This window comes from Prosthecobacter sp. (assembly GCF_044232965.1).
GTDB lineage: Bacteria > Verrucomicrobiota > Verrucomicrobiia > Verrucomicrobiales > Verrucomicrobiaceae > Prosthecobacter.
On record NZ_JBIIKX010000014.1, the window covers coordinates 1 to 104,845 of the forward strand.

General features: G+C 60.6%; 76 protein-coding genes. 44 read left to right on the forward strand and 32 right to left on the reverse strand.

The genetic code is table 11. From position 1 onward, the window contains the following. Positions 1 to 193: hypothetical protein (locus tag ACILSI_RS08195; protein WP_395721376.1), on the reverse strand; the 193-nt coding region annotated here is incomplete at its 3' end. Between the two features lie 50 nt (positions 194 to 243). After that, positions 244 to 843: a hypothetical protein gene (locus tag ACILSI_RS08200; RefSeq protein WP_395721377.1), complete on the reverse strand. Its 600-nt coding sequence runs from the start codon at positions 841 to 843 to the stop codon at positions 244 to 246. A 95-nt stretch (positions 844 to 938) separates the two neighbouring features. Here ACILSI_RS08200 and ACILSI_RS08205 point away from each other — a divergent pair, with 95 nt between their 5' ends. Beyond that, positions 939 to 2,006: a helix-turn-helix transcriptional regulator gene (locus ACILSI_RS08205; RefSeq protein WP_395721378.1), complete on the forward strand. Its 1,068-nt coding sequence runs from the start codon at positions 939 to 941 to the stop codon at positions 2,004 to 2,006. A gap of 38 nt (positions 2,007 to 2,044) precedes the next feature. Here the strand turns inward: ACILSI_RS08205 and ACILSI_RS08210 are convergent, their stop codons facing one another. From ACILSI_RS08210 to ACILSI_RS08245, 8 genes are all read right to left on the reverse strand, one after another. After that, a complete protein-coding gene (locus tag ACILSI_RS08210; protein ID WP_395721379.1) occupies positions 2,045 to 4,027 on the reverse strand; it encodes a YfjI family protein in 1,983 nt (660 codons plus the stop codon). Positions 4,028 to 4,434: 407 nt separating this feature from the next. Beyond that, positions 4,435 to 4,782 (reverse strand): hypothetical protein, encoded by a 348-nt coding sequence (locus tag ACILSI_RS08215; RefSeq protein WP_395721380.1) that lies wholly within the window; start codon positions 4,780 to 4,782, stop codon positions 4,435 to 4,437. 19 nt (positions 4,783 to 4,801) lie between these two features. Next, complete coding sequence (locus ACILSI_RS08220; protein ID WP_395721381.1) at positions 4,802 to 5,086, reverse strand: helix-turn-helix domain-containing protein; 285 nt, start codon at positions 5,084 to 5,086, stop codon at positions 4,802 to 4,804. Positions 5,087 to 5,156: 70 nt separating this feature from the next. Then, the gene (locus ACILSI_RS08225) at positions 5,157 to 6,164 is read right to left on the reverse strand and encodes a hypothetical protein (protein WP_395721382.1); all 1,008 of its coding nucleotides are present in this window, start codon (positions 6,162 to 6,164) and stop codon (positions 5,157 to 5,159) included. 3 nt (positions 6,165 to 6,167) lie between these two features. Continuing rightward, positions 6,168 to 7,310 carry a tyrosine-type recombinase/integrase gene (locus ACILSI_RS08230; RefSeq protein ID WP_395721383.1) on the reverse strand — a complete coding sequence of 381 codons (1,143 nt, stop codon included), beginning with the start codon at positions 7,308 to 7,310 and terminating at the stop codon, positions 6,168 to 6,170. A 182-nt stretch (positions 7,311 to 7,492) separates the two neighbouring features. Continuing rightward, positions 7,493 to 8,065 carry a DUF4112 domain-containing protein gene (locus tag ACILSI_RS08235; protein WP_395721384.1) on the reverse strand — a complete coding sequence of 191 codons (573 nt, stop codon included), beginning with the start codon at positions 8,063 to 8,065 and terminating at the stop codon, positions 7,493 to 7,495. Between the two features lie 30 nt (positions 8,066 to 8,095). Further along, the gene (gene rho, locus ACILSI_RS08240) at positions 8,096 to 9,823 is read right to left on the reverse strand and encodes a transcription termination factor Rho (RefSeq protein ID WP_395721385.1); all 1,728 of its coding nucleotides are present in this window, start codon (positions 9,821 to 9,823) and stop codon (positions 8,096 to 8,098) included. A gap of 17 nt (positions 9,824 to 9,840) precedes the next feature. Continuing rightward, positions 9,841 to 10,590, reverse strand: coding sequence for a YebC/PmpR family DNA-binding transcriptional regulator (locus ACILSI_RS08245; RefSeq protein ID WP_395721386.1), 750 nt, complete (start codon positions 10,588 to 10,590; stop codon positions 9,841 to 9,843). A 336-nt stretch (positions 10,591 to 10,926) separates the two neighbouring features. Here ACILSI_RS08245 and ACILSI_RS08250 point away from each other — a divergent pair, with 336 nt between their 5' ends. Further along, on the forward strand, positions 10,927 to 12,999 hold the full coding sequence (locus ACILSI_RS08250) for a DUF1549 and DUF1553 domain-containing protein (protein ID WP_395721387.1): 2,073 nt from the start codon (positions 10,927 to 10,929) through the stop codon (positions 12,997 to 12,999). A gap of 5 nt (positions 13,000 to 13,004) precedes the next feature. Further along, positions 13,005 to 14,384, forward strand: a complete 1,380-nt coding sequence (locus ACILSI_RS08255; protein ID WP_395721388.1) for a DUF1501 domain-containing protein — start codon at positions 13,005 to 13,007, stop codon at positions 14,382 to 14,384. Here the strand turns inward: ACILSI_RS08255 and ACILSI_RS08260 are convergent. Both ACILSI_RS08260 and ACILSI_RS08265 read right to left on the reverse strand, forming a co-directional pair. Beyond that, complete coding sequence (locus tag ACILSI_RS08260) at positions 14,381 to 16,996, reverse strand: tetratricopeptide repeat protein (RefSeq protein ID WP_395721389.1); 2,616 nt, start codon at positions 16,994 to 16,996, stop codon at positions 14,381 to 14,383. The two genes, ACILSI_RS08255 and ACILSI_RS08260, sit on opposite strands and share 4 nt — an antisense overlap. Positions 16,997 to 17,050: 54 nt before the next feature. Next, a complete protein-coding gene (locus tag ACILSI_RS08265; RefSeq protein WP_395721390.1) occupies positions 17,051 to 17,677 on the reverse strand; it encodes a DUF5362 family protein in 627 nt (208 codons plus the stop codon). A gap of 26 nt (positions 17,678 to 17,703) precedes the next feature. Between ACILSI_RS08265 and ACILSI_RS08270 the strand changes: the two genes are divergently transcribed. The 6 genes from ACILSI_RS08270 to ACILSI_RS08295 all read left to right on the forward strand — a co-directional run bounded on the left by ACILSI_RS08270 (position 17,704) and on the right by ACILSI_RS08295 (position 24,764). Further along, on the forward strand, positions 17,704 to 18,447 hold the full coding sequence (locus ACILSI_RS08270) for an RDD family protein (RefSeq protein ID WP_395721391.1): 744 nt from the start codon (positions 17,704 to 17,706) through the stop codon (positions 18,445 to 18,447). Continuing rightward, the gene (locus ACILSI_RS08275; protein ID WP_395721392.1) at positions 18,444 to 19,415 is read left to right on the forward strand and encodes a stage II sporulation protein M; all 972 of its coding nucleotides are present in this window, start codon (positions 18,444 to 18,446) and stop codon (positions 19,413 to 19,415) included. The genes ACILSI_RS08270 and ACILSI_RS08275 overlap by 4 nt, the downstream gene beginning before the upstream one ends. A 4-nt stretch (positions 19,416 to 19,419) precedes the next feature. Further along, on the forward strand, positions 19,420 to 20,841 hold the full coding sequence (locus ACILSI_RS08280; RefSeq protein ID WP_395721393.1) for a hypothetical protein: 1,422 nt from the start codon (positions 19,420 to 19,422) through the stop codon (positions 20,839 to 20,841). Continuing rightward, positions 20,838 to 22,127, forward strand: a complete 1,290-nt coding sequence (locus tag ACILSI_RS08285; RefSeq protein ID WP_395721394.1) for a DUF4350 domain-containing protein — start codon at positions 20,838 to 20,840, stop codon at positions 22,125 to 22,127. Before ACILSI_RS08280 ends, ACILSI_RS08285 begins: the two co-directional genes overlap by 4 nt. A 325-nt stretch (positions 22,128 to 22,452) precedes the next feature. Then, positions 22,453 to 23,454 (forward strand): AAA family ATPase, encoded by a 1,002-nt coding sequence (locus ACILSI_RS08290; protein ID WP_395721395.1) that lies wholly within the window; start codon positions 22,453 to 22,455, stop codon positions 23,452 to 23,454. 5 nt (positions 23,455 to 23,459) lie between these two features. Beyond that, positions 23,460 to 24,764 (forward strand): DUF58 domain-containing protein, encoded by a 1,305-nt coding sequence (locus tag ACILSI_RS08295; RefSeq protein WP_395721396.1) that lies wholly within the window; start codon positions 23,460 to 23,462, stop codon positions 24,762 to 24,764. Between the two features lie 96 nt (positions 24,765 to 24,860). Here the strand turns inward: ACILSI_RS08295 and rlmF are convergent, their stop codons facing one another. Together rlmF and ACILSI_RS08305 are read right to left on the reverse strand one after the other, a co-directional pair. Next, positions 24,861 to 25,742 (reverse strand): 23S rRNA (adenine(1618)-N(6))-methyltransferase RlmF, encoded by an 882-nt coding sequence (rlmF, locus tag ACILSI_RS08300; RefSeq protein ID WP_395721397.1) that lies wholly within the window; start codon positions 25,740 to 25,742, stop codon positions 24,861 to 24,863. Continuing rightward, positions 25,739 to 26,011, reverse strand: coding sequence for a Precorrin-3B methylase (locus ACILSI_RS08305; protein WP_395721398.1), 273 nt, complete (start codon positions 26,009 to 26,011; stop codon positions 25,739 to 25,741). Before ACILSI_RS08305 ends, rlmF begins: the two co-directional genes overlap by 4 nt. 129 nt (positions 26,012 to 26,140) lie before the next feature. Between ACILSI_RS08305 and ACILSI_RS08310 the strand changes: the two genes are divergently transcribed. The 4 genes from ACILSI_RS08310 to ACILSI_RS08325 all read left to right on the forward strand — a co-directional run bounded on the left by ACILSI_RS08310 (position 26,141) and on the right by ACILSI_RS08325 (position 33,555). Continuing rightward, a complete protein-coding gene (locus ACILSI_RS08310; protein ID WP_395721399.1) occupies positions 26,141 to 27,697 on the forward strand; it encodes a hypothetical protein in 1,557 nt (518 codons plus the stop codon). Further along, the gene (locus ACILSI_RS08315; protein ID WP_395721400.1) at positions 27,698 to 29,218 is read left to right on the forward strand and encodes a hypothetical protein; all 1,521 of its coding nucleotides are present in this window, start codon (positions 27,698 to 27,700) and stop codon (positions 29,216 to 29,218) included. Between the two features lie 485 nt (positions 29,219 to 29,703). Beyond that, positions 29,704 to 32,646, forward strand: a complete 2,943-nt coding sequence (locus ACILSI_RS08320) for a c-type cytochrome (RefSeq protein WP_395721401.1) — start codon at positions 29,704 to 29,706, stop codon at positions 32,644 to 32,646. A gap of 180 nt (positions 32,647 to 32,826) precedes the next feature. Next, a complete protein-coding gene (locus ACILSI_RS08325; protein WP_395721402.1) occupies positions 32,827 to 33,555 on the forward strand; it encodes a segregation and condensation protein A in 729 nt (242 codons plus the stop codon). Positions 33,556 to 33,605: 50 nt separating this feature from the next. On the opposite strand, the gene ACILSI_RS08330 is transcribed toward ACILSI_RS08325, so the two are convergent. Then, complete coding sequence (locus ACILSI_RS08330; RefSeq protein WP_395721403.1) at positions 33,606 to 33,773, reverse strand: hypothetical protein; 168 nt, start codon at positions 33,771 to 33,773, stop codon at positions 33,606 to 33,608. Positions 33,774 to 33,825: 52 nt separating this feature from the next. On the opposite strand from ACILSI_RS08330, the gene dusB reads away from it, so the two are divergent. The 3 genes from dusB (at position 33,826) to ACILSI_RS08345 (ending at position 39,065) form a co-directional block, all read left to right on the forward strand. Then, the gene (gene dusB / locus ACILSI_RS08335) at positions 33,826 to 34,848 is read left to right on the forward strand and encodes a tRNA dihydrouridine synthase DusB (protein WP_395721404.1); all 1,023 of its coding nucleotides are present in this window, start codon (positions 33,826 to 33,828) and stop codon (positions 34,846 to 34,848) included. After that, positions 34,845 to 36,077, forward strand: coding sequence for a M48 family metallopeptidase (locus ACILSI_RS08340; RefSeq protein WP_395721405.1), 1,233 nt, complete (start codon positions 34,845 to 34,847; stop codon positions 36,075 to 36,077). The genes dusB and ACILSI_RS08340 overlap by 4 nt, the downstream gene beginning before the upstream one ends. 87 nt (positions 36,078 to 36,164) lie before the next feature. Continuing rightward, on the forward strand, positions 36,165 to 39,065 hold the full coding sequence (locus ACILSI_RS08345) for a PSD1 and planctomycete cytochrome C domain-containing protein (RefSeq protein WP_395721406.1): 2,901 nt from the start codon (positions 36,165 to 36,167) through the stop codon (positions 39,063 to 39,065). Between the two features lie 99 nt (positions 39,066 to 39,164). Here ACILSI_RS08345 and ACILSI_RS08350 read toward each other — a convergent pair whose 3' ends face one another. Further along, positions 39,165 to 39,785 carry a hypothetical protein gene (locus tag ACILSI_RS08350; protein ID WP_395721407.1) on the reverse strand — a complete coding sequence of 207 codons (621 nt, stop codon included), beginning with the start codon at positions 39,783 to 39,785 and terminating at the stop codon, positions 39,165 to 39,167. A gap of 76 nt (positions 39,786 to 39,861) precedes the next feature. Next, the gene (locus ACILSI_RS08355) at positions 39,862 to 41,181 is read right to left on the reverse strand and encodes an ABC transporter permease (protein ID WP_395721408.1); all 1,320 of its coding nucleotides are present in this window, start codon (positions 41,179 to 41,181) and stop codon (positions 39,862 to 39,864) included. 560 nt (positions 41,182 to 41,741) lie between these two features. On the opposite strand from ACILSI_RS08355, the gene ACILSI_RS08360 reads away from it, so the two are divergent. Together ACILSI_RS08360 and ACILSI_RS08365 are read left to right on the forward strand one after the other, a co-directional pair. Then, a complete protein-coding gene (locus ACILSI_RS08360; RefSeq protein WP_395721409.1) occupies positions 41,742 to 46,784 on the forward strand; it encodes a Calx-beta domain-containing protein in 5,043 nt (1,680 codons plus the stop codon). Positions 46,785 to 46,884: 100 nt separating this feature from the next. Beyond that, positions 46,885 to 50,271, forward strand: a complete 3,387-nt coding sequence (locus ACILSI_RS08365; protein WP_395721451.1) for a beta strand repeat-containing protein — start codon at positions 46,885 to 46,887, stop codon at positions 50,269 to 50,271. 122 nt (positions 50,272 to 50,393) lie between these two features. Here the strand turns inward: ACILSI_RS08365 and ACILSI_RS08370 are convergent, their stop codons facing one another. Then, positions 50,394 to 53,666, reverse strand: coding sequence for a fused MFS/spermidine synthase (locus ACILSI_RS08370; RefSeq protein ID WP_395721410.1), 3,273 nt, complete (start codon positions 53,664 to 53,666; stop codon positions 50,394 to 50,396). A gap of 293 nt (positions 53,667 to 53,959) precedes the next feature. Here ACILSI_RS08370 and ACILSI_RS08375 point away from each other — a divergent pair, with 293 nt between their 5' ends. Continuing rightward, a complete protein-coding gene (locus ACILSI_RS08375; RefSeq protein ID WP_395721411.1) occupies positions 53,960 to 54,421 on the forward strand; it encodes a hypothetical protein in 462 nt (153 codons plus the stop codon). 2 nt (positions 54,422 to 54,423) lie between these two features. Here ACILSI_RS08375 and purQ read toward each other — a convergent pair whose 3' ends face one another. Next, complete coding sequence (gene purQ / locus ACILSI_RS08380; protein ID WP_395721412.1) at positions 54,424 to 55,134, reverse strand: phosphoribosylformylglycinamidine synthase I; 711 nt, start codon at positions 55,132 to 55,134, stop codon at positions 54,424 to 54,426. Positions 55,135 to 55,231: 97 nt separating this feature from the next. Between purQ and ACILSI_RS08385 the strand changes: the two genes are divergently transcribed. Next, a complete protein-coding gene (locus ACILSI_RS08385; RefSeq protein WP_395721413.1) occupies positions 55,232 to 55,744 on the forward strand; it encodes a hypothetical protein in 513 nt (170 codons plus the stop codon). Positions 55,745 to 55,757: 13 nt separating this feature from the next. Next, entirely contained in the window at positions 55,758 to 56,858 is a 1,101-nt protein-coding gene (dprA, locus tag ACILSI_RS08390) for a DNA-processing protein DprA (RefSeq protein ID WP_395721414.1), read from the forward strand. Between the two features lie 3 nt (positions 56,859 to 56,861). On the opposite strand, the gene ACILSI_RS08395 is transcribed toward dprA, so the two are convergent. Continuing rightward, positions 56,862 to 59,150: a M48 family metallopeptidase gene (locus ACILSI_RS08395; protein ID WP_395721415.1), complete on the reverse strand. Its 2,289-nt coding sequence runs from the start codon at positions 59,148 to 59,150 to the stop codon at positions 56,862 to 56,864. Between the two features lie 141 nt (positions 59,151 to 59,291). Between ACILSI_RS08395 and ACILSI_RS08400 the strand changes: the two genes are divergently transcribed. Next, positions 59,292 to 60,701 carry a sulfatase gene (locus tag ACILSI_RS08400; RefSeq protein ID WP_395721416.1) on the forward strand — a complete coding sequence of 470 codons (1,410 nt, stop codon included), beginning with the start codon at positions 59,292 to 59,294 and terminating at the stop codon, positions 60,699 to 60,701. A 7-nt stretch (positions 60,702 to 60,708) separates the two neighbouring features. Here ACILSI_RS08400 and ACILSI_RS08405 read toward each other — a convergent pair whose 3' ends face one another. Together ACILSI_RS08405 and ACILSI_RS08410 are read right to left on the reverse strand one after the other, a co-directional pair. Then, positions 60,709 to 61,818 carry an ATP-binding protein gene (locus ACILSI_RS08405; protein WP_395721417.1) on the reverse strand — a complete coding sequence of 370 codons (1,110 nt, stop codon included), beginning with the start codon at positions 61,816 to 61,818 and terminating at the stop codon, positions 60,709 to 60,711. Between the two features lie 18 nt (positions 61,819 to 61,836). Then, entirely contained in the window at positions 61,837 to 62,439 is a 603-nt protein-coding gene (locus tag ACILSI_RS08410) for a polysaccharide biosynthesis/export family protein (RefSeq protein ID WP_395721418.1), read from the reverse strand. A gap of 104 nt (positions 62,440 to 62,543) precedes the next feature. Between ACILSI_RS08410 and ACILSI_RS08415 the strand changes: the two genes are divergently transcribed. From ACILSI_RS08415 to ACILSI_RS08455, 9 genes are read left to right on the forward strand one after another with little or no spacing between them, the layout of a single operon-like run. After that, positions 62,544 to 63,980 (forward strand): hypothetical protein, encoded by a 1,437-nt coding sequence (locus tag ACILSI_RS08415; protein WP_395721419.1) that lies wholly within the window; start codon positions 62,544 to 62,546, stop codon positions 63,978 to 63,980. Between the two features lie 25 nt (positions 63,981 to 64,005). Next, complete coding sequence (locus ACILSI_RS08420) at positions 64,006 to 64,755, forward strand: sugar transferase (RefSeq protein WP_395721420.1); 750 nt, start codon at positions 64,006 to 64,008, stop codon at positions 64,753 to 64,755. Continuing rightward, a complete protein-coding gene (locus tag ACILSI_RS08425) occupies positions 64,689 to 65,525 on the forward strand; it encodes a hypothetical protein (RefSeq protein WP_395721421.1) in 837 nt (278 codons plus the stop codon). The genes ACILSI_RS08420 and ACILSI_RS08425 overlap by 67 nt, the downstream gene beginning before the upstream one ends. 5 nt (positions 65,526 to 65,530) lie before the next feature. Then, positions 65,531 to 66,706, forward strand: coding sequence for a sensor histidine kinase (locus tag ACILSI_RS08430; protein ID WP_395721422.1), 1,176 nt, complete (start codon positions 65,531 to 65,533; stop codon positions 66,704 to 66,706). 14 nt (positions 66,707 to 66,720) lie between these two features. Then, complete coding sequence (locus ACILSI_RS08435) at positions 66,721 to 67,125, forward strand: response regulator (protein ID WP_395721423.1); 405 nt, start codon at positions 66,721 to 66,723, stop codon at positions 67,123 to 67,125. A gap of 18 nt (positions 67,126 to 67,143) precedes the next feature. Further along, positions 67,144 to 68,253 (forward strand): glycosyltransferase family 4 protein, encoded by a 1,110-nt coding sequence (locus ACILSI_RS08440; RefSeq protein WP_395721424.1) that lies wholly within the window; start codon positions 67,144 to 67,146, stop codon positions 68,251 to 68,253. A gap of 36 nt (positions 68,254 to 68,289) precedes the next feature. Continuing rightward, a complete protein-coding gene (locus ACILSI_RS08445; protein WP_395721425.1) occupies positions 68,290 to 69,408 on the forward strand; it encodes a glycosyltransferase in 1,119 nt (372 codons plus the stop codon). Further along, positions 69,405 to 70,283 (forward strand): glycosyltransferase family 2 protein, encoded by an 879-nt coding sequence (locus ACILSI_RS08450; RefSeq protein ID WP_395721426.1) that lies wholly within the window; start codon positions 69,405 to 69,407, stop codon positions 70,281 to 70,283. Before ACILSI_RS08445 ends, ACILSI_RS08450 begins: the two co-directional genes overlap by 4 nt. After that, on the forward strand, positions 70,280 to 71,422 hold the full coding sequence (locus ACILSI_RS08455; RefSeq protein ID WP_395721427.1) for a polysaccharide pyruvyl transferase family protein: 1,143 nt from the start codon (positions 70,280 to 70,282) through the stop codon (positions 71,420 to 71,422). The genes ACILSI_RS08450 and ACILSI_RS08455 overlap by 4 nt, the downstream gene beginning before the upstream one ends. Here the strand turns inward: ACILSI_RS08455 and ACILSI_RS08460 are convergent. The 3 genes from ACILSI_RS08460 to ACILSI_RS08470 are packed head-to-tail and all read right to left on the reverse strand — an operon-like array spanning position 71,373 to position 76,083. After that, complete coding sequence (locus tag ACILSI_RS08460; protein WP_395721428.1) at positions 71,373 to 72,689, reverse strand: O-antigen polymerase; 1,317 nt, start codon at positions 72,687 to 72,689, stop codon at positions 71,373 to 71,375. The two genes, ACILSI_RS08455 and ACILSI_RS08460, sit on opposite strands and share 50 nt — an antisense overlap. Continuing rightward, a complete protein-coding gene (locus tag ACILSI_RS08465; RefSeq protein ID WP_395721429.1) occupies positions 72,686 to 73,963 on the reverse strand; it encodes a flippase in 1,278 nt (425 codons plus the stop codon). The genes ACILSI_RS08460 and ACILSI_RS08465 overlap by 4 nt, the downstream gene beginning before the upstream one ends. A gap of 8 nt (positions 73,964 to 73,971) precedes the next feature. Then, positions 73,972 to 76,083, reverse strand: a complete 2,112-nt coding sequence (locus ACILSI_RS08470; protein WP_395721430.1) for a GumC family protein — start codon at positions 76,081 to 76,083, stop codon at positions 73,972 to 73,974. A gap of 241 nt (positions 76,084 to 76,324) precedes the next feature. Between ACILSI_RS08470 and ACILSI_RS08475 the strand changes: the two genes are divergently transcribed. The 3 genes from ACILSI_RS08475 (at position 76,325) to ACILSI_RS08485 (ending at position 80,611) form a co-directional block, all read left to right on the forward strand. Beyond that, on the forward strand, positions 76,325 to 78,418 hold the full coding sequence (locus ACILSI_RS08475) for a DUF1549 domain-containing protein (protein ID WP_395721431.1): 2,094 nt from the start codon (positions 76,325 to 76,327) through the stop codon (positions 78,416 to 78,418). 27 nt (positions 78,419 to 78,445) lie between these two features. Continuing rightward, on the forward strand, positions 78,446 to 79,738 hold the full coding sequence (locus ACILSI_RS08480; RefSeq protein WP_395721432.1) for a DUF1501 domain-containing protein: 1,293 nt from the start codon (positions 78,446 to 78,448) through the stop codon (positions 79,736 to 79,738). A gap of 99 nt (positions 79,739 to 79,837) precedes the next feature. Then, a complete protein-coding gene (locus tag ACILSI_RS08485) occupies positions 79,838 to 80,611 on the forward strand; it encodes a TrmH family RNA methyltransferase (RefSeq protein WP_395721433.1) in 774 nt (257 codons plus the stop codon). Positions 80,612 to 80,653: 42 nt separating this feature from the next. On the opposite strand, the gene ACILSI_RS08490 is transcribed toward ACILSI_RS08485, so the two are convergent. Further along, positions 80,654 to 81,955: a Gfo/Idh/MocA family protein gene (locus ACILSI_RS08490; protein WP_395721434.1), complete on the reverse strand. Its 1,302-nt coding sequence runs from the start codon at positions 81,953 to 81,955 to the stop codon at positions 80,654 to 80,656. An 83-nt stretch (positions 81,956 to 82,038) separates the two neighbouring features. Here ACILSI_RS08490 and ACILSI_RS08495 point away from each other — a divergent pair, with 83 nt between their 5' ends. After that, complete coding sequence (locus tag ACILSI_RS08495) at positions 82,039 to 83,451, forward strand: dihydrolipoyl dehydrogenase family protein (protein ID WP_395721435.1); 1,413 nt, start codon at positions 82,039 to 82,041, stop codon at positions 83,449 to 83,451. Here the strand turns inward: ACILSI_RS08495 and ACILSI_RS08500 are convergent, their stop codons facing one another. Next, positions 83,452 to 84,297 (reverse strand): helix-turn-helix domain-containing protein, encoded by an 846-nt coding sequence (locus ACILSI_RS08500; RefSeq protein ID WP_395721436.1) that lies wholly within the window; start codon positions 84,295 to 84,297, stop codon positions 83,452 to 83,454. Positions 84,298 to 84,429: 132 nt separating this feature from the next. On the opposite strand from ACILSI_RS08500, the gene ACILSI_RS08505 reads away from it, so the two are divergent. The 6 genes from ACILSI_RS08505 (at position 84,430) to hisH (ending at position 93,777) form a co-directional block, all read left to right on the forward strand. Next, positions 84,430 to 86,592 carry a PSD1 and planctomycete cytochrome C domain-containing protein gene (locus ACILSI_RS08505; RefSeq protein WP_395721437.1) on the forward strand — a complete coding sequence of 721 codons (2,163 nt, stop codon included), beginning with the start codon at positions 84,430 to 84,432 and terminating at the stop codon, positions 86,590 to 86,592. Position 86,593: 1 nt separating this feature from the next. Then, positions 86,594 to 88,009 carry a DUF1501 domain-containing protein gene (locus tag ACILSI_RS08510; protein ID WP_395721438.1) on the forward strand — a complete coding sequence of 472 codons (1,416 nt, stop codon included), beginning with the start codon at positions 86,594 to 86,596 and terminating at the stop codon, positions 88,007 to 88,009. 14 nt (positions 88,010 to 88,023) lie between these two features. Next, entirely contained in the window at positions 88,024 to 91,038 is a 3,015-nt protein-coding gene (locus ACILSI_RS08515; protein ID WP_395721439.1) for a DUF1553 domain-containing protein, read from the forward strand. A gap of 13 nt (positions 91,039 to 91,051) precedes the next feature. Continuing rightward, a complete protein-coding gene (locus ACILSI_RS08520; RefSeq protein WP_395721440.1) occupies positions 91,052 to 92,467 on the forward strand; it encodes a DUF1501 domain-containing protein in 1,416 nt (471 codons plus the stop codon). 87 nt (positions 92,468 to 92,554) lie between these two features. Beyond that, positions 92,555 to 93,157 carry an imidazoleglycerol-phosphate dehydratase HisB gene (hisB, locus tag ACILSI_RS08525; protein ID WP_395721441.1) on the forward strand — a complete coding sequence of 201 codons (603 nt, stop codon included), beginning with the start codon at positions 92,555 to 92,557 and terminating at the stop codon, positions 93,155 to 93,157. Next, positions 93,157 to 93,777, forward strand: a complete 621-nt coding sequence (gene hisH, locus ACILSI_RS08530) for an imidazole glycerol phosphate synthase subunit HisH (RefSeq protein ID WP_395721442.1) — start codon at positions 93,157 to 93,159, stop codon at positions 93,775 to 93,777. Before hisB ends, hisH begins: the two co-directional genes overlap by 1 nt. A 46-nt stretch (positions 93,778 to 93,823) precedes the next feature. Here hisH and ACILSI_RS08535 read toward each other — a convergent pair whose 3' ends face one another. From ACILSI_RS08535 to ACILSI_RS08545, 3 genes are read right to left on the reverse strand one after another with little or no spacing between them, the layout of a single operon-like run. Further along, positions 93,824 to 95,407 (reverse strand): aldehyde dehydrogenase (NADP(+)), encoded by a 1,584-nt coding sequence (locus tag ACILSI_RS08535; RefSeq protein ID WP_395721443.1) that lies wholly within the window; start codon positions 95,405 to 95,407, stop codon positions 93,824 to 93,826. Between the two features lie 44 nt (positions 95,408 to 95,451). Beyond that, a complete protein-coding gene (locus ACILSI_RS08540; protein WP_395721444.1) occupies positions 95,452 to 96,279 on the reverse strand; it encodes a fumarylacetoacetate hydrolase family protein in 828 nt (275 codons plus the stop codon). 41 nt (positions 96,280 to 96,320) lie between these two features. Further along, positions 96,321 to 97,229: a MerR family transcriptional regulator gene (locus ACILSI_RS08545; RefSeq protein ID WP_395721445.1), complete on the reverse strand. Its 909-nt coding sequence runs from the start codon at positions 97,227 to 97,229 to the stop codon at positions 96,321 to 96,323. Positions 97,230 to 97,330: 101 nt separating this feature from the next. Between ACILSI_RS08545 and ACILSI_RS08550 the strand changes: the two genes are divergently transcribed. From ACILSI_RS08550 to typA, 3 genes are all read left to right on the forward strand, one after another. Beyond that, positions 97,331 to 98,737: a nucleoside recognition domain-containing protein gene (locus ACILSI_RS08550; RefSeq protein WP_395721446.1), complete on the forward strand. Its 1,407-nt coding sequence runs from the start codon at positions 97,331 to 97,333 to the stop codon at positions 98,735 to 98,737. Continuing rightward, positions 98,734 to 99,993: a glutamate racemase gene (locus tag ACILSI_RS08555; protein ID WP_395721447.1), complete on the forward strand. Its 1,260-nt coding sequence runs from the start codon at positions 98,734 to 98,736 to the stop codon at positions 99,991 to 99,993. The genes ACILSI_RS08550 and ACILSI_RS08555 overlap by 4 nt, the downstream gene beginning before the upstream one ends. A gap of 93 nt (positions 99,994 to 100,086) precedes the next feature. After that, positions 100,087 to 101,931, forward strand: coding sequence for a translational GTPase TypA (typA, locus tag ACILSI_RS08560; RefSeq protein WP_395721448.1), 1,845 nt, complete (start codon positions 100,087 to 100,089; stop codon positions 101,929 to 101,931). 43 nt (positions 101,932 to 101,974) lie between these two features. Here typA and ACILSI_RS08565 read toward each other — a convergent pair whose 3' ends face one another. Together ACILSI_RS08565 and ACILSI_RS08570 are read right to left on the reverse strand one after the other, a co-directional pair. Next, complete coding sequence (locus tag ACILSI_RS08565) at positions 101,975 to 103,126, reverse strand: Gfo/Idh/MocA family protein (RefSeq protein WP_395721449.1); 1,152 nt, start codon at positions 103,124 to 103,126, stop codon at positions 101,975 to 101,977. Between the two features lie 30 nt (positions 103,127 to 103,156). Continuing rightward, positions 103,157 to 104,713, reverse strand: coding sequence for a hypothetical protein (locus ACILSI_RS08570; RefSeq protein WP_395721450.1), 1,557 nt, complete (start codon positions 104,711 to 104,713; stop codon positions 103,157 to 103,159). Positions 104,714 to 104,845 lie beyond the last annotated feature (132 nt).

Consider the following 104,845-nt stretch of genomic DNA (forward strand, 5'->3'; position numbering starts at 1 on the left):
CGGGAGAAGTCGCGCAGTCCGCCCCCAATGGCAGCAGCCACATCAGGCGCATGTAGCGGCGCAGGTCGTCCGTGCCATGAATCATGCGCACGTCTGGAATATGCAGACCGCTGCCGTTGCCCGCTTTGTGAAGCAGGTCATCGAGGGGGCGGCTGTCTATGCAGAAGTGAATACCGGAGGGAAGAAGGGCCATGGGATGTGGAGGGGTCGGAAACAAGGGCGTGGAGTGGTGAATGGTGAGGCTCATGCAAGCCAGTCGCGCTGGGTGAGGACGGGCACGCTGAGTTGCTGGCAGAGACGGATGGTGTGGCCGGTGCCGCCGCCAGTGGGGTTGGATTCATCGACGAAGAAGATTGCCAACGAGGCCGGGGCGAGACCGAGCCCGGTACTGCCAATCACCTTGAAGCCATCCCGCACGAGGTAGAGAGACTTGCTGTAGGCCGGTGTGCCAGAGACACCGCGAAGGTAGAGGTCAAAGAGCCGGCGATTCTCTGGGGAGGCGGCGATGCAGGCCTGTGTGAGCGGTTCCTTTTCGCAGCGCGGCAGCTCATTCAGCGCGTGGCAAACGGCACCGGCTGGGCGACGACCCCGCCCCATGCCAGGCGTGGGAAGCAAGAGCTGCAAGCGGTGTGCGTCCACCTCGGCCACGCCTTGTGCGAAGGCGTCATCACTGCCCTCGGCATTGCCGCTGCGGAAGATGGCGTGTGGCAGGGCCTCGGCGAGCAGGCGGGCGAACCGGGAGAGAAGGTGACGCTGCGCATCCGGGACGCGGCGCGTGCCCTCCAGCAGGATGACGGGCGACGGGATCTGAGGCAGGGCGGCGGTGAGAGCGGGAGGAAGCATGGGGGGGACAACACGATGGATAATGTCCTTTATAGCACCCGGGGTGGGACAAACATGGGGTGACAGGTCAGTTAATTTGCTTCATTTTTCCGGATATGAGCCGCCCCAAGCCCTCGCCTTCCCGTCGTCTCAGCCAGGAGGCTCCTGCCACCGCCGTTCGCTCTGGGGTGAGTCGCCCGGCGATGTGGCGGGTGATGGAGATCCACAAGATCATCCGCGCGGGCCGATTCCCGAACTGCTCGACGCTGGCTGCGGAGATCGAGGTGACGCCGAAGACGGTCCAGCGGGACATCAGCTTCATGCGGGACCAATTGGGCATGCCGCTGAAATACCATGCCCTCAAGCACGGCTATTTTTACACGCAGGAGGTGCATGAGTTTCCCATGCTACAACTCTCGAGGAACGATCTAGTGGCACTTTTCCTGGCACGGCATGCGCTGGAGCCCCTGCGCGGGACGAGGCTGGAGCGGATGCTGACGGAGAGCTTCAGCAAAATCGCCGAGGCCTGTCCTGGGGAAGTGTCTATCGCCTGGCATGAGCTGGACGAGGCTTTCTCAGTCAAGGCATCGGGGGTGCTACCGGCAGATGTGACGCTGTTTGGCGATCTGCTGGATGCGGTGCGTGCCTGCCGGGAGGTGAACTTTGATTATCACAAGCTCACCGGCAGCAAACCGGAGCAGCGCACGGTGCATCCTTATCACGTCGGCCAGATCGAGCACGGCTGGTATTTGTTTGCCTATGACCCGGCGCGAAGGGCGGTGCGCACCTTTGCTCTGCAGCGCATTACCAACCTGAGCATGCTGAAGACGAAGTTCGTGCGGGAGACGGGGTTCAATGCCCGCGACCACCTGGGCGGCGGCTTTGGCGTGTGGAGCTATGATGGCGACGAACGGAGGAAGCACGAGGTGCATGTCCGCTTTGAGGGCTATGCTGCCCGCGTCGTGGCGGAGCGGCAGTGGCACCCCACGCAGGCCATCCGCAAGCTGAAGGCGGACGGCAGCGTGATCGAATTCCAGGCGGACCTGTCCGGCCTGGAGGAGATCACCCGCTGGGTGCTGAGCTGGGGCAGCAAGGCGAAGGTGCTGGGACCGCCGGAGCTGATGCGGCGCGTGGCCGAGGAGGTGGATGGGATGAAGGTGGAAAACCATCCTGCGAGGCACTGACAAAACTGACAAAACCGGGTTCTGTCAGTTTTGTCAGTTCATGCGGCGTGTGTTTTTGTCTTCGAGCGTGGGTTCAGACGGTAGAAAAAGGTGGGACGCCCTCCTTTTTCGGTCGGCTGGTGAGGGGTGGCGATGAGGTAGTTATGGCCGGTGAGAAGCTCACAGGCTGCCTCCGCGGTATGTGAGGTTGCCAGACCACTCCAGCCTTTGCGATAAACATCCCGGGCGGTGAATGGCTCCGGCAAAATTGAATCGTCATTCAGCAGCTTTTTGTGCAGCGCCATCGCCCCTTGGCAATCCGCTTCGGTGCCAGCTCCATAAAGGCGGGCTGCATGGGTCTCGAGATAGGCAGCCCACGACAGAGAACGGTCAAGGGCCGATAAGGAGACCGGACCTGTCTGCCAGTCGGCGACATGGATGAGCACCGCCAGCGCAGGCACCAGTTTGCGATACTTTGCCAGATGCGCCTCAAAGGCCGGTAGCAGAGTTTCAGTGCGCAGGCGGTTCTCAAGCTGGCAGCGCCAAGCACGGAAGCGTTCCTGGGCATCCGGGGCGAAGCGTAAAACCGGAATGCCATCGCGGTTTGGCATGACACCAGCCTTGATCAGGTGCGCATGAGTTAGGCCTTCCATGGACTGGAAGACCTCCGTGGCATCCTCCTCGGCTTTTTTGTCGAGCGGGCGGTCCACGTCGCGCCAGTGCGGGGGAATATCAGGCCAGACTGCTAGGGAGAAGCGCTGAAGGAAACCATCCGCACCCGCGCTGTCAGAGTTGGCTGCCCGGACATGGGAGGCAATCACACCCGGCTGGATGCTGCCCAGCACACTAACCGCGCAGGCCTCGATCACGCGGCTTCCGCGACCAATGCGGTCGAAGGTGAACGACTCTTTGCCACTCCAGGCCTGAAGCAGGAAACTGCGGAGGCTTTGGTTTCCATCGCGCTCCAGCATGGCAAAGAGCCCTGCCAACTCGTCCTGGTAGAGGAGCGTTCCCATCGGATTGTCGCGGAGCACTTCACCAAGCGCCTCCAGGCTGGCGTCGTTCACGATCAGGCGGCGCTCCGGCGCATTCTCGGTATCGCCTTCATCCAGGAGCTGGGTGAAGTCGAAATCGAGACTACCCCGGACAGCCTTTTTGGCTTCCTGCTCCAGCGCCTGGCGCTTGAGTTTCCCGGCGATCTGCTGGGCTTTACGATCCCGGTCCGACTGCTCGTAGGCTTCATTCGCCAGACTCTGAAGCTTTCTGAGCGGACGCAGGGCGGCATGCATGGATGGAGACTTCATCAGCGAGGGACGGCCAATCAGCATGGCCCAGAGGTGGGGAAACTCGAAGTGACCTTCGTCCTGCTCCTTGGGTTGGATGGCGAAGCGACGGCCTGCCACACTGGATAAGGCCGCCATGGCTGCCACGGCTGGAAAGTCCGCGGGGCACTGCATGCGGTCGGCAATGTCGGCAATCCAGGGTGCCAGCGACTTGGGAAGCCATTCCGGGTCGAAGGCTTGCACCGGGGACTGTTTTGCTATGAGCGGCAGCGGTTCCGGCAAGGACTCGCCCGTGCTGATGGCGATGTCTTCAATCACCTGGGCTTTACCCCGGAGCAGTGCCGCCAGTTCCTGCGGTGAGGTGTTGGCCCCCTCAATGACACGCAACGAATCTGCCGCCGCACGGCGGGCGTGGGCCACAGCAACCTGTTTGGCATGCCACTCGGCATGTTCCCGGTTGATCAACGAATGAGACCCTTGGAGGAGGATGAGGATGTCATTCGGGTCACTCACCGCACCGTCGGCCAGCATGGACGTTTTAATCGTGAGCAGGCACACAGGCTGCCCTGCGGCGCGGATACGCAGGGCAAAGCCCCATATCAGGCTGCATTCGCGATCCAGAAAGGCTGATGCATCGGGAAGGATGCGTGCCATGGCGGACAGGTGATCGGTGGCACCCTCGAGGATCGCGGCGATGATCTGGCGTTCGCTGTCAGTGGCAGACAGCCCCTTGCCGGAGAAATCGTCGATGGGCTTCACGGCTTGCCTCCCTTCTCGATTTCCAGCAACACCTGCTGGAGGACGCTGGAAAGCGTGCGCACGCCACGGAGCGGTGATTCATCATGGTGGCTGTGACGAGGCCAGAAGGCCGGGGGGGCTGACTTGCGGGTAAAGCGGTGGCTGCGAGAGGACCTGCTGGCCCCCTCCGAATGAGTTGCGGAGTTCATGGTGGTTTTCTATTTGAACCCGGCCAGCCTCAGGAGTATGAACGATGACTTCCTACATCAGAGCGCTCGTTGTCCTTTGTGGCGGCGGGCGTTTTGTATTTTTGTTTCGGTGGGTTTGTTTGGCCTGCTTGGTGGTCTTTTATCGCCGGGCGCGTGCGCACGCGTGTGTGCGTGAGAGCGAGCGCGGGGGAATGGGTGCAAAAAGATTTTGAGACCATCTTAGCGGGAGAAGTGAGGGCGCGGGCGTGGCAGGTGACGCTTGCCCTTCGGAAGAGGTGGGCGAAGGCCGCGAAAGGGGTGATTCAGCCAGCGAAAGTAGCGGGCCTTGTCCTGTCCCTCGCGTTCGGCTTTCTGGACGGACTTGCGGAACTTGGCGTCTTGACGGAGCCAGCGCTGAATCGTCTTGGGCGAGACCCGCACGAACTGGGCGGCACGACGGCGGGACTCACCAGCGCTGAGCTGCTTCAGAAACAACACCACGACCTGCGGCAGGCGCTTGCTGGGACGTCCAGGGCGGCCCGTGCGGGGCGCGTAGGTGGCCAGGGTGCCGAAATAGGAAGGTTTCATCGCGAAATCCTTCCAGGGGTTAAGATTCGATGCCGCCCGTCGCCTTGGACTCAAGAAAGGCCTTCAGGGAGTGGAAGGACACCAAGCGAGTGCCTTTGATCTGTCCGCGCTCCTTGAGCGAAACCGACTTCACCAACCCACGGTTCAGCAAGTTGTACAAAGTAGGTTTGCTGACGCGAGAATACTGACAGGCTTCTGAGACGCGGAGCCAGTCGTTGGGGATTGTGCGTGTTTGGTCCAGACTGAGGTGAGTTTCAGAGGTGTGAACCGAATTCTTGCTTGGGGGGTGAGCCATGTTGGACATGGCGCGTGAAGATAGCCAAAGTGAGAGGAAGTCACCGAAGGAAAGTGCGGTACTTCGATGTACCGCAAAATTAACTGCTCTGTTTTTTGAAGGACTTCTTGATCTGATCGAAGAAGTTCTTGAACTCCTTTTGATCGAGTGCCAAACCCTGAAACGTCAGTTCATCGGGCATGCCAGGTGACTTCGATGTCACTCTAGTCACGTCGAGTTCAGTCCGAAATTCGGAGATGGTGGGATTCCTCCCGTGTCTCTGCCAGAATTCGTAAAACGTGTGCTCCAAAATTTGTCGCGTGGGCGAGCTCTTGTTTCTCGTCCTGCGTGCACCCTCCAGATTCTCTGCGATAGCGCCCGGATCTTTTTCTCGTTCCAAGTATGCGTGGAACTTTCCAGCCTCGAATACCCACCCCATGAGCATGCACAGATGGCCTAAATGGTTGCAGTCACCTGCGCTCTCAAGATGTTCGACTTGCTCCAGGATATTCTTGCAGGCTTCAGCAAGGCTTTCAGCAAATGCATGCCGTTGTGGATACCGTGGAGGGGGAGTTTTGAGGAGTGCCTCCTTCCACTTATTGTACTCTTCAATCGTCGAGATTGCCTCCATTTTCTTTCCGTCAATTTTTTCAGGCAGGTGCCTATGTTCCAAATAACACCAAGCGAATTGGAGGGAGTGCTCCAGCTTCTCTTTGAATTCTTTGATTAACTGGTCGCTCGAAATACTGCCGACCATAGGGAACCCTGGAAATGGCAGCCCTAGTTGCCGGTGAGCTAGATGACGCAACAAATGATCGGGCGTCCAGTGACTGCCTTCATACAACATGACAATTGGTATCAGGGAATTTGTCTGTGCCGGCGGAATCCTTCTTTTTCTGGCCGTTTGAAGTGTGTCATTAGCCGCCCAAGCAATACCTACCTCAATCAACCCTCCCCGAGTTGTTCGCTTATCGAAGGCGATTTTCCGTTCTTGCACGGCAAGTCTCCAATCATTCGGAGACAAAATCGAAGGAAAAATAACTTCCGCGATGTCGAGGTCGGGGCGCGAACTCTCGAGTAGTTTTATTTGTTTTTCAGTTAATGCCATATTCTATGTTTTGATATTCGGCAAGGCTTCCAAAGCGGAGCGTTTTGTCTTGGTTTCAATATGGGTGTAGTGCGTATTCATCTCGGCGGAGTCATGGCCGATGATGTCCTGCACGACGGCGGGGGATACGCCCGCATTCTTCAGGAGGCTGGTCGCTGTGTGACGCAGAGAATGGAAAGAGAGGTCGCTGGTTGCACGGGCGGAGGCGCGTCCTTTCCCTGAGCTTTTGCCGTGGCCGCGTTTGTCAGTCACTCCTGCGGCCGCCAGCAAGTCGCCGAACTGGCGAGACACCATGGGCGAGTTCCCCTTTAAAAATGCTTTGGCGGCCTTGGGATGGAGGTGCGCTGATGGCTCATCTCCAGCAGGAACGCTTTCAATGTGCTCCATCAGGGGGCCGCAAATCGGTATGCGGACCATGCGCCCTGTCTTGGCGGTGCGGAGATGAATCTCTCCCGCCTGGAGGTCAACGTTGGCCCATGAAAGCACGGCTACATCACCCAACCTCTGGCCCGTGTAGAATCCGAAGAGGATCAGCGACCTCCATTCGTCGTTCGCGACCTTGAGTACCTCTTTTAGTTCCTCGATAGCAAAGGGGCGTCGTCCTTCTGCCGAGGCCACTTTCAGTCGCGGACAATCCTTAGCGGGGTTCTCGGCGATGAATTTATCGCGCCGGGCATCTTCAAAGACAACGCGGAGTTGCTTGATGAACTTGTTGCAGGTGGCTGCGGAAACCCGGCTGGCCTGTTCGTCACGGAACGCGATGAACTGGCGAGTATCAAGGTCAGCAAGCGGGCGTTTCGCCTTTTCGCCTAGCCAGCGCAAAAAGAGGCCGCAGGTGGCGCTGTAGGACACCAAGCTGCCGGGAGCGATCTCCCCCTTTCGACGTTCTAGCCAGCGCTCGACAAAATCAGCCACCGAGGCATCCGGCAGCTCCTCTTGATGGGCGGCGCGATAAATGTCCGCGATTACTCGATGTGCCTGCCGGGCCTTGGTTCTTTCCTTCGACAATCTCTCCCATTCGTCGGCTTTGGACTGGGCCGCCTTCCTCAGCTTCTCTTTGGTCGAACGCTGAACCCGACGACCATCCGGCATGGTGATGCATGCGAACCAGAATGGAGATCGTTCTTTCCTGCGAAGTGAAGCCATGACCTTGGTTTAGTGGCAACAATAATGGCAACATCATTGGTGTAAATCAAGGTCAAAGAGGTCATTGAAGTATCTGTTTCCCTGGGAAGAGGCGTTCCAGAGAAGCCCGGATTAGTTCCGAGGGTTCGAATCCCTCCCTGTCCGCCACTACGCAAACGACCGATTCTAGGAAAATCGGGGTATCACGCCAAACCGAGGGTTTGGCCGATGAACTGGATGAAATGGTAAAACAGCCAGGTGTAGAACGCCCAGGCGACGATCAACAGGCCGATGATCATGCCGATGAGCATGAAGATGCCGAGGTAAAAACGCAGTGTACTGCGCTTCACGCCGTCCTTGTTGCCAGCTTGCCAAGCGGTGAGCAGGCGCAGGTTGCGTGTGTTGGATTTGAAAAACATGGACGCGACCGCGCCGAATCCGGGAACGAGGCCCATGAGGAAATTGAAGCCCATGTTCAACGCCATGCGCAGAAACACCGGGATCGAGATGCCGCTGCGCAGGGCATCCAAAAGAATGATCACGCCCGCTCCTGAGGCCACGGTATCCCCCACGCCGGGAATCAGCGCCAGAATTGGATCGAGGCCGATTTTGAAATTCGTGCCGGGAACGCGCAGCAGCTCGTCGAGGTATTTCGCGAGGATGCGGGCGGTGGCGCGCTCCGTGGGGTCTTTGCTCGCCGCCAGCCTGGCGGCGATGGGATTGATCTGCGGCGGCATAACCTCATCCACTTTAAGTTCTGGAGTGGGAAGAGGCATGACGTTTGGAATGATGAAGGAATCCGGCCGCTAGCTCTTGCTCGGCAGATCGACGAGCATCTGCGCGTTGCTGGGGTAACGCTCCAGCAGCGAGATGACGCGCTGGATGGCCTCAACGGGCTTGTGACCGGCGAGACCGCGACGCAGCATATGAATTTTGTCGAGCTGGAAGGCCTGCAGCAGCAGTTCCTCGCGGCGCGTGCCGGATTTGAAGATGTTCACGGCGGGAAACACGAACTGCTCGGCAATGCGGCGGTCGAGCACGAGCTCCATGTTGCCGGTGCCTTTGAACTCCTGGAAGATGAGGTCGTCCATGCGGCTGCCGGTCTCGATAAGCGCGGTGCCGAGGATGGTGAGGGAGCCTGCGGTGCGCGTGTTGCGCGCGGCGGCAAACAAGCGGCGCGGAATCTCCAGGGCGCCGACACCGACACCACCGCTCATGGTGGCACCGCTTTTGGCGGTGTTGTTAAAGGCACGGGCCATGCGGGTGATGGAGTCCATGAGCATGAAGACATGCTCTCCGCACTCCACGAGGCGCTTGGCGCGCTCGATGGCGAAGGTGGCGATGCGCGTGTGGCTCTTCACGTCCTGGTCGTTGTTGCTGGCGAAGATTTCGGCCTGCGGCAGGATGCGCTTGAACTCGGTGACTTCTTCCGGGCGCTCATCGACGAGCAAGATCATGAGATGCACGCCGGGGTGGTTTTCAACGACGGCCTCGGCGATGTGCTGGAGCATCGTGGTCTTGCCCGCACGCGGCGGTGCAACGATCAGACCACGCTGACCGCGTCCGACGGGAGCCATCATGTCGATGACGCGAGTGGTGAGGCGGTCTTTGACGGTCTCAAGCTGGTAGCGCTTGTTCGGGTTCACCGCCTTGAGCTCCTCGAACAACGGCAGGTCGCGCATGACGAACGGATTGCGCCCGTTGACCTCGGTGACCTCGGTGATCTGCGGACCACGCTGGCCTTTGCACTGCACACCGACGATCTGCATGCCCTCGCGCAAACCATATTTGCGGATGAACTCGGGCGCGATGAAGGCGTCCAGCGGATGCTGGGCATAATTGCGGTCCCGCTGGCGCAGGAAGCCGTAGCCTTTGGGGGACATTTCGAGAATGCCATTGGCAGGCTCCGGCGGTCCGAGCTGCTTTTCCGGCTCCGGTTCGCGCTCCTGGGTGAACTGGGGACGCGGCTCCTGGTTGCGCGGGCCTTCGCCACCACGTTCAGGACGCTCACCGCCACGCTCACCACGGCGTTGCGAATCGCGCTCGGCCCGGCGCTGCTTCCAGCGCTCAAACTTCATTTTGCGGCGCTCTTTGGCGGTCATCGGACGCAACTGGCCGTTGGCGTCCATGATCATGTTGCGCGGCGTGTTGGGATCGCCCTCGGCGGAGGCTTCTGAAGCCTCGTCTCCTCCAGCGTCCCCTTCCCCGTTTGTATCGGCAGGCGCAGCAGCCTCGGCGGCCACAGGGGGCGCGGCAGGCTCGACAACGACAGGCGCGACTTCAACGAGTTCAGGTGTCGCGACGACGGGAGCCACTTCGGCTTCAACCGGAGCGGCAGTTTCCTGCAAAGGCAGTTCTGCCTCAGACTCGGCCGCTTTCTTTTTCGCGGTTTTGCGTGCGATTTTGACCGGGGCTTTCTTGGCGGCCACTTTGGTCACAGCGACTTTCTTGGCGGCCACTTTTTTGGCCGGGGCTTTGCGCTTGGGCTTCGTTTCAACGGCTTCAGCAGCCTCGGCGGTGAGTTCTTCGGGCATAGGGAAATAAAAAGGGGTTAGCCGAGCTGGTCGGCGATGGCGTCGTCGATCTCGAAGTTGGCGTGGACGTTTTGGGCGTCGTCGTAGTCGTCGAGGACGTCGTAGAGGCGGATGAGTGACTTCGCACTGTCCACGTCGCTGATGGTGACGGTGGTCTGCGGCTGGTAGATGAGCTTTTGGCTGCGGGAGACGAGCTTTTTGTCGCGCAGCGCGTTGGCGACCTGAAAGAGCTTGTCAGTGGCCGTGTAAACGACCCAGTCGTCACCGTCGTCCTGGATATCGTCTGCTCCAGCTTCTAGCGCCAACTCCATGAGCTGATCCTCGCTGGCGACGCTTTTGTCGAGCCGGATTTCTCCGCGCCGCTGGAACATATAGGCCACGCTGCCGGAGTCGGCGAAAGTGCCGTTGTTCTTGGAAAGCAGAACACGGATGTCGTTGGCGCTTCGGTTGCGGTTGTCGGTGACGATTTCGATCATCATCGCGACGCCGCCGGGACCATAGGCCTCGTAAAGAATTTCTTCCAAAGCCGCGCCCGCGATCTCGCCGGTGCCTTTTTTAATGGCACGGTCGATGTTGTCATTCGGGACATTCGCGGCACGGGCGGCAAGGATGGCGCTGCGCAGACGGGCGTTCATGTCGGGGCTGCCCCCGCCTGACTTGGCCGCGAGCGTGATTTCCTTCGCCAACTTGCTGAAGGCATTGCCGCGCTTGGCATCCGTGATGGCTTTGCCACGCTTGATCTTGGACCATTTATTGTGGCCTGCCATGTTTGGGAACGATGTCGGTTAAGAATAACGCATGCGGAGAGGCCGTGACGGCGGCCATCCGTGCGTGGGTTGTTGGGAAATGTCAGGGGGAATGGAAAAAAGCGGCATCGCCGCGGTGTGCTCCGGGAGGAATGACGGCCGCGCAACGAGTGCGGGGTCGCGTTTCATCAGCACGAGGGCTGGGGAAACATCGGCAGGCCTGCCGGGAACATCACCAAGTGTTCACCAAGTTGAGAGAACCTGGAACGCCGACAAGTGTGCGGGCGGCCCGGCGATCTGGCAAGAGGTTTTTCTCGGAGGGATTCAAGATTGATCAAGGGGGCGCGTATTCGGGTGGTGATTCCTCGTCTCATCTCATGGATCTGCCTGATCGCGGTGACGCGGGCAGAATCCCCGCCGCCTGCGGAGCCGCTGTGGTCGCTCCATCCTTTTGGGTTGCAGACACAACCGTCAGTGAAGAACAAGGCATGGCCGCGCTCCCGCGTGGACTACTTCATCCTCTCGCGACTGGAAAAGGAAAACCTCACGCCGAATGGTGACGCTGAGTCGCTGACGCTGCTACGACGGGCGTATTTTGATCTCATCGGCCTGCCGCCGCCGCTGGAGGTGCAGGAACACTTCACGCAGGACCAATTTCCCGCCGTCGTGGATGCGCTGCTGGCATCGCCTGAGTTTGGGGCGCGTTGGGGGCGGCATTGGCTCGATGTGGCGCGCTACGCCGAGACGAGCGGCAACACACGCAACATGGCTTATGTGCTGGCGTGGCGTTACCGGAACTACGTCGTGCGCGCCTTCAATCGCGACACACCGTTTGATGAATTCATCCGCGAGCAGGTCGCCGGTGATCTGTTGCCACCGGCGAATGATCCAGCGCGGCGTGATGACCAACTGCTGGCCACCGGCTTTCTCAATGTGGGCACCAAGTCCCTCGGAGAGCAGGACAAGGACCTCTACGACATGAACGTGGCCGATGATCAGATCGATGCGACCTGCCATGCCTTTCTAGCTCTCAGCGCGAACTGCGCTCGCTGCCACGATCACAAGTTCGACCCCATTCCGACGCAGGACTATCATGCGCTCGCGGGCATCTTCCGCAGCACGCAGAACCTCTCCGGCGTGCAGACCAACAATGTCACGAAGGAAGCCGACGCCATGCCGCTGGGCCCTGATGGCATGCAGCGGATCGCCGAGGTGAAACAGCACGAGAAAGACCTCGCTGACATGCAGAAAGACTATGTCGAGGTGGCAAAGAAGCGGAACACGATGCGTGAGGAACTCGTCAAAGCGGGTTTTGACCCTGCCCGCAAGCCCGTGACGATGCCCAAAGAGATGATGGAGAAGATGAGCACGCTGGGAACCCTCGAACAGGACGTGAGCGCCTGGCAGAAGAAGCTTGCCGAGAAGCAGAAAACCGCGCCTGTGCCGCCTCCGCTCGGCATGTCGGTGAAGGAAGCCGAAACGCCCATCGACTGCCCTGTGTATGACAAGGGCGAGATCAAAAAGCCGCTCGCACCGGTGAAGCGCGGTGCTTTGTCGGCCATCCCGGTGAAACTCGCCGCCATCGGCCCGAAGGAGAGCGGACGCCGCCAGCTCGCCGACTGGATCGCGAGCCCGCAGAATCCGCTCACCGCGCGAGTGATCGTGAATCGCGTGTGGCAGCATGTGTTCGGCCGTGGATTGGTCGAAACGCCCGATGATTTCGGCCGCATGGGCAGCAAGCCGAGTCACCCGGAACTTCACGATGACCTCGCCGCTCGTTTTGTGCGCGATGGATGGTCGATCAAGGCCTTGATTCGCGAACTGATGCTCTCACGCACCTATCAGCTCAGTTCTGCCTCACGCGCCGACGATCCGACGAATGTGCTGCTGGCGCGCGCGAACAAAAAGCGCCTCGAAGCCGAGCCGCTGCGTGATGCCATGCTTTTTATCGGCGGATCGCTGAACCTCGCGCCACGCGAGGGCTCGCCCGTCGCTGACAAAGCGAAGGACATCACGCCACAGGGACGGGAAGTCGGCCGGAAGCACTTTCTCAACGATCTGACAGACGACACGACGCACCGCAGCATCTACCTGCCCATCGTGCGCGGAGCGCAAATGCCGATGATGCAGTGCTTCAACGCCGCCGATCCCGGCCAGGTCATCGGCAGTCGCAGCGCGAGCATCACTCCCGCGCAATCGCTGCTCCTGATGAACAGCGATCTGGTGATGCTGCAGGCCGAAAGCTTTGCCAAACGGCTCCCTGGAGCCACCGAGGACGAAAAACTCATCAACGCCTGGAAAATGGCCTTCTGCCGCGAGCCACGAGCAGGCGAACTCACCTCCATGCGAGATTTTTTGCGCCTTAAAGGCGATTGGGCGCAGCTTTGCCATGCGTTGATGCAAAGCGGGGAGTTTCAAGCCGTAGATTGATGCTGATGCACCCGTCGTTCACCCGCCGTCATCTGCTCAGCGCCTCCAGCGCGGGATTTGGCATGCTGGCTTTGCAGGGTTTGTTTGGCGCGCAGAGTCCGCTGGTAACGAGGCGGACGCATTTTCCGTCGAAAGCGAAGCGGGTGATTTTTTTGTTTATGCAAGGCGGGCCGTCGCAGGTGGACACGTTTGATTTCAAACCGGCGCTGACCAAGCAGCATGGCAAGCCGGTGGCGAAGGACAGTCCGACGGTGTTTTACCAGTCGCCGTGGGCCTTCAAGCCGCGCGGGCAGAGCGGGATGCTGGTTTCAGATCTGCTGCCAAACATCGCGCGGCATGCGGACGACCTGTGCGTGATCAATTCGATGCACACAGACCATAATGCGCATCCACAGGCCATTTTACAGATGAACACGGGCAGCTTCGCCTTCACGCGGCCGAGCGTGGGCGCGTGGTGCGTGTATGGCCTGGGCACGGAAAATCAGAATCTGCCGGGCTTCATCACGATCAATCCCGAGTTCAGCGGCGGCGGGCCTTTGAAGCATGGAAACGCTTTTTTGCCCGCCGCATGCGGCGGCACGCCGATCGGGCATGGCGGAGGAGGGAGCGCCACAGCGCCTGAAAAACCGCTCAAAGGCATCGAACTGCCGTTCATGAAGAATGCGCGTCTGAAGACGGAGGAGCAGAGAAGGCAGCTCGATCTCGTGCAGACACTGAATCGCCAAAAACTGGCCGCCGATGGCTCCAACGAGGCATTGGAAGGTTTGATCACCTCCGCCGAGCTCGCCTTCAACATGCAGCGTGAAATGCCAGACGTGATGGACGTGACCAAGGAGAACGCGGCGACGCAGGAGATGTATGGCATCGGCGATGGAAAGCCGACGGATCAAATTGGTCGCGCCTGTTTGATGGCGCGGCGCTTCTGCGAGGCCGGCGTGCGATTCGTGCAAGTGAATCACTCGTTCTGGGATGACCACTCGGACATTTTTAAAGGTCATCCGCAGCACGCGCTGGAGACAGATCAACCGGTGGGGGCCTTGCTGACGGATTTGAAGCAGCGCGGCCTGCTGGAGGACACGCTTGTGCTCTGGGGCGGCGAGTTTGGGCGTCCGCCGCTGCTGAACAAGAACAACGGCCGCGACCACAACAATGTGGGCTTCACCATGTGGATGGCGGGCGGTGGTGTGAAGCCCGGCATCCGCTACGGCAGCACCGACGAGACGGGAGCAAGGGCGGAGCAGGACAAAGTTCACCTGCACGACTTGCATGCGACGATGCTGCATCTGCTGGGATTGAATCACGAACAACTCACCTACCGCTATGCGGGTCGCGACTTTCGCCTCACGGATGTGTATGGCGAGGTGAAGCACGGATTGATCGCTTAACGCGTCATCTTTTTGCCTTTTTTGGGAGACGGATTCTCAGACTCGTCGGGCTTTTCTTCGATCTTCTCGTTAAACTTCAGCACTTTGGGCGGTGTCGGCGTGGGACCATCCCACAGGAAATGCTCCAGCCGAATCTTGGTGGCCCGCTCACGCGCCTCCTGCTCGCGGTCCCCGCGACGCTGCGCCACTTGCTCGGCAAGGCGCGCGGCGGGTTCCCATTGACGCGCGGCCTCTAGCAAGTCGATGCCGAAGAACCCAGCTTTGGCAAACCACACATAGTCCGCAGGGCTTGCAGGCGGAGTGATGTCGGCCGTGCGCAGCACATTGTAGCAGACCTCCAGCGCCTCGGTGTCCCGTTTGGCATCGTGGTGTGCTGTGGCGAGGGTGAACCCGGCACGAGCCTTCCAGAAGAATGACAGGGAGTTGTCAGCCAAAAAGGCGTCCAGCAGCGAGATGGCGGCATCCAGACGCGCTGGCTCGGTTTTACCGAGCAGCAGCAGCACCTCGGCCTTCTCGCAGGAGGTCATGCGACGCTGCTCCGCATCGAGATTCTTCAAGGCCAGCAGCTTGTCCAGCGCGGCGAGCGCCTCGGTCAGTCGGCCCTGGGCGCGCTCAGAAAGCGCCTGCTGGCGGCGGGCGGCAACGGCAAGCGGACCACCTTTTTGCGCTAGTTCCTCCCAGGTGGCGAGCGCCCGGACGCGGCCCTCGGCGCTCATGACCGAGGAGGCGGACATGGCCGCAAAATAGAGTGCGGTGTCGGCGTGTGGAGTGTCAGGATAATCGCGGGCGATGATTTCAAACTCCGTGCGCGCGCTGGCAAAATCCTCCAGCCGGTAATGCGCCCCGGCGATCTTCATTCGAACCTCTGGGACAAACGGTCCTTTCGGCCATGCCTTGAGAAAAACCGCCCCTGCGGTGATCACCGCCTTCAAATCCCCCGCCACGTCATGCAGCCACAACCGCGTGAGATCAATGCGCTGGGTCTGTGACTGGCTCAGCGCGGGCGCGGCGGTGGCGGCATCAAGTGTGGTTCGTGCGTCCTGCACACGCGGCGGCACAGCCATGAGCAGCCACTCTGCCAGCGCGATGCAGGCGTCCGCAAAGCGGGGGTGCTCGGGATGAGCGCGGATGAAGGCACGCAGTCCAGTCTCCGCCTCCGGCTGATGTTTGGCGGCGGCAAACAGGGCTTTTTCCAGTTCCAACGTGGCGACAGAGTCATCCGTCCCCTGCCCTGCCGTCGCGGAACTGGCCACGACCGCGAGCTGGCCAAGCAGACTTTGATACAGCGTGAAATCCCCCGCGAGAACGGCCGTGACAGCCGCATTGAACAAAGCGCGCCGGCGATCTGTGAGCGTAGTCGCGATGTTGGCGGCGTTTTGAAACAACTGCAGCGCCTGACGATGGTCTCCCCGCCGAAACAACAAACCGCCTGCGGAGAAATCAATCGCGGCAGACGCTCCGCCGGACAACTGGCGCCAGGCATCCGCCAGCGCGAGAGCGCGCTCGTCTGCGCCATGCTCCGCGTGCAGTTCCATCGCCAGACGCATGGCATCAGCGCGGCGTGGGTGCCCCTCCTGAATTTGCAGCATGGCCTCCAACAAGCTGACGGCCTCCATGTCGCGCTTCTCGGCGGCAAGCCATTTCGCGACGATGAAGAGAGCGTGGCCGCGCAGTTCTGACGTGGCTTTGACGAGCGCCAGTGAAGGCTCCGGCTGCTGCTGCGCGGTGTTGCCGGTAGAAATCCAGCGCAGCACGGCCTCCGGCAGTTCTCTGGGCTCTTGCAGGCGCTGATGTGCCTGGTCAAGCAAGTCGAATGCCTCGGTCCACAGGCCTGTCTCCAGCGTCGTGTCGAGAAACTTCATCAAGTGCTCATGGGCCTCGGCAAACTGCCTCTGTTGCAGCAAAATTTCCGCTTGTAGCAGGATGGCGGCATGTCGCACACGCTCCCCGCCGGCCGCAGAGGCCGGCATGGTGTCCAGCAACTGCTTCGCCGCAGCGCTCTGCCCCTGCTGCAAAAGGGCGCGGGCTCGAAGATAGCTGCTGGCGGCGTTCTGCGGCTCACCGGCCAGCGCGGCACCAGGTTTGCCATCGCTCAGATCCATTTCAGTTTGCAGCCGTGCAGCCTGTTCTCGCAGCGGCTCATCCACGGAGGCCAGCAGCGGTCCGATCTCTTCACGAGCGGCGGTGTTATCTCCCAGAGCGGCGAGAATCTGCGCCAGCAGCAGTCGCGCGCGTGGCTGGCGTGGTGATGGATTTTCCTGCGTGATCACCTTGCGGGCCGCCGCCAAATCCCCCTTGATCGCAAGCGCCTGGGCACGCCAAAATGCCTCGTCATCAAGATCGTGTGCCTCCGCCAGTTGCAGCACACGGCCCGCGTCTTCCGCACGCGCCCAAGCCTCGGCAGCAAAAGTGGCGAGCTGGCGCAATTCGACACGCGTCCAGTTTTTCTGTTTGAGCAACCTCTCTGCCTTCACACCGGCAACTCCCGGCAACCCGTCCGACAAGGCCTGCCGCGCGGCGACAAACTCAGACGTGTCATCCAACCCCGCTGAAAATCCAACAGTGGGAAAGAGGGCGAGGACGGCAAAAAAAAGGCTGCGAGGCTTGGGCATGCGCCCACAGCCTATCGCAGCCTTCACGGAGAATCCAGAAGCAGATGCGCCGGATCAAAGCCCCATGCCACCGGCCTTCATGGCGGTGAATCCCAGAGCCACTGCCGCGATCACTCCCACCAGAGCCAGACACATGCCCACGATGATGAGAATGCCGGAAAACTTCCAGTAGCGACGCTGCTCGGCAAGGGCGGCGTCCAGATCGGCCACAGAATGCGATGCGGCAAGGCGGCCGATGCTGTTGGCATACTTCCACATCTTTAAAGCGGGGTAGATGATGACAAAGGACATGACCCCGTAATAGATGGCCATGCCAAACATGACACCCGCATTGTAGGAGGCGTTTCCTCCCATTTTCGACGCCCCGGTAGCGCCTGCAATAAGCACAAACACCGCGACAATAATCATCATGATCGCTCCAATCCACATCAGCACGGACATGAAGCGCACCCACGGCTTGGTGCCGGTGAGTTGGGCGATCGTGCTGGGCGAGACAGCATCCCCGCCTGCACCGCTGGCGGCGCCGTAGAGGTTGGCGGATGGGGAGGAGTAAGGATTGGCTTCCATAGGATGTGATGATGAGTGTTCGCTGCCCAGACCGGCATTATCTCCGGCATTTTTGGAGGCTACGTTAAAAAATCGGTGGTTGTCAAAATCAAACGGCACCGCTTCATTCAACATCAATGGCGGAGGCACGCGCGGACACCTTGCAATCAGTCGAACTCGCAGACGGCGTGGAAATCCAGCTCCGTGTCGCGGGTCCGGCGGCTCGCAGCATGGCTTTCACCATCGACCTGCTGCTGCGGGTGGCCATTTACGCCGCAGTGGGACTTTCTGCGCTCTTCCTGTTGGTGGGGGCCATCGGCCCGGAACTGACGGGCGGGCTGTTTTTATTGTTCATGTTTTTGATGGAGTGGTTTTACAACGTGTTCTTTGAAGCGGGTTCGCACGGTGCCACACCGGGACAACGAACGATGAAACTGCGCGTGATGAGCGCCACCGGCGGCCCAGTGACCCTGGCACAGGCGGTTCTGCGTAATTTTTTGCGCGTGGTGGATTTCATGCCAGGCCTCTACCTCACCGGCATCTTGTGCATGCTGTTCACGAAGCGGTTTCAACGCCTGGGTGATCTCGTGGCGAACACCGTCGTCACTTATGTCGATCCACCGCCCGTCCGCACGGCTCATACTGAACTCCGCGCCGAACGCCGTGCCCCGCCGCAAGTACTCACCCGCGAGGAACAGGCCGCGCTGCTTCAATTCATGGAACGCGCGCCGCAATGGGCGGACGAACGCCGTCTGGAACTCTCCAGCCTGGCGGAGCCGCTCACAGGCGCGCCGGGCATGGAAGGTCTGCGCCGTCTGTGCGGCATGGGCCTGTGGTTACAGGAACCCGAGGAGAAAAACGGCAAACCGCCGCCGCTGAAAGGAGCACCGCCGCTGCCCGCATGACTCCGGCCCAGTTTGAAAAAAACATCGAGCCGCGCTGGCAGAAGCTGGAGCAACTGCTCACCGACGTGGAGCATGCGAAGCCTCGCGAGGACGTCATCGAGCTGCCCGCCACCTTCCGCCAGGTCTGCCATGATCTGAGCGTGGCGCAGCATCGCATGAGCCCACAGCGCGTGACGCAGCGGCTCAACGCGCTGGCCATCCGCGCCTACCGAGTGCTGGAGCGCCGCAGTGCCGGGGGCTGGGAGAGCCTGGTGCGGTTGCTGGCGGTGGAGTTTCCTCAAGCCGTGCGCACGGAGTGGCGGCTGTTCTGGTTCTGCACCGCGCTGTTCTACGGCCCGGCGGTGCTGATGGCGGCCATCACGCCCTTTTATCCCGAGTGGGCCATGTCTCTGCTCGGTCCTGACGGCATGATGACGATCGAGAGCATGTATGGGGAGAAAAGCACGCCCTCCGACTATGTGCGTGACAATTTCGGCTCCGGCTTCGCCGCTTTCTGCTTCTACATCTGGAACAACGTCAGCATCGACTTCAAAACCTTCGCCGGTGGCATCGTGGGCGGCATCGGCTCGTTGTTCGTGCTGCTGTTCAACGCCATCTACCTCGGCGCGGTGTTCGGTTATGTGCATTACTCCGGCAATCCGCTCACGCTATACACCTGGGTCATCGCCCACGGCGCTCCCGAACTCACCGGCATCGTGATCTCCGCGATGGCAGGCCTGCGCCTTGGCCTCTCCGTGCTCAAACCGGGACGACTGGAGCGCCGCGCGGCTTTGGTGCTGGCAGGGCGGCAGGCTTTGCCGCTGCTCATCGGCGCGGCGGCGCTGACCAGCATCGCGGCGGTGCTGGAAGGCTTCTGGTCGCCGCTCGATCTGCCACCTGCCATGAAGTTCACGGCAGGCGGCGTGTGCTGGCTGCTGGTGGCGGCTTTCTTCATCTTCAGCGGCAGGAGGCAGGCAAATGCGTCTTGAGGACATGACCGTGACCCTGCGCCCGCGGCAGCCGTGGGAAGCCGTCGATCTCGGCTGCGCGATGGTGCGGCGTGATTTCGGCCGATTGATGGCTTTGTGGGCCTGCACCGTGTTTCCACTCTGGGTCATCATTTGTCTGCTGATGCGTGATATGCCCGTTTGGATTCCGCTCGTCGTGTGGTGGCTGAAGCCGCTCTACGACCGCGTGCCGTTGTTTTTCCTGAGCCGCGCCGCCTTCGGTGTGCGGCCCGGCTTTGTCGAAACCTGGAAGGCCTGGCCGCGTCTGTGGCTAACGAATTTTCTGCCCGCGCTGCTGTGGCGGCGGTTTTCCTTCATCCGCAGTTTCGCGCTACCCGCGCAAATGCTGGAAGGCTTGCGTGGAGCGGCGGTGAAGCGCCGCATCAAGACACTCGCCATGGATGGCGGCGGTTCAGGTTTCTCCATGTCCTATGCGTTCTCCAAGATCGAGTTGCTTTGCTGGATCGGCCTGATGTGGGGAACCTACGGTTTGTTGCCAGAATCCGCCACGCCCGACTGGCAGGGCATGATTCAGTCGTTCGACTATGAAAACACCATTCCCGATGCCTTCCTGTGGTGGGGCGCGGTCTGCCACATGATCATCGTCACGTTGATCGAGCCGTTTTACGTTGGCGCGGGCTTTGCGCTTTATTTGAACTGCCGCACGCGCATCGAAGGCTGGGATGTGGAACTGGCCTTCCGCCGCATGGCATCACGCCTGACCACCGCCGCAGCTCTGTTGTTGATCAGTTTCACGTTTGTGAGCATGCCCGTGCAGGCCGCACCAGGCGATAAAGCCGCTCAAACCATCGAAAAGGTGCTCAAACATCCCGACTTCGAGATTCACAAGGTCAAGACCAAGGAGTGGGTGCCTGAGTTTGAAGACGAGAAGGAAGACGAAAAGAAGAAACCGCACCTCGAAATCATCGGTGTGATCGGTGAAATCCTGTTCTGGGGCATTCTCATCGGCTTGGTGGCGTGGCTGGTCGTGTACCTCGTGAAAAACCGCCATGTCTTCATCTCACGCGGCGTCGGCAAGAAAGCCGTGGAAGCACCGAAGGTCATCATGGGCATGAACATCACCCGCGAGAGCCTGCCGGACGACATCGTGGCCGCCGCTCGCTCCGCCTGGGCCGCCGGAGATGCCAAGGAGGCGCTCAGCCTGCTCTATCGCGGTTCCCTCTCTTGGCTCGTCACCCGCCGCCGTGTGCCGATCTCTGACAGCGACACCGAGGAGGACTGCCTCACCCACGTCATCGCCGCCGGTGAAAAAACCGAGGCCGCTTACTTCAAACACCTCACCGGCGCATGGGTGCAGGTGGCCTACGCCGTTCTGCCCGTTTCAAACACGGAGATGAACACGCTGTGTGATCAATGGCCGTTTGTGGAGAAAGGAGACGCGGCATGAAAACGCTCATGCTTCGCAGCCTCTTCGCGCTTGGCACGGTGCTTCTGCTCTGCGGCTGCAAAGGCCGCTGGGAGGACATCGAAAAAACCACTGGCTATCGTGGCAAAGCACGCGTGAACCCCTTCCTCGCCGCCGAACGTCTGCTGACCGATCTCGGGCACCAGGCACGCGGCGCGAAGTCGCTCACGAAGATGCCCTCGCATGACAGCGTCATCCTCATCTCGGGTGAAAACGGCCTGCCGGAAGGCCGCGCCAAACAACTGCTGCGCTGGACCTACAGCGGCGGCCATCTCATCTACTGCCTCGGTGGCACCCGCGCTTACAACGACTTCCAAACGCAGTTCGGCTCCTTTATCTCCGCCATGCTCAAGGAGGAGGAAAAAGACCCGATCCTGACCCAACTCGGTGTCAGCGCTGAGAAACGTGTGCCGTTGGAGGAACTCGAAGGCATGGTCAAAGATGTCCTCAACGAGGTCGCCAAAGACGGATCGAAAAAAGCCGAACCGCCCGCGAAGAAGGACGAGAAAAGGAACAAGAAATCCAAAGAGGATGAGGAAGACGAGTCCTGGCTCGAATCAGCGCAGGAAGTGAAGTGGAACGGTCAAAGCTACCGTCTCAGCCTCGGCGGTCATCAGCAGTTGATGCTGGATCGTTCCCTGAAGTCGGGCGAGTTCGCCGCCGGGCCCAAAGACGCGGCCCTGGCGCTGCATTTGCAGCATGGCATGGGCCGCGTGACGTTGCTGGCGCATGCACGCCCCTTCCGCAATCATTGGATCGGCGAGCGTGATCACGCACGCTGGCTCTCCGCGCTCGTCGGCGAGCATGGAACCAAGGAAGTGCTCTTTGTGGCCAGCTCTTCCGGCAGTTTCCTCGCCTTGCTCTGGCAGCACGGCTGGATGGCGCTCGTGGCACTAACCGTGTGCCTCATTTTCTGGCTGTGGTGGCAGATGCCGCGCTTCGGCCCGCTGGCCGAGGTCGAACTCGACTCCACGCGCCACTTTGCCAGCCACATCGGCGCGCTGGGAGAATTCTTCTGGCGTATGCGCCGTGGGCCGCTGCTCGTGACCGCCGCCCGCGATGCCGTGTGGGAGCGCGTGCGTGAGCGCCACCCATCCCTGCACAACAGCAGCCGCCAGATGAGCGATGTCCTCGTCGCAGAAATCGCCCGCCGCACTCATCTGCCCGCCGAACGCGTCACCGCCGCCTTCGACGTGGCTCCGCCCGACAGCGCCCACAACCTCGTCGCCCTCATGCGCGATCTCCAGGCCATCCGTCGCGCGCTTTAACATGAACACCATGCCGCACCATCATTCTGCCGGGCCGGAGGCCCGCAAGACATTAGCCAGGGGTGCAACCCCTGGAACAGAATGCGTACGGCCGAACGACCGCAAGGCCGCGCCCTGGAAGGGCGCGAGAAGGCTACGCCTGCAAGAAGGCGCATGGCATCTCTCAGGCTTCTCGCACCCATTCAGGGCGCGACTCCAGAAGTCATCTGCTGTCACACGATCCCAGGGATTACATCCCTGGCTCATTTCCTTCGAGCCTCCGGCTCGCCATGGAGTGCCACTTCTCACGCTCACCCTTTAAACTGCTCATCCAATCAACACACCCATGAATCCGATCCCCACAGAAACGCCCAGCGCCTATGCGCCGCCATCGCTGCCGCAAAGCACGACGATTTTTCAAAGCATCCACGCCGCCGTCGGCCAGGTCTTCGTGGGCCAGGAAGAAGTGCTGCATCAGGTGCTCGCCGCGTTGCTCGCCGGCGGCCATGTGCTGCTGGAGGGCAAGCCCGGCCTCGGCAAGACGCATCTCGTGCTCGCCCTTTCACGCACCTTTGGCGGCAGCTTCCGGCGCATCCAGTTCACGCCTGATTTGATGCCCTCGGACGTCTGTGGCCACACTTTGTTCGACATGAGCAGCAGCACCTTCCGCGTACGCCGCGGCCCGGTCTTCGCCAATCTGCTGCTGGCGGATGAAATCAACCGCGCCCCCGCCAAAACACAGTCCTCGCTGCTCGAAGTGATGCAGGAGGCGCAGGTCACGATTGATGGCGAGAGCCACACACTCGCGCCGCCCTTCATGACCTTCGCCACGCAGAATCCCATCGAGCACGAGGGCACCTACCCGCTGCCCGAGGCCCAGCTCGACCGCTTCCTGCTCAAGGTGCTCATCGACTATCCTGATGTGGCGAATGAAACCTGGGTGGTGAAGGCCGTTTCATCCCGCGCCTCCGGTGGCGGACTCTCCGCCAGCACGGTTCAGCAAGTTTGCACACCGCAGGACATCATCGCGGCTCAGGAAGAAGCCGCCGCCGTCCATGCGGTCGATCAGGTCGTCGATTACGCCGTGAACATCGTCCGCGCCACACGCCAGCACAGCGCCATCTCCCTCGGTGCCGGCACACGCGGTGCGATCAGCCTCGTCCGCATCGCCAAATCCTACGCGCTGCTCGAAGGCCGCAACTACATCACGCCTGCCGATGTGAAACGCGCCGTGCTCCCCGTGCTGCGCCATCGCGTGCAGCTCGCGCCCGAAATCGCCATCAGCGGCCAGACCGTGGACGACATGCTCATGTCCCTGCTCAAGACCATCGAAGCCCCCCGCGTCTGATTTTCATGCGCCCGACTGCCCTGCTGCTCAAACTGCTCACCGCCTGGCTCGTCCTCGCGGTGATGGCCTGTGTTTGGGCGCAGTTTGTCATCCTGTGGCAAATTGGCGGCGGCTTGTTGCTGCTGGTGATGATCGTGGACACGCTCACACTGCCGCGTCGAGGCCGGATCACCGGCCAGCGCTCCGTTCCAGGTCGTTTTGCGCTAGGTGTGGCCTCGCCGTTGACTTTGACCGTCACGCATGCCGCCAGACGTGCGCTCCAGCTTGAGGTGTTCGACGGCATCCCGACCGCAGCGGAAGCCGAAGGCCTGCCGCATCGCGTGAACGTGCCTGCGGGCGAGTTTGCCGCCATCAGCTATCAAGCGCGTTTTGTACGGCGTGGGCAGCACGCCTTCTCACCCGCTCATGTGCTCGCCGATTCCATGCTCGGCCTGTGGCGCAATCGCCATTTCATCGCGGGCGAGAGCCAGACGAAGGCTTATCCAAACTACGAACCCGTCGTGCGCTTCGCCATGCTGGCGATGGCGAACCGAGTTGAGACCATGGGCATCATCAAACGCCGCCGCATGGGCGCGTCGCTCGATTTCCATCAACTGCGCGACTACCAGGACGGCGATGTGCTCTCCCGCATCGACTGGAAGGCCACCTCGCGACGCTCCACGCTCGTGAGTCGTGATTATGAGGAGACGCGCAATCAAACTATCCTCCTCGTGCCCGATTGCGGCCGCCGCATGCGCGCGCTGGATGGCGGCCTCAGCCAGTTCGATCACTGCTTGAACGCGATGCTGCTCATCGCCTTCATCGCGCTTCGTCAAGGCGATGAAGTCGGCGTCGCAGGCTTCGGCGGTGTGCAGCGCTGGCTGCCGCCCGTCAAAGGCGCGCACAGCATGCCGAAGCTGCTCAACCATCTTTACAACTACGAGGCCAGCGCCGAGCCGAGCGACTTCATCGAGGCCGCCGAGCGCGTGATGACGCTGCAACGCCGCCGTGCGCTCGTGATCCTGCTCACCAACCTGCGCAGCGAAGATGGCGCGACACTGGCCTCCGCCGTCAGTGCCATGCAGCGCCGCCATCTCGTGCTCACCGCCACCCTGCGCGAGCAAGAGCTCGAACAACGCGCCGACGCGCCCATCGACCACCTGCACGACGCGCTGCAATACGGCGCCCTCACCCACTACTTCGGCGAGCGCCGCCGCCTGCTCGAATCCCTCCGCGCCCAACGCGTCCTCACCGTGGACGAGTCCGCGCAAATGCTGCCCGTGGCCTTGGCGAACAAGTATCTCGACGTGAAGGCCGGCGGATTGCTTTAGCGGCCTATTGAAAAACACCAAGGAAGGGCAAGACATCGGATGGCTGCGCCTTCCAGCAGGCCTTGTCAGATCCTGCGGCGGGCTGAGGACAGCCACCTACCTCCGAAAGGTCCACGCGAGGATGCGGCTCTTCTTCTGGCCCTGCGCCATGTCGATGATCTTCATCTCAGTGGCATTGACCTGTCGCAGGGCCTTTTCGAGGCGTGGCAGATGCTCGCTTTTGGAAACGAGCGTCGTGAACCATCCGCAGTTCGACGCAAACGCCACGCTCTCCTCGATCATGCGCCGGATGAAGGCCAGTTCACCACCCTCGCACCACAGTTCACCTGCCCTGCCGCCAAAATTGAGCACCTCCTTCTTCCCGCCGAGGTTGCGCAGCTTCCGTTGCGTTCCTGCCGTCGCTTCCGCTGCCGAGGCATGAAACGGCGGATTGCACATCGTCAGGTCAAAGTGCTCGCCAGGCTGGATGATGCCCTGAAAGCACTTCATCGCTGACTTTTGAAGGCGGCACTCGATCAATCCCGACACGCTCGGATTCGAAGCGACGAGTTTCTTCGCCCAGCGAAGCGCCACGGGGTCCATTTCGGCTCCGATGAAGTTCCAGCCATACTCACTGGCTCCGATCAGCGGATAGATGCAGTTCGCGCCCGTGCCGATGTCGAGCACCCTCACCTCAGGCCCACGTCGCAGTGAAATCAGATCCGCCAGATGATGGATGTAATCGCTGCGTCCAGGAATCGGCGGGCAGAGATAACCGGGCGGGATGTCCCAGTGCTGCAAACCATACGCGTGCTTCAGCAGTGCCTGATTCAGCGCCTTCACCGCCTGCGGATCGGCGTAGTCGATGCTGTCATCGCCATGCGCGTTCGGTTTCAAAAAAGCGGCCAGTGCTGGACTGCACGCGATGAGTTGTGGAAAGTCATAGCGCGTGCGGAAACGATTTCGCGGGTGCAGCCCGCTCTTCGTGTCCACGCTCATCGCTTCCCACCTCCCGGTGGCGTGCGGTCATCGCCGAAGTATTTCTCGCTGCGATAGCGCAGCCACACCCGCAGCTCCTGCGGCACCTTCTCGCGTTCCGCCTCGCTCAGCGACTCATAGAGCGCCATCGCCTTCTCGCGTTCACCCCGGCAGGCGCGGTTGTTGTGCGCCTCCCAGTAGCTCCGCGCCACGCGGATGCGACTGCACACCTCTTTGATCAGAGCGGCACCGGTGAGCGGCTTGGCATTGGCTTTCTTCTTCGCGGGCATGGGGAGTCGCTGATGTTGGCCGAAAAAAACGAAAAAGCCCGAAAAGACTCATTCCTCTCGACTCGGAGTCATGTGAGGCTGCTAGACGCCGAGACCAGCCCTGTGTATCTAACAGCCTTCGTTTTCCTTATGTCAGACTCTCGCAACTCCCGTGGTGGTGCCATCGCAACCCGTGGTCTGCTCGTGCAGGCGCTCGCGGCCTTGCTGGACATCACCCATGGCGAGAACGCCTTCACCGAGGTCACACTCGAACCCCTGCAAGGAAACGACAAGTTCGACTTCCTTTGGAAAAACGAGCGCGGTTCCCACGCCAAACAGGTGAAGTCCACCGAGAACACCTTCACCAAACCCGACGTAGAACGCTGGGCTAAAGAGCTCAAAGAACAGCGCACAGACGAGCACTGCTCTCTCGTCCTCATCGGCAACATCCCACCGGCCCTTGCTGGCCTCGATCCCATCGAAGGAGTTGTCATCGAAACGAAGAACCTCGACCTTCATGCCTTCATCGAGCAGGCCGCGCATCGGTTGGCTAAGTTCTTGGAAAGTGAGAAACAGCCCGAGGGCACAGCGAATCAGCGTGAGGCCCTGGTTCATGCTCTGGAGTCCAAACTCCAGCACTATGCCACCGAGGCACGGACGCTCACTCGGGACGCGTTCATCAGCCTCCTTCGCACATGGATCGGCTCCGTTCCGAAGGCGGGCATTGCCGCCGACATTTCCAGCATCGTCAAACACGCCCCCGCCGACCTCATTGGCCGCGAAGACGAGATGAAACTCCTCCATGATGCTTGGGCAAAAGTTCAGAGCCAAGAGATCAAGCGTCCGCACGTCCTCACCTTTGTTGCCCTCGGTGGTGAGGGCAAGACCTCGCTCGTGGCGAAGTGGGCAGCTGAACTCGCGCAACAGGACTGGCCCGGCTGCGATACAGTGTTTGCGTGGTCCTTCTACAGCCAGGGGATGAGGGAGTCGGTATCGTCCGACTTATTTCTCAAGGAAGCTCTCACCTTTTTCGGCGACGCTGAAACGGCGAACAGCAGCAAGGGAGCCTACGACAAAGGTCGGCGACTGGCACAGCTCGTTGGCGAAAGTCGGGCGCTTCTAATTCTCGACGGTGTGGAACCGCTGCAATACTCGCCCACGTCGCCCACGCCAGGTGAACTCAAGGACCAAGGTATTGCCGCACTCCTCAAAGCGTTGTCCTCCAACAATCACGGACTCTGCGTCGTCACAACGCGGTATGACATCAGGGATCTGCGGAATTTCTGGCTGACAACGGCCCCGCAACAAAAGTTACCCCGCCTTTCCCCAGACGCCGGCGTGGCCCTCCTCAGATTGCTCGGGGTTAATGGCGCACAGCCAGAATTCGAGGCGCTTGTTGAGGATGTGAAGGGGCATGCACTCACCTTGAACCTGCTCGGAAGTTATATCCGTGACGCTCTTGCTGGTGACATTCGGAAACGTGATTTAGTGAAGTTGGAGGAGGCGGATACCGAGGAACAAGGCGGACACGCCTTCCGCGTCATTGAAGCCTATGTGCGATGGTTCCAACGCGAGGGCGAGAATGGATACCGTGCCGTCGCAGTGCTTCGATGTCTGGGATTGTTTGATCGGCCAGTGACTGCGGACTGCTTCGCGGTGTTGCAGAAACCTCCCGCCATCTCTGGCATGACCAAAGCTCTTGTTTGAATGAGTGAAGCGCAAAAGAACATGACACTCACTCGATTGGAAGGCGCGAAATTGGTTACGGTCAATAGAGATCCGAGTGGTGCACTTACTTCACTGGATACCCACCCACTACTGCGCGAATATTTCGCTCAGGAACGGCGCACTCGACACATCGAGGCTTGGAGTACTGCACACCGAAGATTATTTGAACACCTTTGTGCGACTACACCTGATGAACCTAAACCCACACTCGAAAATCTCCAACCCCTCTATCAAGCCTTATCTCATGGCTGTCAGGCAGGATTGCATCAAGAGGCTTGTGACCAAGTTTACAAACGTCGTATTCAGCGCGGAAAGCAGGCATACTCCACAAATAAACTCGGCGCGCTTGGCTCCGACTTGGCAGCAGTCGCCTGCTTCTTTGACACCCGGTGGAGTGGTGTCTCGGCCAAGCTCACGGAGGTTACCCGAGCATGGATATTGAATGAAGCCGCGACGCGCTTACGTGCTTTAGGTCGGCTCACCGAGGCACTTGAGCCAATGAGAGCCGGATTGAGATGCTATGTCAGAGAGGAACAGTGGACGCATGCCGCAGTCATGGCCAGCAACCTGAGCGAGCTAGAGTTAATTCTTGGAGGGGTTATCGCAGCGGTCAGGGAGGCAAAACTGTCCGTCACCTATTCCGAATATCAGGGTCCGGCGCATTGGAGAATGGGCACGCGAACAGTCCACGCCGATGCACTTCACCAGGCAGGCCTTCTGACCGAAGCGGAGACGATCTTCTGCGAAGCCGAGAAAATACAAGAGGAAGATCAGCCTAGCCGTCCTCTCATGTACTCAGTGTCGGGCTTCCGCTATTGCGAGAAGCTTTTGAGGGAAAGTGAGCGTAGCGCGTGGCGGGCGATCCTCGGTATGCGGAATTGTCCTCATTCACCTGCCGACCAACTAAGCTCAGAACGCGCTGAGGAGAATACCACGGCATATCGTTTCATGTGCCGCGCCGTCTTCGCACGTGCGACTCGAACACTCGAATGGATGTATGCAACCTCTGGTGCTCCGCTCCTCACCATTGCGCTGAACCGCCTCACCATAGGACGTTCCATACTATATGAGACGGTTCTAGACTGCGGTGTGCAGGGTCCATTGTGCTTTCCTATTGATAAAAAAAACACAGAGAACTGTGCCATCCATCTGTCCGCCGCGGTTAACGGCCTCCGCAACTCAGGAGACACTACATTCATTCCCCGTGGCCTCCTCACTCGCGCATGGCTGCAGAGTATTATGGGCTACGGCACCGGCCTCGATAGCGCAGAGAGCGATCTGGACGAAGCATGGGAAATCGCCGAGCGCGGGCCGATGCCGTTGCACATGGCGGACATTCATCTGCATCGCGCCCGGTTGTTCTTCCGTGAAGCCAAGTATCCTTGGGGGTCTCCTCAGCATGATCTGGCAGAAGCACGGCTTCTAATCCTCAAGCACGGCTACCTGCGCCGGAAAGAGGAGTTGGAGGATGCCGAAGCGGTGGTGTTGCACAGGACCTGAACCGGATTCCCACCGCAGACGGCTGACCCCTAAAATCTCAACAACCAGGCCTCCAGTCGCAACAAGGGGCGGATTCAACCTCCTTTTCTCAAAGATGAGCTCATTTTTGCCGAATCTGACCTCATATCGATGGCACTATGACCTCATATCATGGGCTACATGACCCCATATCGCGGTCAATATGATCCCATATCGTGGACAACATGACCTCATATCGAGGGCAACATGATCCCATATCGTGAGCAACATGATCCCATGTCGATGGCAACATGATCCCATATCGAGGGCAACATGACCCCATATCACGGTCAACATGATCTCATATCGAGGGCAACATGACCCCATCTCGTGGGCAACATGATCCCATTTCGAGGGCAACATGAGCTCATATCGCGGACAACATGACCCCATAGCATGGCCAGAATGTTCAACAGAGACGATGGAATCCACGGGAAGGCCGCCGCGACTCGGTGCGTAGTTCCTGCATGCCGCTCCGCTCCTTGCTGCTCGTTGTCCTGCTCACCCAAACCGTCCTCGCCCAAACTGGCACGGTTCCGGCCGATCGTCCCCGATCACGTCCCCCGTCGGCGCTGACGGGCTGGGCGGACTGGGAGAAAGGCGAGGAGTTGCTCAAGCGCATCCAGGTGCCGCCTGCACCGGTGCTTTCGGCAGAAGAAGAGGCGAAGACCTTCAAGATGGCACCGGGGTATCGGGCGGAGCTGGTGGCGTGTGAGCCGATGGTACAGTGCCCGATCTTCTTTGAGTTTGATCCCGAGGGGCGCATCTGGGTGGTGGAGTATCAGGGTTACATGCGGGATGTGCAGGGCAGCGGCGAGGGCGATCCGATCTGCCGCGTGGTGGTGCTGGAGGATACGGATGGCGATGGCAAGGCGGACAAGAGCACGGTGTTTCTCGACAAGCTGGTCATGCCACGCAGCTTCGCCTTCGTGAAGGGCGGCATCCTGCTCCAGGAGCCGCCGAAGCTGTGGTTCTGCGAGGACAAGGATGGTGATCTGCGCTGTGACAACCGAACGGAGGTCGGCACGATGGGCGTGGGCGGGAATCCACAGCACACGGCGAATGGCTTGCGCCGAGGCATCGACAACTGGCTGCACTGCGCGGACTGGCCGCATCGCTATCAGTGGAAGGACGGCAAGCTCATCGACGAACCGACGCTGCATCGCGGTCAGTTTGGCGTGAGCTTTGATGAAACGGGCCGCTTCATCTCCTGCTACGAAAACAGCGCCATGCACCTGGACCTGATCCCGGCGGAGGCGATCCTGCGGCATCCGAACCTCGCCAAACTCGCGCAACGCGGCGGACGCGGCAGCTTCGGTGTGAATGTGAACGTGGCGAAGGACGCGGCGGAGTGCTTTCCCATCCGCGTGACACCGGCGGTGACGCTCGGTGCCCTGGAACTGCGCGATGATGGCCGCCTACGCACCTACACCATCGTGTCCGGCACCTGCTTCTACGATGGGGATCAATTCCCGCCGGAGATGCATGGCAATGTGTTCGTGCCGGACTCAGCGGGGCACTTGGTCGGCACGTTGAAACTCACGAAAGGCATCGCTCCGCAAGCGACACGTTTTTTTCCAGCGGAGCAGGAGTTGATCGCCAGCACCGACGAGCGCTTCCGCCCCGTGAATGCCCGCGTGGGGCCGGATGGCGCACTCTATCTCGCGGACATGTATCACGGCATCATCGAGCACGTCATCTTCATCGTGCCGTGGCTGACGAAGCAGATCGAGCAGCGCAAGCTCTACGAAGGCAACGATCACGGTCGCATCTGGCGGATCGTGCATGAGCGGAGGGCGGAGGGCACAGAGCGGAGGGTCGGGATGGAGAAATGGAGTGATGGAGAGCTGGTGGAGGCGCTGGGGCATGCGAATGGCTGGCAGCGAAACACGGCACAGCGGCTGCTGGTGGAGCGTGAGGAAGACATCGGCGATCCGAACCGCTTTGCGGAGCCGCTGCATCGTCTGCATGCGCTGTGGACACTGAAAGGCATGGGCAAGCTGACGAAGCCACTTTTGCAACAAGCGGCGCGGGATGCCGATCCACGCGTGCGGGCAGCAGCAGCGAGGCTCGGTGCGGAGATTTCGCTCACGGATGAGCCAGACGCGGGGGTGCGATTGCAGGCCTTGCTCACTCCGCAACCCACCGGTACGCTGGTGGGGCATCTGACACGCCATGAGGATGACCTGAGCCGCATCGCCGCGATGACAGGTCTGCATGGTCGTGAGATGGAGGCGCTGGATCTGCTGCTGAAGCATGCGGATTGGCAGAAGGAGTCGGCGCATCGTCGCGAGACGCTGCGACTGCTCACCCAGCTCATCGGCATGGATGATATGCACAGCGAGGTCGTGTCACGAATCGAGCGAACAACGAACTGGAAGCGCGAGGCGCTGATTGATGGCTTTTTAACAACGCAGCCGAATGATCCGAGGCAGATCAAACCGGTGACATTGAGCGAGAGACCGAAGTTTCTCGATGAACTGGCCGCGAATCGTGAGATTGCCGCCCGTGAGCGATTGCAGCGCTTGCGGATGTGCCTGACGTGGCCGGGCGCGGAGAACGCGGTGACTTCCACACGCAAGCAGTCGCTCAGTGATGCGGCGCAGAAGCAGATCGAGCGTGGAGCGGCGGTGTATCAGACGGTGTGCGGTCTTTGCCATCAGCCAACGGGCTACGGCATCCCCAACGTGGCACCACCGCTGGCGGAGAGTGAGTGGGCCACGGGCGAACCGGAGCGACTCATCCGCATCGCGCTGCATGGCTTGTATGGCGAGATCGAGGTGAACGGTCAGAAGTGGAACCTTGCCATGCCCGGCCAGGGGGCGAATCCAGCACTGGATGATGCAAAGCTGGCCGATGTGCTCAGCTATGTGCGCAATGCCTGGGGCAATGAAGCGAGCGTGATTGAAGCCGCTCAAGTGGCGCTGGTGCGTGAGCAGACCAAGACGCGCAAGATGCCCTGGACGGCGGACACGCTGATGCAGGTGGATGTGAAAGGCGGCAGCGCGATCCAGGCCGATGCGGATGGTGTTCTGCTGCTTCCCGCGAGTGCCGCGAAGACCTACGGGCAGAAACTGGCCTATCGAGCTTCGCTAAACGTGCTCGCGCCCTGGCGCATCGACACGGACGTGGCGGAGTGGTTGATCCAGGTGCCGACGGACGGCGAGTATGAGGTGCTGGCGACTTTGGCAGCGGATGAAGCGTCCGCAGGCGATGCGTATGTGGTCGAAGCCGAGAACACCAGCGTGAAAGGCGTGGTGAAGGCCACGGGTGGGTATGAGAGCTTCCAAGAGCAGTCCGCAGGCACGATCAAGCTCAAGGCAGGCGTGCAATCGCTGCTGATGCGGCCGGAAGGCGCGCTAAAGCAGGAACTGGCGGATGTGCGGGCGCTGCGGCTGCGACGGAAATGATGGAGCGCGTGTATGGCTTGAGCCTACTCGCCATTTTCCCCGACGTGCGGTGCGGTAGGAAAGCCAGGCGAGTAGGTTTCACCATACTCGCGCTCCGGGCGAAGGAGGTGGCAGAGTCAAACGGGGAGAATACTCGCGCTCATGGGTTGCCATGGCTGATTCTCCGGTCTATCTCGGCGCGTGGAAGACACCGACTATAAAGTTAAACTGGAGATTTTCGAAGGCCCGCTGGACCTGTTGCTGTACCTCATCAAGAAGGAGGAGATCGACATTTACAACGTGTCGCTCGAGCGCATCACGCGGCAGTACCTGGATTACATCGACACCTTCAAGGCTCTCAATATCGAGCTGGCGAGCGAATTCATCGTGATGGCTGCCAATTTGATGTACATCAAGAGCCGTGAGCTGCTGCCGAAGGATGTGCAGCCGCCGGAAGAGGATGCTGAGGAGAACGACCCGCGCTGGGAGCTGATCCGTCAGCTCGTGGAGTACAAGAAATTCAAGGAGGCCGCCCAGTTCCTCGGCGTGCAGGAGGTGAAGGGCGATGAATTGTTCGTCACGACGCCGGAACTGCCCGATCTGGACGCCCCGGTGGAGACGCTGGGCCAGGTGGGCATCTTTGACCTGATCCGCGCTTTCCAGCGCATCCTGAAGCGCTTCGAGAACGCCAGCGACTTCCGTGAGATCGTCAACGACCGTTACACGGTGGCGGACAAGATCGAGCACCTGCTCGAAATCGTGGCTGTGGGCAGCAAGGTGCGGTTTGAAGATCTCTTCACCAGCGCCGCCAGCCGTGGCGAGGTGATCGTGACCTTCCTGGCCATGCTGGAGCTGATCAAACTCAACCACCTGCAAGTCGAGCAGGAGCAGTTGCTGGGTGATATTGTGGTGGTGCGGCCGGCGGTGTAGCGCAATCGTCCCGATTGCGGCGGTGTCATTCCCACCAGCGGGACGCAGTGCTACTTTCCCTTCGCAACCGTAGGAGCGGGCGGAGCCACACGGGTGAACTTTGTGGCCGTGCCGAGCAGCCAAAACAGGCCTCCGATGCTGCCAATCAGGGCAAACGCGGCCAGCACGGTCCAAAGGCCGGGGAGAAGCGGTTTGCGGAAGCGGCGGCGTCTTGCCATCAGGAAATGTGACACGGCTTGCCGCACTGTGCCAGTGCGGCTATGATCGAAGATGCTTTCCTGGCTCAACAACGACCACTTTCCGCTCTATCTGGCCCCCATGGCCGGGGTAACGGACGTGATCTTCCGCCGTTTATGCAAGGAACAGGGCGCGGATGTGATGGTGACGGAGTTCGTCAGCGCCGAGGGCATTCTCCAGCGCGATGACCGAACGCGGCACTACACGGACTTCGATGACGGTCAGCACCCCATCGGCGTACAGCTTTTCGGTTCCGACGGCGTGCGCATGGGCGAAGCAGCGCGAAAAATCATCGACTGGAAGCAGCCGGACTTCATCGACATCAACTTCGGCTGCCCGGTGAACAAGGTAGTGGCAAAGAACGGCGGTTCGTCATTGCTCAAAGACTGCCCGCTGCTCGCCAGCGTGGCGCGTGAGGTCGCCAAGGCGGTGCCGATTCCCGTCACGGCCAAGATGCGCATCGGCTGGGACGCGGATCATGTGAATGCCGTCGAAGTCGCGAAGATTCTCGAAGACTGCGGCATGCAGGCGATCGCCGTGCATGGCCGCACGCGGGCGCAGGGCTACACCGGCCTCGCTGACTGGGATGTCATTGGGCAAGTGGCCGACGCGGTGAAGATTCCCGTCATCGGCAATGGCGACATCGCCAGCGGTCTCGATGTGGAGATTCGTCGCGCTCAAACCAACGTGAAGGGCATCATGATCGGCCGTGCAGCGATGGCGAACCCGTGGGTCTTCAAAGAAGCGAAGCATTACCTCGCCACCGGCACGCATGCGCCGCACGCCAGCGTCGAAGAGCGCTTCAACTTCATGCGTCGCCACTGCAAACTGGCCATTGAGCGCAATGTGCGCATGGAAGAACTGCAAACGATGCGATCCATGCGCAATCGTCTCATGAACTACACGAAGTCGATCCCCGGCGGCAAATGGCTGCGCCAGCACTTCTCGCAAATCGGCAGCGTGATGCAGTTGGAGGACATTTTTGCCTCGTATCTCGATCATCAGGCCGCGCACAGCCACGAACACGCTTCTCAAGACTCCCCTACCCTCGCATGACGTTTTCTAATCCCTGGTTCATCGCCGCCCTCGTCGGCGTGCTCGGTCTGTTTCATCTCGAAATCATCGCCACGTTTCTGAACCTCGCGCAGTTCCGCCATGCGCTGCCACAGCGGTTGAAGGAGATCTTTTCGGATGAAACGGTGCAGAAGGCCGGTGAGTATGCCGCCACGTCATCCAGGCTCGATTTACTGCGCAGCACTGCCTCGGTGGCGGTGCTGATCGCGGTCTGGTGGGGCGGCGGCTTCGGCTGGCTGGAGCGCTGGAGCACGGGTTGGGGCTGGAACGAGATCCAAACCGGCGTTTGCGTGATCGGCCTCATCATGCTGGTGCAAAACGTGATGTCCCTGCCCTTTGATGCCTGGGACACGTTCAAGATTGAGGCCGAATACGGCTTCAACCGCACCACACCCGGCACCTTCATCAAGGATCGCGTCAAGGAGCTGCTGCTCACGGCCTTGCTTGGCGGGCCGTTGCTGGCGCTGATCTTGTGGTTCTTCCAGACGCAGGAGCATGCGGTGCTTTACACCTGGCTCACGGTGGCGGGATTCAGCATCGTGATGGCGTGGGTCTCACCACGCTTGCTGATGCCGCTGTTTTTGAAGTTTCAGCCTCTTAAGGATGGGCCATTGCGTGAGGCTTTGCTGGCACTGGCGGCCCGTTTGAAGTTCCCCGTGGTCGATGTGTCGGTGGTGGATGGTTCACGTCGGTCCAGCAAGGCGAACGCCTTTCTCTCTGGCTTCGGCAAGAACAAGCGCATCGCGCTGTTCGACACGCTGATCGAAAAACACACGCAGGCGGAGCTAGAGGCGATTTTGGCGCATGAGATCGGCCATCACAAATGCCGCCATGTGCCGCAGCAGCTCGTGCTCGGCCTGCTGGAGAGCGGGCTGATGTTTTATCTGCTGCACGCGGCCTTGCAGTCACCTGCCTTCTTCAAGGCCTTCGGCGTCGCCAGCATGCCCATGGGGCTTGGGTTGGTGCTGTTCAGCATTCTGTATTCTCCCGCCAGCCTGCTGCTGGGCCTGCTGAGCAGCGCCTTGAGCCGGAGACATGAGTTTCAGGCCGATGCCTTTGCCAAAGCGGCCTGCGGGGCCGAACCGTTGATGGCTGGGCTGAAAAAACTCTCGGTCGATCACCTCTCGCACCCGAATCCTCATGCGCTCACGGTGTGGCTGCATTACTCGCACCCGCCCGTCGGCCAGAGGCTGGCGGCGCTGGAGGGGTGAATTGCCATCATCCCTGTAGTTTCTTCGCACGTTTGATAAATATGCCATCCCAAGGGCGTAGGCTCTGACAACACCCCCCACATACCCATGAAAAGCCCTCTGCGAGCTTCTCTCTTCACACTCGCTTTCACCTCCTACAGCGCCCTGGCTCTGGCCAATCCCGCGCCTGCAACTCCAGCCGCACCTGCGGCGGCCCCTGCTGCACCGACTCCCGTTGTGGCTGCGGCCCCCGCGCCCGCTGCGGCTCCTGGTGTGGATTTCATCCGAGATGTGCAGCCCATTTTCGAGAACAAGTGCCTCGAATGCCACAATCCGAACAAGATCAAAGGCAAGCTGCTCATGGATTCCGCTGTGGCCCTGCTCAAAGGCGGCGACACCGGTCCGGGTCTCGTCGCAGGCAAGCCCGATGAGAGCGAGATCATCAAACGCGTCGTGCTCCCCAAAGATCACGATGACATCATGCCTCCCAAGGGCGGACCGTTGGCCGCGAATGAGGTCGATGTGCTGAAGCGCTGGATTGCGGAAGGTGCCAAGTGGCCCCAGGGCTTGGTGCTCAACTACAAGACCCCCGAGCAGCGCAAGGCCATCGCCGAGTTGCAAAAGAAGCTGCCCACGCTCAAGCGCGTCCAGATTCTGCCGGAGCGCTACTCGCTCGAAACGAAACGCGACTTTCATCAGGTCATCGTGCTGGCCACGTTCCAGGATGCCACCACCAAGGATGTGACCAGCCTGTGCGACCTCAAGATCGCCGACAGCAAGGTCGCCACGCTCGACGGCCTCGTCTTGAAGCCGGTGGCTGACGCGGGAAGCACCGAACTCATCGCCACCATCGGCGGACAGACTGCGAAAGCGGCAGTGACGGTCAAAGACGGTACCAAGGACCGTGCGATTTCCTTCCGCCTCGACTGCATGCCGGTGTTCATGCGCGGTGGCTGCAACCAGGGCGGCTGCCACGGTGCCGCACGCGGTAAGGACGGCTTCCGCACCTCTCTCTTCGGCATGGACCCTGCCGGCGACTTCATCCGCATCACCCGTGAAATGCCAGGCCGCCGCATCAACCTCGCCATCCCGGAAGAAAGCTCTCTCATTGAAAAAGCCGTCGGTGCCGTGCCCCATTCGGGGAACCAGTGCTTTGAGCCGGATTCTGTGTATAACAAGGCTCTCGTCGAATGGATCACAGCCGGTGCGCCGGATGACAAACCTGACGTCGCCAAATGCACCGGCATTGAGGTGTTTCCGAGCCAGATCGTCATGGAGGGCAAAAACGCCACCCAGCAGATCACCGTGCGCGCCAGCTATTCCGACGGCACTGACCGCGATGTGACCAACCTCGCGTTGTTCATGTCGAACAACGACCCCACCGCCAGCATCAACAAGGAGGGCCTCGTCACCTCTGGCGATCGCGGCGCTGCCTTCATGCTGGCCCGGTTCGATGTTTACTCTGTCACCAGCCAGGTGCTCGTCATCCCAGGACAGCTCCAGTATGAGCGTCCGAAACTCGCCGAGACCAACTACATCGACACGCTAGTCAATGAGAACCTCCACAAGCTGCGCATCCTGCCCTCCGGCATCTGCACCGATGAAGAGTTCGTCCGCCGCGCTTTCATCGACATCGCGGGCATTTACCCGCAGTCCTCCGAAATGCGCGCCTTCCTGGCCGACAAAAACCCGAACAAGCGCTCGGCATTGATCGACAGCCTGCTTGAGCGGAAGGAGTTCACCGAGCTGTGGGTGATGAAGTGGGCCGAGCTGCTGCAAATCCGCTCCTCCATCAACAACAACCAGCCGCCCTTCTACAAGAACGCGCTGCTTTACTACAACTGGCTCTCCGAGCGCATCGGCAAAAACGTGCCGATCAATGAGATCGTCGTCGAACTGCTCTCCGCCACCGGCGGCACCGTCAGCAGCCCGGCGGTGAATTTCTACCAGACCGAGCTCGACCAGCTCAAGCTCACGGAAAACGTGGCCCAGGTGTTCATGGGCATGCGCATTCAATGTGCGCAGTGCCACAACCATCCCTTCGACCGCTGGACGATGGACGACTACTACGGCTTCAAGGCTTTCTTCTCGCAGATCGGCCGCAAGCAGACCGACGACCCAGCGGAAGTCATCGTTTACAACAGCAAGGGCGGCGAATCCCGCCACTTCCTGACCCAGGCCGTCATGAAGCCCAAATTCCTCGGTGGTGACACCCCGGAACTTAAGCCCACCGACGACCGCCGCAAGGTGCTGGCCGACTGGATGGCCTCACCGCGCAATCCTTACTTCGCTCGCAACATTGCCAACATCACCTGGGCGCACTTCAACGGAACCGGTATTGTGGAACCCGTGGATGACGTCCGCGTCTCCAACCCGCCGTCCAACCCTGAGTTGATGGGAGAGCTGGCCAAAAAGCTCACGGAGTATAACTACGACATGCGCAAATTCGTCCGCGACATCTGCAACTCGCAGACCTACCAGCGCAGCACGAAGGTCAATGAGACCAACGCCGGCGACAAACGCAACTTCTCCCATGCCCAGGTTCGCCGCGTGCGTGCCGAAGTGCTGCTGGACGCCATCTCACAGATCACCGACACGCCAAACAAATTCCAGGGCCTGCCTCTCGGCGCCCGTGCCGTGCAGATCGCCGACGGAGCCGTGACGAACTACTTCCTCACCACCTTTGGCCGTGCCAAACGCGAGTCCGTCTGCTCCTGCGAGGTCAAGATGGAGCCCACGCTCTCCCAGGCGCTGCACTTGATGAATGGTGACGCCGTCAACGACCGCATCAAGCAGGGCCGCGTCGTCGCCAAGATGATCCAGGAGAAGAAGGGGGACCGCGAGATCGTCGAAGACCTCTTCCTTCGCGTCTTCGGTCGCATGCCGCTGGAAAAAGAATGGGCTTCTGTGCAGCAGGCGATCGGCAGTGACACCGGCGCCCGACAGTCCGTTCTCGAAGACTTGTTCTGGGCGCTGCTGAACTCGAAGGAGTTCTACTTCAATCACTGATCCTGTTCGGATTCTTCAGAGCGGGTGTGTTGAGCCAGTCTCAGCACACCCGCTTTTTTATGATGTGGCCACAAGTTCAACTTTCGATGGGGACGGAACTCACATCCGCGCCTTCTGCTGTACAATCCACGCCCGGGAGACCTTGGAGTTGAATTCAAATCCCGGCAGCCTGCGGTCCACCACGGCATACAGCGAGCTTGCCAGGGCGATCACCACCTCAGTGTCCCCCTGCGATTGAAAGTAAGCGGCTGACTGGTTGTAGCCGATGATCTTCTCCTTCATCACACGCAACACCTCATCCCTTCGCGAAATCGCCAGGGAACGAAGATCCGCCGCTTCCTGGCGAAACATTTGCGCGAGACGCGGATTCGGCCCCGAAAGCTTGCTGCCCACCGATTCGGTGTGCTGGGCGAGCTTTTCTTTCGCCAGCGCCCTGTTCTCCGCCTCGACCAGGGCTTTTTCCGCCATGACCAGTTCCTGCTCCTTCTGAAAGAGGTCTTTGAAAATAAAGATGAGGGCATCCACTGCCCTTTGGGCTGTTCCTTCCTGAGTTTTTGCCAACGCCGTGAGTCGCCGCACACTTTCCACCGCCTCCGGCAATCCTGGCTGCTGTGCCAGGCGCAGCGGTCGCAGGCAGAGCACCACGGCCGGGGTGGCCAGAGGACTGGTGGAGGCGGCATCCTGCTCCGGCACCGCTGGGAAGCCGATGGTGGTGAGCATGAGCCAAGGAAGGAATGCTTTCATCGTTCCCTTGGAAAGCCCGGCGGACGCTTTTCGTTACGCTTAAAGATTCAGGCTACTCGTGCCGCAACGCCTCCACCGGATTCATCTTGGCGGCTCGACGCGCCGGATAAATGCCGAAGGCGATGCCAGTGAGCACGGAGATCGAGAAAGCCAGGATGGGCGACCACATCTTGATGACCGTGGTGACGCCCGCGAACTTTTGCACCGCCAAGGGAATGCCAAGCCCGAGCGCGACCCCCAGGACACCGCCGACCCCGGCCAGCAGCACAGTTTCGATGAGGAACTGCACGACGATGTCCGCCTGGCGTGCTCCCAAAGCACGGCGGATGCCGATCTCACGCGTGCGCTCGGTCACGCTGGCAAGCATGATGTTCATGATGCCGATGCCGCCGACGAGCAGCGAGATGGCGGCGATGCTGCCCAGAACGATGCTGAAGATCCGCTTGGTGCGCTCCGCCTGCTTGAGAAGTTCCACCGGCACAATGATACGCCAGTCCTCCTTCTTGTGATTGGTGCCCATGAGATGCCGGATGGCTTCCGCACGGCTTTCAACCTGCTTCACATCCTCAACCCGGATGACGGCCTCGTGAAACTGCACCTTCTCAGCCTCAAAGCTCCCGGTGCGGTAGCGGAAAAAGGTCTCTCCATACTGGTCCATCAGCGTGGAAAATGGGATCATGATCTGTGCCGGAGCGTTGCTGTTGGAACTGCCCGCGTCGGTGCCGACGCTCTGCCCCTCGTCCTGGATGATCCCGACCACCTTGTAGTAATACCCCTTCACACGCACGGACTTGCCGGTGGGGGTGGAGAGTGGAAAGAGCCGTCCGGCCACCGTCTCGTTGATGACACACACGGGAACCCGCCCGTCCATCTCCAGATCGGTGAAAAAGCGGCCCTGGATGATCTGGCGGTTCCTCATCTGCGGGTAAACCGGCAAGACTCCCATGACGAGGCCGTCAATGCTGCGGTCTAGGTTCCAGATGTTCTCGGAGATGTGACGGCTGGGCACGACAATGTCGATCCCTGGCACGGTCTGGCGAATCTGCTGGATGTCGCGGGTGGTGAGACCGTACTCGCTGATCATACTGCGTGATTCGCCGCTGGAGCCCTGCCCGTCCGGCGGTTTGACGCTTTGCAGGATGATGTTCTGGCTGCCGAGCTTGCGGATCTGTTCCTGCGCCTCATGACTGGCCCCTTCCCCGATGGCCAGCATCGCCACGACCGAGGCCACGCCGAACACCACGCCCAGTGCGGTCAGAAAGGAGCGCAGCTTGTGCAGCCAGATGGTTTTGATGCCAAGCGACAGCGTGCGCCACAAATGCTGTGGCGAGGCGACGAGTCGAAGGACAGGATGCCGGGCGAGAAAGGACATTAAATTGGGGGGACCAACAATACGGCAACCACCCGCCAAAATTGCCACGATCTCACCTCCCTTCCGATCACTCGTCCGCCAGCCTCTGCGGCATTCCCAATTCTGCGGTGTGAGTCAGTGTTTTTTCAGGTGCTCGGCAAGGGTGAGGTTTCGCAGCATGACCTAGGCAATAAGGGCTTCCCCAAGCCTGAGAGAAGCAGCGGGGAAAATGACAGGCCCATGCTCCATTTTGGCATTGAGGTCAGGGCGCGGCTTGGTTTAAAACAATAGGAAATCAACCACCTCGCCCAACCCAATTGAGCATCAGGCGTTTCAGCCGACGAATTCTTCTTTTCATCACGGGATGCGTTCTGTGCGTATGGCTGTGGAGTCGGCATGAGCAGCAGCCCCCTAGCTCACGCCCCATGCCTTCGGCGCAGACGGTGGCGGTGACGCAGGCGGTGGTTGGAGAGGTGGACTCGGCGGTGAGTTCTGAAAGGCAGGTGAGAAGTGCGCCAACGGGAGTCTTGAAGATTTCGGGTGATCCATTGGCCGATTTTTCGGCGTGGACAGACGTTTATTTGCCAGCTACCCCGGCCGAAAAAGCCGGACTGCTTGAAGAGGGCGTGAAGCTGGCCCAGGAGCGCCGTCCAGTCTTCAAGGCGCTGATCATGGCAGATCCACGGGAGGCAATCCAGCAGGCGGTGCCGATGGTGGTGCGGCAGAAGCTGCCGCCGGAGATCGTTTCGCTGCTGGAAAAGCGGATGAATGCCATAGGATCGCTGCATCTGCGCATGGGGGTGCCTACAGACAGCAGGGGAACGAACGAGAACACCGTCAAGCAGCGCAGGGCGGTGTTTGGCGATGGCAGGGCCTACAATGCCCATGTCTATGGCCGCCGCGAAGTGGCGACGAGCGTGGAGGCGGCCTCGCTCAACGGCGTGGCGATCGACAGTGAGATGGCGGTGAGCGAGCAGCCTTCCCGAACGTTGGAAGTCGGCGAGGTGCCGCCAGCGGGCAAGGAGGCGGTGGTGGACTGCCCGGTGTCTGGCAAGCAAGTCTTCGAGTCGCCGCAGGTGATCACTGAGGAGATCACGGTCACGACGCCAGCGGTGGAGACGGGCGGTCAGGTCGTGTTCTTTTGCGATGGTGCGCATATTGTCAGCTACAACGAGACGTTGATCCTTGGAGAAGGTGCCACGGGCGGTGCGTTTGGTTACACCGGCATCCTGCCGAACGCACCGACGCCCTCCCTTGGTGTCATCAAGGTGCTGGTGATCCCCATGACCTACGCGGACCAAAACGCGACGCCCGCGTCGGAGGCGACGCTGTACGAGACGCTGCGCAATGTGAGCGAACATTACTCGAAGGCCTCTTATGGCCGCCTCACTCTGGTGGGCACCGTCTGCCCGCTGGTGAAGCTGCCGTACAACGAGGCCTGGTATGTGAACCGGGACACCAGCAATGGCGGTGACATTGACGGTGAAGGCCTGGAGCATCTGCACTCGCGAGATGAAGCACGAAAGCTCGGCTATGACTCGAACGAGTACGACAGTATCTGCGTGAGGCACAACGGCGGCCCGGGCTCCTACGGCGGCCTGGCGACTGTGCCTGGCAGCACGGTGTGGCTGCGCACCGATTCCGCCGGCACCTGGGCGCATGAGATCGGCCATTCCTTCGGGCTGCTGCATGCGAACTTCTGGGAGACCTCTGGCACGAGCAGTATCGGCCCCGGCGGCAATGATGAATACGGCCATTCCTATGACATCGTGGGAACCAGTGGCTCGTTTCCGAACGGCCACTACAATGTCGCGGGCAAAAACCAGATCCGCTGGCTTGGGGATGCGTATGTGCAGAGCGTGAGCAGCAGCGGCCTCTACCGCATCCATGCGCAGGACACCGGCGTGCTCGATCCCGCCCGCCGCTACGCGCTGCGGCTCGTCAAAGATGCCCAGCGCACTTACTGGGGCGAGGTCAGGTCGCTCTTCGACACGATCCCATGGATCAAAAACGGCCTCATGCTCGGCTGGCGCTATCCGAACGGCAGCGGGCAGAACCTGCAACTCCTCGACACGACTCCAGGCTCGCCGTTTTTGAAAGAAGACGCGCCGATCTCGCTCGGCAGCACGTTTTCCGACACCGAGAGCGGCATCCACATGACGACGGTGGCGATGAATGACAATCCGCGTTATGTGGATGTGCAAATCCACCTGGGTAGTTTCCCGACGAACCAACGGCCCACGCTGACGCTCACGCCCTCCGCCACCAGCGTGCCGGTGAACGGCACCGTGACCTTCACGGCTGCGGCCAATGATCCCGACGGCGACACGCTGGCCTACTCCTGGCAAAATTTTGGCGACTCGGCCTTCAAAGCGGTCTCTCCCAACGTGCCGGTGATCACACGGCAGTTCACGACGGCCGGCACCTATGTAGTCACCTGCACGGTGAGCGACATGAAAGGCGGCACCAGCGCCCGCAGCCAGCTCATCACCGTGGGCAACGGCAACAGCCGCTTCACCATCCGCGGACGAGTGACCGCCGGTGGGCAGGGGCTGCAGGACGTGGTGGTCACTGCCAACGGCATCAATGGGGTCATCACCGACGCCGACGGTTGGTATGTGATCCCCAATCTCTCCGCCACGACCTATGCGGTGACACCGCTGCTCTATGGCTATAGCTTTGACGAGGAGTTCAACAATCCCGTCAGCGTTGGGCCGAGCTTCACCGGGGCGAATTTCCGGGCCGTTGCCCAGCCCGTGGTCACGATCAGCACTCCGGTGCCTGCGGCGAATGAGCTTGCGCCAGTGACCCCTGGCACCTTCCGCCTCACCCGCGTGGGTGACACCAGTCAAAGCCTGCTGGTGAATGTGAACACAGCCCAGGGCACTGCCGCCAAGGGCACGGATTACAATTTTTCCCCCGACTATGTGAGCGCCGCGCTCGGCTTCAGCACCTTCACGATCCCGGCAGGCTCCGCCACGCTCGACATCACCCTCACGCCACTGACAGACGCCACCCAGGAGGGGCCGGAGACCGCCACCCTCCAGCTCGGGCCTGGCAATGGCTACATCGTCAACATGCCTTCTACCGCCACGATTGTGATCAACGATGACGACACCGCGCTGCCCAAGGTGTCCATTTCCGCTGCAACGAGCCGCGCCCTGGAAGGCAGCGCCGCTCCGGCGGTTTTCACGGTGGCCCGCACCGGCTCCACAGCGGCCGCATTGACGGTCAATTACACGGTGGACGGCAGTGCCACGAGCGGCACCGACTTCACGGCGCTGTCAGGCAGCGTCACGATCCCCATCAACGCCGACGCGGCGGTGGTGAATGTGCAGCCGCTGGCCGACGCGATCTCCGAATCCCAGGAAACGGTGCGCCTCACGCTCAGCGCCAATGCGGCGTATCTGATCGATCCCACGCTCACCAACGCCTCGGCGAGTCTCGATGATGATGACCAGCAGACCGTGACAATCGCGGTGACCGATGCCATGGCGCAGGAACTCGATCTGAGCGTCCCTGGCACGCAGGCTGACACGGGCACCTTTGTCGTCACCCGCAGCGGGGACATCTCCGCGCCGCTGACGGTCTATTATGCTTTCTCGGGCGCCCAAGGCTCCGGCATCATGGCGCTGCATGGCATCGACTTTGAGGCGCTGCCCGGCAGCGTGGTCATCCCGGCGGGGCAAACACAGGCCAGCGTGACGGTGATGCCGCGCTTTGATCAGCTTGGCGAAGGGCCGGAACAGGCCGTCATCCACCTCGGAGCGGCCGCCTCCAACTATGCCATCAGCGGCAGCAACACCGCCACAGTCACCATCACAGACGGAGCGGCAGACCAGCCCTACATCGACGTCGTCACCATCAGCAATGCCACGGAGGGCAGCGGCACCGCTACTTTCCGCATCACCGCCCGCGGCGGCACGGGGACAACCTCGCTGGCGGTGAGCTATGCATTCAGTGGCACCGCCGTCAGCGGTGATTTTAGCGTCAGCGGCACCGGGAACACGCTCACCGGCACCAGCATCACCCTGAACAACGGTGCCACCGTCACGAAGGACATCACCATCACCGCCACGAACGACACCGACCTTGAGGACCTCGAAACACTCACGCTCACACTCAGCCCTGGCAGCTACCAGACCTACAACGAGACCGCCGCCGCCACCATGTGGCTGAGGGACAATGACAACACAAACACCGTGTATGTCACCACACAGGTGGGCACAGCGGGCAGCGTCAGCTTCACCGAAGGGGCCACCACCTCGCCGGTGCGGTTTTATGTTTCACGCACCGGCAGCACCAGCGCTGCTTTGACGGTGAACTACACGCTCGGCGGCAGCGCCACCAGCGGCAGCGACTACACCGCTCCCAGCGGCAGCGTCACCATCGCAGCCGGCTCGCTGGGGGCAAACGTGGATCTCACCATCACCAATGACACCACGTTTGAGGGCACGGAGACCATCACCTTCGATTTCGCCGCCGGCAGTTACTCACGCGGCCCCGGCGCGGTGATGTACATCACGGACAATGACACCGCCACGGCCACCGTGGCTTTCAGCCAGGCAAGCTCGGCGGGCAATGAGGGCACGACCAGCGTGAGCATTCCCGTGACACTCAGCGCCGCGCAAGCCGGTCCCGTGACGGTGCAGTATGCCGCAGGCAGTTCCACCACCTCCGGCACCACCACGACACTGACCACGCATGCGCTGCCCTACTGGGTGCGCCTGGTGAAAACGGGCAGCAGCATCACCCACTTTGAATCCAACGACGGCACGATCTGGACGCAGCGCGGCAGCAGCTTCACCGTCAGCGGCCTCGCCAGCGACTACCTCGCCGGGATCGCGGTGGCCTCCGGCTCCGCCACCGCCACCACGGCCACCATTGACAATCTCACCGTCACCGGCCTCTCCGCCGGCGGTTCGACCGGTGCCGAAACGGCGGCCAACATCGGCAATGCGGGCCCCTCCGGCACTCACACGCTGAGCTCGGGCTCCTATGCCTTCAACACACCCGGCAGCGGCATCAGCACCAGCGCCACGACGGACAATTGCCGTTTCGTGTATATGCCGGTCACCGCCTCGGCGAACTGCACCATCACCGCCCGCCTCGTCGCCATCGGCACGACCAGCACCAGCGCCCGCCTCGGTGTGATGCTGCGCAGTTCCACCGCGCAAAACTCAATCTATGCCGCCAGCCTCGCCACCGGCGCCGCCAGCAGCTTGTTCTACACCATGAACCGCACGGCGGCCGGCGGCAGTTCGAACAACCCCACGACACTGAGCACCCCTGTGCTGCCGCAGTGGTTCCGCCTCACCCGCACGGGCGACTCCTTTGCCAGCGACTTTTCCAAAGACGGCTCCACTTGGACGGCCATCGGCACCGCTCAGACACTCGCACCGGGTCCGCGCATGCTCGCCGGCCTCGCCGTCTCCGCCGCGAGCGATGGTAGCATCGCCACTGGCGTTTTTGACAATGTGACGCTCAATGCTCAATGGTTCGCCGGCCACAAACCTTCTCGGCCGCACCGTCGGCTTCACGAACGAAATCGGCGGCGAAAGCCTCAGCGCAGGCGTTTGGACTCTCACCGGCAGCGGCGCGGGCATCACCGGCGCGAGCGATGAGGCGCACTTTGCCGCCACGGAAGTCAGCGGAGACTTCACTCTTGTCGCCAGACTCCTCAGCCTCTCCGACGGTGCGAACGGGGCGCAGGCGGGCGTGATGATGCGGCAGACACGCGACGGCTACTCGCGCCACCTTCATGCCGGCTTCGTCAAAAGCGGCAGCCTGGAGCGCCGTCTGCGCCTCCAGACCACCACAAACGCCTTCGGCAGCGGCATTGACTTCACCCTGCCCCCCGGCGTGCTGACCTTCGCCCCCGGCGACACGAGCGAGGACATCGTGCTCACCATCAACAACGACAGCGTCGATGAACCGGACAACGTGGTGACCATCCAGTTGTTTAGCGCCAATGGTGCCGGTCTGGGAACGCTCAGCACCCATGGCTACACCATTCTCGATGACGACGGCCCGCCGGGCATCCCGTTCGTGAGTTTCGCAGCGGCCACGGGTTCCAGCGCGGAGGGTGCCGGCACCGGTGGCATAGCCGTGAGTCTGTCTTATCCCGCCTCTGCGGCCACCAGCGTGGACTACTCCGTCACCGGCGGCACCGCGACCGGCGGTGGCACGGATTACACGCTCGCCAGCGGCACGTTGAGCTTTGCACCTGGGGAAACCGTGCAGGCCATCCCCTTCACGCTGAACGAAGACAGCACCCCGGAAAGTGATGAAACCATCGTCGTGACGCTCTCGGGGGTGTCCGGCCTCCAACTTGGCTCCATCAGCGCCCACACCCTCACCCTCACCGACAATGACCAAACCGTCGTGACCATCACCGCCAATGATGCCAACGCCGCCGAGGCTGGTGATGCGGGCCAGTTCACCCTCACCCGCACGGGCGACGCCACGAACCCGCTCGTCGTGAACCTCACGGTCAACGGCAGCGCCTCAAACAGCACCGACTACGCTCAGATTTTGCTCACCCAAACCATTTCGGCAGGTGACACCACCGCCACGATCGATGTGTCGCCGGTCAATGATGCCACCAATGAAGGCGCGGAAACCGTCGCGCTCACGCTCGCCGCAGGCTCGTACGTCATTGGCAACCCCAGCAGCGCCACCGTCACGGTGCTCGACGACGACCGCAGCACCGTCACGATTGCCGCCAACGATCCGAACGCCGCCGAAACCACCGGAAATCCCGGTCAGTTCACCCTCACCCGCACCGCGCCAACGACCGGTGCGCTCGCCGTCACCGTCGCCCTCTCCGGCAATGCCACCAACACCACCGACTACAGCACCATCGCCTCCACGGTGAACTTTGCCGCCAACGAGACCTCACGCGCGATCAACGTCACACCCGTCAACGACAGTGCCATCGAGGGCGAGGAACTGGTCACCGTCACCATCTCCAGCGGCGCCAGCTACGACATCGGCACTCCGTCCTTTGCCAACGTCACCATCACCGACAATGACGCGGCCCCCTCACTGTACATCAGCAGCCCCGGACTGCAGAGCACGCTCTTTGCCTCTGGCAACGGCGTCATCCTCAACGCGGTGATCAGCGACGACGGCCTGCCTGCCGCTGTCACACAAAGCTGGAGCCAGATCAGTGGCCCCGCCGCTGCTGCCATCGAGTCTCCCTCCTCCGCCACCACTGCGGTCACTTTCACCACCCCTGGTAGCTACACCTTCCGCATCACCGCCACCGACACGCAGTTCACCGTCAGCGACGAGGTCACCGTCGTCGTCGGCAGCGGCCTCGTCGCTTCTGATTGGATCACGCAGGACTTTGGCCCGTCCACGGCCCGGCGCGGCCAAGGCGTCGCCTACAACGGCCTGTTCACCGTCACCGGCACCGGCGCGGGTTATGCCTCCACTTCCAACGACCAGGCCCACGTCATGACCCGCCAGGCCAGCGGTGATGGCAGCATCACCGCCCGGCTCACCGCCCTCACGGTCAGCACCGCTCTCGCCGGCGTCACCATTCGCGATTCCATGCTGCGCGCCGGTCGCCGTGCCGTGCTCGGCTACATCCCCGGCACAGGCTTGCAGTTCCGTGCCCGCACAGCCAGCGGCAACGACACGCTCATCGCCACCCAGACCGGCCTGAGCCTGCCGCTTTGGCTCAAACTCGAACGCAACGACAGCACCGATGCCGTCATCGCCTCCTACGCGCCCGACGCGGCAGGCAGTCCTGGCGCCTGGACACAGCTCGGAGCCACCACCACCATCACCATGGACACGCAGGCTCAATACGGCCTCACCACCACCAACAACAGTACCGCCGGCCTCGCCACCGGCACCTTTGACAACGTCACGCTCACCCCTGCGCCGAGCGGCCCCGCCTTGCTCAGCGAGGATGCCAGCACCTCGCCCGCCGCCGCAGGCAGTGGCGGTGAATCCGCCGGCACCCACACCATCATCGGCAGCACCAGCGGCTACTACCACGGCTGGCAGTACACTGGCGACATGGTCGTCACCTGCCGTCTCGTCACCTTCAGTTCCGGCGCGGGCAGCGCCATCGGCGGCCTGCGGCTGGCAGAGAGCATGGAGTCCGCCGGCTACGCTCACTTTGGCCGCATCCCCACCAGCGCCTACGATGGCTATCTGTGGCAGAATTTTGCCGGCGGCACCGGCGCAGGACTGCCCTCTGGCGTTTCCGCGGGCAACTGGATTCGCCTCGTGCGCAAGAGCAACAGCGTCACCGCCTACCGCGCCACCAACGTCGCCGGCGCTCCCGGCGCTTGGACGCAGGTCGGCCAGCCGCAGACCGTCGTCATGACCACGCCCGTCTTCGTCGGCTTCTACGTCAACAACGCCAGCGGCGTCGGCCTGAACACCGTCACCTTCTCCAATCTCACCATCGCACCGCTGAACCAAGCCCCCGTCGTCGGCATCGCCAGCACCGCCACCTGGCCCTCAAACCCCATCGCCCTCGATGGCAGTGTCTCCGATGACACCTTCCCCGTCCCCGTCAGCCTCACCAGCACCTGGAGCCGACGCACCGGCCCTGGCACTGTCACCTTCGGCACCCCCTTGCTCGCCGACTCCACCGCCACGCTCTCCCAGGAAGGCAGCTATGTGCTCCGCCTCACGGCCGATGACACCAGCGCCGAGTCATTCCAGGACATCGCCTTCACCGGCTACCTGAACGCCTTCCAGGTCTGGCAGGCGCAAAACTGGGGCGGCACCGGCGATCCCAACGCGCAGCAGCTCCTCGATCCCGACTTCGACGGCCAGCGCAACCTCCTCGAATACGCCTTCGGCACCGCACCCCAGGCCAGCAGCAGTTCCCCCGTCGTGTATGACCTGGCCGCAGTCAGCGCACAGCAATACCTGCGCATGACCATCCCCAAAAACCCCGCCGCCACCAACGTGACCTTCACCGTGGAAGCCACCAGCACCCTCGCCGACCCGCTCAGTTGGAGCAGCGGCAGCCTCATCATTGAAGCCGACACCAGCACCCAGCTCATCGTGCGTGACCACATTCCAGTCGGCAGCGGCCAGCCCCGCTTCATGCGCGTTCGAGTGAGTTTGCAGGAGCCTTGAGCCAGAGCAGAAGGCGTCTGCGGTGCCTTTCCCTGAAAGTCTTTCAGCTTGAATCAAAGTGGCTGCCGCCTTTCACATCATGCGAGCACGGCAGCACCGAGGCAGCGTTGGCCCCGCTCCGATCATTCCCCCGCCTGCGTACCGAGCACCATCTCGCTTACCGCAGCGGACTTTGACGCGGGCTTCTTCACCTCCACGACAAAGGGCGGCGATTCAGCGCCGATTTTGCCGCCTTGATCGAGGAAGCGGTTCATTTCGGCGAGCGCCATGTCAAAGCGCGGATCGCCCGAGCGCATGTAGGCGCTGACACGCAGGACGAGCGCGCGGCCGTTCCACGGAAACGGCTCTCCCAGGCTGCGGAGCGCCTCAAGCTGCTGCGGCACCTTCAGATGCATGGCCATCTCACAGCGGGTGCCCATGCGTGTGCTGCGGGCGATCTCCACGGGATATTCGCGGCCGAGTTTTTCAAAAATGACCGTGAAGCGCGGATCGGTGGCTGCCTTGTGTGTCTTTGACAGTTCAGGCAGCAACGCGAGCGCTTCGTTCACGAGTAAGACATGGCACCAGGGAGACTGCATGAGTCCGTCGAGCCCTTGCTCAATGTGCCCCAGCACTTCCGCCGGCTTTTGCCGTACATAACTGGCGACGGCCCTGAGAAACGGCACATCGCCCGGAGACACCGACGCCACGGCATCAATGGCGGCAAACGCATCTTCCGCGCCCGTGCGAGCCTTCGCATGCGCCAGCAGGATGCGATCTGCCAGCACAGATTGTGCGAGCCTCGGTGCGGCCAGGAAATCGGCATAGCGCTGCTTCCAGAACGATTTCAGGCTTTCAACATGCGTGCGAACGGCTGCCGGCACACTCGAAGGCAGCACGTCATCGGTGGCGGACTGCCATAGGCGGCCTGGAAGATGCAGGCGCTCGGCCAGGTAGAGATTCATGTCGATAGCGGCATCGACTTTCGGCAGGTGGCATTCAGCACGTGTCGCGGCACGGGCCAAGTCGAGCGAACAGTTCGCCTGCTTCGCCACGCTGCGGGCAAAGCTGAACTCCAGACGGTTCATATCGTCGGTGTTCACGGTCTTCGTTGCGGCGGCGAGAGCGGAGCAGTAGTCACTGTTAGCGAGGCAGCCGGTGAGGAAACCTTCGGCGGTGTCCGTCTTCCAAAAGTGGCGCAACGCCTCGGCCATCGGCTCGATTTTGACGCGCTGGCGGATGGATTCGAGCGACCAGGGCGTGTCCTCGTTGGAGCAGATGAGCAGCATATCGACACTCTGGGTGGCCCAGACCTCCACCTTGGGAAACACCTGCCGCAGCGTGGTGATGACGGTGTTGATGGTGCTCGGCTCCACCTCGTAGCCTTGCAGCCATTGGCAGAAAATGCCGTTCTTGTTCAAGCGCTGGCTCGCGTTGGTGTAAAACTCACGCGTGTAGAGATTCGCCACGCCGGCACGGCAGGGATTCGACGGCTCGGAGACGATGAGATCGTAGTTCTCGCCTTTCGTGAGGAGAAACTCACGCGCATCGCCGGTGATGTTGTTGACGCGCGGATGTTTCATCGCGTTGCGGCTCACCGGATCGAAAAACTCGGCCACCTTGCGAATTTCCGCCTCCAGTTCGAGCACATCGACGCGCTGCATGCCCGGCACATCGGCCAGCCAACCAGCGGTGGTGCCGGTGCCCAGGCCGACGACGCAGGCGTTCTGCGGCTTCGGATGCAGCACCGCGCCCGCGATGCCCAGCATCACCTGCGTTCCAGCGTCTCCCACGGCGGAGCCGTCGCTCTTGCCGTTGGTCAAAAACGCATACTGCGACCCGCCGACGACCGCGACACTGGTCTCACGGCCATCGTAGGCCTGCACCAGTGTGCGCTGCGCGTCGCGCCGCCATGTTTCCAAACCCAGCGAGGTGCGGAAGTCATCCTTCACGCGGCCGTAGCCGATGGGTGTGTGCATCCACGCCGCCGTAGGGCCGCTGGCTCCGAGAGCGCAGAAGCCGCAGGCCAGCAGCGCCAGAACGGCGAAGCGACCGTTCCATGAGAAAGTGGTGCTTGCTGCATGCTGACGACGCATTTGCAGCCACAGCGACGCGCCGGACATCGTGGCGATCAGCGTCGCCGCGAGCAGCCAGCAACCTTTTAATCCAATCAACGGCACCAGGATGAAACCGCCGAGCAACGAACCCGAGATGGAGCCAAACGTGTTCCAGAGATAGGCACGGCCAAGCTGCCTACCCACGCCCGCGTTGCCACGTCCGAGCAGGGACACCAGCAGAGGAAACTGAATGCCGCTGAGCAGCGACGGCAGAAACGCCAGCGAACCCATCACCACCGCCCAGCCCAGCGCCATCTCCGTGAGTCCCACGCCGCGTAGGCTGTCATTCAAGATGAGCGCCAGATGTGCGATGCGATCTCCCAGCGCATACGGCACCAGCACCGCCAGCGCCTGCAAGGCCGAGACAATCATGAAGCCGCCGAGGCTAGGCTCCGCTTTTTTCAAAATCAGTGAGTACAACAGCCCGCCAATGCCCATCCCCGCCAAAACCACGCACAGCACGAGACCAAAGCCGTAAACCGAACCGCCCAGCAGCGGTGTCGCGACGCGATACCAGACCAGTTCCGCCACGAAAAACGTGAACCCGCTCATGAATGCCGCCGCCAGCACGAACGAGGCCGGGGCTTTGGCCGCCACCTGCTCATCGACCGAAGATTCAGTCTCCACCGACGGCTGACGCGGCTCTTTCTCCTGGAACATCGAGATCGCACCTGCCGCTAGGGCGATGCCTAGATTCGCCAGCACGGCGATGGTCAACGCGCCTTTGTTGCCAAGCGTCGGCAGCAGCCAAAAGGTGCTCAGCACTGCGCCGGTGACCGCTCCGGCGATGTTGATGCCGTAAAAGAACGCCGTGATCGAGCGACGCGGATCGTCATCACGCTGCGCAAACTTCATCGCCGCAGGCAACGTGCCGCCCATCAAGAAACAGGGCAAGCCGAGCACCAGCGCCGTCATGAGCAGTTGCAGGCAGGTGGCAGCACCAAGTCCCATGCCTGCCGTTCCACCCGTTTTAAGGTAAAGCGAACGCGCCAGCGCCAGCATGGCCGGAGAAGCCACCGCAGCGATGGCAATGCCCACTTCCAGCCGCGCATAAAATCGAAAAGGCCGCCCCACACGCTCCACCCAGGCCCCAAACAACTTCCCGCCAAATCCCAGACCGCCCATGAACACCGCCATCACCGCCGCCGCCGCCGGGGCCGCCCCGCCGAACACCAACCGGAACTCTCGTAGCCAGACCGTCTGGTAAATGAGCGCGCAAAAACCCGAGAGAAACAGGATCAAAGCCAGGGTGAACTGCGTGAGCTGAACGCGCGATTTGGGGGCTGAAGATGAGGTCATAGCATTTGGAATTCCGAACAATTAACAATAATTATATATAATTACCATATTTTTACAAACTAAAATGTAGACACTCGGCGCTGTTTTGTAGTCCCGCCTTCAGGCGGTCCGGGGCTTCCAGAGCCGCCTGAAGGCGGGACTACAGTGCCCAAACCCCTGCCATCTGAGCCTGAAAACGCTCGATTTCACCGCAAGGCGTAATCACGCGGTTTCAACATCCCGTCTTGAGGCGACTCGTCCCCTCCCCTTTTGAAGTTCTCGCCCAGCCCCTCATTCTCTTTATTCTTTACCGCATGAAACCTCTCTCCCGTTGCCAGCTTTTGAAGTTCAGCGCCTTGTTGCTGCTGCTGACAGTTTCCAGCGGCTGCACCCGAGAAGCCTGGCACAAAGCTTTCACGGGGAAGGTTTTGCAGGTTTCCTACGACGATCTTGGCCCTGAGGCTATGGTCGTGTCGGCGCTTGGGGCACGAGGCAAGGATCTGACCGTCACCGTTCATCATGGAGCCACGGATGAGGAGGCCCAGCCACGCCTGCTGAATGTTCATCAGGGCATGCTGCTCCTGCGCAAAAATTACCGCCACCTGCCCCAAACTCCCGAGAACGACGCGCTGCGCGAGCGCATGGCCCGCGCCTACAGCCGCATGTTTCAATACTACCGAACACGCCGCGATGCCATGATGGCGACGCCTCCCTCGTTCGGACGCGGGTCCATGGGCCGCATGATGCTCATGCCTCCCATGCCGCCGACCATTTGAACTCAGTTCAGCGCCTCACGCGCCGATTGGAATAGATAATGTCCCCAGCCATGCTGGGCGTCGCCATTCCAGTCCGGATCGTAGTGCTGGCTCTTGAAGATGAAGCGCTCAGGATGCGGCATGAGGCCAAACACGCGACCGGTGTCGTCTTGCAGGCCAGCGATGGCGTTTGTGGAGCCGTTCACGTTGCTCGTGTAGAGCAGCGCCGCGTGGCCGGATTTGACGTATTTCGCCGCGTCATCGCCCTCAGTCACGAGACGGCCTTCAGCATGCGCGATGGGCAGTTCAAAGGTGTCTGGCAGTTTGGTGAGGTAGGGGCTGGTTTTGGCCGCCGTTTTCTTCAAACCAACCCAGCGGCAGATAAAACGACCGCTGTCATTGTGAATCAGGCTGCCCTTCGGCAGCAGATCGAGCTGCGTGAGGATTTGGAAGCCGTTGCAGATGCCCAGGGCGTAGCCGCCATTGGCCACGAAGGTCTTGAGGCGGTCTCCCAGCTTCGATTTCGTGATGAGCTGGGCGATGCGGCCGGACATCACATAATCCCCGTAACTGAAGCCCCCGGAAAACACGATCATCTGCGCCTTGTCGAGCGCCGCAGGCTCTAGCAGGGCCACAGGCATGACCTCGGCGGTAAATCCCGCCGCCTCCAGGGCGCGGGCGGTTTCGGCGTCACAATTCGTTCCGGGAAATTTGAGGAGCAGGGCGTGTGGCATGGGCGGTGATTCGTTCCGCATCTAGGCCAAGCCGCCGCCGCATGCAACCGCTTTGCCCGGTTGCACACGCCGGGGCATGCACTAGCTTTCCCCCATCATGTTCAAAGAACTCCTTTCCCCCCTCAACACCTTCATCTACGGCTTTCTGCTCTGCGGCATTTTCTTGGTGCAGTCGCTTTACGGTCACTGGAAGACCAAGCGCGAGCTTAAGCGCTACAAAGGCATGCTTAGCGACAAACTCGATCTCGACTCGAAGCAAAGCCAGGACATCAACAAGGAACGCGCCAGCCTGAAGCAAGAAAACGAGAACCTGCGCATGCAGATCGCCCGCCTGAACGAGCGCCCAGACAACAAGATGCAGCGCGAGCTGGAAATCCTGGCCCGGGCTGAGAAACAGATGGTCATCAGCGCCCCAGGCTTCGCCCCGGCCTGGGAAATGGCCAAGTCCACGGCCCTCGGCCAGCTTGAGAATGAGGAAAAAGGTCAGTCCTTCCCGCAAAAAATCTTCCGCAAGCTGATCGGCTCCGGTTCCGCCCAGACCAACGTCGCCCTGCCGGAATCCGCCGCCGCCGCTGCCAAGAACGGCGAGGCCACCGCGAACGCCGCCTGATTTTACGCGCGACATGACCCGCACGGAGGCCTACCTCGCGCTGAATCTGCTGCCGCAGGTCGGACCCGTGCGTGTGCGCAAGCTGTTGCGGCACTTCGGCAGTCCTGAACGCATCCTCACCGCCAAATCGTCCGAGATTCTGCAAGTCGAGGGCTTCGGACTCGCACAGGCCGAGTCCATCGCCGGATGGGAGACGCAGATCGACCTCGGCGGTGAGCTGCAAAAGATCCGTGACCGCGAACTCACGATCCTCACGCAGGAAGACGAGCTGTACCCGCCCCTGCTGCGTGAAATTCATGATCCACCCGTGGTGCTTTACGTCTGGGGCAATCTCACGAAACGCGACCACAACGCGCTCGGCGTCGTCGGCAGCCGCCACGCCACGCATTACGGACTCAGCGCCACGAAGAAGCTCAGTTTTCAGATCGCGTATGCGGGTTACGCCGTCATCAGTGGTCTGGCGCGTGGCATTGACACGGCGGCGCATGAGGCCGCTCTCGCGGCGAAGGGGCGCACCATTGCCATTCTCGGTTCCGGGATCGGCAAACTGTATCCGCCAGAGAACATGGCGCTCGCCGAGCGCATCGCGCAAAACGGCGCGGTGATCAGCGAGTATCCCGTGGATCGCATCGCCGACAAACAGACCTTCCCTTACCGCAATCGTGTCGTCGCGGGCTGGAGCTGCGGATTGATCGTCGTCGAGGCTCCGTTGCGCAGCGGCTCACTTATCACGGCGCAGCAGGCCACCGAGCAGGGCCGCACCGTCTATGCCGTGCCCGGCCCCATCGACAAACCAACCTCCGCCGGCTGCAATCGCCTCATTCAACAAGGTGCCAAGCTCATCATGGATGGCGCGGATGTGCTCGATGATCTGATGACGCTCTTCCCCACCGCGCCCAGCGCCCCGAAGGTGGAAGAGCCACGGCCAGTCGTCTCGCTCACACTGGAGGAAGAAATCCTCTACAACGCCATCGGCACCGAGGAGGCGCACATCAACGACATCACCACCGCAAGCGGCCTCACCGTGGCCACGGTCTCCTCCACCCTGATGCGCCTCGAAATGAAGCGGCTGATCCGCGCTTTGCCGGGACGTAGGTATGTGAGGCTGGTGTGAATTTCATGCCGCCACCGGCGGTTTCCATGCGGCGATGGCATCTGGCGATTTGGATTTCATGCCGAGCCGCTGTGTGGTGAATTCGTCCGGCAGCAGGATCTCTGTGGCAGAGCCAAGGCTGAGAGCGCCGAGGAAATGCATCTCCGTCCGCTCCGCCGACTCTGCCAGCCAGGCGAAGGCACGATGGTAGAGGCTCATGAACGCATCGACATAGGGCGCGACGGTTTCCGAGGCCTCGGAGGCCATTTTGAGACCGGTGGCACGCATGCTGGCGACATCGGCTGACATCAGCGAGCCTGCGGGCATCTCTGGCATGCCGCGTGGCTGCAAATGCTCGTTCAAGGTCATGGCCCTGCCATTTCCCGCAAACGGATACGGCGCGCCGTCCATCGTGCTGATGATCTGGCGCACGAGATTGAGCATCTTCGGCACCACGGACTGAAGCGCGGTCAGGAAAGCACTGGGATCATCGACGTTGGCAAACTTCGCGCCCAAAGTTTGAAACGCGAAGAAGGTGGTGAGCAGTTCGCGGAAGGATGGCAGCGCCCCGGTCATCGCCTCATAGATCGTCACCCATGCGGGCAGGTCCTTGCGGCGTTCCTGCAGCCAGTCGTTGAGGTCCGCCTGCTCGCTCCACCAGAGCAGGCCGAGTGCGGCGGCGAAGCGGCTCTCCAGCACGCGCTCTCGCTCCTGCAACGGCCCTTCCATGTGCTCCATGACCATGCGCTGGCGGGCTGCCTCGGCACGCAGTGAGGTTGGGCTGGCATCTTCGGTTCCAAACTGCATCCGAGAGACAGTGAATCCGGCGAGACTGAGCGTGGCGGCAGCCTCCAGATCTCGACGCCGCTGCCATGCCTGATTCCACTCCTGCAGCGCCACTTTGAACTGCGGCCCCCATTGCACGATCTCATCGCGCACGCGCAAAATCTCGCGCTGCAGTTCCACCCGCGCCGTGGAAGTCGATGGTGTGCTGCCCAGTCCGCACATCGCCCGCTCAGGATGCGCCAGCCCGCCAAAGTAACGACGAATGACCAGCAACGACTCTTCCTCACGGCGGTTTTGATGAATGACCTCCTCATCCGCCACCATGCGGTGCTCATGCAGATTGAGTCCAAGATCGTGCTGGTAGTAGAAATAAGTGACCTGCCGCGAGAGATCGACAAGCTGCCGCATCACGGCCGCCGCCGGCTGCGCCGGAGACAGATACTCCACGAGCGCCGCACCCTTCGGCGGCTTGGCGTCCTTCTCGTTTTCCGTTTCTGTTTTAATGCCAGCCTCAGCGCGCACGGCATTGCGGTCCTTGGCTGTTTTCGCCACATGCCGGGCCATGAGGAGCGACAAATTTTCCGGCAGCCGGTGCTGGATGACACCACGGCGGATTTCCTGACACGCAGACTTCCAAGCATCCTCAAGCAGATCGAGCTTCCGCCACATGCGGGCGCTGGCAGTAGTGCCGATGACATTGGCTCCGCATTGATCCGCCGTGCGCCGGATGATCCAAAGCGTGGCCGTACTCACCAGACGTGACGCGATGGCAAACAGCATGAAGGGAATCTTAGCCGCCCACATCCAGCCGCGCAGCACCTGCCGGGCGATCTTGTGGGACTTCGACTCCTTGCGTGGTGCATCATGCATTTGCATCTCCCACGGATCACGCTCCATCACGGCGCGGAAGAACCACGCGTTCATCTCCCGCACCGCGTGAATGAAGATCGTGCTGAAACCGCCAGCATTGTGGCTCAGCTCATGAGCCAGCAGGCCCGCCAGTTCGCGGGCGGTGATGACCGAGATCACGGGCAGGCCGAGGTGCAGCGTGGTTTGCCCGGTCAAAATGCCCACCAGCCCGCCAAACATCGAGCTGCGCACCGAGATCGTCGTGTCCAGCCACACCTGCACCGGAGGCTGCGCCCGCAGATGCCAGCACAGCGTGTGGATGAGCTCAAAAAGTTGCGGCTGTGTGGCAGCGGTGATTTGCAGCGCCACCTTGGCCGTTTTCGGCCGTGGACGCAGCGGGCGCAGCATGAAGACCCACGTCACGCCCATGAAAGCAAACTTCAGCAGCTCGGGAATCACCCGCCACTGAAACACCCCTGTTCGCGCCATCTGTCCGGTGATCTGATAGACCTGCCAGCACATCCAGCCGAACAAACCCGCGACCAGCAGCACATAGCAGAACTGCAAAACCAGCGAGATCAGCGCCGTGACCGCTAGCAGCCCAAATTGCAACGGCCCGCGCCACGGTGCGATGCGCACTGGCTTGGGCGGTTGCTGGGGCGTGTGAGGGGCAGACATGCGGGTGCGGGCCGTCGAAAGGCGGCGCAGGCCATATAATCAATCTCATTTAATATGGTAATTCTATTTAATTATTGGCATTTACTCGCCTAGCGAAGCCTCAGCAGGGCAAGTTTGCCGCCAGAATGCCGTTTCAGTGCCATGAAGGCGCTTTGTTTGCTCACCCTACTGTTCGCTGTTTTACCTCTCAAAGCTGCCACAAAGCCGGTCAATTTGGTCTTCATCCTCACGGACAACCAAGGTGCCTGGACCCTCGGCTGTTACGGAAATCCCGACATCCGCACGCCGCACATCGACAAACTGGCCGCCGAGGGCATCCGCTTCACTCGTGCACTCAGCAGCAATCCCGTCTGCTCCCCGACCCGCGCCACTTTCCTCACGGGACTCATCCCATCTCAGCACGGCGTTCACTCCTTCCTCGATCCGAAGTTCATGATGGGACCGGAAGCCTACAACACGCTCCATGAGTTTACCTCCCTCGGAGAAGTCCTGCGCGACTCCGGCTACACCTGCGGCCTGAGTGGCAAATGGCATCTCGGGGCCAACATGACGCCCAGCGAAGGCTTCACCACCTGGACCACCAAGCCGGATGGCAGCACGAAAGAGTTTTACGACCAGGAGATCATTGAGGACGGCAAGCTGCGCACCGAACCGGGTTACACGACCGATCTCTGGACCCGCAAGGGCGTCGAGTTCATCCAGGCGAACAAAGACCGGCCCTTCCTCCTCTACCTTGCCTACAACGGTCCTTACTCACTCGGCAAACTCATGCTCAACGCGGCGAAAAATCGCCACGCCGCCTACTACGCCGACAAGCCGCTGCATTCCTTCCCGCGCGATGCCATGCATCCCTGGCAGCACGCCAACAAAGAATTTCACAACACCGATGCCGGTCGCCGCCGCATGGCCGCCGAAGTCAGTGGCGTCGATGACGACGTGGGCGAGATCATGGCCGCGCTTAAGGCCAACGGCCTCGATGAAAACACCCTCGTTGTCTATTCCAGCGATCAAGGCTGGATGGGCGGCCAAAACGGCATGTGGGGCATGGGCGATCACTTTCGACCCACCGGTGCGCATGAGTTGATGATGCAGATCCCGCTCATCTTCCGCCAGTCCGGCCAAATCCCCGCCGCACAGACCTGCGATGCTCTCGTAAGCAATTACGACTTCATGCCCAGCGTCCTCAGCCATCTCGGCCTCGCCAACAAGATGCCACAAACGCCCAAATCCCCCGGCCGTGACTTCTCCCCTGCCCTGCGCGGCGAAAAACTCACGAACTGGGACAACACCATCTTCTACGAGATGGAAACCACCCGCGCCATCCGCACCGAGCGCTGGAAATACGTCTCCCGCTTTCCCGACGGCCCCTTCGAGCTCTACGACATGCAATCCGACCCGCAGGAGCGCTTCAATCAGTTCGGCCAGCACGGCACCGAGGCAACCAAAGCCGATCTCGCCAAGCAGCTCGACGCCTTCTTCACGAAATACGCCGATCCCAAGTACGACATCTGGAAAGGCGGCGGTTCAAAGGCGAAGCTGCACACGAAATGACAGAGGCTCATATCCGATCAGCTCTATCCAAGGGTAATGTGAAGCAAAAGATGGCCCCGTGCCCAGCCTCGGCTTTGGGCCAGATCCGCCCGCCATGGTCTTCGATGATGTTTTTGCAGATGGACAGCCCAAGACCTGTGCCATTGGCTTTTCCATGCGTGAAAAAAGGCATGAATAGCTTCTCCACGATACCGGGGGGGAAGCCAGGACCGCTGTCTTCAACCTCGGTCATAATCTCGCGCTCGTTGTGCTGAAAACGCAGGCTGATGGAACCGCCCTCGGGCATGATGTCAGCGGCGTTGCCAAAGAGATTGTAGAAAACATGATTGAGACGACGCGAATTGATCGGGAGAACGATGTCGGGCACCGCAGTCCGAGTCTCGACGTGAACTTTTTTACTGGCGAGCTCCTCATGGGTGTCCTCGATGATTTCAGCAACATAAGCAGCAAAACTCACAGACTCGACAGAATGCTGAGTGGAGCCTTCACTGACGCGGAGCAGTTCGTTGAGCATGTGATTGAGGCGCTCCACTTGCTGATGCATGCGCTTCTTGGCCTGCTCGCGAAGCGCCATGCTGGCACGCTCAGAGGCGGCGGCATCACCGGCCAGGAGGATGATGCTGAGCGGGTTTTTTAAATCATGAACGATCGAGCGCGCAAAGCGGCCAAAGAGGGTGAGGCGCTCGGCTTCGATCATCTGGTGAACAAAACGAGTGTTTGTTTCACGCATGCGATTACTAAACGCATGCAAGAGGGCGAAAACGAGAGGCGGAGATCGTTCCATCAGATCAACAACTTGATCTCGTGAGACAAATAAGAGCACCGAATCTTGTTTGGCGATGGCAGTGGCGGAACGCGGAGCCTCATTGAGGATGGACATCTCACCAAAGAAATCTCCCGCTGCGAATTCCCCAAGCGAATGGCTACTGGTCTGGCTGACGAAGGTGGTGATATGGACCAACCCGCCAAGGACCGCATACAGGCCGTCGCCAGGGCTGCCTTCGGAGAAAATGGTTTCGCCACTGCGATACTGGCGGACAACAGGTGTGATGCTCCGCTGCTCGATCTCGGCTTGCAGGAGGTTGACGAAAGTGGTTTTGGCAGCGGGATCGTTCATTGGCCTTTGATGAGGGAATCAGAACCTCCGCTCGTTAACGGTGATCACATCACCCGGAATGATGATGGCGGGAGGGTGACCAGGCTGGGAGGCGAGTTTTTCCAAATCGACCACATAAACATGGCTGCCACGCTTCACCAATACCTGAGACTGTCGTGCCAGGCGCGTATAGCCACCCGCGAGAGCGATGGCTTCTTCAATCGGCAGTCGCGGCGGCAGGCCACGCTGAAAGGTGTAGCGCCCAGGCTGAGTCACCTGCCCAAGAACGGCATAGGCCTGTCCGGCAAATTCCGTGACAAGCACCTGGGCACGGGCATCAACGAGCATTTTATTTTGCTTCGCCAGGGCACTGATCCGGCTGGCGAGCGCGGCCGGGGAAAGACCTGCGGCTTTGATCTCGGCCCCGCCCTCGGCGGCAAGGATGGGCAGATTGATCATGCCATTCCAGTCCACGCGCGTCTGTTGAGTGAGATCCGCCTCTCCCGCGAAGCTGATGGTCAGCACATCACCAGGCCGAATGGCCCCACTGGCAGCGGTGGCGGCAGGCGGCGGCGGCAGGGGGCCGCTGGTAAGCGGGCCGGATGAGCACTGAGCGAGGCAGATTGCCAGACAGGGGAGCATAATACAGGCCGTTCTGTTCATGGTGGATGTGATAGCCGTGACTCGCATGCGGTGCAAACCGAAAGGCGGTTAGTAAGTCTGCGGAGGAAAAACAGACGAAAGTCTTGACCCTCCAAGTGCTGACACAGTATGAAATACGAATGAATGCATCGTGCTCGTGTCTGACTTTCTGCATCCTGGCGCTGTACGCGCCGGGAATGGCGGCAGACCCGGCGTCGTTGCTACTGCTGCCTCCCCCCAGCGGCTATGAGTCCGGCTTGTCGCCGTCGCTGCATCGTTCGCCCAATGGTGAAACGCTCTCCGCCATGGCTGGCATGTCGGTGTCCCGTCCTGTCAGCACAAGGCGTCAAGGTGAAGCAGACATCGGTCTGACCACACAACGCAGGCGCTGGAGCAGCCTGGCTTCAACCTCCGGCTCACAACCCATGACCTGGGGAATTGCGAGTGATGTTTCTGCACAGTTGAGCGTGGGTTTGCAGTCGGAGCTCTTTTACACGGACAACATTAAGTACACCGCCAATTCGGGCGCTGTCGGTGCGACGGTCTTCGAACTCACACCGATCATCCGGCTGGACATTGGTGATCCGCAAGAAGGCGCGATGAGTTCGAGCCGTCTTTCCAGCTATTACACCGGCATTCTCTATGTGCCGACAGTGAGGCACCTTTTGGAGGACGGTGAACAGAAAGTTCTACAGCACTTTTTTGGAGAAATCGGACGTTTGACGGACATCACACGCATTTCACTAAGACTGGACTATGACGAGCGCATCTTGTCCTCCTCGGATGACACGTCGCTGGAGGACACTTACACGCTGCTAGAGGCGTCGGGCCTGTTGGAGTATCATTTCACCCCGAAAACCATGCTGCGCTCAAAGCTGACCTATCGTGACATCACGGTAGAGGACGGGCTCGCGAATCGCTTGATCTGGATTGGTGAGGAGGCGCTTGAATGGGCTGCCACGGCAAAGATTACGATTGGCCTAGGCACAGAACTCGGGCTCATCCAGTTTGAGCGCGCTGGTTTGGGCTCGCAAAACTATCAACAGGCACTGCTGCTCGGCCGCTGGAAGCCGACTGCCAAGCTCAACATGTCAGCGAGAGCCGGCCTGGAATGGCGTGACTTTAATGGAGGAACGCCGAAAACGATGCAACTCACTCCCGTGGGCGCGGTGGCGCTTCAGTGGCTCGCAACGGAAAAGACCCGCATCAGCACTCGGTTACGAGTGGGCAATGAGCCTTCCATCGTTCAGCAGGGGGCGTTGTTTCGTGAATACCGGCTCGGGGCGGAGATGATGCATGATCTCAGCTCCCAATGGTATTTGAGTGGCGACCTGCAGTATGTGCGCCGCAACTATGACAGCGGGAGACGTGAATCGGAGCCGGTGACGCGGCTGTTGCTAGGCTACCGCGAAAGTCCTGACCGCGCAGCAAGTCGGCTGAACGTCGAGTTGTATGTTCAATGGAGGCAGCGCAAGCGCCACGGCAATTTCGAGGCTGCCGACCGCTCCCAAGTCGGCATCCAGGTCACCAAGTTCTTCTAAAATCCTTCCAATGACGACTCCTGAGATGATGAACCCTTCCATTCCAAGCATGCGCCAGCGGATTTCAGGCAAATGCACACGGCTGCGGCACCACTTGCGCCATGGCACACGGCGTGGCGTGAAGCGGCTGCTGGATCTGACCTGCGGCATCACCATGGTGTTGGTGCTCTCTCCTGTTCTCATTGCGGCCGCTCTGGCCATCTGGATCATGGATGGGCGTCCGATCTTTTTCAGAGGATCGCGCGTCGGAAAAGATGGCAGGCTGTTCAAGATGCTGAAATTTCGCAGCATGCGGCGGGATGCGGAGGCAATCGCGGCAAAGATCGAGGAGCACAAGATTCTGGCCACACAGGGAAGTTTTGACAGGCCGGAGGACGCCTCCGTGCTCAAACTGCGGCACACCCTGCAAAAGCTCACACCTTCAGACAAATACCACCGTGACCCGCGCATTTTGCCCTTTGGAAGCTTCATGCGGCGTTACTCGATTGATGAGCTGCCTCAGCTTTTTCATATTATCAGCGGCGAGATGAGTTTGGTCGGTCCGCGGCCGCTCGCGGCCTGGGAAGTGGCCGATTTTACACCGCGTGACATGCTGCGGCACAAAATCAAACCCGGCCTCACCGGTTTGTGGCAAATCAGTGACCGAAAAAGCCTCACGCACGACCAAGCCATCGGTTTGGACTTGCAATACGCCGCCCGGCAAAGTCTGTGGCTCGATTTGACCATCCTGCTGAAAACAGTGCCGGTGGCGCTGAAAAACCGTGGCGGCAATTAATTTCCTACCTCCCAAAGCTCATGGTCTGCGATGCCGTTATCCCCAACCAAGCCGCCCTCTGGGTGGATGACCGCCCCTTCCTTCTCTGGGAAATCGGACCGCGCCGTGTCATTGAGCACTGGATGGACACTCTCTTTCGCAGCAACGCCACGCTGCGTATCTGGCTGGAGGAACCTGACGACATGCTGTACTCGTTTGTCTGCGAAACTTTTCCGCTGAACCGACGGGCGCAGGTTTTTAATGGCACTCCGAACTCGCGCCCAGAAGCTTGCACATTCCTCGACAGCAAGGGCTGCATCATCATTCGACGCGGACCTCAGATCACTCCTTACATACCAAGACAGGCTCCGACACGGACTTGGTTTTCCATGGTGCGCCATTGGCTTGCGGATCTTGCAGCCAACGGCAGCCAGTCACCGGAACTGGAATCGCAAATCTCACCCGGAGTCTTCATCGGCCATCATTGCAGCATTTCTAAAGACACGAAGTTTTTCCCACCCTGCTGGGTGGGCTCAGGTTCGACCATCAGCGGAGCCACTCTGGGGCCAAACACCGTCGTGGGCGAAAACTGTGTCATCACAGAGGGCTCTCACATGGAGGAGTCCTACATTCTTAGCAGGACCTATGTCGGACCCGGCGTGCGTTTGTCAGGCATGGTGGCGGGGAACGGTGGCGTGCTCGCGTTGGCCACGGGCGTCCAATTCCATGCGCCCGCTGATTTGGAAAAAAAACCTGTTCTTGAAGCCGGGACATCATCATCCTTAAAATAATACACATGAATAGCCCCAAAGCTCCTTGCCTGCTGCTCCTGGTGCCTGATGAAACTCGTGGCGAATTCATCCGCCATCTGCTTCGCGCGGCCAAGCCTGATGCCGAGTTCATCTCTGCCACACGGCTTGATGAGGCCCTGCGCAAGCTCGAAGGCGGCTCCGTCGCCGCTGCCATCGCCGAGGGAGCCGAAGGCATCGCACTCATCAACTCTGTCTGTGAGCAAGGACTCGATGTGCCGGTTATTTTTATTGCGCCAGATGACGATGGCGATTTGCTCGACCAAGCCCGCGCCGCCGGAGCCAGCGAAGCCATCTTTCGAAGTGAGCTTTCACCCACCACTCTGCAAAACGCACTCCACTACGCCCTGCTCTGGCGCGCACAGGAGACGAATGACGAAACCGCCGCGAGCAAGGCGAAACATGCGGAAATTATCAGCATGGCGCGGACAGAGTCGCTGGCGCGTCTCGCCTCCAGCATCTCCCACGAAGTGCGTAACCCACTGAGCCTCATTTACCTCGCCGCTGACTTTCTGGCCAGGCCCAAGCCCCTCACCGAGGAGGCTAGGGCTAATATCGTCGGCTATCTACGCAGCGGGGCAGGCCGTATTGAGGAAGTGATCACCTCGGCGCTGGCTGCCTGCGCCCCCAGAGAGTTGTCTCTCGCGGCGCATGATGCCAATGACATTGTTGAGGAGGCACTGCGTCTTGCCAAGACTCGCCTGCGCGCGGATGCCCCGGTGCATTTTCACAATGACATGTCGGTCGGCATGCCCGCAATCTTCGCAGACCGCTCCCGCATGGTGTCGGCCATTCACCACCTCCTGACCAATGCCATTGATGCCATGCCGAACGGAGGGGATCTCACCATCAAAACTCGTGTTCATTCCTTCACTAGCAGCGAGCGCGCCGAATGGCAGCGTGAAGGCTGGTTCCGTGCGGGTGACGTCGCGGTCATCATTGAGATCGCCGACACAGGCCACGGCATACCGCCAGACAAATTGAGTCACATCTACGAGCTGTTTTTTACCACCAAGCCCGCCGGTCATGGCGCCGGCCTGGGACTTGCCACCATCAAAAAGATCATCCAACTGCATAATGGTCGTATCGCTATCACCAACCGCCCTGAAGGCGGTGTGTTGGCCGAACTGACCCTGAAAACAGCCGGCACCCAGCCCGTCTGAGGACACAATCAATCATGAACTCCCCAACCACTCGCAAAAAACGCATCCTGCTCGTCGATGACGAGCCTTTCCTTACCAGCTTGTTGCGCATGAACCTTGAAGACACGGACGAATATGAGGTGCGCGAAGAAAACAACTCTCTCAAAGCGCTCGACATCATCAAAGAATTCGTTCCCGACCTCATCATGCTGGATGTCATGATGCCGGATCTCGACGGAGCCGATATCCTGTTCCGGTTGAAGAACGACCAGCGGCTTAAACACATCGCCGTCGTCTTTCACACGGCCACCGTCAGCCGCACCGAACTCAGCTCCCACGGCGGCATCATCAGCGGTTACCCCTTCCTGCCCAAGCCGGCCACGGCGGACCAGATCATTGATTTTATCGAGAAAAACCTGCCCAACCCGCTTGTTAACTAATTATCTGCCCGCACCAGCATGGAAACCGCTGTCTGGATCAACGCACGCTTCCTGCCGCGCCCCGTCTCCGGCGTCGAGCGCGTCGCTCGTGAGTTGATCACGGCATTGTGCGAAAAACTCGACGAAAACGGCTCCGTCACGACCGCCGAAGGCAGGTGCCTGAATTTTCGCCTCATCGCGCCTGCCAGCAGCAACGCAGAATCACCCTGGCCAAACCTCCGCCTGCATCGGCAAGGCGCTGGCGGTGGTCATTTGTGGGAGCAAACCAGTCTCCTCGCCGCCACTCGCGGGGACTGGCTCATCTCCCTCTGCAACACCGGCCCCATGCTCAAGCGACGGCATGTTCTTTACCTCCACGATGCCCAGACCTTCGCCATTCCACAGAACTTCACCTGGAAATTCCGTCTCTGGTACCGTCTGCTGTTCAGCGTCGCCGGCCACATGTCCTCCGCGATTCTGACAAACTCCCAATACTCGTGCGATGAACTGGTGAAGCGCGTCGGCCTCAATCCCGGACGCATCACGCCAGCCTGGCTCGGCGTTGAACACGCCACGCGCACACCGCCTGATCTCGGCGTCTTCGCCAAGCATCAAATCGCCGACACGCCTTATCTCCTCGCGGTCTCCAGCGTCAACCCGAACAAAAACTTCGCCAGCGTCCTGCGCGCCCTGGAACTCCTCGGCCCCGATGCGCCCCCCTGTGTCATCGCTGGTCAAAAATATGCCCGCGTCTTCGGCGGCAGTGGCATTGACGAAACACGTGTCAAACACGTCGGTCACGTCAGCGATGCCGAGCTCTACGCCCTCTACTCACGCGCCTTCTGCCTGCTGTTTCCCTCCTTCTATGAAGGCTTCGGCCTGCCGCCGGTCGAGGCCATGGCCCTCGGCTGCCCGGCCATCGTCTCGAACACCAGCGTCATGCCTGAGATCTGTGGCGACGCTGTTTTGTACTGTGACCCTGCCGACCCCGCGACCTTGGTCTCTGCCATCCAGCGCCTTCGCGCAGACCCCGTCCTTCGCCGCGACCTGGTCTCACGGGGCAAAGAGCGCACACGCCACTTCTCATGGTCCGCCTCCGCCGAAACCCTTCTCAAGACCTTATCCCGCGCCGTGGCGTCACGAGGATGAGTCGGCCTGCCTACCGCCACTTCAACCAAGCATGCCATGTCCGAAGCTAACATCATCCTCGCCCACGATTACTTGATCCAGATGGGAGGTGCTGAACGGCTCTTCGCCTCCATGCATCGCGCGTGGCCAGCCGCACCGATCTACGTCAGTGCCACCGATAACGCGCATTTGCTGCCGGACTTCAAGGACGCGGAGATTCACAACTCATGGATGCAGCAGATGCCGGGGATCAATAAGCATCACAAGAAGCTCTTCCCCATCTACCCCTTCGCCTTCAAATCCTTTGGCCTTCTCGACGCGGATGCCGCCGTGGTCAGCAGCAGCGGGTTTTCCAAGTGGTTGCGCTTCACGCCGCGCACACGCGTCTTTGGCTACTGCCACACGCCGCCGCGCTTTTTTTGGCAAACCGACCACTACCTCAAAAACGAGGTCAAAAGCGGCCTGCTGAAGGCCGTCGCACGACTTTTTGTGCTGTGGCTGAGACCGAGCGACCTCGCGTGCTCGAAAAAGACGCACCACTTCATCGCCAACTCTAAAAACGTCCAAAACCGCATCCGCGAGTTCTACGGCCGTGATTCCGTGGTCATCTATCCCCCTGTGGAAGTGCATAAGTTTCGCGTCACTCCGCAGCATGATGGCTCCTACCTCATTTTGTCGCGTTTGGTGTCCTACAAGGGCATTGACCGCGCTGTGGCCGCGTTTTTGAAAAATGGCCGACGCCTCGTCATTGCTGGCGGTGGTCCTGATCGCGGACGATTGGAGGAACTGGCTGGGGGCGCTCCAAATATCGTCTTCAAAGGCCGCGTATCCGATGCAGATGCCATTTCGCTCATCGAGAACTGTCGCGCGTTTGTTTTGCCCGGCTCGGAAGATTTCGGCATCACCCCACTCGAAGCCCAGGCTGCGGGGAAACCCGTGCTGGCCTTTGGTGACGGCGGCGCACTCGAAACCGTCATTGATGGTCAAACCGGCACGCTGTTCACCGATCCCTCGCCTGAAGGCATCACCGCCTGTGTCGAGCGGCTGGAGTCCATCACCTGGGACCCCGACTTAATCCGCCGGCATGCCGAGCGCTTTGCTGAACCGGTCTTTATCGCCGCCATGCAAAACTACGTCCGTGAGAAAATGGCCGAGCCAGCACCTAGACTGCCATGAACCCGCGCTTCAGCCTCATCGTCCCCACGCTCAACCGCCTCGACGACATGCGGCGGCTCTTCGTCTCCATTCAGCAAAGCACGCTGCAAGACCTCGAAGTCATCGTCATCGACCAAAACGACGGCCCGCTGCTTGATGCGCTCTGTGAGGAGTTCAAAACTGCCTTTCCCTTGCGGCATGAAAAGATCAAACCCGCTGGAGTGGCCCACGCCCGCAACTACGGATTCCAATTCGCCACCGGCGAAATCCTGAATTTCCCCGACGACGACTGCGAACTCACTCCAGACCTGCTCCAGCAAGTCTCCGACCGTTTCGCAGCCAAGCCCGATCTCGACATGCTTTTTGGCCGCGCGGTTGATCGCGAAACACTCACGCGCTCCGTCACTCGCTTCTCCGAGCAGGCACAGCCAGTCACTGCTGGCAATGTTTTCAGCACCACCGTTGAGTTCACCATGTTTCTCAAGCGCCAGGCATGGCTTGATGTCGGCGGGCTCGATGAAAAACTCGGCGTTGGCACCTACTTTGGCGCGGAAGAAGGTTCCGACTTTGTGCTGCGAGCGCTCTACATGAAAAAGCAGCTCCACTATGATCCTGCGCTGCTTTTTTACCACGCGCAGAAGGTCGGGCGCTACGACGCCAAAGAATTTGCCCGCGCCTTCAGCTACGGTCGTGGTTTTGGCCGCCTCACGGTCAAGCATCTGCTCAAACTCCGCCAACTGAGCGCGCTGATCCGTTTTTTAAACTTCCAGGCACGCGCCTGCGCCGCGGTTCTCATCTTCGCCGCGCAGTTCAAATTCTCCAAGAGCCGCTATTACCTGCAAACCATCCTTGGCCGCATCGTTGGCGTGTTTCGTTCGCTGCCTGAATTTTTATGAAGATCACCCTCAACGGCTACTACGGCTTCTCCAACTACGGGGATGAATTGTTCAACCTCGCCAGCGTCCTGGGCGCACGACGCTGGTGGCCGGACCATCCGCTCGACATTCTCGGCTCACCCGTGCATGGCATCGATGCCAAATTCCGCGTGCCTGCATGGTTCCCGCCCGCACTTTACACCGCGCCTCATTTCGGCGGGAAAATGAGCCGCCTCGCCTACCTCGCGGCCGCTCTTCTGACCCGCGACCTCATCGTCTATGCCGGTGGGTCCACGCTTTCCTACAGCAGCATCCTGAAAAAGATTCAGCGCATCGCTGCTGAACGTTCGTGGACGAAATTCGCCGCCATCGGTGTCTCCATCGGCCCCTTTGCGGATGCCGCTGATCAAGAAGAAGCCGCACGCTTCCTGCGCCGCTTCACCTTCATCTCCGTACGTGACAAACAATCCATCGCACTGCTCGAAGAGATGAAAGTGCCGCTCACGCCGCTTTTTGCGCGTGATCTCGTCGGCGCGCTGCCTTTGCTGCTACCAGCAAACGACCAGAAGCAGAAAGCCACCAAAACGCTCGGCGTCTCCGTCTGCAATTACGAATCCTACACTGGCGGCGACGCTGCTCAGGAGCAGCGCCGCAATGAGGCGCTCTTTGAAGGCATTAGCCGTCACGCCAAGCGAGAAGGCACGCTCGTGCGAATCTTTTGCCTCAACACGAACCCGCGCTGGGGCGACATGGCACTCTCACGGCAACTCCAGGCTTACCTCCGTGAGCGCGGCACGGAGTCCGAGATCATCTCCTGCCAGAATAACCTCATCGGCACCTGGCACGGCCTCGCCTCCTGCGCCGCCGTCCTTTGCGTCCGCCTGCACGCGGGCATCACGGCCTATCTCACACACGTCCCCTTCGCCCTCGCCGAGTACCATCGCAAATGCACCGACTACCTCGACGACATCGGCCAGCCCGCCTCACTGCGAATCCCGGCCAATCTCACCGATCCAGCACGCGTCGATGAAGTCATCAACGAGCTCTTTCGAGGTGAGGCGAAACCAACCCTCGCCTCCGAAATCTACTCCGCCGAAGCTGCCAAGAACTTCACCGAGGTGCCGTGGGCAAAGGCTTCTTCCGCAGCCTCGCCCCCTTGATCTCACGACGAATCACAAAGATCACCGCGAACAAAAATGCCCACGCTGCAAACGTTCGCCCGCTGGTGAGGTAAAATAGACGGATTTGATCCGTGAGCGCCATGAAGGCGAAGGGATAGAGCATGAGGCCCGCGATGGAACCACGCTGGAAGGCGCGGTAGAACAACATGAGCATGCAGCCATAGAAAACCCAGAACACGAGGCCGCCGGCGACTCCGTAGTCGGTGAAAGTGGAGAAGATACCCGTGGGATTATTAAACTCAGGATTGCTGTCCTGCAGGACGATGACGCTGACAAGTGCGGCGGGCGCATCACTGCCGCCTAGCGAGTCGCGCACCATGCCGCCGATGACGGGAAACTTCCAAATCCAGTCTAGGGTGGTGTAGGGAAAGCCAAGGTTGCCGAGTTCATGCCAGAGCAGCGCGCCATTGTTCATCGAGGTGACGTAGTAGCCGGACAATCTTACGAGCGTGAACCACAGCAGCGAGGTTTCACCCTGCTCCGAGTAGTAGCCCCAGGAGCGAAAGTATTCGCTGAAGGTGAACAGCGAGTACAGGCCGACCACGCCGATGAGCGGCGCAAAATTCACGAGATGACGCGCAAATCCTGCCCGCAGGCCACGAAGCTGAAACCACAGCACCACGCCTGGCAGCATGAGCTCGATCAGCGCCAGACGTTCGGCCAAAAAGACGGCGCGCATGAGGGTGAGGAAGAACAGCAGCCCCAATGGCCAGCGCACCTTCTTCCAGCCGAGCTGGCAGCCGAGAAACACGCCCGCGAGTCCGACACCAATGCCGACCTGAGTTAGGCTGGTGATGCCCGTGATCGCCGCGTCTTTGCGCAGCCGGATCAGTTCATAAATGGCTCCCGAATCACCCCGTAGAACCGCTGGAATGATGCCGAGCCCTGTTTGCTTCAAAATCGCGCCAAACCACACCATGTAGGCAAAGACGGTGACGACGAGGCCGCAGTAGAAGAGCCGCGTCAGCATGGTCCAGCTCGGGGCGGCCAATGTTTCCGCACTTGATGGCCGCACCAGTCCACGATCCAAAAAAACAGCCAGGAGACAGCCGATCGAAAACGCGAACGCCACCCACAGGCACAGTGCCAGGTCTTCACCCGTGAAAAATTTTGGCAGTCGCCAGTAGAGCTGGTAATCGGCCTCTGGAATCAGCCACGTCACGCAGGCAACGAGCACGAGCGGAATGACGAGGATCCAAAACGGATTCAGCCACCAGATCGCAGCGCGTGTCGCCCGCGCCTTCATTTGGGCACCTCCACAGCTCGCAGGGATGCTTGCTGAAAGGGATTGAGCTTGGCGCGCCAGAGCAGCACAAAGACGGTTGCCGTGATGAAGACCTCCGTCGTCAGCACGGCCCATGCGGCACCGAGGGCGCCGTGAATCGGAATGAAAAGGAGCACCAATGCCACATCCATCACCGCGCCCCACATGACGATGCGGTTATAGGTGCGCTCCATGCCAAGTGGAAACATCCAGCGGATGCCCAGGACGCTATTCACGGCTGAAAACGGGCACACGAGCCCCAACACGCGCAATACCGGCACCGCGGCCTCGTAGCCCTTGCCAAACAGCAAATCCACAAAGCTGGGCGCGGCCAGCGTGAGGCTCAAACCGAGGCACATGCCGATCAGCGCGACCATCACCGTGCCACGACGCACCGTTTTTCGCGCAGCAGGGTAATCATGCTTCACCAAATGCGTAAGCCGCGGATACAGCACCTGATTGACCGGGCCAGTGAGGCTCAGGATGCCGCGCATCAGCCGCTCAGGCCCGCCATAGAAGCTGACCAATGCCGGAGTCGCCATGAGGCCTAGAATGAAGCTGTTGGCTTTCGCATACACATTCACGACGGCGACGAAAAGGAAGAAATGCCACGCATCCTTCAACGTGGCCCATGCGCGTGTCAGCGAGCACAGACCGGCACTGACTTGGCGATACATCAATCGCAATGAAATGAGAAGTGAGAGCGTGATGCTCGCAGCCTGAAAGATAAGCACCGAAGCGGCATCATCGGGTGATTTGATCCAAAGAAACACGCTGACGACGAAGAGCAGCCGAAACAGCACATCCAGCACCGCTGGCAAGCGCATGCGCTCGATGCCTTGAAAATACCACAGCGGGCTCAACCCCTGAGCCACTGCGATCCATAGAGCCCCAATGAGCAACAGCGGGCTTGCGCGAAACTCAGGAATCACCAGCCACAAAATCACCGAGATGGCCGCCGCGATCACGCAGAGCAGCAATTTGCCACCCATGACCTCCGCCACGATCTGGCGCAGCTTTTCTGGCTGGTCCATGTGCCGAGCGACTTCACGCGTGGCGGAATAGGCAAAGCCGTACTCGACAAGCAAGCCGAGCCAGATGGCCGCCGTCTGTGCAAAGAGCACCACGCCCCAGGCCTCCGGCCTTAACACCCGGGCGAGATACGGGATGAGCACCAGCGGCAGCAACGCATTGGCGATGGTCACGCCATAGAGAGCCAGCGCATTCTGCACCAGACGCTGGCGGATGATCTGCATGAACTTGCTCATGTGTAGGAGCCGTAGCTGCCGTAGCCCACCGGGCCGCTCGTCACCTGATTGAGCACAAAGCCAACGGGGGGGCTGCCTTTTGCCTTGGCAAGCAGATGCAACGCCCTGGCCACCGCGCGTCCCGGAGTTTTGGCGGCACGAAGCACCAGCACCGTGTGCTGAACTTGAGCGCTTAAGCGCAAGGCGTCACTGACAGCCAGAACGGGCGCGCTGTCGATGACCACGCGATCATATGAAGCCAGCGCGGACTCCATCATTGCAGTGAGGTTTGGCGAGGCCAGCAACTCAGCCGGCCCTGCGATGGCCGAACCAGCTGTCAGAACGAAGAGATTGTCGATTTTTGCGGGAAGCACAGCCTCGCTCAATGTCATTTTGCCTTTGACCACGTCTGCGAGGCCAGGCAGTTCCTTGCCAAACAGTTGCCCGGCAATGCTCGGCAGACGCAAATCCGCGTCGATCAGCAGCGTGCGGTGTCCCTCCAGCGCGAGCGCGGCGGCAAAATTCACCGCACAAAATGTTTTTCCATCTCCCGGCAGCGCGCTGCAAAACATGAAAGTTCGTCCTTCGCTCAAACACAGCGCCGCGCGCAACGAACGCAGCGCCTCAGCAGCCAATGTGCGGGGATTGTCCACGAGATAAATGCCATGTTGGCCGCTCCCGACGCGGACTTTGGGAATCAGCCCCACGGATGGAATGCCGAGTTGCTGCTCCGCATCATCCACATTCATAAACGGGGCTTTCAACACAGCCGGGCCCACGCAGAAAACTGTGCCACCTGCCACCCCTAGAAACAACGCAATGGCCAGAACCATGCTTTTTTTCGGACTCACCGGGCGGTCCGTCACTATGGCCGGCTCGACAACGCGAATCGCCCCCTGCTCAACGCCTTGCACAATCTGAGTCTCCTTGAGCTGCTTCAGAACCGCCTCATGCATCACGCGATCAGATTCCACCTCGCGGTTCAACGCATTGTATTGGATTGAGATCTTGTTGAGGTCGAGCGCCTGCTTTTCCTGTTCTTGGAGGGCAACGAGAAGTTTTTGCTCGGTTTCCCTGGCGGCGGATAGAGAGGCCTTCACCATCTCGGCGGCCTCCTTAGTAGCCTTGGTCAACGACAGCTTGAGCTTTTCAATCTCGCTCTGCGCCTGCAGATATTTGGGGTTCTTGGAGTCATAGCGCTCTGCCAGGCTGGCAAGCGCCGCCTCTTGCTCGGCAATACGCTGCTTGAGTGCCAGCACATCAGACGTGGCAGCGTTGCCAGTGTAAATCGAAACATCATTCGGGCGGCCTTGCAGTGTCGCCACATCGGACTCGATTTTCATTCGTGCGCCGCGAGCTTCGCTTAAGCTCTTGTTCAATTCTTTCAAGGTCTCCACGACGATGTTTTGCGTTTGCTCGAGCGAAACCGCGCGCTTGTCCTCGCGATAAGACTGAAGCTTTTGCTCGGAAGCATCGAGCTGTCTTTTTAGACGCTCGGCTTCACTCACCAGATGTCCATAGACTGGCTTTGAAGCCGCGAGTTTTTGCTCCATATGCAGCTTTGTGTATTCTTCCACAACCGCCAGGCTCAAATCACGCGCCAGTTCTGCATTCTGCCCGCTCACGGTCACGTCTATGAGTCTCGTGCCCCGTCGCAGCGCGACCTTGACCCGATCACTCATGGTTCGAAGCAGCGCCGCCTCAGTCAGTGGCTCCTTGGTAGTTTTCTTGATCAAACCCAGCAACTTTGACACCAAACCCTCTTTTTCACTCGTGAAACGCGGGTCTTGTTCCAGCTTGGATGTCTTGGCCACACGCAACAGCAGTGCGCTGCTTGAGAGATTTTGCTCAATCGTTTTGAGGATTTCCACTGTCTTCAGGTCTTCCCGCACCGCATCCTGAACGCCCACCACGGACTGTGCCGTCTGCTCCACCTGCACAACTGTCCGTGCTTCATACACCACCGGTGTCAGAATGAGGTAGCCCCCCCCTAGGGCCACTGCAACCAAGGCAAACAAAATCAGCCAAAGCAAACGCTGCCGCACGACCCCCATAATAGTGCCGATATTCCAGCCAAACGAGGGATCAAGTGAGCACTCATTGCCTGAGTGAGAGGAATTGGAATTCATAAAAAAAATTGACCAAGTTAACTCATATCACCCTACCGGCCGTAAGAACAACCACAATTATTGGCAGAAATTCAGTGCATTCAGCCATGTTTCAAGGGCCATGTCCATTAGCACGGCGTTTGCCCCAAAGCTAATTTCGTCAGACACAGTTGAATTTGGGCGAGTTGAGAAGATATCCGAAACTTCCCCAGCCCCTCGTCGTTTCAACGCGCATCCGACCGGAACACCGGACGATCTGCTTATGAAAACGCGCTTTCTTCTGCCCCTTGCCTGCACCTTGCTAGCCACCAGCCTGCTGGCCGAAAATGAGGTCTATCGAACCTGGACCGATGCCCAAGGCCGCAAACTTGAGGCAACCTTCCGCGGCATCGAAAACGGCCAGGTCTTCCTCCAAGTCCGCAACGGTTATGTCTATCGTCTTCCACTCGACAAACTCTCCGCAGCCGACCAGCAGGCCGCGAAAACACTCAAGCCCGAAGGCCTCGGCATTCCTGCCGATCCGAACCTCGCCCAAGCCGCCGCACGCATCGACATGCTGGTCGATGGTGGATTGAAGAAAGCCGGGCAGAAGTCCAATCCACTCGCCTCCGACGAGCAGTTCGTCCGCCGCGTTTATCTCGACATCGCCGGGCGCATCCCCACCCGCGAGGAAGCCCTGGAGTTCATCAACGACACCAGCCTCTCCAAGCGCGCCAAGGTCATCGACAAGCTGCTGAACTCGGATGGCTATAACAGCCACCTGTTCAACTACTTTGCCGACATGATGCGCATGGCTGACTCCGCCAACAAGGTGCGCTACCACACCTACCAGGATTGGCTGAAGCGGCAGATCGGCGACAACGTGCCCTGGGACAAGATCGTGTATTCCATGATGACGGCTGATGGCAAGCTGCTGGAAAATGGTGCCACCGGCTACCTCCTGCGCGATGCAGGCATGCGGCTGGACAACCTGAGCCTCACGCTCAGCACATTCATCGGCGCGAACGTCTCCTGCGCCCAATGCCACGACCATCCCTTCGCTGACTGGACGCAGCGTCAGTTCTATGAAATGGCCTCCTTCTTTGGGGCCACGGAAACCCTCGGGGCGAAACGCACCGGCAAAAGCGAGAACGCGGCGATGATGCGCAAGGCCGTGGCATCCCTGGATGACAAACGTCTCCAGCAGCAGGCCAAAAACGTCCTGCGCGTGAATGGCATGGCAGTGGAAGATACTGGTGCCAACGACCTCAAGCTGCCAGACGATTACAAATACCCGGACGCCAAACCCGGCGAGCACATTGCCCCAAAACTTATCACCTGGAGCGACGACAAAACGAAGAAAGCCTACCAGGGCGTGCAAACCAAAAGCGAGGAAGACCTGCGCGCACAGTTTGCCAAATGGATGACCTCGCCAGACAACCCGCGCTTCGCCATGACCATCGCGAATCGTCTCTGGAAGCGCGCCTTCGGTGTCGGCGTCCGTGAACCTGTCACCGACCTGGACGATCCTGAAGCCGCCGCGAATCCCGCGCTGCTACGCCACCTTGCCGCTGAAATGGTGCGCGTGAAATTCGACCTCAAGCAGTTCATGCGCCTGCTTTATAACACACAGACGTACCAGCGCGAGGCCACCAGCCGCGAACTCAGCGACAACACGCCCTACCTCTTCCCCGGCCCGATCCTTCGCCGCATGTCCGCCGAGCAGGCCTGGGACTCCTGCGCCACCCTCGTTGTCGGCGCGGATGTGGACAAATACAAATCCCACCGCGGCACTGACTACGCCAAGGTCATGAATATTGAGTTCGGCCAGGATGCCTCCCCTGAAACCATCAAGACGCAGATCGAAAACGCCATCTCCGGCATGCGCCAGTACGCTGGCAAAGGCGGCAATCCCAAGAACAACGCCAAAAAGAAAAAGCGCATGATGAGGCAGGAGACGATGAACGAGCAGGAAGACCTCACCATCAGCCCTCCAACGCGCAACGGCCTCGTGCTCGCCCGTGCCTCTGAGCTCAACCAACCAGAGCGTGACCAGCATTTCCTCCGCATGTTCGGCCAGAGCGACCGCCAGATCGCCGACAGCAACACCGAGGAGGGCAGCATCCCGCAGGTGCTCATGCTCATGAATGGCGAGGCGCAGAAGGTCATCGGCCAGGAGGATTCTCTCGTGGTCAAAACCGCCGCCGCGCAAAGCACACCCGAGCAGCAGGTCGAAAGCATCTACCTCAGCTTCTTCAGCCGCAAACCTCACGCCGATGAGCTGGGCACCGCCGTCGCCGCCCTCGGCAATGGCCTCGGCATGCGCGATCTGACCTGGGTGCTATTCAACACCCGTGAGTTTGTCTTTGTGGAATAACCCAGCCGCCTTCGAATCAGCAACGCCATGAATCTCCAAAACAAACTCGATTCCGTCTCCCGCCGCGCTTTTTGCGAACGCTGGGCCAAAACCGCGCTCGGTGTCACCGTGTTGCACGGCACGGCAGACAGCATGCTCGCGGCTGAAACAGCAGCCACGGCCACTCCCTCCACCGGCCCAGGCTTCGGCAAGGCCAAGAACATCATCTTTTTGCAGATGATCGGTGGCATGACGCACATCGACACACTCGATCCCAAGGACGGGCCGACACAGGGGCCGAAAGCACCGATCAAAACCAATGCTGGCTTCCAGCTTGGCGGCACGATGGAAAATCTCGCCAAGCAGGCCGACAAGATCAGCATCATCCGCAGCATGAGCTCCAAGACCGGCGTGCATGCGGCAGGTCAATACATGATCCGCAGTGGTTATGAAGAGCGTGGCACCATCAAGCACCCCAACATCGGTGCCTGGGCGCAGCATTTCAAAGGCGAGAGCCACAAGACACTGCCCTCGAATGTCTGCATCAATCGCCAGCCTCAAAACGGCAACGGCTTCTTCCCCTCCAGCTTCGCGCCGCTGCCCATTCTCGACCCCGATGTCGGCCTGCAATACGCCAGCAGCGATGCCAGCCCCGAAAACATGATCAAGCGTCTGGTGCTTCTCGACCAGCTCGACGCTGGCTTCCGTGAGCGTTTCAAAACCGCCGAGGTGAAAAGCTACACCCAGTTCTATGACAAGACGGTCAGCATCATGTCCAGCACCGATCTTGAGGCCTTCCGTCTCGATGACGAACCGGACGCCTTGAAGGAAAAATACGGCCGTAACAAGTTTGGCCAGGGCTGCCTGCTCGCACGCCGTCTTGTCGAAAAGGGCATTCGTTACATCGAGGTCGCCAAAGGCGGCTGGGACATGCACAACAACATTGACGAAGAACTCGAAGAGCACGGTGCCGAACTCGACGTGGCGCTCGCCGCCCTGCTCGAAGATTTGCAAGCGCGCGGTCTGCTCGAAACGACCCTCGTCGTCCTTTGCTCCGAATTCGGCCGTGGTCCCAAAATCAATGGCAACGCCGGCCGCGATCATCACCCGAAAGTCTTCTCCACTCTGCTCGCCGGCGGCGGCATCAAAGGCGGCTTCATCTACGGCTCCAGCGACAAGGAAGGCATGGCCGTGGCCGACAAACAAGTCAGCCCACAGGATTTCCTCAGCACCATCGGCTGGAGCCTCGGCCTGCCCGTCGATGAAGTCGTCATGTCCCCCAGCAACCGCCCCTTCACCGTGGGAGACAAAGGCAAGCCGGTGATGGAAGTCTTCGCGTAAAGTTGCCTCGTTGCACCGCAACTGGGTTCCTCAGGAAGATCAACTTGCCATCAGCCTCACTGCCGCTGAAACATCGGGCGCTTTCCATCCTGCGCCCGCATGCTCATCACCAGTTCCTCCAACGAACGCGTCAAACACGCCCGCCGCGTGCGCGAAGGCCGTGAGCGTGATTTGATCTTTGTTGAAGGTGAGCGCCTCGTTTCAGAGTGCGCGGCTTCCGAGCTCAAACTGCATGCCTGCTTCACCGCCGCCGAACCTTCAGCAGCACAGCAAGAACTGCTGGAGCGCCTCAATTGCCCCATCTATCAGCTCTCCGAATCGGTGCTCGAATCACTGAGCGACACCACCTCCACCCAAGGCATCATCGTCATCGCCGAACGCCCGTGGCCGACGCTGGATCGCATGTTCGACGGCCAAGCGCCGCTTATCCTCGGCCTCGACCGCATCCAAGACCCCGGCAATCTCGGCACCCTCGTCCGCACCGCCGAAGCCGCCGGTGTGAGCGGCCTTTTCGCCTTCGCTGGCTCCGCCGATGCCTTTTCTCCCAAGACCTTGCGCAGTTCCATGGGTTCCGCCTTCCGCCTTCCCATCCTGCCCGATGTCTCCGGCCTCGGCACGATCGAAACCTGCCGCACTCGTGGCCTCAAAACCGTCGTAGCCACCGGCGAGGCCGATCTTTGCCACTTCGACTACGATTGGCGTCAGCCGACGCTGCTCATCCTCGGCAACGAAGGCCGTGGAGCCAGCGCCGAAATCATGAGCGCCTGCGATCATCGTGTCCGCATTCCGCTGCATGAGCCGGTGGAATCCCTCAACGTCGCCGCCGCAGGTGCCGCGGTCTTGTTTGAAGCCATGCGGCAGCGGAGAGCGTAGAACGGGGTTTCCAACCCGTTCCAGCGGAATTGAAAGTTCCGCCTACGCACCGATCTCCGGCAGGTTCCACTGTCCACGAAACGGTCTGGCATTCATCAACGCATTCGCCGCCTCGTCATTCGTGAACGTTTCCGCCGTCGGATCCCACAACAGCTTGCGCTTGGCCTTCAAAGCCATCGCCGTGAGTTGCGGTAGCGTATCGGAGCGCACGGCGGTTTCGATGTCACAAATCGCGCGCTGCTTCGTCTTGATGGCATCAATGAAATTGCGCGTGTGTTCGACGCTGGCGATCAGCTTGATCGGCATCGTGCCGTCCTTGTTCGCCGGATCACGCAGGATGGCATCATCGCTGGCTTTGATGTTACCACGCAGCACATGCACCCAGCCGGATTCGCCGATAAAGCGGGTGCCGTGACCGATGTCCATGTTCTTCTCGTTCACAAAGGTGATCGGAGCCGCGTTCGCGTATTCAAAACGCATCTTCCAGGTCAAGACAGCGTCGCAGCCGCCTTTGTCAGGGTAAGTCGCCTCGCCCTCGACGCTGATCGGCCCGGTGTCATCGGTACCATTGCCCCACTGGGCGATGTCGAGGTGGTGGATGCCCCAGCAGGAGCTCATGCCGAGCGAGAAATTCGTGATGTTCTCGTGATTGTCACGCTTGAGTTTATCCACATTGAACGACGTCATCGGTGCCGGACCCACCCAGCGCTCCCAGTCCACATGCTCCGGCACTGGCTGCTCTGGAAAGTCCGGCCCGATCTTCCCGCCGGGAACACCGACTTGGATCTCCTTCAGCTTCCCCAACCGTCCGTTGCGCGCGAGTTCGCAGGCCCAGCGGAATTTCATGTCGCTGCGCTGCTGCGTGCCGAACTGAAACACGACGCCTGTCTTCTTCACTGCCGCCCGCACATGCTTCGACTCCACCATCGACATGCCCATCGGCTTCTCGTGGTAGATATGCTTTCCGTTCAAGATCGCATCGGTGGACGGAATGCTGTGCCAGTGCACCGGCAAGGCCATCAGCACGGCATCAATCGACTTATCGCGATTCAATTCACGAAAATCGCGATACACCTTCACATCCGCGCCGCCGTAACGCTCGGCGATGATTCCTTGCGCACGCTCGATGTTCTTGGCATTCACATCACACACCGCCGTCACCCGCACATCTTCGTGATTGAGAAAGGCCCGCATGTCATGCGTTCCCTGCGCGCCGACACCAATGACGCCGAGCGTGATCTTGTTCGACGGCGCCGTCTGCGAGCGCAGCACATGCGCGGGGACAAAAACAGGAGCAACGCCCGTGGCGATGACTTGGGATAGAGAGGAGCGGCGGGATTTCATGGAAAAGACGAGATTACTTCGTTCGCTTTGAGTTTGGCAATACCACAGCTTGCGAACGACTCCCCTCCCCTGCATTTCTCCGCATGTCAGAACACAAGTTTGATTTCGTGGTCATCGGCGGGGGCAGCGGCGGCTACGCGGCGGCCAGAACGGCTCACAGCGCCGGTTTACGTGTCGCAGTGATCGACGGCGCTCAAGAACTTGGCGGCCTCTGCATTCTGCGCGGCTGCATGCCGAGCAAGACGCTCATCGAATCCGCCAACCGCCAGCTCCACATCCGTCACGCCGCCGAGTTCGGCCTTAAAGCCACGTCCCATGGCGTTGATGTGCGCACCATCCGTGATCGCAAGCGCACCCTGATCGCCGACTTCGCCGGTTATCGCCAGGGGCAGCTCGAAGACGGTCGTTTCGTCCTCTATCGTGGTCACGCTCGCTTTTTGAGCCCGCACACCGTCGAAGTCGTCCCGCGTGACGGCTCCGCCAGTTTCCAAATCACCTCACGCAGCTTTTGCATCGCCACCGGCTCTGAGGTTTTCGTGCCCGACGTGCCCGGACTCGCCGAAACCGGCTACTGGACCAGCGATGACGTGCTGGATACCGATTCGCTTCCCAAAACCATCGCCGTGCTCGGCGGCGGGGCCATCGCCCTCGAAATGGCGCACTACCTGGAAGCGATGGGTTGCGCTGTGACGTTGATCCAGCGCAATTCCCAGCTCCTCACCGGCCTCGACCGCGAGTGCAGCGATGTCGTTGCCAAAGCCTACACCGAGCGTGGTATGAGCGTGCATCTCGGCACACACCTCAATCGCATTTCCACTCACGAAGGTCGCAAGCGCATTGAATTCACCACTGACGGACACACGCATGCCATCCGCGTCGATCAAATCCTCCTCGCCATGGGCCGCCAGCCCGAGACACGCGGACTCGATCTCGAAAAAGCGCAGGTGGCGCTGCACAAAGCCAAGATCGTCGTCAACGACCGCATGCAGACCTCCCAGCCGCACATCTTCGCCGCAGGTGATGTGTGCAGCCCGCTCGATGTCGTCCACCTCGCCATCCAGCAGGGTGAAATCGCCGCCCGCAACGCTCATTCTCTTCTGAACAACAAGGCGGCCAACGAAACCATCGACTACCGTCTCCAGCTCTTCGGCGTCTTTTCCCATCCCCAAGTCGCCTGCGTCGGCGCAACGACGGAAAAGCTCAAAAAGGACGACATTCCCTTCCTCAGCGCCAGCTATCCCTTCAACGACCACGGCAAATCCATGGTCATGGGCGAAACCGCCGGCTTCGTGCAGATTCACGCTCACGCCGAAACCGGCGAGATCCTCGGTGCCTGCGTCGTCGGCCCCGAAGCCACCGAACTCATCCACGAAGTCGTCATCGCCATGAACTTCCGCGCCACGGTGAAACAGTTCATGGCGATCCCGCACTACCATCCGACGCTGAGCGAGGTCTGGACTTACCCGGCGGAGGAAATCGCAGACCAACTGTCCTGATCAGCGCCCCTTCCTGTCTCGCTGCCGCTGCCGGAACTCCGACGGGCCGCAGCCGACTTGCCGGGCAAACATGCGGCTGAAGTAATGCCGGTTGGGGAAGCCGAACTCGGCGGCGATTTGATCAATGGTCTTGTCCGTAAGCGCCAAGGCCTCGCCGGAAAGGCGAATGCGTGTGCTCAAGACATAAGCCGCAGGCGTCTGCCCGGTGTGCTCACGAAAGCTGCGGATGAAACGCTCCAAGCTCATACCCGCACGTTCTGCGAGAAAGGGATTCGTCAGTTTGCTGTGCGGCGCACGGGCGATGAGAGCCAACACTTCAACGATACGCTCCGGCAGCGCAGGCGGTGAGTCGGTTTCCAGCGTGGCGAAGACCATGTGCAGCAATGCGGCACTCAGATGATGCAAACGGTGGTCACGAAGATCCGTCGGTGATTCGCGATGCGTGGCGATGAGCTTGGTCAGCATCGCCCGCAGTGAATCATCCGCCGAAATGACGATGGGTGCAGCAGGAATGGACACACCGGGCCGTGCGGTGGTGAAGTGCAACCAGAAGTGGCAGGCCTTCACAGGGCCGCAGCAGTCGAACACCGTGTCCGCCGGGATCAAGACGGCCTTCTTCGGCTCCAGCATGATTTTCTCCCCCTGAAACAGCAGATGGCAGCCAGGCTTGGGATTGTAGTAAAAGCGCCAGAAGGGCGAATCGACTCCCTCATGGTTCCAGTCCTCCAACTGAGGCTGGTAGCCGCTTTCGTGGATCAAAAACGGCGTCCAGCCCGATTTCGCCACGCGAGCGAGATCCACGCCCCAGGGGGTGGTGTAGTTGAGGTATTTGCGGCGGTTGGACATGCGATCGTTGGAATCAGATACGGAGCAAAGTTGTATCCTCCCTGCGCAAAATAGGATCCAGGAGAACTAGGCGCACAATAAGACACAATTGAGCCATGAAACGGCACAGGCAACCAACGTTAATAATAATTGATGCGGACACTCCTTTTGATCCTAACTACGAGTTCAGCCCTCGCTGCGAACCTGCCGCCCGATCATGCGAAGCGCATGGAGCGCGGCCTCAAGCTCTTCGATGGCGAGGTGGCGGCGATTTTGAAGCAAAACTGCCTCAAATGCCATGGCGGCGAAAAGGTGAAGAGCGACTTCGACCTGGCGACGCGCGAGGATTTGCTGCGTGGGGGCTCGCATGGCTCGGTGGTGGTGCCGTTTGATGCGAAGGGCAGTCTTTTGATGGCGCTGATCCGACATGAAAAGGAGCCGATGATGCCGGACAGCAGCCCGAAGCTGCCGGAGGCCGTCATTTCGAAAATCGCGGCCTGGATTGATGATGGCGCGCCTTACTCAGTGCCGCTGGTGGCCGGGAAGAAGCCGAAAAAGGATAGCAGCGTGGTCACAGACGAGGATCGGCAGTGGTGGGCGTTTCAACCGCTGAAGAAGGTGCAGGCGAAAAGCATTGATGAGCTGCTTTTGAAGAATGCGAAGGGCATGAGCTTTGCGCCACCGGCGGATAAGGCGGTGTTGGTGAGGCGGTTGTATTTGGATCTCACGGGGCTGCCGCCGTCGGAGGTTTCTGACACGGCTGACCTACGTGACCTGATTGACGAGTTACTGGCTTCGCCAGCTTATGGGGAGCGCTGGGCACGGCACTGGCTGGATGTGGCGCGGTATGCGGAGAGCACGGGCTTTGAGCAGGACTATGACCGGCCGTTTGCGTTTCATTACCGTGACTTTGTCATCAAGGCGCTGAACTCGGACATGCCGTATGACCAGTTCGTGAAATGGCAGCTCGCGGGCGATGAATACGAGCCGCAAAATCCGCTGGCGCTCGCGGCGACGGGGTTTCTCGGCGCGGGGGTGTTTCCTTCGCAGATCACGGCAAACGAGGTCGAAAGCTCGCGCTACGACGCGATGGATGACATGCTGGGCACAACGGCGAGCGGGATGCTCGGGCTGACGCTGAGCTGCGCCCGCTGTCACGATCATAAGTTCGATCCGCTGCCGACCCGCGACTACTACGCGATGCTGAGCACCTTCACGACGACGACGCGCATGAACGTGGACGTGCATCCCGATGGCAAGGTGACCTCCGCGGTGACAACGATGAATGCGAAAAAGAACACGCCAACCGTCCAAGGCGCGACGCGCATGATGATCTGCGCCGAAGGCTACGATCCCATCGTGATGCACACGCAGGGCGGGCCGTTCTTTGACAAAACGTATGTGCTGAAGCGTGGCAATCCGCTCATGAAGGACGGCGAGGCCATGCAGGGGTTCCTGCAAGTGCTGAGCAAGCCCGGCGACGCGAAGCGCTGGCAATGGCAGCCGCCTGCGGGCGCGAAATCGACTGGCAAACGTCGCTCGCTCTCAAACTGGATCACGGATGTCGATGGCGGCGCGGGTGCATTGCTCGCTCGCGTGATCGTGAACCGGCTGTGGCAGCATCATTTCGGCACCGGCTTGGTGCCCACGCCGAATGACTTCGGCAAGACCGGCACGCCTTGCACGCAGCCCGAGTTGCTCGACTGGCTGGCGGCGAAGCTCATCGAGAACGGCTGGAAGCTGAAACCGATGCACAAACTCATCCTCAGCAGCCGTGCGTGGCAGCAGAGCAGCGCGCGAGATGCGAAAAAGGAGGCCGCTGATCCGGCGAACGGGCTTTTCATGCGCTTCGTGCCGTATCGCCTCGAAGGCGAAGCGATTCGTGACTCGATGCTGGCCGTGAGCGGCGTGCTCGACCCGACGATGCACGGCCCCGGCACGCGCGATGAGAACAGCAAGCGCCGCAGCATCTACTTCAACATCAAGCGCAGCCAGCTCATCGGCAGCATGGTGGCCTTTGACCAGCCCGAACCCCTCGTGAGCCAAGGCGCACGCCCCACCACGACCGTGGCACCTCAGGCGCTCATCTTGATGAACAGCCCGCAGGCCCGCCAATGGGCCGAAGGACTCGCGAAACGCGTTTCAGGTGCCGGTGATGCCGCGAAGCAGATCGCGATGACGTATCGGCATTGTTTTCATCGTGAGCCTAAACCTGCCGAACTGGCCACGGGGCTCGATTTCCTCAAAAGCGGTGCCTCGCTGGCGGATTACTGTCAGGTGGTGATGAGCTTGAATGAATTTGTTTACGTGAACTGATATGAACACACCCACTTATTCTCGTCGTGACATGCTCGCCCGCGCTGGCGGTGGTTTTGGCATGCTGGCCTTCGCTTCGATGCTGGAGGCTGCGAAGAATCCCTTTTCGCCGAAGGTGCCGATGCAGGTCGGTGGCAAGGCGAAGTCGATCATCTGGATCTTCACCAATGGCGGGCCGTCGCAGGTCGATACTTGGGATTACAAACCGGAACTCGCGAAGCGCGACGGGCAAACGTTGGAGGGTTTTGATCCGAAAACGGGCTTCTTTCCCGGCTCGGTGGGCGGTTTGATGAAGTCGCCCTTCGGCTTCAAGCAATACGGCGCGAGCGGCACGTGGTGCAGCGATCTGTTTCCCAAAACGGCGATGCATGTCGATAAGATGTGCTTCATCCACAGTTGCTGGACGGGCTCAAACAACCACTCGCCCGCACTTTTCATGATGAACACCGGAACGACGCGCATGGGCTATCCGTGCGTGGGCTCGTGGGTGAACTACGGCCTCGGCAGCGAGAGCGATTCGTTGCCCAGCTTTGTCGTGATGAGCGATCCGATGAATCGCGGCTTGCCGAAAGGCAGCGCGGCAAACTGGGGCGCGGGCTTTTTGCCGAGTGTGTATCAAGGCACGTGGCTGAAGCCGACTGGCGCACCGATCGACAACCTCGCGGTGCCTGCCTCGCTCACGCCGCAGCGTCAGCGTGCGCAGCTTGACCTCATGGCGCGGCTGAATCGGCAATCACTCGCCGGATCGGCCATCGAGAGCGAATTGAACGCACGCATCGAGAGCTTTGAACTGGCCTATCGCATGCAAACTGCCGCACCGGAGGCTTTTGCGCTCAAAGACGAGCCGGAGCACATCCAGAAGCTCTACGGCGTGAATGAGAAGCACTGCGGCCACTTTGCAAAGCAGTGCCTAACGGCGCGGCGCATGGTGGAGCGCGGTGTGCGCTTCATCCAGATCTACAGTGGTGGCATGGAGAACCAGCAAAGCTGGGACGGCCACAAGGACATCCTCGGCAATCACAGCGGCTTCGCGGCGGAGAGCGATCAGCCCGTGGCCGCGCTCATCAGCGATCTGGAGCAGCGCGGGCTGCTCGACCAGACGCTCATCATCTGGGGCGGCGAGTTCGGTCGTCTGCCCATCGCGCAAAAAGGCGCGCAGCCCGGTCGCGACCACAATCCGCACGCCTTCACCGTCTGGATGTGCGGCGGCGGCGTGAAGGGCGGCTATCATCACGGCGAAACCGACGAGATCGGCTTCAAAGCCGCGATCGACAAAGTCAGTGTGCACGATCTGCACGCCACGATCCTCGCCGCGGCCGGACTCGATCACGAGAGGCTCACCTTCAAGTTCCAGGGCCTCGATCAGCGACTGACCGGCGTGGAAAATCCGAAGGTGGTGAAGGCGGTGTTTGCGTGAGATACTCTAAAGCCATGACGCGCGGCCTTTTTGCCTCTCTCTCCTTGTTATCGCTCACGACTTCCCTTTCGGCGGCTCCCGCCAAGGTGAAGTTCAACCGCGATGTGCGGCCCATCCTGTCGGACAAGTGCTTCTTCTGCCACGGACCCGATCCAAAAAAGCGTGAAGCCGATCTGCGGCTGGATGAGCGCAACGCAGCAGTGGAAGCGAAGGCTTTCGTCCCCGGCAAAGCCGAAGTGAGCGAGATGATCCAACGCATTCTCACCACGGATGCCGATGACCACATGCCTCCGGCCAAATCGAAACTCGGCGACCTTACGGCAGACGAAATCGCCATCTTGAAGCAGTGGATCAATGAAGGCGCGGAGTATGAAGCGCACTGGGCGTTTATTCCGCTCAAACCAGAAGCAACGAAGGCTCAGAGCATCGACAAAATCGTCAGCGCAGGCCTGGAGGAACGCGGATTGAAGCTCCAAGCCGAAGCTTCGCCCGAAACCCTCATTCGACGCCTGAGCTTTGACCTCACGGGCCTGCCACCAACGCCGGAGGAAGTCACTGCCTTTGTCACAGAGCATCAGTTTGATCCAGCATCGAGCCTCCAGCATCTCGTCACGCGCTTGCTGGCATCGCCACACTACGGCGAACGCATGGCGGTGGACTGGCTCGACGTGGCGCGCTACGCGGACAGTTACGGCTTCCAGGTGGATCGCGAACGCGAAGTCTGGCCGTGGCGAGACTGGGTGGTGAAGGCGTTCAATGACAACCTGCCCTACGACAAGTTCGTGATCTGGCAGCTTGCGGGCGATCTGCTGCCGAATGCCACGGACGAGCAAATCCTCGCTACCGCATTCAATCGCCTGCACCAGCAGGAAAACGAAGGCGGCAGCGTGGAGGAGGAGTATCGCGTCGAATACGTCGCCGACCGTGTGCAGACCGTGGCCACGGCATTTCTCGGTCTGACTTTCGAGTGCTCGCGCTGCCACGATCACAAGTATGACCCGATCACGCAAAAGGACTATTACGGGCTGTTTTCGATGCTGCAGAACATCGACGAAGCCGGCTTGTATTCCTTCTTCACGCCTTCGCCTCCGACTCCAGCGATGATGCTGATGGATCAGCCCACGAAGGACAAGATGGCTGCGCTGAAGGCCAAGGTGGCTGACTTGGAGAAAACTCGAAGTGATGCGGGCACTCCTGCCCGCAACGCGTTGGAACTGCGGGCAGGAGTGCCCGCATCACTGGAGGGGCAGATGGCTCACTTCACGTTTGATGAACTGAAGGGCAACAAGCTGGCCGATGCGCTGCATGCCGCACCTCCACCGCAGCCCAAGAAGGACCCGAAGGACAAAGGGCCGCCTGATCCCGCCGCGGTGCTCAAGGGCGAGAACAAGTTGGTGCCCGGCAAACTCGGCAACGCGATCCAGTTCACTGGAGATGACGCGGTGGACACGCCGCTGGGCAATTTCCAGCGCCACGAGCCTTTCAGCGTGTCGCTGTGGATGCAAACGCCGGATGTGAAGGATCGCGCGGTGGTATTTCATCGCTCTCAGGCGTGGACGGATGCGGCGAGCCGCGGCTACGAGCTGCTGATTGAGGAAGGCAAGCTCAAGTGGTCGCTGATTCACTTCTGGCCGGGCAATGCGATCAGTATCCGCACGACGGAGAACATTCCGCTGAAGCAGTGGCTGCAGGTGATCGTGACTTATGATGGCAGCAGCCGGGCGGACGGCTTGAAGATCTTCGTGGATGGCCAACAAGCAGCCGTGGATGTGATCAAAGACAACCTAACGAAAACCATCGCGGGCGGCGGTCATGACAACATCAGCCTCGGCGAGCGCATGCGAGATCGTGGCTTCAAAGGCGGGCTCATCGACGACTTCCGCGTGTTTGGCCGGGATATGACCTCAGAAACGAACGCTGAGCTGCAAAAGGCGCGGGCGGAACTGTTCGCGTTTCAGGATGCGCAGAAGGAACTGATGGTCATGAAGGAGCTGCCGCAGCCGAAGAAGGCCTACGTGCTCACGCGTGGCGAGTACGACAAGCGCGGCGAAGAAGTCGGCCCCACGACGCCTGCTTCGCTGTCACCGTTTCCAAAGAACGCGCCGAAGAACCGTCTCGGCTACGCACAGTGGCTCACTGCGCCGAATCATCCGCTCATGGCTCGAGTCACCGTGAACCGTCTGTGGCAGAGCTTGTTCGGTCGCGGATTGGTGAAGACCACGGAAGACTTCGGCAGCCAGGGCGAGAGGCCGTTGTATCCCGAGTTGCTCGATTATCTCGCCATGAAGTTCATCCAGAGCGGTTGGGATGTGAAGGCGCTGGTGAAGGAGATCGTCACGAGTCAGGTCTATCGCCAAAACAGCTTCGCAGATGCCAAAACGATGGCGGATGATCCCGAAAACCAATGGCTGGCACGCGGTTCACGCTTCCGCCTGCCTGCCGAAATGATTCGTGACAATGCGTTGGCCGCCGCAGGCTTGATCAAACTCACGCTGGGAGGACCACCCGTGCATGCCTATGAGATGTCCGAGGCCTTCAAACCCGTCACCCCTGGCGCAGGCGACACCGTCTATCGCCGCAGCCTCTACTCCAACTGGCGCCGCACCAGTCCGCCGCCTGCGATGGTTGCCTTTGACGCGCCACGGCGTGCCGTGTGCATTTCACGCCGCGAACGCACCGATTCACCGCTCCAGGCGCTCATTTTGCTCAATGGTGTGCAGTATGTCGAAGCCGCACGGGTGCTCGGCGAGAAGCTGCATGTCGAATCGAAGGGGGATGTGCCCAAGATGATCGAACTCGGCTTCCTGCGCTGTCTCAGTCGCAAGCCCGATGCGAAGGAAGCTCAAATCTGCACGCAGCTTTATCATGAACAGCTCTCTCATTTCAAAGCGGTGCCAAAGGAAGCCGAGGTGCTGCTGAAGACGGGCAACGCGAAGCATAATGCTTCGATTCCAGTCCCGGAAGCGGCAGCTGGGGCCGTTCTTGCCCAAGCTTTGCTCAACCACGACGCCTGTGTCGTTAAACGTTAAGCCCCTCGCTCTCATGAACTCACCTTCTTCCACTTTGGATCGCCGCACGTTCCTCAATCAGTTCGGTCTGGGCCTCGGAGGCATCGCTTTGAATGAGATGCTGGCGAAGGCCTCGGACGACCGTGGAGTGCTGGGAGGCACGCATTTCCAGCCGAAGGCGAAGCGGATCATCTACCTGTTCATGTCCGGCGGGCCGTCTCACCTCGACCTGTTTGATTACAAGCCGGTGCTGAACAAACGCCACGGCGAGCAGCTTCCGGACTCGGTGCGCGGCGGTCAGCGCTTAACGGGGATGTCGGGGAATCAGTCGTCGATTCCGATGGTGGGATCGCCGTTCAAGTTCACGCAGCATGGGCAGGCGGGCGGATGGTTCAGCGAGCTGCTGCCGCACACGTCGGGCATCGCCGACGACATCTGCGTGGCGCGGTCGATGTTCACGGAGTCGATCAATCATGGCCCAGGCGTGACGTTTTTCCAGACGGGATCGCAGATCGCCGGGCGGCCGAGCTTTGGCTCGTGGTTGAGCTATGGACTCGGCGCGGAGAATGCGAACCTGCCCTCGTTCACCGTGCTGATCACGAAGGGCAAAGGCGGGCAGCCCCTGGGCTCGCACTTGTGGGGCAGCGGCTTTTTACCGACGAAGCATCAAGGAGTGCTGTTCCGTGCGGCGAAGGATCCCGTGCTCTATCTCGGCAATCCGGCCGGCGTAAGCACGGACAGTCGAAGGCTGATGTTGGATCGCCTGAAAGAGCTGCATGAACATCAGTTTGCCGGCACGCCGGACGCGGAGATTCAGAATCGCATCGACCATTACGAAATGGCGTTCCGCATGCAGACGAGCATTCCGGAAGTGACGGATCTGAGTGACGAGCCGCAGCATGTGCTCGACAGCTACGGACCGGATGTGAAGACACCGGGCACGTTTGCGGCGAACTGCCTGCAAGCGCGGCGTCTGGCGGAAAAGGGCGTGCGTTTCATCCAGCTCTATCATCAGGACTGGGATCATCATGGCGGCCTGCCGGGCGCTTTGCCGAAGCTGTGCAAAGAAACCGACCAGCCTGCCGCAGCGCTGGTCAAAGACCTCAAGCAACGCGGTTTGCTGGATGACACGCTGGTGGTGTGGGGCGGTGAGTTTGGCCGCACGGCGTATTGCCAGGGCAAGATCAGCACGAACTTCGGTCGTGATCATCATCCACGCTGCTTCAGCGCGTGGTTTGCCGGTGGTGGCATCAAGGCGGGGTCGGTGTATGGTGAAACGGACGACTTCGGCTACAACACGATCAAAGACGGCCTGCACATCCACGATTTCCACGCCACGCTGATGCACCTGCTCGGCATCGACCATGAGCGGCTGACGTACAAGTTCCAGGGACGACGTTACCGGCTCACGGACGTGCATGGGCATCTGGTGAAAGGGATTATGGCGTAGAACGAGTTTTCCAACTCGTTCCGAACGAACTGGAAAGTTCGTTCTACGGGTTGCCCAGCACGGCATCTGAGTGTTCATTCGCGGCTCATGAGCCAAGCCAGAACCGCCAAGCAGCACCGCAAAACCGCCGAGACGGACATTGAGATCGAACTCAATGTCGATGGAAGCGGCAAATCGCAGATCGACACCGGAGTGCCGTTCTTCGACCACATGCTGACGCTGTTCTCCAAGCACGGCCTGTTTGACCTGAAGGTGAAGGTCGTGGGCGACATCCAGGTGGACTACCACCACACGGTGGAGGACACCGGCATCGTGCTGGGCAACTGCTTTCGCGAAGCCTTGGGCAACAAGACGGGCATCGTGCGCTACGGCTTCTGGCTGCTTCCCATGGATGAAACGCTCGCCGAAGTCGCGCTCGACCTCAGCGGACGGGCATTCCTGAGCTATCACGCACCGGAGAACGTCGAAGCCATCGGCGGAGTGAACCGATTCAGCTACCAGCTCGTGGAGGAATTTCTGCGCGCTTTCGCGTCGAGCCTGCTGGCCACGCTGCACGTCGAAATTCGCCGTGGTCGCGACGCCCACCACATGGCGGAGGCGATTTTCAAAGGCCTCGCACGCGCGCTGGACGCGGCCACCAAGCATGATCCGCGCGTCACCGGCATCCCCAGCACGAAGGACGTTCTGTGATGAAACTTGGCGTGCTGGATTATGGCGCGGGGAACCTGCGCAGCGTGTTGAATGCCTTCGAGGCCATCGGAGCGCATGCGAATCTCGTCACGAAGCCGGAGGACTTCGGCGGTATCGACGTGCTCGTGTTTCCGGGTCAGGGGGCGTTCGGGGATTCCGTGCGCATTCTGAAGGAAACCGGCCTGTGGGAGCCGCTGCGGACCTGGTTGAAGGCGGAAAAGCCGTATCTCGGCATCTGTCTCGGCTATCAGCTCTTGTTTGAAAGCAGCGAGGAATGCCCCGGTGTCGAAGGTTTGTCCGCTGTGGCCGGCAAGGTGCGCAAATTCGATGCGGCGAGCGGTTTGAAAATCCCGCACATGGGCTGGAACGTGGCGCAGTGGGAAACGAGCCAATCTGCTGTTTGGAACGGCCTGCCGAACCCGACTTACATCTATTTCGTTCACTCCTATTATCCCGAGGTGCAGGATGAATCGCTGGCTCTGTGCCGCACGGATTACGGCGTGAGCTTCATCAGCGGCATCGCAAAGAAGAACCTTGTGGCGGTGCAGTTCCACCCGGAAAAGAGTCAGGAAGCGGGCCTCACCCTGCTGCGCAATGCGCTGAAGGTGCTGGAGCAGTAAAACGGGAGCGCCGACCACATGGACGGCACTCCATAAACTCAGCGACTCAGCGTTTCATCTCGCCATCGACGATGCGCATCGCACCACGCGGATTGGCATCCTTGAGCAGCTCTGGCAGCGCTTCTTCGGGGAAGCCCTGGTAGCTGACCGGACGCACAAAGCGGTAGATGCTCGCGGTGCCGATGCTGGTGAAGAAGCTGTGGCTGGCCGCCGGATACGGGCCGCCGTGGTGCATGGAGGGACAAACCTCAATGCCAGTGGGGAAGCCGTTGAAGATGAGGCGGCCGACTTTTTTCTCCAACACACGCACCAGCGGCGCAAACTCGCGCAGATCCTCAACTGTGCCGTGGATCGTGGCGGTGAGCTGGCCTTCCAGGCTGTTGGCGTAGCGCAGCAGGTCTTCGAGCGTCGCGCACTTCGTAATGATCGAGCAGGGGCCGAAGACTTCGCGGCGCAGCTCAGTGTTCGCTTCGAGCACATCAATGGTCGTGGTGAAAATGCGGCAGGCCGCTTGCGTGGCGGTTTCGCTCGGCGGCGTTTCGGATTGCCCGACGATTTCGAGGCCGTCGATGGTCTGCCACACGGCGGTGCCTGCGTCGTAGGCCTCGCAGATGCCGCGATGCAGCATCGTCTGCGGAGCCACTTTCCCGGCGAGAGCGGCGGCATTGCTAATGAACTGGTTCAATTCGGGGCTTTGCAGGCCCAGCACGACGGCGGGGTTCGTGCAGAACTGGCCCACGCCCATGGTAACGGACTGCACATAGGCTTCCGCGACCTTTGAAGCACGCTCTTTGAGCGCTCCAGGCAGCACAAAAACCGGGTTCACTGATCCCATCTCCGCATAAACCGGAATCGGATGCGGACGCGCCGCGGCAACATCCATCAGCGCACGGCCTCCGCGAAGCGAACCGGTGAAACCGACCGCCTGCGTGAGTGGATGCTTCACCAATGTGGTGCCAATGTCGTTGCCCTTGCCATGCAGCAGGGAGAAACAACCCGCTGGCAGGCCAACCTTGTGCAGCGCATTCACCACCGCACGTCCCAGCATCTCGCAGGTGCCTGGATGAGCCGGATGGCCTTTCACCACGACGGGACAACCCGCCGCCAGCGCACAAACCGTGTCTGTGCCGATCACACCGATGGCGAAAGGAAAATTGCTAGCGCCAAACACGACCACTGGGCCGATTGGCATCATCACACGGCGCACATCCGGCTTTGGCAGCGGCTGGCGGTCAGGAATCGCATGATCCACGCGTGCATCGGCCCAGGAGCCTTCGCGAATCAGCGCCGCGAACAGCTTGCACTGCCCGATGGCGCGTCCGCGCTCGCCGGTGAGCCGGGCCATGGGCAAGGCGCACTCCGCGTGCGCACGTTCGAGCAGCGCATCGCCTAATGCCGTGATTTCATCCGCAATCGCATCGAGCAAAGCCGCGCGCGTCTCCGGCGTGGCGAGTCGCAGCGCGTCGAAGGCTCCTTCCGCCGCCTGCAAGGCTTCATCGGCCTCAGCGTGGCTGGCATCGCCATAAACCGGCTCAAGCTGCTCGCTAGTGGTGGGGTTGAAGGCGTGGAACAAATGAGTTTGCGGGGCGGCTTCGCGGCCTGCGATGAGGTGGTGTCCGGTGAGTGTCATGGGATCAGAGAATGGGAGGGATGGGAAAGAATGAGAAGGATGGATCAGGCCATCGGATTCACGAGTGTGCCGATGCCATCAATGGTGATGTTCACGATGTCGCCGCTTTGCAGCGTGAATTCATCGCCGGGAACGATGCCGGTGCCGGTCATGAGGAAGGTGCCGGTGGGGAAGGTGTTGTCGCGGAAGAGGAATCCGGCGAGTTCACTCGGCGTGCGCTTCAATTGGGACAGTGTTGTCTCGCCTTCAAAGGCGGGAACGCCAGCGCGGTCGATTTGCAGGTGAATGCGGGTCGTGGGCGCGGGCGGCTCGGTTTGAATCAAGATCGCGGGGCCAAGGGCGGCGCAGAGCTTGAAACACTTCGCCTGAGGGAGATAGAGCGGGTTTTCGCCTTCGATGTCTCGACAGGAAAGGTCGTTGCCGACGGTGTAGCCGATGATTTCGCCGCGTGAGTTGATGCAGAGCGTGAGTTCCGGCTCGGGCACCATCCATTTCGAGTCGCCACGCAGATGCATTGGCTGATTCGGGTTGGCGACGCGCTGCGGCGTTGCCTTGAAGAATATCTCAGGGCGTTCGGCGGCGTAAACGCGGTCGTAGAAGCTGCCGCCGCCTGCGTCTTTCGACTCCTCCATGCGGGCGGTGCGGCTGCGGAAATAGGTGACGCCAGCGGCCCACACTTCCTGCGAGACGATGGGGGCCAGGATGCTGTCGGTGGCCGGAGCGTCGATGGCAGGCGATGAGGCGGCGACTTGAGCCAGATAAGCGGCGAGGCCGGTGACTTCGAGCAGCGCGTCCCAGTTCGTTTCGGGGACGGCATGCCAGGTGCCTGCGTTTTGAATGACGATGCCGGAGGTGGTGCGGAAAAGATGCATGGTCGGCAGACTAGATGGCGTCTTGCGCCGCGCAACCCGCGTCATTTCCGAATCTGCAGCAACTCATTGTCCAGACCGTGCAGACAACCGACCCAGCGGATGTCGGCATCGGTCAGCTTCTCCTTGTAACCCGCCGCTGCCCGCCCGCCCACGATCAAGGCCATCGCGGGCGGCAGCAGCTCTCGCATGCGACGCAGCTTTTCCTGAATGACGGGGCAGCCTTCGGGATAAACCACGCTCAGCGCCACGGCGGTGGCCTGACGGGCGAGGGCGCAGGCGGCAATCTCCTCCACCGGCAGATTGGGGCCCATATAAGTGACCCGCCAGCCGAGATCACGCGCCGTGGCGGCCACAATCATGGCACCCAGCTCATGTAACTCACCCGCCGGGGTGGCGACAACGAGTTCCGGCGCATGCGTGGCGACCTGACTGCCCGGCACCGGTGTCAGCAGCAGTTCACGAATCACCGCCGTGGCGATGTGCTCGTGGCTGGGCCGCAGGTTTCCGTGCTGCCAGCTTTCACCGATCTGCACGATGAGCGGGCAAATCACCTGATGCAGCATGCCGCGCTGGCCGAGCTGCCGACGAGCCTGGAGCAGCAGGCGGCGCAGGAGGTCTGAATCATACTTCTTCGACGCGGCAATGGCGGCGTTCACGAACTGCTCCGGCATTTCTAAGTCACCCGCCGGGACCGCCATCGTTTCTGCGGGGATTTTTTTTACCAGCTCTTCCAGTTGCTCAGTGCCCAGCTTCGCCACACCGCCGATGCGGTGCCCGTTCTCCGTGAGCACACGCAGCAATTTCAGCCGTTTGATGGCCTCGTCGCAATACATGCGGCGGTTCGTGTCGGTGCGGCTGGGACTGAGCGCGTTGTAGCGTCGTTCCCAGATGCGGATCACATGGGAGCTGAGACCGCTGAGCTGGCTGGCGTGCTGGATAGAACAGGGCATCGAAAGGAGGTGCCGAATGGCAGTTGCCAAGTGTGGCTGGCACTGGAACGATTACGCATTGCCGCCGCCTCTGGCTACTGTCTTGTCACATTTTCCGCCTCATGCTGAACTACATCTGGGCCTTTCTCCTCCTCACCGGCATGTGCGCCGCCGCTCTGCTGGGCAATGTCTCCGGTGATGGCGGCATCGTCGCGGCCATCCTCTCCAAGTCGAAAGCAGCGGTCATGGACATCGCCCTGCCGCTGGCCGGATTGATGATTTTCTGGCTCGGTGTCATGCGTGTCATGGAAAAAGCCGGGCTGCTGGAGCTGGCCGCCCGTGCCCTCTCGCCCATCATGCGCCGCCTCTTTCCCGACGTGCCCCGCGATCATCCCGCCATGAGCGCCATGATCATGAACCTGGCCGCGAACATGCTCGGCCTTGGCAACAGCGCCACGCCGCTCGGCCTCAAGGCCATGACACACCTTCAGGAACTCAATCCGCACAAGCACACGGCCAGCAACGCCATGGTGACCTTCCTCGCCATGAACACCGCCGCGTTCACGCTCGTGCCCATGACGGCCATCAACTATCTCAACGCCGCCGGGGTCAAAGGCGCACATCAGATCATCGTCCCGACCATCCTCGCCACCGCCTGCACCGTCGTCACCGCCGTGGTCACGGCCAAACTTTACGGCAAGCTGCCCATGTTTGCCATTCAGCCAGATGACAGCGTGGAATCAACCGCCGCAGCCGATCAAACCGCCCCCGTGTCCGAAAAGATCACGCCAAAGCGCCGCTTCTGGCTCATCGCCCTGTTCGTCATCTTCGGTTCGTGCGCTGTGCTCGAGTTCATGCCCGCCACGGCCCGTGAAAGCGTCCTAAAAGCCACCGGGCTCAGCCAAGTTGTCGAAAAAGCGAAGCAGAAGGCCGCGCCCGTCGCCAAAGCCACGCCAAGCCCGGCTGCCGCTGAAGCGCCGCAAATCGAACCCGCGTGGAAACGCTTCATGAACGGCGGATCCGGCCTCGCCATCCCCATCGTGCTCGTCATCACCCTCGGTGTCGGCATGGCCAAGGGCGTGAAGGTTTATGAGGAATTTGTCGAAGGTGCAAAGGAGGGCTTTGCCGTCGCCACGCGCATCATGCCTTTCCTCGTGGCGATGCTGGCCGCTCTGGCCGTTTTCAACAGCTCCGGCATGCTGCTGCTGCTTGAATACATGCTGCGGCCCGTGCTCGGCTTCATCGGCTTCCCGGTGGAGCTACTGCCGATGGCTCTCATGCGCCCACTGACCGGCTCCGGCTCGCTCGGCGTGCTCAATGACATCCTGCTCCGGCCTGAGAGCAGCGAGCTGCTCAAATACACCGCCGCCATCATGTACGGCTCCACCGAGACCACGTTCTACGTCCTCGCCGTCTATTTCGGCAGCGTCGGCATCCGCCGCATCCGCCACGCGCTCGCCGCCGGTCTCACCGCTGATGTCGTTGGCATGGGAATGGCTGTCATCATTGGTCGAATGTTGTTCTCATGAGATTCTTCCTGCCATGGCTGCTCGTCGGCACCCTTCACGCTGCCGACCTCGTCGAACACGCGAGAACGCACCCCGATGGCAAGGCCGCGTTCAGTTTCGATGCCACCGCTTGGAGCGATGACGAAGCCACCCGCTACCTGCCCATCGGTGTGTTCGACTCCGGCATCGGCGGACTGACCGTGCTCGAAGCGCTGCTCACGCTCGACGCCTTCCACAACGACAATCTGCAACCTGGAGCCGATGGCGTGGCCGATTTCGCGCAGGAACGCTTCATCTACTTCGGTGATCAGGCCAATATGCCCTATGGCAACTACTCCGCCGTCCAACGTACCGACTATCTGCGTGAACTGATCGTCAAAGACGCCGTCTTCCTGCTCGGACGCCGATTCTGGCCAGCGGAGGGCAAGGAGCCGCAGTTCAGCAAGCCGCCGGTCAAGGCCATCGTCATCGCCTGCAACACCGCCACGGCCTACGGCCTCGAAGACATCCGCAAAGCCGTCGCCGCATGGAAAATCCCCGTGATCGTCGTCGGCGTCGTCGAAGCCGGTGCTCGTGGCGTGCTTGAATCCAATACCACCGGCGGCATCGGTGTGCTCGCCACGATTGGCACTTGTGCCAGCGGCGTTTATCCGCGCACCATCACTCAAACCCTCGGCCTCGCCGGTCAAAGCGTCCCTGTCATCGCCCAGCAGGGCAGCGCCACGCTCGCCGGAGCCATTGAGGGCGATCCTGCCTTTCCTGACTCCGTGGCCGCTTATGCCTTGAAAGAAGCTCGCTCCCTCGCAGAAGCTTATCGCGACTCCAAACCGACGAAACCGCTGCAAACCATCGTCCTCGGCTGCACGCACTACCCGCTCGCGAAAGATGAAATCGACGCCGCCTTCGATTCACTGCGCCAGGAGCCGGAGTTTCGTGATTGGATCGCCGAACAGCGCCTTTTTGTGAATCCCGCCGAAGCCACGGCCAAGGAGCTGTTTCGAGAGCTTGCCAAGGCACGGCTGCGTTTGAACTCCGATGAGCGCTGCATCCTCGAACACGGCCAGTTCTACCTCTCCGTGCCCCGCGTCGAAGAAGTCGGCATTCAGCTCGCCGCCGATGGCAATCTGGACCGCGATTACAAATACTCGCGATCCCCCGGTCAGCTCGACTTTGAAGACACGAAAAACGTGCCACTCACCCCGGCCCTGATCCCGGCCAGCAGCGCCAAACTGGTGCGTGAGCGGCTGCCTGCGGTGTGGAAAAGCCTGGACCACTGAGTCTTTCAAAGCGGCGAAACCATTGCAGCGAACCGTTTGCCTATCGCCAGGAGGCTGCTACCCTCGCGGCCCCCTTCCCCAGAAAACCTGCCCATGACCCCCGATAAAATTCGCAACATCGCCATCATCGCCCACGTCGATCACGGCAAAACGACGCTCGTTGACGGCCTGCTGCGCTCCAGCGGTAACTTCCGTGAAAACCAGGCCATCGCCGAACGCGCCATGGACTCGATGGACCTCGAAAAGGAAAAGGGCATCACCATCAAGGCCAAGAACACCTCCGTTCACTGGAACGACCACATCATCAACATTGTCGATACCCCCGGCCATGCCGACTTCGGCGGCGAGGTGGAGCGCGTGATGAAGATGGTGGATGGCGTGATGCTCGTTGTCGATGCCTATGACGGCCCCCAGGCCCAGACACGCTTCGTGTTGAAGAAAGCGCTGCAGCAGGGCATCAAGCCCATCGTGCTCATCAACAAGATGGACCGCCCGAACATCGACCCGCAGAAGGTTCACGACAAGGTACTGGAGCTTTTCCTGGAACTCGACGCCACCGAAGATCAGTTCAACGCAGCCTTCCTCTACGGCAGCGCCCGCGCTGGCTGGGTGACCGACTCTCCCACTGGTGAGCAGCATGACATGACCTTCCTGCTGGGCAAGATCGTGGAGCACATCCCGGCGCCGAAGGCGGAAGTCGAAGGTAGCTTTGAAATGCTCGTCTCGAACATCGACTGGGACAATTTCGTGGGCCGTGTGGCCATCGGCAAAGTCACCCGTGGCAGCGTGAAGCTGGGCGACCGTGTGTTCCTGCTGGGCAAGACGCCCGAGGAAAAAGCCAAGCCGGTAAAGGTGACGAAGGTGTTCCAATACACCACACTGACCACTGGCGAGTCCGTGGAAGGCACCGCAGGCGACATCGTGGGCATCAGCGGCTTTGAAGATGTGGACATCGGTCAAACCGTGGCTGGAGCGGCAGATGCTCCATCCCTGCCCTTCGTCGCCATCGACCCGCCGACGATTGTGATGCAGTTCGCCGTGAATGACGGCCCGCTGGCCGGACGCGAAGGCGAGCACGTCACCTCCCGCAAGATCCGCGACCGTCTGGACCGCGAGCAGAAGATGAACGTGACGATCAGCGTCAAAGACACGGACACCGCCGGTATTTTTGATGTCAGCGCCCGTGGCTCGATGCAGATCGCCGTGCTCGTCGAGCAAATGCGCCGTGAAGGCTTCGAAGTGCTCGTGTCCCGCCCGATGGTGATCATGAAGCGCATTGATGACGTGCTCTGCGAGCCGTTTGAGACGCTCTACGTCGATGTGCCGGATGAATACCTCGGCAACGTGATGAAATCGATCTCCGAGCGCAAAGGCAAGATCGAGGACATGAGCGCGCACAGCGGCCGCACCAGTCTCCAGGCTTACGTCCCCACGCGCGGCTTGATCGGCTTCGAGTTTGATCTGATGAACCAGACCAGCGGTCATGGAATCCACAGCCATCTCTTCAGAGAATACGCCCCGCATGCCGGGCCGATGCAGACGCGCTCGACCGGCACGCTCGTCAGCACCGAAGGCGGCGAGGCCACCAGCTATGCTCTGGATACGATCCAGATTCGCGGCAAGCTCTTCATCGGCCCCGGAGAACTCGTCTATGACGGCATGCTCATTGGTGAAAACCCACGTGCGGACGACCTGCCAGTGAATCCGACACGCAGTAAAAACCTAACCAACTTCCGCGAAGCCGGCGGCACCAAGGCCATCGCGCTCTCGCCACCCGTCCGCTTCAGCCTGGAGCGCGCCATCGAATACATCGCCCCCGATGAGCTGGCCGAATGCACACCGAAGAGCATCCGCCTGCGCAAGCGCACCCTCGACAGCAGCCAGCGTCAGCGTGAAAAGAAGAAGACCGAAGCGCAGTTGGAAGGCAGCGGCGCATAGCCCCCTTCCCACTGCGAACGTGCGGTGAGCCGGAACTCCCGGCTCACAGTGCCGTCACCGGCAGCCACTTCCGCTCCGCCCAGCTTTGCAGGCCGAGTTCGGCGAGTTGCACGCCTTTCGCGCCTTCGCGCAGCGTCCACGGGAAGGGCGTGTCGAGCACGACGTGGCGCAGGAAGTCCTCCCACTGGATTTTGAAGGCGTTGTCATAGGTCGTGGCGTCGGGGACCTTCTGCCAGCCTTCGAAGAAATTGATCGGCTGCTGGATGTCGGGGTTCCAGATCGGGCGCGGCGTGATTCCGGCGCCTTGCACCCAGCAATCGCGCAATCCGACGATGGCGCTGCCGTGGGTGCCATCGACCTGCATCGTGAGCAGGTCATCGCGGCGCACGCGCACGGTCCACGAGCTGTTGAACTGGCAGATCACGCCGCCTTCGCATTCAAAGGTCGCGTAGCAGGCGTCGTCGCTCGTGCAGTCGTATTTTTTGCCGTGCTCATCGACGCGCTGCGGGATGTGCGTGGCGCCCATGCAGCTCACGGCCTTCACTTTGCCAAACAGATTGTCGATCACGTAGCGCCAGTGGCAGAGCATATCGACAATGATGCCACCGCCGTCCTCCTTGCGGTAGTTCCACGACGGACGCTGCGCAGGCTGATCCGCATCCAGGCCGGTGAAGACCCAGTAGCCGAATTCGCCGCGCACACTCAAGATGCGGCCGAAGAAGCCCTGATCCTTCAGTAGCTTGAATTTGCGGATGCCACTCAGCCACAGCTTGTCCTGCACCACGCCGTTCTTCACGCCCGCGTCCTCGCACAGCTTGGCAAGACGCAGCGCCTCGGCAGTCTCCACCGCGGTCGGTTTTTCGCAGTAGATGGCCTTCTTCGCCTTCACGGCCTTCTCGACAAAGCCTGCGCGTTGCAGCGTGCCGCTGGCATCGAAAAAGATCTCGTCATCCGCATTCGCGAGCGCCGCATCGACATCCGTCGTGAAACGCGTCACGCCCGTGCGTGCCGCGAGAGCCGCGAGCTTGTCGTGATTGCGACCTGTGAGGATGGGATCAGGCATGATGACGAGGTCATCGCCCACTTTGAGCCCGCCTTGATCGCGGATCGCCTTGATGGAGCGGATGAGGTGCTGATTGGTGCCCATGCGTCCGGTGACGCCGTTCATGATGATGCCGATTCTGCGTGTTTTCATAGGAGGTGTGTGGATGGAAAAAGGTGAGGGTTACTGAGGTTGCTTGATGCGCAGCACGCGATGATTGCGCGAGTCGGCGATGTAGATGTCGCCGGTTCTCGGATGGGTGACGACGCCATGCGGTTCACCGAGGTGGGCCTGCAAAGCAGGGCCGGGCACGCCAGCGTCGCCTTTCTCGCCGACTCCGGCGAGCGTGAAGAGCCTTCGCTCGACCACGATGAACTTGCGGATGAGATGATTGCCCGCGTCGGCAATGAGGATGTTGTCATCGCGATCCGCCCACAGGTGCTTCACGCCTTTCAGCGTCGGCGCGGCGGTGGGATCATTCAGCACGGTGATCTTGCCATCGGTGCTCAGCATGCGCACGCCGCGGTCTGTGGCCGTGAAGAGATTGCCCTTCGAGTCCACGGCCATGGCGCGGCTGCCGCCGAAGCCGGGCACGGTGGTGATGATGCCGGTCTTCATGTCCACCACGCGGATGACTTTGCTGAAACCGCCGAGGCAGAGCTTCGTGAAGTCATGGTTGAAGCACAGGCACGCGAGGCCATCGAGTCCGGCGCTCGTTGCGGGGCCGCCGTCGCCGCTGAGATCCTTGCTGCCATTGCCGGCGAAGGTGGTCACGAGGCCGGTTTTGGCATCCACACGACGCACGGCGTAGTGGTAGGTGTCTGCGATGAAGAGGTTCCCCTCCGCATCCGCGACGAGATTGTGCGGCGCGATGAAGCTCGCGTCCTTGGCGGGGCCGTGGTCACCAGCGGGCGCGTTTTTGCCCTTCGCAGATGTCACGACGGTGAGCGCACCCGTTTTCGCATCCACACGCAGCAGGCGATGCGTTTCCTCGCAGATGAACATGTTGTCCTGCGGATCAAAGGCGATGCCAAAGGGCTGCGTGACCTTGCATTGAGTCGCGGGTGCATTCTCGACCATCGTGCCACCACCGGCGACGACTTCGATCTGCTGAACGGACTCCGTCGCGGCGGTGATGGTCACCTTCCGAAAGGCACCGAGATCATCGAATGAGCCAAAGCCGATGCGCCCTTTGCCAAACGTCGTGTCGGAGGCTTCGAGCACGAGTTCATTCTCAAACCACACCTGGATGCTGCCGGTGGAAGCATCGCGCACCAGTTTGATGGGATGCCAATGCCCCGGCTTCCACGGCAAAGCCTTCGCGCGATTCGTCGTTATGGCTTTGCGGTCCGCCTGGTTCACCACATGCACTTGCAGATGCACGCCGTCCGCCGTTTCGCCGAGGTGGGCGTAGTAGAATTCAGACTCACCGCGTCCCCCGAAGGCGATACACACATCGTTGTTGCCCTTGTTGAAGACATCGAGCCGAGCTTCACAGGTCAGCGTGAACGATCCAAACTCCGCACCGCCGAACCACGCCAGATTGAACGGCCTGCGCACCTTCGGCTTGTATTGCGAAGGCTTTTTCAGCACGAGCGTGGTCGCATCGCCCTCACCCTGCCATTCCCAGGCGGCGGGGTCTTCGAGCTGCCACTGATCACGCTGCTGGAGCGGCTGCTCCGCCAGCAACGAGCTGGATGCGATGAAGCCAAGAATGAGTATGATGGTGTGTTTACGCATAAAGCCGTGCGTAGCTGGAGGCGATTTGATCGAGGAACTCGCCCTGATCGCCGCTCCACCATTTGTGGGAGAAGATTTCGACCTCGCGATGGCCGGTGAAGCCGGTGGCGTCCACCCAGTCGCTGATTTCGC

What these genes read in the sequence shown, in the direction of transcription:
- ACILSI_RS08555 (WP_395721447.1), top strand. Translation starts at nt 98,734, where the DNA reads ATGAGATTCTTCCTGCCATGGCTGCTCGTCGGCACCCTTCACGCTGCC.
- ACILSI_RS08450 (WP_395721426.1), top strand. Translation starts at nt 69,405, where the DNA reads ATGAACCCGCGCTTCAGCCTCATCGTCCCCACGCTCAACCGCCTCGAC.
- ACILSI_RS08385 (WP_395721413.1), top strand. Translation starts at nt 55,232, where the DNA reads ATGTTCAAAGAACTCCTTTCCCCCCTCAACACCTTCATCTACGGCTTT.
- ACILSI_RS08435 (WP_395721423.1), top strand. Translation starts at nt 66,721, where the DNA reads ATGAACTCCCCAACCACTCGCAAAAAACGCATCCTGCTCGTCGATGAC.
- ACILSI_RS08440 (WP_395721424.1), top strand. Translation starts at nt 67,144, where the DNA reads ATGGAAACCGCTGTCTGGATCAACGCACGCTTCCTGCCGCGCCCCGTC.
- ACILSI_RS08310 (WP_395721399.1), top strand. Translation starts at nt 26,141, where the DNA reads ATGTCAGACTCTCGCAACTCCCGTGGTGGTGCCATCGCAACCCGTGGT.
- dprA (WP_395721414.1), top strand. Translation starts at nt 55,758, where the DNA reads ATGACCCGCACGGAGGCCTACCTCGCGCTGAATCTGCTGCCGCAGGTC.
- ACILSI_RS08260 (WP_395721389.1), bottom strand. Translation starts at nt 16,996, where the DNA reads ATGCCCAAGCCTCGCAGCCTTTTTTTTGCCGTCCTCGCCCTCTTTCCC.
- ACILSI_RS08490 (WP_395721434.1), bottom strand. Translation starts at nt 81,955, where the DNA reads ATGAAATCCCGCCGCTCCTCTCTATCCCAAGTCATCGCCACGGGCGTT.
- ACILSI_RS08500 (WP_395721436.1), bottom strand. Translation starts at nt 84,297, where the DNA reads ATGTCCAACCGCCGCAAATACCTCAACTACACCACCCCCTGGGGCGTG.
- ACILSI_RS08265 (WP_395721390.1), bottom strand. Translation starts at nt 17,677, where the DNA reads ATGTTGAATGAAGCGGTGCCGTTTGATTTTGACAACCACCGATTTTTT.
- ACILSI_RS08345 (WP_395721406.1), top strand. Translation starts at nt 36,165, where the DNA reads ATGAAAAGCCCTCTGCGAGCTTCTCTCTTCACACTCGCTTTCACCTCC.
- ACILSI_RS08550 (WP_395721446.1), top strand. Translation starts at nt 97,331, where the DNA reads ATGCTGAACTACATCTGGGCCTTTCTCCTCCTCACCGGCATGTGCGCC.
- rho (WP_395721385.1), bottom strand. Translation starts at nt 9,823, where the DNA reads ATGCCCGAAGAACTCACCGCCGAGGCTGCTGAAGCCGTTGAAACGAAG.
- ACILSI_RS08245 (WP_395721386.1), bottom strand. Translation starts at nt 10,590, where the DNA reads ATGGCAGGCCACAATAAATGGTCCAAGATCAAGCGTGGCAAAGCCATC.
- ACILSI_RS08410 (WP_395721418.1), bottom strand. Translation starts at nt 62,439, where the DNA reads ATGCTCCCCTGTCTGGCAATCTGCCTCGCTCAGTGCTCATCCGGCCCG.
- ACILSI_RS08275 (WP_395721392.1), top strand. Translation starts at nt 18,444, where the DNA reads ATGACTCCGGCCCAGTTTGAAAAAAACATCGAGCCGCGCTGGCAGAAG.
- ACILSI_RS08405 (WP_395721417.1), bottom strand. Translation starts at nt 61,818, where the DNA reads ATGAACGATCCCGCTGCCAAAACCACTTTCGTCAACCTCCTGCAAGCC.
- ACILSI_RS08395 (WP_395721415.1), bottom strand. Translation starts at nt 59,150, where the DNA reads ATGTCTGCCCCTCACACGCCCCAGCAACCGCCCAAGCCAGTGCGCATC.
- ACILSI_RS08215 (WP_395721380.1), bottom strand. Translation starts at nt 4,782, where the DNA reads ATGAAACCTTCCTATTTCGGCACCCTGGCCACCTACGCGCCCCGCACG.
- ACILSI_RS08460 (WP_395721428.1), bottom strand. Translation starts at nt 72,689, where the DNA reads ATGAAGGCGCGGGCGACACGCGCTGCGATCTGGTGGCTGAATCCGTTT.
- ACILSI_RS08455 (WP_395721427.1), top strand. Translation starts at nt 70,280, where the DNA reads ATGAAGATCACCCTCAACGGCTACTACGGCTTCTCCAACTACGGGGAT.
- ACILSI_RS08510 (WP_395721438.1), top strand. Translation starts at nt 86,594, where the DNA reads ATGAACACACCCACTTATTCTCGTCGTGACATGCTCGCCCGCGCTGGC.
- ACILSI_RS08470 (WP_395721430.1), bottom strand. Translation starts at nt 76,083, where the DNA reads ATGAATTCCAATTCCTCTCACTCAGGCAATGAGTGCTCACTTGATCCC.
- ACILSI_RS08295 (WP_395721396.1), top strand. Translation starts at nt 23,460, where the DNA reads ATGCGCCCGACTGCCCTGCTGCTCAAACTGCTCACCGCCTGGCTCGTC.
- ACILSI_RS08330 (WP_395721403.1), bottom strand. Translation starts at nt 33,773, where the DNA reads ATGGCAAGACGCCGCCGCTTCCGCAAACCGCTTCTCCCCGGCCTTTGG.
- ACILSI_RS08220 (WP_395721381.1), bottom strand. Translation starts at nt 5,086, where the DNA reads ATGTCCAACATGGCTCACCCCCCAAGCAAGAATTCGGTTCACACCTCT.
- hisB (WP_395721441.1), top strand. Translation starts at nt 92,555, where the DNA reads ATGAGCCAAGCCAGAACCGCCAAGCAGCACCGCAAAACCGCCGAGACG.
- ACILSI_RS08485 (WP_395721433.1), top strand. Translation starts at nt 79,838, where the DNA reads ATGCTCATCACCAGTTCCTCCAACGAACGCGTCAAACACGCCCGCCGC.
- typA (WP_395721448.1), top strand. Translation starts at nt 100,087, where the DNA reads ATGACCCCCGATAAAATTCGCAACATCGCCATCATCGCCCACGTCGAT.
- dusB (WP_395721404.1), top strand. Translation starts at nt 33,826, where the DNA reads ATGCTTTCCTGGCTCAACAACGACCACTTTCCGCTCTATCTGGCCCCC.
- ACILSI_RS08200 (WP_395721377.1), bottom strand. Translation starts at nt 843, where the DNA reads ATGCTTCCTCCCGCTCTCACCGCCGCCCTGCCTCAGATCCCGTCGCCC.
- hisH (WP_395721442.1), top strand. Translation starts at nt 93,157, where the DNA reads ATGAAACTTGGCGTGCTGGATTATGGCGCGGGGAACCTGCGCAGCGTG.
- ACILSI_RS08565 (WP_395721449.1), bottom strand. Translation starts at nt 103,126, where the DNA reads ATGAAAACACGCAGAATCGGCATCATCATGAACGGCGTCACCGGACGC.
- ACILSI_RS08355 (WP_395721408.1), bottom strand. Translation starts at nt 41,181, where the DNA reads ATGTCCTTTCTCGCCCGGCATCCTGTCCTTCGACTCGTCGCCTCGCCA.
- ACILSI_RS08340 (WP_395721405.1), top strand. Translation starts at nt 34,845, where the DNA reads ATGACGTTTTCTAATCCCTGGTTCATCGCCGCCCTCGTCGGCGTGCTC.
- ACILSI_RS08475 (WP_395721431.1), top strand. Translation starts at nt 76,325, where the DNA reads ATGAAAACGCGCTTTCTTCTGCCCCTTGCCTGCACCTTGCTAGCCACC.
- rlmF (WP_395721397.1), bottom strand. Translation starts at nt 25,742, where the DNA reads ATGAGCGTGGACACGAAGAGCGGGCTGCACCCGCGAAATCGTTTCCGC.
- ACILSI_RS08540 (WP_395721444.1), bottom strand. Translation starts at nt 96,279, where the DNA reads ATGCATCTTTTCCGCACCACCTCCGGCATCGTCATTCAAAACGCAGGC.
- ACILSI_RS08445 (WP_395721425.1), top strand. Translation starts at nt 68,290, where the DNA reads ATGTCCGAAGCTAACATCATCCTCGCCCACGATTACTTGATCCAGATG.
- ACILSI_RS08350 (WP_395721407.1), bottom strand. Translation starts at nt 39,785, where the DNA reads ATGCTCACCACCATCGGCTTCCCAGCGGTGCCGGAGCAGGATGCCGCC.
- ACILSI_RS08400 (WP_395721416.1), top strand. Translation starts at nt 59,292, where the DNA reads ATGAAGGCGCTTTGTTTGCTCACCCTACTGTTCGCTGTTTTACCTCTC.
- ACILSI_RS08520 (WP_395721440.1), top strand. Translation starts at nt 91,052, where the DNA reads ATGAACTCACCTTCTTCCACTTTGGATCGCCGCACGTTCCTCAATCAG.
- ACILSI_RS08235 (WP_395721384.1), bottom strand. Translation starts at nt 8,065, where the DNA reads ATGCCTCTTCCCACTCCAGAACTTAAAGTGGATGAGGTTATGCCGCCG.
- ACILSI_RS08320 (WP_395721401.1), top strand. Translation starts at nt 29,704, where the DNA reads ATGCCGCTCCGCTCCTTGCTGCTCGTTGTCCTGCTCACCCAAACCGTC.
- ACILSI_RS08285 (WP_395721394.1), top strand. Translation starts at nt 20,838, where the DNA reads ATGAAAACGCTCATGCTTCGCAGCCTCTTCGCGCTTGGCACGGTGCTT.
- ACILSI_RS08430 (WP_395721422.1), top strand. Translation starts at nt 65,531, where the DNA reads ATGAATAGCCCCAAAGCTCCTTGCCTGCTGCTCCTGGTGCCTGATGAA.
- ACILSI_RS08465 (WP_395721429.1), bottom strand. Translation starts at nt 73,963, where the DNA reads ATGCAGATCATCCGCCAGCGTCTGGTGCAGAATGCGCTGGCTCTCTAT.
- ACILSI_RS08365 (WP_395721451.1), top strand. Translation starts at nt 46,885, where the DNA reads ATGCGGCAGACACGCGACGGCTACTCGCGCCACCTTCATGCCGGCTTC.
- ACILSI_RS08280 (WP_395721393.1), top strand. Translation starts at nt 19,420, where the DNA reads ATGACCGTGACCCTGCGCCCGCGGCAGCCGTGGGAAGCCGTCGATCTC.
- ACILSI_RS08545 (WP_395721445.1), bottom strand. Translation starts at nt 97,229, where the DNA reads ATGCCCTGTTCTATCCAGCACGCCAGCCAGCTCAGCGGTCTCAGCTCC.
- ACILSI_RS08505 (WP_395721437.1), top strand. Translation starts at nt 84,430, where the DNA reads ATGCGGACACTCCTTTTGATCCTAACTACGAGTTCAGCCCTCGCTGCG.
- ACILSI_RS08255 (WP_395721388.1), top strand. Translation starts at nt 13,005, where the DNA reads ATGCACCCGTCGTTCACCCGCCGTCATCTGCTCAGCGCCTCCAGCGCG.
- ACILSI_RS08370 (WP_395721410.1), bottom strand. Translation starts at nt 53,666, where the DNA reads ATGACCTCATCTTCAGCCCCCAAATCGCGCGTTCAGCTCACGCAGTTC.
- ACILSI_RS08495 (WP_395721435.1), top strand. Translation starts at nt 82,039, where the DNA reads ATGTCAGAACACAAGTTTGATTTCGTGGTCATCGGCGGGGGCAGCGGC.
- purQ (WP_395721412.1), bottom strand. Translation starts at nt 55,134, where the DNA reads ATGCCACACGCCCTGCTCCTCAAATTTCCCGGAACGAATTGTGACGCC.
- ACILSI_RS08515 (WP_395721439.1), top strand. Translation starts at nt 88,024, where the DNA reads ATGACGCGCGGCCTTTTTGCCTCTCTCTCCTTGTTATCGCTCACGACT.
- ACILSI_RS08290 (WP_395721395.1), top strand. Translation starts at nt 22,453, where the DNA reads ATGAATCCGATCCCCACAGAAACGCCCAGCGCCTATGCGCCGCCATCG.
- ACILSI_RS08205 (WP_395721378.1), top strand. Translation starts at nt 939, where the DNA reads ATGAGCCGCCCCAAGCCCTCGCCTTCCCGTCGTCTCAGCCAGGAGGCT.
- ACILSI_RS08535 (WP_395721443.1), bottom strand. Translation starts at nt 95,407, where the DNA reads ATGACACTCACCGGACACCACCTCATCGCAGGCCGCGAAGCCGCCCCG.
- ACILSI_RS08375 (WP_395721411.1), top strand. Translation starts at nt 53,960, where the DNA reads ATGAAACCTCTCTCCCGTTGCCAGCTTTTGAAGTTCAGCGCCTTGTTG.
- ACILSI_RS08230 (WP_395721383.1), bottom strand. Translation starts at nt 7,310, where the DNA reads ATGGCTTCACTTCGCAGGAAAGAACGATCTCCATTCTGGTTCGCATGC.
- ACILSI_RS08305 (WP_395721398.1), bottom strand. Translation starts at nt 26,011, where the DNA reads ATGCCCGCGAAGAAGAAAGCCAATGCCAAGCCGCTCACCGGTGCCGCT.
- ACILSI_RS08315 (WP_395721400.1), top strand. Translation starts at nt 27,698, where the DNA reads ATGAGTGAAGCGCAAAAGAACATGACACTCACTCGATTGGAAGGCGCG.
- ACILSI_RS08480 (WP_395721432.1), top strand. Translation starts at nt 78,446, where the DNA reads ATGAATCTCCAAAACAAACTCGATTCCGTCTCCCGCCGCGCTTTTTGC.
- ACILSI_RS08225 (WP_395721382.1), bottom strand. Translation starts at nt 6,164, where the DNA reads ATGGCATTAACTGAAAAACAAATAAAACTACTCGAGAGTTCGCGCCCC.
- ACILSI_RS08420 (WP_395721420.1), top strand. Translation starts at nt 64,006, where the DNA reads ATGATGAACCCTTCCATTCCAAGCATGCGCCAGCGGATTTCAGGCAAA.
- ACILSI_RS08570 (WP_395721450.1), bottom strand. Translation starts at nt 104,713, where the DNA reads ATGCGTAAACACACCATCATACTCATTCTTGGCTTCATCGCATCCAGC.